At 33.4% G+C, this 115,343-nt stretch carries 82 protein-coding genes and 1 tRNA gene (2 of these 83 running past the window's edge); 23 read left to right on the top strand and 60 right to left on the bottom strand.

Annotated elements, in window-relative coordinates; genetic code table 11:
- From ACZ2G2_RS08045 to ACZ2G2_RS08025, 5 genes are all read right to left on the bottom strand, one after another.
- On the bottom strand, positions 1-296 hold the 5' portion of the coding sequence (locus ACZ2G2_RS08045) for a BamA/OMP85 family outer membrane protein (protein ID WP_470391774.1). 2,359 nt of this gene lie to the left of the window's left edge; 296 of the gene's 2,655 nt are visible here — the first part of the coding sequence; its start codon is at positions 294-296; the stop codon falls past the left edge of the window.
- Positions 229-912, bottom strand: a complete 684-nt coding sequence (locus ACZ2G2_RS08040; protein WP_394364791.1) for an isoprenyl transferase — start codon at positions 910-912, stop codon at positions 229-231. Before ACZ2G2_RS08040 ends, ACZ2G2_RS08045 begins: the two co-directional genes overlap by 68 nt.
- Before the next feature lie 58 nt (positions 913-970).
- Complete coding sequence (gene porG, locus ACZ2G2_RS08035) at positions 971-1,660, bottom strand: type IX secretion system protein PorG (RefSeq protein WP_470391773.1); 690 nt, start codon at positions 1,658-1,660, stop codon at positions 971-973.
- A 98-nt stretch (positions 1,661-1,758) separates the two neighbouring features.
- Positions 1,759-2,628: an NAD kinase gene (locus ACZ2G2_RS08030; protein ID WP_232782613.1), complete on the bottom strand. Its 870-nt coding sequence runs from the start codon at positions 2,626-2,628 to the stop codon at positions 1,759-1,761.
- A 2-nt stretch (positions 2,629-2,630) separates the two neighbouring features.
- The gene (locus ACZ2G2_RS08025) at positions 2,631-3,290 is read right to left on the bottom strand and encodes a CBS domain-containing protein (RefSeq protein WP_470391772.1); all 660 of its coding nucleotides are present in this window, start codon (positions 3,288-3,290) and stop codon (positions 2,631-2,633) included.
- A 93-nt stretch (positions 3,291-3,383) separates the two neighbouring features.
- On the opposite strand from ACZ2G2_RS08025, the gene ACZ2G2_RS08020 reads away from it, so the two are divergent.
- From ACZ2G2_RS08020 to clpX, 6 genes are all read left to right on the top strand, one after another.
- Entirely contained in the window at positions 3,384-4,097 is a 714-nt protein-coding gene (locus ACZ2G2_RS08020; protein ID WP_470391771.1) for a pyridoxine 5'-phosphate synthase, read from the top strand.
- A gap of 6 nt (positions 4,098-4,103) precedes the next feature.
- Positions 4,104-4,865, top strand: a complete 762-nt coding sequence (locus ACZ2G2_RS08015) for an alpha/beta fold hydrolase (protein ID WP_090841825.1) — start codon at positions 4,104-4,106, stop codon at positions 4,863-4,865.
- Between the two features lie 24 nt (positions 4,866-4,889).
- Positions 4,890-5,243, top strand: coding sequence for a phage holin family protein (locus tag ACZ2G2_RS08010; RefSeq protein ID WP_090841823.1), 354 nt, complete (start codon positions 4,890-4,892; stop codon positions 5,241-5,243).
- Positions 5,244-5,374: 131 nt separating this feature from the next.
- Entirely contained in the window at positions 5,375-6,703 is a 1,329-nt protein-coding gene (gene tig / locus ACZ2G2_RS08005) for a trigger factor (protein ID WP_090841821.1), read from the top strand.
- 140 nt (positions 6,704-6,843) lie between these two features.
- Positions 6,844-7,518: an ATP-dependent Clp endopeptidase proteolytic subunit ClpP gene (clpP, locus tag ACZ2G2_RS08000; protein ID WP_090841819.1), complete on the top strand. Its 675-nt coding sequence runs from the start codon at positions 6,844-6,846 to the stop codon at positions 7,516-7,518.
- 74 nt (positions 7,519-7,592) lie between these two features.
- Positions 7,593-8,825, top strand: a complete 1,233-nt coding sequence (clpX, locus tag ACZ2G2_RS07995) for an ATP-dependent Clp protease ATP-binding subunit ClpX (protein ID WP_470391770.1) — start codon at positions 7,593-7,595, stop codon at positions 8,823-8,825.
- Positions 8,826-9,041: 216 nt separating this feature from the next.
- Here clpX and ACZ2G2_RS07990 read toward each other — a convergent pair whose 3' ends face one another.
- A complete protein-coding gene (locus ACZ2G2_RS07990; RefSeq protein ID WP_470391769.1) occupies positions 9,042-10,556 on the bottom strand; it encodes a GH3 auxin-responsive promoter family protein in 1,515 nt (504 codons plus the stop codon).
- A gap of 42 nt (positions 10,557-10,598) precedes the next feature.
- Here ACZ2G2_RS07990 and ACZ2G2_RS07985 point away from each other — a divergent pair, with 42 nt between their 5' ends.
- Together ACZ2G2_RS07985 and ACZ2G2_RS07980 are read left to right on the top strand one after the other, a co-directional pair.
- Positions 10,599-11,393, top strand: coding sequence for a DUF2797 domain-containing protein (locus ACZ2G2_RS07985; RefSeq protein ID WP_090841811.1), 795 nt, complete (start codon positions 10,599-10,601; stop codon positions 11,391-11,393).
- 30 nt (positions 11,394-11,423) lie between these two features.
- Positions 11,424-11,789, top strand: a complete 366-nt coding sequence (locus ACZ2G2_RS07980; RefSeq protein WP_470391768.1) for a GTPase — start codon at positions 11,424-11,426, stop codon at positions 11,787-11,789.
- Between the two features lie 111 nt (positions 11,790-11,900).
- On the opposite strand, the gene ACZ2G2_RS07975 is transcribed toward ACZ2G2_RS07980, so the two are convergent.
- From ACZ2G2_RS07975 to ACZ2G2_RS07960, 4 genes are all read right to left on the bottom strand, one after another.
- Positions 11,901-12,416 (bottom strand): gamma carbonic anhydrase family protein, encoded by a 516-nt coding sequence (locus ACZ2G2_RS07975; protein WP_470391767.1) that lies wholly within the window; start codon positions 12,414-12,416, stop codon positions 11,901-11,903.
- Positions 12,417-12,486: 70 nt separating this feature from the next.
- Complete coding sequence (locus ACZ2G2_RS07970) at positions 12,487-13,221, bottom strand: LytR/AlgR family response regulator transcription factor (RefSeq protein WP_470391766.1); 735 nt, start codon at positions 13,219-13,221, stop codon at positions 12,487-12,489.
- Between the two features lie 2 nt (positions 13,222-13,223).
- Positions 13,224-15,386, bottom strand: a complete 2,163-nt coding sequence (locus ACZ2G2_RS07965) for a histidine kinase (protein ID WP_470391765.1) — start codon at positions 15,384-15,386, stop codon at positions 13,224-13,226.
- A gap of 241 nt (positions 15,387-15,627) precedes the next feature.
- Complete coding sequence (locus ACZ2G2_RS07960; protein ID WP_470391764.1) at positions 15,628-16,638, bottom strand: PorP/SprF family type IX secretion system membrane protein; 1,011 nt, start codon at positions 16,636-16,638, stop codon at positions 15,628-15,630.
- A 258-nt stretch (positions 16,639-16,896) separates the two neighbouring features.
- Here ACZ2G2_RS07960 and ACZ2G2_RS07955 point away from each other — a divergent pair, with 258 nt between their 5' ends.
- Both ACZ2G2_RS07955 and ACZ2G2_RS07950 read left to right on the top strand, forming a co-directional pair.
- Entirely contained in the window at positions 16,897-17,799 is a 903-nt protein-coding gene (locus tag ACZ2G2_RS07955; protein ID WP_470391763.1) for a NifU family protein, read from the top strand.
- Positions 17,800-17,921: 122 nt separating this feature from the next.
- A complete protein-coding gene (locus tag ACZ2G2_RS07950; RefSeq protein WP_282069359.1) occupies positions 17,922-18,122 on the top strand; it encodes a dodecin family protein in 201 nt (66 codons plus the stop codon).
- Between the two features lie 94 nt (positions 18,123-18,216).
- On the opposite strand, the gene ACZ2G2_RS07945 is transcribed toward ACZ2G2_RS07950, so the two are convergent.
- Positions 18,217-24,753: a choice-of-anchor L domain-containing protein gene (locus ACZ2G2_RS07945; RefSeq protein WP_470391762.1), complete on the bottom strand. Its 6,537-nt coding sequence runs from the start codon at positions 24,751-24,753 to the stop codon at positions 18,217-18,219.
- 244 nt (positions 24,754-24,997) lie between these two features.
- Here ACZ2G2_RS07945 and ACZ2G2_RS07940 point away from each other — a divergent pair, with 244 nt between their 5' ends.
- Positions 24,998-25,810, top strand: a complete 813-nt coding sequence (locus ACZ2G2_RS07940; RefSeq protein WP_470391761.1) for a mechanosensitive ion channel family protein — start codon at positions 24,998-25,000, stop codon at positions 25,808-25,810.
- 1 nt (position 25,811) lies between these two features.
- Here ACZ2G2_RS07940 and tsaB read toward each other — a convergent pair whose 3' ends face one another.
- The 33 genes from tsaB to ACZ2G2_RS07775 all read right to left on the bottom strand — a co-directional run bounded on the left by tsaB (position 25,812) and on the right by ACZ2G2_RS07775 (position 67,681).
- Positions 25,812-26,483, bottom strand: coding sequence for a tRNA (adenosine(37)-N6)-threonylcarbamoyltransferase complex dimerization subunit type 1 TsaB (gene tsaB, locus ACZ2G2_RS07935; RefSeq protein WP_101201946.1), 672 nt, complete (start codon positions 26,481-26,483; stop codon positions 25,812-25,814).
- Positions 26,484-26,485: 2 nt separating this feature from the next.
- The gene (locus ACZ2G2_RS07930) at positions 26,486-27,805 is read right to left on the bottom strand and encodes a TolC family protein (protein WP_470391760.1); all 1,320 of its coding nucleotides are present in this window, start codon (positions 27,803-27,805) and stop codon (positions 26,486-26,488) included.
- A 1-nt stretch (position 27,806) separates the two neighbouring features.
- Positions 27,807-28,925 carry an efflux RND transporter periplasmic adaptor subunit gene (locus tag ACZ2G2_RS07925; RefSeq protein WP_470391759.1) on the bottom strand — a complete coding sequence of 373 codons (1,119 nt, stop codon included), beginning with the start codon at positions 28,923-28,925 and terminating at the stop codon, positions 27,807-27,809.
- Positions 28,926-28,984: 59 nt separating this feature from the next.
- Positions 28,985-30,223 (bottom strand): ABC transporter permease, encoded by a 1,239-nt coding sequence (locus ACZ2G2_RS07920; protein WP_470391758.1) that lies wholly within the window; start codon positions 30,221-30,223, stop codon positions 28,985-28,987.
- Positions 30,224-30,225: 2 nt separating this feature from the next.
- The gene (locus ACZ2G2_RS07915; RefSeq protein WP_470391757.1) at positions 30,226-31,455 is read right to left on the bottom strand and encodes an ABC transporter permease; all 1,230 of its coding nucleotides are present in this window, start codon (positions 31,453-31,455) and stop codon (positions 30,226-30,228) included.
- Positions 31,448-32,149 (bottom strand): ABC transporter ATP-binding protein, encoded by a 702-nt coding sequence (locus ACZ2G2_RS07910; protein ID WP_470391756.1) that lies wholly within the window; start codon positions 32,147-32,149, stop codon positions 31,448-31,450. The genes ACZ2G2_RS07915 and ACZ2G2_RS07910 overlap by 8 nt, the downstream gene beginning before the upstream one ends.
- Before the next feature lie 109 nt (positions 32,150-32,258).
- Positions 32,259-32,483 carry a hypothetical protein gene (locus ACZ2G2_RS07905; RefSeq protein ID WP_470391755.1) on the bottom strand — a complete coding sequence of 75 codons (225 nt, stop codon included), beginning with the start codon at positions 32,481-32,483 and terminating at the stop codon, positions 32,259-32,261.
- A 50-nt stretch (positions 32,484-32,533) separates the two neighbouring features.
- The gene (locus ACZ2G2_RS07900) at positions 32,534-33,082 is read right to left on the bottom strand and encodes a DUF420 domain-containing protein (protein WP_470391754.1); all 549 of its coding nucleotides are present in this window, start codon (positions 33,080-33,082) and stop codon (positions 32,534-32,536) included.
- 48 nt (positions 33,083-33,130) lie between these two features.
- Positions 33,131-33,877: an SCO family protein gene (locus ACZ2G2_RS07895; RefSeq protein ID WP_470391753.1), complete on the bottom strand. Its 747-nt coding sequence runs from the start codon at positions 33,875-33,877 to the stop codon at positions 33,131-33,133.
- Positions 33,878-33,887: 10 nt separating this feature from the next.
- Entirely contained in the window at positions 33,888-34,604 is a 717-nt protein-coding gene (locus ACZ2G2_RS07890; RefSeq protein WP_101201953.1) for a hypothetical protein, read from the bottom strand.
- Between the two features lie 88 nt (positions 34,605-34,692).
- Positions 34,693-35,073, bottom strand: coding sequence for a cytochrome C oxidase subunit IV family protein (locus ACZ2G2_RS07885; protein WP_101201954.1), 381 nt, complete (start codon positions 35,071-35,073; stop codon positions 34,693-34,695).
- A 21-nt stretch (positions 35,074-35,094) separates the two neighbouring features.
- The gene (locus ACZ2G2_RS07880; RefSeq protein WP_470391752.1) at positions 35,095-36,093 is read right to left on the bottom strand and encodes a cytochrome c oxidase subunit 3; all 999 of its coding nucleotides are present in this window, start codon (positions 36,091-36,093) and stop codon (positions 35,095-35,097) included.
- Between the two features lie 121 nt (positions 36,094-36,214).
- A complete protein-coding gene (locus ACZ2G2_RS07875; protein WP_101201956.1) occupies positions 36,215-36,799 on the bottom strand; it encodes a cytochrome c oxidase subunit 3 in 585 nt (194 codons plus the stop codon).
- Between the two features lies 1 nt (position 36,800).
- Positions 36,801-37,694, bottom strand: coding sequence for a heme o synthase (gene cyoE, locus ACZ2G2_RS07870; protein WP_090836368.1), 894 nt, complete (start codon positions 37,692-37,694; stop codon positions 36,801-36,803).
- 98 nt (positions 37,695-37,792) lie between these two features.
- Positions 37,793-39,925, bottom strand: a complete 2,133-nt coding sequence (locus tag ACZ2G2_RS07865) for a gliding motility protein RemB (protein ID WP_470391751.1) — start codon at positions 39,923-39,925, stop codon at positions 37,793-37,795.
- Positions 39,926-40,038: 113 nt separating this feature from the next.
- Positions 40,039-40,848 (bottom strand): energy transducer TonB, encoded by an 810-nt coding sequence (locus tag ACZ2G2_RS07860; RefSeq protein ID WP_470391750.1) that lies wholly within the window; start codon positions 40,846-40,848, stop codon positions 40,039-40,041.
- 113 nt (positions 40,849-40,961) lie between these two features.
- Positions 40,962-41,687 (bottom strand): energy transducer TonB, encoded by a 726-nt coding sequence (locus tag ACZ2G2_RS07855; RefSeq protein ID WP_090836374.1) that lies wholly within the window; start codon positions 41,685-41,687, stop codon positions 40,962-40,964.
- A gap of 57 nt (positions 41,688-41,744) precedes the next feature.
- The gene (locus ACZ2G2_RS07850) at positions 41,745-42,137 is read right to left on the bottom strand and encodes a VanZ family protein (protein WP_272022327.1); all 393 of its coding nucleotides are present in this window, start codon (positions 42,135-42,137) and stop codon (positions 41,745-41,747) included.
- A complete protein-coding gene (gene gcvH, locus ACZ2G2_RS07845) occupies positions 42,109-42,489 on the bottom strand; it encodes a glycine cleavage system protein GcvH (RefSeq protein ID WP_090836378.1) in 381 nt (126 codons plus the stop codon). Before gcvH ends, ACZ2G2_RS07850 begins: the two co-directional genes overlap by 29 nt.
- Positions 42,490-42,552: 63 nt before the next feature.
- A complete protein-coding gene (gene sov / locus ACZ2G2_RS07840; protein ID WP_470391749.1) occupies positions 42,553-49,755 on the bottom strand; it encodes a T9SS outer membrane translocon Sov/SprA in 7,203 nt (2,400 codons plus the stop codon).
- Positions 49,756-49,761: 6 nt separating this feature from the next.
- A complete protein-coding gene (ruvA, locus tag ACZ2G2_RS07835) occupies positions 49,762-50,343 on the bottom strand; it encodes a Holliday junction branch migration protein RuvA (protein ID WP_090836382.1) in 582 nt (193 codons plus the stop codon).
- 61 nt (positions 50,344-50,404) lie between these two features.
- Positions 50,405-52,696, bottom strand: a complete 2,292-nt coding sequence (locus ACZ2G2_RS07830; RefSeq protein WP_090836384.1) for an NADP-dependent malic enzyme — start codon at positions 52,694-52,696, stop codon at positions 50,405-50,407.
- Positions 52,697-52,800: 104 nt separating this feature from the next.
- Positions 52,801-53,724 carry a tRNA epoxyqueuosine(34) reductase QueG gene (queG, locus tag ACZ2G2_RS07825; protein WP_090836386.1) on the bottom strand — a complete coding sequence of 308 codons (924 nt, stop codon included), beginning with the start codon at positions 53,722-53,724 and terminating at the stop codon, positions 52,801-52,803.
- 8 nt (positions 53,725-53,732) lie between these two features.
- On the bottom strand, positions 53,733-55,055 hold the full coding sequence (locus tag ACZ2G2_RS07820) for a cytochrome P450 (RefSeq protein WP_470391748.1): 1,323 nt from the start codon (positions 55,053-55,055) through the stop codon (positions 53,733-53,735).
- A gap of 71 nt (positions 55,056-55,126) precedes the next feature.
- Positions 55,127-56,149: a Holliday junction branch migration DNA helicase RuvB gene (ruvB, locus tag ACZ2G2_RS07815; RefSeq protein WP_090836390.1), complete on the bottom strand. Its 1,023-nt coding sequence runs from the start codon at positions 56,147-56,149 to the stop codon at positions 55,127-55,129.
- A 108-nt stretch (positions 56,150-56,257) separates the two neighbouring features.
- A complete protein-coding gene (locus ACZ2G2_RS07810; RefSeq protein WP_470391747.1) occupies positions 56,258-58,048 on the bottom strand; it encodes a cytochrome c oxidase subunit I in 1,791 nt (596 codons plus the stop codon).
- Between the two features lie 32 nt (positions 58,049-58,080).
- Positions 58,081-59,157 (bottom strand): cytochrome c oxidase subunit II, encoded by a 1,077-nt coding sequence (locus ACZ2G2_RS07805; RefSeq protein ID WP_090836394.1) that lies wholly within the window; start codon positions 59,155-59,157, stop codon positions 58,081-58,083.
- A gap of 29 nt (positions 59,158-59,186) precedes the next feature.
- The gene (locus ACZ2G2_RS07800; protein ID WP_470391746.1) at positions 59,187-60,569 is read right to left on the bottom strand and encodes a quinol:cytochrome C oxidoreductase; all 1,383 of its coding nucleotides are present in this window, start codon (positions 60,567-60,569) and stop codon (positions 59,187-59,189) included.
- 26 nt (positions 60,570-60,595) lie between these two features.
- Entirely contained in the window at positions 60,596-61,153 is a 558-nt protein-coding gene (locus ACZ2G2_RS07795) for a c-type cytochrome (protein ID WP_470391745.1), read from the bottom strand.
- Positions 61,154-61,162: 9 nt separating this feature from the next.
- Positions 61,163-61,693 (bottom strand): DUF3341 domain-containing protein, encoded by a 531-nt coding sequence (locus ACZ2G2_RS07790; protein ID WP_090836398.1) that lies wholly within the window; start codon positions 61,691-61,693, stop codon positions 61,163-61,165.
- Between the two features lie 3 nt (positions 61,694-61,696).
- Positions 61,697-63,154 (bottom strand): NrfD/PsrC family molybdoenzyme membrane anchor subunit, encoded by a 1,458-nt coding sequence (gene nrfD, locus ACZ2G2_RS07785; protein WP_090836400.1) that lies wholly within the window; start codon positions 63,152-63,154, stop codon positions 61,697-61,699.
- Positions 63,155-63,187: 33 nt separating this feature from the next.
- Positions 63,188-66,301 carry a TAT-variant-translocated molybdopterin oxidoreductase gene (locus ACZ2G2_RS07780; RefSeq protein WP_470394890.1) on the bottom strand — a complete coding sequence of 1,038 codons (3,114 nt, stop codon included), beginning with the start codon at positions 66,299-66,301 and terminating at the stop codon, positions 63,188-63,190.
- Between the two features lie 75 nt (positions 66,302-66,376).
- A complete protein-coding gene (locus ACZ2G2_RS07775; protein WP_101202237.1) occupies positions 66,377-67,681 on the bottom strand; it encodes a c-type cytochrome in 1,305 nt (434 codons plus the stop codon).
- Positions 67,682-67,893: 212 nt separating this feature from the next.
- Here ACZ2G2_RS07775 and ACZ2G2_RS07770 point away from each other — a divergent pair, with 212 nt between their 5' ends.
- Entirely contained in the window at positions 67,894-68,292 is a 399-nt protein-coding gene (locus ACZ2G2_RS07770; RefSeq protein ID WP_470394888.1) for an SPOR domain-containing protein, read from the top strand.
- Positions 68,293-68,363: 71 nt separating this feature from the next.
- On the opposite strand, the gene infB is transcribed toward ACZ2G2_RS07770, so the two are convergent.
- Genes infB through rimP form a run of 3 tightly spaced genes read right to left on the bottom strand, consistent with a single transcriptional unit; the run spans position 68,364 to position 72,959 of the window.
- The gene (gene infB / locus ACZ2G2_RS07765; protein WP_470394886.1) at positions 68,364-71,210 is read right to left on the bottom strand and encodes a translation initiation factor IF-2; all 2,847 of its coding nucleotides are present in this window, start codon (positions 71,208-71,210) and stop codon (positions 68,364-68,366) included.
- A 41-nt stretch (positions 71,211-71,251) separates the two neighbouring features.
- Positions 71,252-72,484, bottom strand: a complete 1,233-nt coding sequence (gene nusA, locus ACZ2G2_RS07760; RefSeq protein ID WP_090836409.1) for a transcription termination factor NusA — start codon at positions 72,482-72,484, stop codon at positions 71,252-71,254.
- A gap of 13 nt (positions 72,485-72,497) precedes the next feature.
- Positions 72,498-72,959, bottom strand: a complete 462-nt coding sequence (rimP, locus tag ACZ2G2_RS07755; protein WP_101201968.1) for a ribosome assembly cofactor RimP — start codon at positions 72,957-72,959, stop codon at positions 72,498-72,500.
- Between the two features lie 161 nt (positions 72,960-73,120).
- On the opposite strand from rimP, the gene ACZ2G2_RS07750 reads away from it, so the two are divergent.
- Positions 73,121-73,945 (top strand): universal stress protein, encoded by an 825-nt coding sequence (locus tag ACZ2G2_RS07750; RefSeq protein WP_101201969.1) that lies wholly within the window; start codon positions 73,121-73,123, stop codon positions 73,943-73,945.
- A 55-nt stretch (positions 73,946-74,000) separates the two neighbouring features.
- On the opposite strand, the gene ACZ2G2_RS07745 is transcribed toward ACZ2G2_RS07750, so the two are convergent.
- Positions 74,001-74,073 (bottom strand) — tRNA-Gln (locus tag ACZ2G2_RS07745).
- 151 nt (positions 74,074-74,224) lie between these two features.
- Between ACZ2G2_RS07745 and ACZ2G2_RS07740 the strand changes: the two genes are divergently transcribed.
- Entirely contained in the window at positions 74,225-77,533 is a 3,309-nt protein-coding gene (locus tag ACZ2G2_RS07740) for a glycosyltransferase family 117 protein (RefSeq protein WP_470394884.1), read from the top strand.
- Positions 77,534-78,160, top strand: coding sequence for a polysaccharide deacetylase family protein (locus ACZ2G2_RS07735; protein ID WP_470394883.1), 627 nt, complete (start codon positions 77,534-77,536; stop codon positions 78,158-78,160).
- Here ACZ2G2_RS07735 and ACZ2G2_RS07730 read toward each other — a convergent pair.
- Both ACZ2G2_RS07730 and ACZ2G2_RS07725 read right to left on the bottom strand, forming a co-directional pair.
- Positions 78,157-78,453, bottom strand: coding sequence for a thioredoxin family protein (locus ACZ2G2_RS07730; RefSeq protein WP_090836420.1), 297 nt, complete (start codon positions 78,451-78,453; stop codon positions 78,157-78,159). The two genes, ACZ2G2_RS07735 and ACZ2G2_RS07730, sit on opposite strands and share 4 nt — an antisense overlap.
- 53 nt (positions 78,454-78,506) lie before the next feature.
- Positions 78,507-79,736 carry a metallophosphoesterase gene (locus ACZ2G2_RS07725; protein ID WP_101201972.1) on the bottom strand — a complete coding sequence of 410 codons (1,230 nt, stop codon included), beginning with the start codon at positions 79,734-79,736 and terminating at the stop codon, positions 78,507-78,509.
- 174 nt (positions 79,737-79,910) lie between these two features.
- On the opposite strand from ACZ2G2_RS07725, the gene ACZ2G2_RS07720 reads away from it, so the two are divergent.
- The 7 genes from ACZ2G2_RS07720 (at position 79,911) to drmB (ending at position 97,114) form a co-directional block, all read left to right on the top strand.
- Positions 79,911-81,584 (top strand): MFS transporter, encoded by a 1,674-nt coding sequence (locus ACZ2G2_RS07720; protein WP_090836425.1) that lies wholly within the window; start codon positions 79,911-79,913, stop codon positions 81,582-81,584.
- 158 nt (positions 81,585-81,742) lie between these two features.
- Positions 81,743-84,598 carry a DNA polymerase I gene (gene polA, locus ACZ2G2_RS07715; protein ID WP_470394882.1) on the top strand — a complete coding sequence of 952 codons (2,856 nt, stop codon included), beginning with the start codon at positions 81,743-81,745 and terminating at the stop codon, positions 84,596-84,598.
- A gap of 141 nt (positions 84,599-84,739) precedes the next feature.
- Complete coding sequence (locus tag ACZ2G2_RS07710; RefSeq protein ID WP_470394880.1) at positions 84,740-86,446, top strand: DNA cytosine methyltransferase; 1,707 nt, start codon at positions 84,740-84,742, stop codon at positions 86,444-86,446.
- Between the two features lie 3 nt (positions 86,447-86,449).
- Complete coding sequence (locus ACZ2G2_RS07705) at positions 86,450-88,183, top strand: nuclease-related domain-containing DEAD/DEAH box helicase (protein ID WP_470394878.1); 1,734 nt, start codon at positions 86,450-86,452, stop codon at positions 88,181-88,183.
- Complete coding sequence (locus tag ACZ2G2_RS07700) at positions 88,183-90,651, top strand: hypothetical protein (protein ID WP_470394877.1); 2,469 nt, start codon at positions 88,183-88,185, stop codon at positions 90,649-90,651. Before ACZ2G2_RS07705 ends, ACZ2G2_RS07700 begins: the two co-directional genes overlap by 1 nt.
- Positions 90,648-94,913: a helicase-related protein gene (locus tag ACZ2G2_RS07695; RefSeq protein ID WP_470394875.1), complete on the top strand. Its 4,266-nt coding sequence runs from the start codon at positions 90,648-90,650 to the stop codon at positions 94,911-94,913. The genes ACZ2G2_RS07700 and ACZ2G2_RS07695 overlap by 4 nt, the downstream gene beginning before the upstream one ends.
- Entirely contained in the window at positions 94,910-97,114 is a 2,205-nt protein-coding gene (drmB, locus tag ACZ2G2_RS07690) for a DrmB family protein (RefSeq protein ID WP_470394873.1), read from the top strand. The genes ACZ2G2_RS07695 and drmB overlap by 4 nt, the downstream gene beginning before the upstream one ends.
- A 35-nt stretch (positions 97,115-97,149) precedes the next feature.
- Here drmB and ACZ2G2_RS07685 read toward each other — a convergent pair whose 3' ends face one another.
- Positions 97,150-97,950 (bottom strand): tryptophan-rich sensory protein, encoded by an 801-nt coding sequence (locus ACZ2G2_RS07685; RefSeq protein ID WP_470394871.1) that lies wholly within the window; start codon positions 97,948-97,950, stop codon positions 97,150-97,152.
- 294 nt (positions 97,951-98,244) lie between these two features.
- Here ACZ2G2_RS07685 and ACZ2G2_RS07680 point away from each other — a divergent pair, with 294 nt between their 5' ends.
- Positions 98,245-99,741, top strand: a complete 1,497-nt coding sequence (locus ACZ2G2_RS07680) for a hypothetical protein (RefSeq protein ID WP_470394869.1) — start codon at positions 98,245-98,247, stop codon at positions 99,739-99,741.
- A gap of 613 nt (positions 99,742-100,354) precedes the next feature.
- On the opposite strand, the gene ACZ2G2_RS07675 is transcribed toward ACZ2G2_RS07680, so the two are convergent.
- The 9 genes from ACZ2G2_RS07675 to pgmB all read right to left on the bottom strand — a co-directional run.
- Positions 100,355-100,720, bottom strand: coding sequence for an endonuclease domain-containing protein (locus ACZ2G2_RS07675; protein WP_101015399.1), 366 nt, complete (start codon positions 100,718-100,720; stop codon positions 100,355-100,357).
- 281 nt (positions 100,721-101,001) lie between these two features.
- Positions 101,002-101,367, bottom strand: a complete 366-nt coding sequence (locus tag ACZ2G2_RS07670) for an endonuclease domain-containing protein (protein WP_101015399.1) — start codon at positions 101,365-101,367, stop codon at positions 101,002-101,004.
- A gap of 526 nt (positions 101,368-101,893) precedes the next feature.
- Positions 101,894-103,846: a YgiQ family radical SAM protein gene (locus ACZ2G2_RS07665; RefSeq protein WP_101015400.1), complete on the bottom strand. Its 1,953-nt coding sequence runs from the start codon at positions 103,844-103,846 to the stop codon at positions 101,894-101,896.
- Positions 103,847-104,061: 215 nt separating this feature from the next.
- A complete protein-coding gene (locus ACZ2G2_RS07660) occupies positions 104,062-105,486 on the bottom strand; it encodes an alpha-amylase family glycosyl hydrolase (protein ID WP_470394867.1) in 1,425 nt (474 codons plus the stop codon).
- A gap of 187 nt (positions 105,487-105,673) precedes the next feature.
- A complete protein-coding gene (locus ACZ2G2_RS07655; RefSeq protein ID WP_470394865.1) occupies positions 105,674-107,350 on the bottom strand; it encodes an alpha-amylase family glycosyl hydrolase in 1,677 nt (558 codons plus the stop codon).
- Positions 107,351-107,357: 7 nt separating this feature from the next.
- Positions 107,358-110,834: a TIM-barrel domain-containing protein gene (locus ACZ2G2_RS07650; protein ID WP_470394863.1), complete on the bottom strand. Its 3,477-nt coding sequence runs from the start codon at positions 110,832-110,834 to the stop codon at positions 107,358-107,360.
- A 47-nt stretch (positions 110,835-110,881) separates the two neighbouring features.
- Positions 110,882-112,801 carry a glycoside hydrolase family 13 protein gene (locus tag ACZ2G2_RS07645; RefSeq protein WP_470394861.1) on the bottom strand — a complete coding sequence of 640 codons (1,920 nt, stop codon included), beginning with the start codon at positions 112,799-112,801 and terminating at the stop codon, positions 110,882-110,884.
- 19 nt (positions 112,802-112,820) lie between these two features.
- Positions 112,821-115,127 (bottom strand): glycoside hydrolase family 65 protein, encoded by a 2,307-nt coding sequence (locus ACZ2G2_RS07640; RefSeq protein WP_470394859.1) that lies wholly within the window; start codon positions 115,125-115,127, stop codon positions 112,821-112,823.
- A 60-nt stretch (positions 115,128-115,187) separates the two neighbouring features.
- A protein-coding gene (gene pgmB / locus ACZ2G2_RS07635) for a beta-phosphoglucomutase (RefSeq protein ID WP_282069385.1) crosses the window boundary here: on the bottom strand, positions 115,188-115,343 show its 3' end. 501 nt of this gene lie beyond the right edge of the window; the window shows 156 of its 657 coding nt (coding positions 502-657); its start codon lies beyond the right edge, outside the window — the gene reads right to left on this strand; the stop codon is at positions 115,188-115,190.

Below are 115,343 nucleotides of genomic sequence, written 5' to 3'. Positions count from 1 at the left end.
GCATCACTAATTTCTTCACCAGGAACCATAATTTCTGTTCCTTTTTTTAAACCGGAATAGGCAATTATTGTCTGCTCACTAAAGCTAGTATTTCCTTTAACTGTTATTTCTGCTAGATTATATTTCTTACCGTCTTCGTAACTTAAATCCTGTGCGCTTATTGTTAACGTACTTAAAAAAGTAATCACTAACAAAGTGTAGTTTAATATTGTTTTCAATGGTAATTGTTTAGCTAATTTGTTCACTGGTTTTCCCAAATCGTCGTTCTCTTTTTTGATATTCAATAATAGCTTCATATAAATGTTGCTTTGTAAAGTCTGGCCAAAGTACTGGTGTAAAATATAACTCTGCGTAGGCTATTTGCCATAGCAGAAAATTACTAATACGTTGCTCTCCACTTGTCCTTATAAGTAAATCAACATCAGGTAAACTCTGCGTGTAAAGATGTGCATTAAATACCGATTCGTCAATACTTTCTGTAGAAATTATATTATTTTTAACTTTAGTACTGATTTCTTTAACAGCATTTAATAGCTCTTCTCTAGACCCATAGCTTAGTGCTAAAGTCAGATCCATGTGCGTATTTTCCTTAGTTAATTCAATAACTTCTTGTAATTCTTTATATACTTTTTTTGGCAATGATTTTAAATTACCAATAGCTTTTAATTTAATATTATTGTCCTTAAAGGTCTTTATCTCTTTTTTAAGAGAAGACACTAATAATCGCATTAACGTATCCACTTCTAACTTAGGTCGGTTCCAATTTTCTGTAGAAAACGCGTATAAAGTCAAATGTTTAATACCTAATTCTGCACAAGCCTCAACTGTTTGACGCACAGATTTAGTTCCATTTTCATGGCCAAAAGCGCGTAACATTCCTTTTTGCTTTGCCCAACGCCCATTACCATCCATGATTATGGCGATATGCTTTGGCAAATTTTGCTTGTGTATGTGATCTTCTATATTCAAATTAATATCCGCAATAACATGGGTTCTTTCCAAAAGTATACGTTAATGTTACTCCTGTAAATGTATACCAATCATTATTATTTAAATTTCCAAAACTTCTATCAGCTAATTCTTTTGAGTCTGGTGCACTACCATCTAGATTATCCGAAAACGTATAACGTGCTCCAACCTCTAAAGCCAAGACAATATTAGGTGTAACCAGAGCTTTAAACCCCACAACCATAGGTATACCAATAGCAATACTGCTAGAGTCCTCCGTTTGCACGTCTCCTAAACTATCATAATATAAGTTATCGTGTTGTATTGCACTTACACCCGAAAACAAGTAAGGAGTGTATATAAATCCGCCTTGATGCAAATTAAAATCAAAAAAAGTAAACTCGACACCTGCGGTCAATTCTATGATTTGATTGTTAAACTCAAAACCTCTGATTTCTCTACTTGGATCATCAGAATTTGTATCAATCCCTTCCAAGTCAGCAAAAGTTAAAGACACTCTGTAAGAATGTCTTGGGCTTCTATTCCATTTATAGATCGCTCCAATAGCTAATTGATTGGGTGCAATATAATCTGTAGCTCCAACATCTCCTATAAAATTGGCACCACCCAAATACAACCCAAACTCGTTGATTTGCGCACTACTAAAATGTATGCTTAAAAATGTTAGTATGACTAAGGTAAACTGCTTCATAAATCTTCAAAGTTTGCAAATATAATAAATAAGACTACTCCATAACAATTTGATTGAAATAGTTACACTTAAAAACACATTTAACAAGATTTTATTGTTTAATTACGCTTGTCTTCTCCCCAAAGCAGTTTTTTTCGGAGTGTATCCAAGAAAGTTTCGTTGTTTAAAACGATCATTTTGATAGTAAACGGGGCTTTTTTTATGGTTATTGTTGTTTTGTTAGTTAAGGTCGCAATTCTAGAATCCATAGACACTAAATGCTCCTTTTCTCTACCATTTACTTTTAAAGTTATTACTGTAGAGTCTTCAATAACTAACGGTCTTGCACTTAAATTATGCGGTGCAATTGGCGTTAAAACTAAACTTGCTGCGTTAGGCGTAATTACGGGACCACCACAACTTAAAGAATACCCTGTGGATCCTGTTGGTGTAGATATAATCAATCCATCACTCCAATACGACGTTAAATACTCGCCATTTAATTCGGTTTCAACCGTAATCATAGAAGTTGTATTTTTTCTACTAACAGCTATTTCGTTTAAAGCAAAATTACAAGTATTAATTTCGGCATTATCCTCAGAACTTTTAATAGTAAGTAAGCTGCGTTCTGAGATTGAATAGTTTTTATCTAAAATATTTTGGATCGCGTCTTCAATCTCTTCATGTTGGATAGTAGCTAAAAATCCTAAACGACCGGTATTAACACCAACAATCGGGATATTTAAATCTCCAACTAAAGTTATTGCTCTTAAAATAGTACCATCGCCACCAATACTAACCAAAAAGTCAAAACTGTTATCTAACGTTATAAATGTAGCATAATCGGCTTCAATCTTTGGCGACACACCTTTATAAAAAGCAGCTTCAATAACCACCTCTATATTCTTTTTTTGAAACACATCTAATAACACTTCTAGTGATGCTAATGGTTTCTTTTTCTGAAATTGACTATAAACAGCAACTTTCACCATTACATATTAAGGTATTTATTAAGGTAATCTGATCGTTCTTTCAAACCATCAAGATAACTATCTTCCTCATGACCTGACACTATATTATAGCTATAACGTCTAAAGGTTTGCACCATTTCGCTTAAACCAACATTTCCTATTTTTAGAGTAATTTGCGCGATATCGTTTTCAATTTTAGAAATAAAAGCGCCATATAGCTTACCATCATTGCTTTCTACAATTTGACTAATTTCGCTAAACGAATAATCTATCAATCCTTTTTCTATGATTAAAACCGCTCCGTTCTCCGCAAAAAAAGGTGTTTCGTTAAACAAACCAATAATATCATTAAGCTCATAATACCCTAAATACTTATTACTGCCATCTAAAACAGGCATAATATTAGCGGAGTTTTGGGCAAACGCCTCTAAAACATCTAACCAATTAGTATCGTTTCTTACAAAAAAACCTTCGGTAGCATATCCACAATCAGAAATAACCTCAACTTTTTGAAAACAATGTGCGTCATTCTCTGAGATACATCCTAAATAAACTCCCGCTTCATTTTCAATAGGAATATGAGAGTAGGTTAATTGGTTAAACAACAGTTGCAAATCACTAACTAAGCCAGTGTTTAGCAATGGTTTTATATCATTTATTACGTAGTCTGAAAGGTTCATTTTATAAAAACTTTTGTTTTGCAAATTAATTAAAAATTAGCACAAAAAGCCTCTTATACTTTGTATTTTTGTGTTTTAAATTATAGTATAGTTATGACAAAATTAAGCGTAAACATCAATAAGATTGCTACTTTAAGAAATTCTCGTGGCGGTAACACCCCAAACGTGGTTCAGTTTGCAAAAGACGTACAACGTTTTGGAGCGGAAGGCGTAACCATACATCCTAGACCGGACGAACGTCATATTACCTATCAAGATGCCTATGATTTAAAACCGGTAGTACATACGGAGTATAATATAGAAGGTAATCCAATTCCAAAGTTTATGGATATGGTTTTAGAGTTACAACCTACACAAGTCACGTTAGTACCAGATAGTATTGATACATTAACTAGTAATGCAGGTTGGGATACTATTAAAAATAAAGGGTTTTTAACCGAAGTCATTGCTGAGTTTAAGAAAAAAGGTATCAGGACATCCATATTTGTAGATCCTGATTTAGCACAAATCGAAGGAGCAAAAGCAACAGGAACAGATAGGATTGAATTATACACAGAAGCATTTACGCATGAGTATAGTTTAGGTAATCAAAACGCCATACAACCTTATACGGCTTGTGCCGAATTAGCAAATAGCTTAGGACTTGGTGTTAATGCCGGACATGATTTATCTTTGGATAACATTCAGTTTTTTAAACAAAATATGCCAGGTCTTTTAGAAGTCTCTATAGGACATGCTTTGGTTTCTGAAAGTTTATATCTAGGTGTTGAAAATGTGATTAATATGTACAAGAATAAATTACAATAGAAACGTATGGTGTTACATTCAAATATTATAGGTGAAGGAAAACCGTTTGTGATTCTTCATGGTTTTTTAGGCATGAGTGATAATTGGAAAACGTTAGGTAATCAGTTTGCTGAGCATTTTCAAGTACATTTGGTAGACCAGCGCAATCACGGTCGCAGTTTTCATGATGATGCTTTTTATTATGAAGCATTAGCCGAAGATTTAAAAAATTACTTTGACACACATCAAATAAAGGACGCCATACTTTTAGGGCATTCCATGGGCGGAAAAACAGCCATGTTATTTGCAACACTATATCCAGAATTAGTAAGCAAATTAATAATAGCTGACATTTCTCCACGTTTTTACCCAATCCATCATGATGCCATATTGGACGGTCTAAACAGCTTAGATTTTGACACTTTAAAAAGTCGTGGTCAAGCAGACAAACAACTTGCAAATTATGTAACAGATGCAGGTACACGTATGTTTTTACTAAAAAATCTATATTGGATCGAAAAAGGAAAACTAGCCTTAAGAATAAACTTAGATGTGTTAACAGAAAATGTTTCTGAAGTCGGAGAAGCACTTCCATTACACGCCAAATTTGACGGAGACACTTTATTTTTAAGAGGTGACAAAAGTGAATACATAGGTAATCAAGATGAAACCCTGATTAAAAATCATTTTCCTGAAGCTAAGATTATAACTATTGCCAATGCAGGACATTGGTTACATGCAGAAAACCCAAAAGATTTTTATCAAGCTGTAACAAATTTTGTAAATTAAAGTCTATTAACTAAACCCTAGTTTATGAAACTTATTATAAGATTACTACTAAACGCTATAGCCGTATTTGCTATAGCCAATATATTAAACGGTGTATCCATAGATAATTACACAACCGCTATAATTGTGGCTGCAGTACTTTCTTTATTAAATCTATTGGTCAAACCCATATTAATATTACTAACATTACCCATTACAATTTTAACACTTGGCTTGTTTTTATTTGTAGTCAATGGGCTAATTATTTTACTAGCAGACAACTTTATAGATGGCTTTGCTGTATCCAGTATATGGACCGCTATTTTATTTAGTATTTTACTATCCCTTTTACAATGGTTACTGCAATCGTTTTTAAAAACAGATAAAGATTCAAATTAAATCTTAAAAATAGTCTGTAACACAACATGTTAAAAACTTTGTAATACTATAAAAAAGTAGTACTTTTGCACACCTTTTTAATTAAAAAAAACTAGTGTTAATGCCCATTTTAGGGCTTTATATCATTTATAATGAATATTACAAGAGAAAACATTGATGCATTAAATGCTGTAGTAAAAATAGATATCGCTAAAGAAGATTATAGCGCTAAAGTTGAAAAAATATTAGTAGACTACAGAAAAACAGCTAACATCCCAGGATTTAGAAAAGGTCAAGTACCAATGGGAATGGTAAAAAAACAATACGGTAAATCTGTATTAGCTGACGAAGTAAACAAAATACTTCAAGAAGCATTAAGCAAATATTTAGCTGAAGAAAAATTAGATGTGTTAGGGCAACCATTACCTAAACAACAAGACGAAATAAACTGGGATTCAGATTCTTTTTCATTTGAATTTGAATTAGGTCTTTCTCCAGAATTCAGTGTGGATTTAACAAGTAAAAAAGCCATTACACATTATAACATCGTTGCTGATGATAAAATGATTGATGAGCAAGTTGAACGCATCCAAAAACAATACGGAAAAATTACTCCTGAAACTGAAGTTAAAAAGGATAGCGAAATTACTGGAACCTTCAAAAACGAAGAAAAAGAAATAGACAATACGCTAACTGTAACTTTAGATCAATTTAAAGGTAAAGCAACTGAAAAGAAATTTATCGGTGCTAAAGTTGGTGATGTAATTACATTAAAAACTAAAGGATTATACGCAGATGATCATGAGTTAATGAATGCTTTAAAAGTACCACATGATGATGCACATGGATTAGACATCGAGGTGACTTTTACAATTAACGAAATTAATAGTCGTGCGTTAGCAGATTTAGACCAAGAGTTATTTGATAAATTATTTGGTAAAGATGGTGTAAAATCTGTATCAGAATTAAAAGCGAAGATTAAGGAAGATGCTGAAAAGCAATTTGTACAACAATCTGACCAAAAATTATTAAACGACGTTACAGAATACTTAGTAGACAATACTAAATTTGATTTACCAGCAGCATTCCTTACAAAATGGATGCAAGTAGCAGGTGAAAAGGAAATGGATGAAGCGACTGCAAAAGAAGAATACGAAAAGTCAGAAAAAAGCTTACGTTACCAACTTATCGAAGGTAAATTAATGGCAGACAATGATCTTAAAGTAGACTTTGAAGACGTAAAAACTAATGCTAAAGACATGATCAAAATGCAAATGGCACAGTTTGGACAACTTAATCCTTCTGATAAAGAATTAGATGATATTGCTGCACGTGTATTAGGTAATCAAGACGAAGTAAGACGTATTTCTGAACAAGTTGTAAGTCAAAAATTACTTAACCTTTACAAAGAAAAAGCAAACATCAAGGCTAAAGAAATGTCTTATGAAGCTTTTGTAAAAGAAGTTTACGGTGACAAATAATAAACCTCACTTTTTGTTTTTATCATTTTGATAAGATTGTATTAGTACAGGTTTAACAAAATAATCATTATCTTTAGGCGTTGTTTAGCAAGACTAAACAACGCCTAATTTTTTCAATAAAAATAACACTTATTCAAACTATGGATTACGGAAAAGAATTCGAAAAATTCGCTATAAAGGATCAAGGTATAAGTAGTACATATTACAATAAAATTATTAGTAGTATGTATCCTACCAACTTAACGCCTAACATTATTGAAGAGCGTCAAATGAACATCGCTATTTTTGATGTGTTTTCGCGTTTAATGATGGACAGGATTATATTTTTAGGAACAGGAATTAATGATCAAGTAGCAAATATTATTCAAGCACAATTATTGTTCTTAGAAAGTACAGACGCTAATAAAGACATTCAGATATATATTAACTCTCCAGGAGGAAGTGTTTACGCTGGATTAGGTATCTATGATACAATGCAATTTATCAAACCAGATGTAGCTACTATTTGTACAGGTATGGCTGCCTCTATGGGTGCTGTTTTATTATGTGCTGGAGCTAAAGGTAAACGTAGTGGTTTAACGCACTCTCGTGTTATGATTCACCAACCTTTAGGTGGTGCGCAAGGACAAGCTAGTGATATAGAAATTACTGCACGTGAGATCTTAATATTAAAAGAAGAACTTTATAACATTATTAGTAAGCATTCTGGTCAAGATTACGACAAAGTATATGAAGATAGTGATAGAGATTACTGGATGAAAGCTGATAAAGCTAAGGAGTACGGAATGATTGACGAGATTTTAGCTCGTAAGTAAAAATTATATAATAGTGAGTTATAAGTTTTTGTAAAACACAGAAACTTATAACTAATCACTTTTAACTATAAAAGATGGCAAAGGAAGAATTAGAATGTTCATTTTGTGGTAGAAAAAAACCAGAAACCAGCTTATTAATAGCCGGTTTAGATGCGCATATATGTGATAGATGCATACAACAAGCTCATGGAATTGTTTTAGAAGAATCTAAGGAAGAAGACTCCAAAGATCTTTCAGCAGAAATGATGCTTAAAAAGCCTAAAAAGATTAAATCATTCTTAGACGAATATATTATTGGTCAAGAATACACTAAAAAAGTAATGTCTGTAGCAGTTTATAACCACTACAAACGTTTACTACAGCCACCAACTACAGATGATATCGAGATTCAAAAATCTAACATCATAATGGTTGGACAAACAGGAACAGGAAAAACATTAATGGCTAAAACCATTGCAAAAATGTTAAATGTCCCGTTAGCAATTGTTGATGCAACAGTATTAACAGAGGCTGGTTATGTTGGTGAAGATGTAGAAAGCATTTTAACACGTCTTTTACAAGCTGCCGATTATAGTTTAGAAAAAGCAGAAAAAGGAATTGTTTTTATTGACGAAATAGACAAGATTGCACGTAAAAGTGATAATCCATCTATAACAAGAGACGTTTCTGGAGAAGGTGTACAACAGGCCTTATTAAAACTTTTAGAAGGCACTGTAGTTAACGTTCCGCCAAAAGGAGGACGTAAGCACCCAGACCAAAAATTTATAGAGGTTAATACAGAAAACATCTTATTTATTGCAGGAGGTGCTTTTGATGGTATAGATCGTGTTATTTCTAAACGTTTAAACATGCAAGCAGTTGGATATAGCGCTTCTATTAAAGAAGATGTTGTAGATCATGACAACCTGTTACAATATATTATCCCAAAAGATTTAAAAGATTTTGGTTTAATACCTGAAATAATTGGACGTCTTCCCGTTTTAACTTACATGGATCCTTTAGATGGTAAAACATTAAGAGCGATACTTACTGAGCCTAAAAACGCCATCATCAAACAGTATAAAAAACTGTTTCAAATGGATGATATTGAATTAAGTATTACAGATGGTGCTTTAGAGTTTATAGTAGGAAAAGCTATCGAGTATAAACTTGGTGCACGTGGACTACGTAGTTTATGTGAAGAAATACTAACTGACGCTATGTTTGAGCTTCCTGGAGGCGATATTAAAAAACTTAACGTTACAAAAGCATACGCAGAGCAAAGACTTAGTAAAACAACAATTAAAAAACTTAAAGCAGTTTCTTAATTAAAGAGTATACAAACAATAAAAAACCACTTTAGACAAATGTTTAAAGTGGTTTTTTTGATTAAACTCAATGTGACCTTCCCTTAAGTCAGATTAATAGCAAGCCTAAATTAACATTTATTTAACTGATAACCAAATAAATAGCAAGTTATTTTAATAATCGAAAGAATCGCTTTACAAAAAACAATTCGCTACCTTTATTTAAATGTTACTCTATTATTTATTTAATATTAAAAGTTCGTCTATATATTGACGTGTATTAGATAACCTTGGTACTTTATGTTGCCCTCCTAATTTATTGTTTTGTTTTAACCAATCATAAAACAACTGCGTTCTAGCAACATGTATTTTTGGTTTGTTTAAGGTCATATTATTATAACGCTTCGCTTCATAATCTGAATTTAAGCTTTTAAGTGCATTATCAAACAACTCATTAAAGTAATCAATGTCCTTAGGCGGTGTTTTAAACTCGATTAACCACTCATGCGCGCCTTTCTCTTTACCATCCATAAATATGGGAGCAGCAGTGTAGTCTACAATCTCTGATTTTGTTTTTTTACATACCTTTTTTAAGGCATCTTCTGCATTTTCAATAATCAACTCTTCTCCAAAAACATTAATATGGTGTTTTGTACGACCTGATACTTTTATACGATACGGACTAATAGACACAAATCTAACTGTGTCCCCTATTTTATAGCGCCAAAGACCAGCATTAGTTGTAATAACTACCGCATAGTTTTTATTAAGCTCTACCTCACTTAAAGGAATGACTTTTTGATCTAATGTCCCATAATTATCCATTGGAATAAATTCGTAAAAAATACCATAGTCCAACATTAATAATAAATCACCTGAGTAGTTTTGATCCTGAATAGCAAAAAAGCCTTCCGATGCGTTATAGGTTTCGTAGTATTTAAAATTTTTTTTAGGTAAAATGTTTCGGTATTGCTCTATGTATGGATTAAAGCTAACCCCACCATGAAAATAAACTTCCAGGTTTGGCCACACATCAAACAAACTTGTTTTATCTGTTTTGTCTAATACATTATTTAATAGCACCAACATCCAACTAGGCACACCAGCCAAACTGGTCACATTTTCATTAATGGTTTCATTTACCACAGCAGCCATTTTAGTTTCCCAATCACTCATTAAACTAACCTTACTACTTGGTGTACTACTAAACTCTGCCCAAAAAGGCATGTTATCTATTAAAATAGCACTTAAATCTCCAAAAACGGTACCGTTTTCTTTATACAATTCTTTACTTCCACCTAACCGTAAACTTTTACCTGTAAATAATTGGGAGTCTTCATTGTTATTTAAATACATGCAAAGCAAATCTTTACTTGCTGCATAATGGCAATCCTCCAAACTATCTGTGCTTACTGGAATAAATTTACTTTTAGCATTGGTAGTTCCACTAGATTTTGCAAACCATTTAATTGGTTTAGGCCAGAAAATATTATTTTCTCCTTGTCTAGAGCGCTCTATCTTATCTTGGAAATCTTCGTAAGTTGTGATGGGTACACGTTGGGCAAACGTCGCGTAGTTTTTTATTGAAGCAAACTCGTGTTGCTTACCAACTTCGGTATCTTTTGCTATGTCCAATAAGCTAAATAGCAACTCTTGTTGCACCTCATTTGGATACTTTAAAAACAACTCTATTTGATGAAAACGCTTCTTTAAAAACCATGAAGCAATAGAATTAACAAGAGGAATTGACATAGTTATTTGTATCTTTAAGTTTTAAAAATAATACTTTTTTTTATGACCTACCAAGGTGTATTGACAAAAATGCAAACGGAGTTTACTAAACCCATTAATTACTACCTAGTATTTAAAAATGACTTTATAAACCTTAATCAATTATTAAACAAAACCTTAGAATTTAGTTTTGTAAAATACGAGTGTTTAAACTGCCATTTAGACAAGCCTATTTATCGTCAAGGGTTTTGTAAAAGTTGCTTTTTTGAGATCCCACAAGCAGCAGATTGGATCATGAAACCCGAATTAAGTAAAGCACATTTAGGTATTGAAGAGCGTGATTTGGACTACGAAAAGCAGGTCCAACTAAAACCACATATTGTGTATTTAGCTAATTCTAGCAATGTAAAAGTTGGAGTTACAAGAAAAGGACAAGTCCCTACACGATGGATAGACCAAGGTGCGCATGAAGCTATAGAAATTGTAGAAGTCCCTAACAGATATCTTGCTGGTATTACTGAAGTTGCTTTAAAAGATTATGTTGGTGACAAAACCAATTGGCGCACGATGTTAAAAAACGAGATTAAAGATGAAAATTTAATTGAATGGCGTGATAAACTGAAACAATACATTCCTGACGAAGCCCAACAGTATTATATTGAAGATAATGAAGAAACCAATATTGAATTTCCGGTATTGCGCTACCCAACAAAACCGAAGTCTTTAAATTTTACAAAAACAGCACATTACACTGGTGTTTTAAAAGGAATTAAAGGTCAATATTTGATTTTTGAGGATGATACTGTTTGTAATATTAGAAGTAATGAAGGACTTGTTGTTAACATAACTATTTTGTAATTATTACAATTGTCTAACGACTTAATGTATATGAATACATTAATTTTTGTTTACAATGCTGACTCTGGAATTAAAAATCTGGCAATAGATATTGCGCATAAATTATTTAGCCCAAAAACATATGCTTGTAATTTATGCGCATTAACTTTTAATACATTTTCTGAAAATACAATTTGGAAAGATTTTAGAAATAGAACCAATTTAAATATTGTGTTTTTACATACGGACGAGTTTAAAACCAAACACCCCAATCACGCTTTTGAATACCCGATTATTTTAAGCAAAAACAACAGTACTCTTGACGTCTTTTTATCTAAAGATGAAATCAACGCACTATCCACAGTTGAAGAACTAATCCTTAATATTGAATCTAAATCTTGCGACATGCTGCGTTAGCGGTAGTAATGGCATCCTTTTTTTGCTGCCATATATGGCAAAAAAAGATAGAGTGGATGACGCGACCCTTGTGGTAACGCCCAACTTTAGCAAGCTAAATACAGGAAAAAACTACTCTTTAAACCATCCGGAGTATTTGACGTAATTATCAGCAATACGGTTTATCTCACCATTGATTAACTCTTGACTAATATCTTTGACTTTTTTTGCTGGCACGCCTGCGTAAATACTTCCTGACTCTACGGTTGTATTTTGAGTGACAACTGCTCCGGCTGCGACAATACTATTACTTTCTACAACGCAATTATCCATTACAATACTTCCCATACCTATCAAAACATTGTCATGAATTGTACATCCATGGACAATAGCATTGTGACCAATGGACACTTTATTACCTATTATGGTAGGGTATTTTTGATACGTGCAATGTACAACTGCACCATCTTGTACATTAACTTTATCTCCTAATTTTATGTAATTAACATCACCGCGTAATACGGCATTAAACCAAATACTACATTGCTTACCTATTTGGACATCTCCAACAATGGTTGCATTTTCTGCGATGTAACAATCTTCTGTTATTTGTGGTGCTTTACCGTTTACTGGTTTTATAATTGGCATGTGTTATTTATTTTATTGTTCTCGATACTTTTATTTGTGCTTCTAAAAACACTAAAACTAACGCTTTGGGTTATTTAAAGTAAGATAATAGGTCTGATTTTTTAGAGGCAGATACCATAATTTCTTTTCCGTTGCTTAAAACAACACTTCCGCCTTTTCCTTTTATGTATTTAACAACCTCGCCCACGTTAACAAGATAACTTTTGTGGACACGTGCAAATCCTGATGGCGTTAATGCGTCTTCAAAATATTTTAGTGTCTTACTAACTACTTTCTTTTTATTGTTGTTTAAATAGATCTCTGTGTAATTATCGTCTGCTTTACAATACAATATGTCTTTGGTGTTTAATACTTCAAATCCGTCTTGTTGTGGAATGGTTATTTTGCCCGCTACGGTATTAGTTTTTGGGATTAGGACCTGGTCCTGCAAAGCATCTTCCTTTGACTTAATCTCGGAAACATAGTCTACAGCTTTAATCAACTCGTCAATATCAATAGGTTTCATTAAATAGTAAGAGGCGTGTGCATTTAAAGCATCCATTGCATAATTATTGTAAGCGGTTACAAATACTGTTTCGAACTCACGATCACCAACCTTGTCTAACAAATCAAATGCGTTACCATAAGGCATCTCTACATCTAGAAATACTAAATCCAAATCTAATGTACGAATCAACTCCAAAGCCTCATTAACATTAGCTGCTTCGCCCAGAATATTGACTTTTGGACAGTATTTGGCTAAGTAGTTTTTTAGTATTGCTCTACTTTGGGCTTCGTCTTCTACTAGTATTGCGTTTAGTGTCATGTTTAGTCTTTTTTTATTGTTACTACCACCTTAGTTCCCACATCTCCTTCAGTCCCATTATCATCTATAAGCACATCTACTTTGTCTTTATACATCTGATTTAAAATAGATACTCGTTTTTTAATATTACCTAAGCCTTTAGAGTTATGCTTTTGTTGATTTTCGGTCTTTAAACTTTTTGACTTTTTACGTCCAATACCATTATCTGCAATGGTAATTGCAATAACACCTTTTTGCTTTTTGGTTATCGAAATATGTAATAACCCCATGTCTTCTTTATAACGTAGTCCATGCCAGACTGCGTTTTCTATATAAGGCTGAAGTAACATAGGCGGAATCTGATAGGCTTCGATATCTATAGTTTTATCAACGTCTATTGTATATTCAAACTTATCCTTAAACCTAAAGTGTTCTAGTTTGGTATATAATTCTATCAATTCGATTTCTTTTTGAAGCGGAATAAAATCTTCTTCAGAATTCTCTAAAACAGCACGCATTAATTTAGAAAAATCTGAAAGGTATTTATTTGCTGTACGCTCGTCATTAGTTGCAATAAAACTATTAACCGAGTTTAATGCATTGAAGATAAAATGAGGATTCATTTGACTTCTTAAAGACTTTAAAGCTAATAAATTATTGGCCAATTTTTGCTGTTTAATATACTTGTACATTAAATACGCAGTTAAAGCTAGTAAGAATAAACCACCTATTAAAGAATAAATAATTAACTGTTGTCTCTTGTTTTTTTCTTCGGATAACTCGACTTGACTTAGCGTTAATTTACGATCGGTTTCTAATGTTGTAATTCGGTTTTGCTTTTCTGTAATGCTTTTATTAAAGCGCGCTGCTTGAGATATTTCCTGTTCCTTTTTAATATAAAGTTGATCAACCGTTTTTACATATTCGTCAAAGGTTTTTTTAGCTTCACTAAAATTACCGGATTCCACATAGGCATCAGTCAACTTTTTAGTTGCATCCTTTTTAACTGTTAGATCTTCTTTTTTATCCGCTTCTTCTATACTTTTTTCTAAATACGGAATCGCTTCTTTATAGTCTTTTTGCAAAAAATAAGCATTCCCAATTTTATAGTTTTGCTTTTGTTTAGTAATACTACTTTCATTAGAAATAATAGAATCCTTTTCTATGACATCTATATCTTTAATAATTTCTTTTCTAGTTGCAATTTCCTCATCATAAGATTGATTTACATTTTGGAAATCTGCAAACTTAACTTTCTGTTCTACTTCTCTAGTTTTATTTTCCTGAGCAGCCATAACAACAGAATTTTCCAATAACACTTCTGCTTTTCTCTTTTCACCTTCCGTATTATAAACGGTACCTAATTTAGAGTTTAAATCGGTTATTTTGAATTGAATTTTATTGGTTGTTGCTATTTTTAAACCTTCAGTATAGGCTTTTGTAGCTTTACTGTTTTCGTTAATCATAGCATAGACATCTCCTAAACCTTCATAGCATATTACCTTTTGATTTTCGGATAAATTATTAGTCTTTAATTGATCATATATTACTAAACTTTCTTGATGGTTGTTATTATAAAAATAAGCTTTTGCTAGTTTTAAATTAACATCAGTAGTGCTTACATTATTTAAGCTAATTCTATAATTGGTAATTGCCAAATCGTATTGTTTCCAATACATATAAACATCTCCTAAAACCTGAAAAGCTTCTGCGTTTTGTTGTACCGAATTACTTTTTGGGAGACCATCAGCTATAAATTGAATACTTTTTTCAGCTGAAATTTTCTTATAATATAAAGCTGAGTCTATTGCTGTTTTAAAACTACGTTCTTTAATTGCTATTTTGGAAGACACAGAATCATCACCAACCGCTTCCACCTCTACCCTAATATCATCATTGCTTTTTACAGTATAGTAAATGGTTTGAAAGTCTTTATGACTTATCATGATTTCGTCTTCATATTTAACCTTAATCTTAAACCGACCACTTATAGTTGTACTAGTATAAGCACCTCCGTTAACTTGCACATTAACACCAGATATAGGATTAAAACTATTACTTTCTACCACGACCCCTTTCACCTCAAAAGAGGCATCTAAGGGCTTACCCAACTCTTGTTGTGCAACTACTCCCAACTGAGATATAAGACCTAGTAAAAGCGCAAGTAATAACTTAAGATTTTTCATTTAATATATTTATAAAACATAAACTTACGCACTTTAAATCATTAAATAAAATGCGTTTTTCTGATACAACCGTCAAATAGAACTAAATAGTAGACTTAACTCATTTACAATCCAAACTGACTCATTTGCCATACCCGTTCACTCATTATAGATTGTTAGCAAAAAAATAAAAAGCATGCTTAACTTTTGGGCATAAAAAAAGCCTCGATACAATCGAGGCTTTTTTTATATAAGGATTATACTAGTTGATTGCAGGACAATCACAACTGTATCTTGCTTTACCGCAATTAAAATTATACCCCAATGTTAATTGATGGAAACCACCATTATTAAATACTACTGAGTTAGATTGGTAGCTATAAGTATATGCAAACATAAAGTTATTAACCTCTACACCTAAAATTGGCGTAATGTATTGTAATTTTTGACTACTAATTCCTGATCCATCAACAAATTCAGCACCATCTAAAGAACGTCTGTAAGACAACCCTCCCCAAACTTTACCAAAATCCATTGGTTTGTATGCTTTTACGTTTAAATCAAAAGAAGATTCTTCTGTAGCATCTCTATACATAAACATTGCAGACGGTTCAAAACTCCAATCGCTACCTGCCAATTGAAACGTATTACCTACAGATACAATGTACGTTCTTAAATTATCGTAGCTTAATCCTTGCTCGTTAAAATTAACACCTTCATTTTTCAAAAGGTTTTTAACAGTTGCATGCGCATAAAAGTTATATAAGAAATAAGAAAATCCTAAGTCTACATTAAAATTAGTTGCAGATTGCTCTATTCCAGAAATTATTGGATCAAATCCATCAGCTAAAAAGCTAGTTTCGTCTAATTTATATTGTATTGCTCCCGCACTTAAACCAAAAGATAATTGGTTTAAATCCGTCGTACTTCTAGAAAACATTAAATGGTGTGCGTACGTAAAGTATGCTCCTGTTTGCGAGTGGTACCCGTTTTTATCGCTATAAACAATAGCTCCAATTCCAGATTGTGTATCACCAATTCTACCGTTAACACTGGCAGTAATAAGTTTAGGAGCATCATCATCTCCAAACCACTGCTGTCTACCCGTTATTCTAATTTTGGCGCAATTTGCTGCACCAGCCATAGAAGGGTGAATTAAATAGTAATTATCCGTTAAATAATCAGAGTAGATAGGTAATCCCTCTTGGGCTGTAGAAAATTGACTGCTAAATAAAGCAACAATTGCTATTAAAAATACATTTTTTAATCTCATAATTCTTATTTCGAGGTCGGTCGGTCAATAAATAGCAATGCTATTATGGTTATAACTCATTTTTAACTTAAAAAGTACAAATCAGTCTCAAATATATAAATTTACTGCTTAAATCGTCACTCCTAAAAGTTAAAGGTTCAAGATAAAAATGTTTTCTTAAATAAACTATAAAAATTTTAAAAATTGACAGTTCTATAAAATTCAAATATAGTAGACACCTACACTTTTCTTTAGTATTTTTGCAAAAAAAAAGTTACTATGAGCAATTTCAAAGTTTCAATTCAAGAAACCTCAAATCCAACTATAATTAAATTTGAACTTAATCAGTTTATAACTAAACATCAAAGTTTTGAATTTAACAACATTGACGAAGCAAAGGATTCTCCTTTAGCCCAACAACTGTTCTATTTACCATTTGTAAAAAAAGTATATATCTCTAGTAATTTTATTGCTATTGAACGCTTTAATATCGTGGAATGGGATGCAGTTAAAAATGAAGTATCAGAACAAATAGAATCTTATTTAAATGAAGGCGGATCGGTTGTGTCTGATTCTGCTGAAACTAAAAAAGTTGCGGTTACCGTTTACACGGAAAGCACGCCAAACCCTTCAGTATTAAAATTTGTGGCTAACAAAAAATTAGTTACTGCATCTTACGAATTTATATCTATCGAAACTGCAAAACCATCACCAATGGCAACTGCTTTGTTTCATTTCCCATTTGTAAAAAGCGTATTTTTTGATGAAAACTTTGTGTCCATTACAAAATATGATATCGCTGAATGGAGTGATATCTCTTTTGAACTAAGAGAATTTATAAGAACTTATATTGAAGATGCAAAAGAAATTGTTTCTCCAGACGCTCCTGAAGTTGTAGAAAAATCTATTGAAAAAGTTGAAGCACATTTTGAAACACTTGATGACACCTCTAAAGAGATCATTAACATTTTAGAAGAGTATGTTAAGCCTGCAGTTGCTAGTGACGGAGGAAATATTCAATTTGAATCTTATGATGAAGCAACAAAAACTGTGAAAGTAATTCTACAAGGTGCTTGTAGTGGTTGTCCATCATCTACTTATACTTTAAAAAGCGGAATCGAAAACATGCTAAAAGAAATGTTAGCAGGTAAAGTTGATTCAGTGGTTGCTATAAATGGTTAATTTCAACCTATAAAACAAACTGTTTATCTATTGTTTTAAATTATTATCCCACACAAATTATTGATAATTGTATTAATATTTGTAATTTTAAGGAAGAATCAATAATTTAAAAAAACAATATCATGGCAGTATTAAAAGTAATTGAAGTATTATCAAACTCAGAAAAAAGCTGGGAAGACGCAACTAAAAAAGCAGTAAAGCATGCTTCTAAAAGCGTTAAAAACATTAGATCTGTATATGTACAAGATCAAAGTGCTAGTGTTAAAGATGGCGAAGTTGTTGACTTTAGAGTTAATTTAAAAATCACTTTTGAAGTAAACTAATACGTTTCTTTAAACTTATAATAAGTATAAAAAAAAGCCTGAACATTTATTTGTTCAGGCTTTTTTAGTTAATAGTATGTTGTTTCTATAATACTTATCGCTTTAAGGTAAAGTGTGCCTTAAATTGTTTTTTAGTATTATCTGGATCATTTGGCTCTCTATAATCTACAGTAAACCAATAGTCACTGGTTGGCATTGGGTTACCATTATAGGTTCCATCCCATCCTAATCCTGTTGGGCTTAGTTGTTTTAATAACTTACCGTATCTATCAAAGATATAAATCACTGCATCTGGTTGATCTCCGATACCGTAGATATTCCATGTGTCATTAAAGCCATCATCATTTGGTGTAAAGAAATGTGGGTAATCCATTATTGATACCGGTAAACTTGTTTCTCCACATCCATTAATATCTCTTACGGTTACCACGTGATCTCCTGCGCCTACATCTGTAAAGGTGTATGTACCATTGTTTGGCACGTTAACTTCCCATGGACCATCGTCAATACTAAATTCGAATGCTGAAACACCACTTCCTGTTGCTGTCACTAAAATATTGTGTACTTCAGCAAAGGCTTCTGTTAAGACTTCGGCCTCTAGTGTTGGTGGTTCGCTTTCTTCAACTATAGTTGTTGCTATTGTTTCGCACATCGTTGTACTACTTGAGCTTATGTCCGTAACAATTACAGTATAGTTACCGCCTTGTGTTGGCTCTAAACTACTTCCTGTTTCTCCTGGGATTGTAGTAGTTTCTAATAACCACTCAAAGCTATAATCGGTTGTGTTTAATCCTGTGTCTATTATTGGCGCACTTACTACTTCTGTTCCGTTAGTGTTAATACATAATATGTAACTAGCCTCTAACTCAACTTCTGGTAATGGGTTTACTTGTAATGTTACTTCTGCTGTTTCGTAACACACTGAAGTATCTACCATAGCACCTGTTCCTGAACCATCATCTGCCATAGTATCGTTATCTACACGCACATAAACCACTTGTGGGTTAATCGTGTTTTCATATAACATTGGTAATGGTGATACACCTGCATCTGCATCTGCTTGACTAACATAGTAGCTTACAATATAGTTTGCTGGATCTTGACCATCTAATACATCAGGATTTAATGTTGTTAAATCAAATGGCATACTGTCGTTTGTAGTATCGCCATCTGTTTCCATAGTATCATCACACAACTCATATAAAATTGGAGTCATATCAGGATTGGCTTGTGCTGCTTCCTGTACTTCGATTGTAAAACTTGTTCGTACATCACAACCTGTTAGGTTATTGGTAATATCTACCGAAATTACTTCTGGGTTAGTGGCATTGGTGTAGTTTGATGGTGTTGCAATGCTAGTCCCATCGGCTGCGAAAAATGTTACTGTAAAATCTGTAGCGCTTTGCGTCCCTAAGATTTCGTCTATTTTAGTTTCTAAATCAAAAGCATAAGCCCCATCATTAAATAACTCGCAATAAATATAATCTTCAATTGGGCTAACTTCTGGTAATGGATTAACTATGATATCAAAACTAACAATTGTATAACATCCTGTTCCACCTGTTCCTATTTCATCGGTTCCGTTAGTCACACGCACATAAATAGTTTGTGGTGTTATAGCGGTTCCTGGATTTGTAGGATCTTCATTGCTATGCATTGTTGGGTCAACTATTGGTGTTGTTCCCATTAATGCCTCATCTAAATCTGTGTAGTAACTTAAATGTCTTGGGTCGCTTGGATTACTTCCTTCTCCGTTTAAAATTACAGCTGCGTCTTGTGTTAAATCAAAAAGCTCTATTAAATCGTTTGGTCCTACCACATCTACATCATCACATAATATAATATCATTTGGATTTTCCAATGGTGTTGGATTTGGTAACACACGGATGGTTAATGTTGTGAATGAGAAACATCCCGTATTAGAATCGGTAACTCTAACATAAACCGTTTGAGGGTTTGCAGGATTAGTTCCCACCATCATGTTGGTATATAATGTTGGGTCTGCAATTACGTTTACATCTGCTTGTGCATCTGCTTGTGTTTCGTAATAAGCAACTGTCCAACTTACGTTTCCTGCGGTGATTTCATCATCTTTAAGTGTTAAATCAAATGTGGCCATGTCATCATTATTTTCATAATAATTAACATCTAATTCGTCACAAATAGCTAATGGTGTTGGCTGTACTAATACTGGTGGAAAATCCACTATTATTTCGAATTGCCCTGTTGTGACACAACCATTGGCATTACTTACTAATCTGATATAGATGGTTTGTTGTCCACTAGTTGTATTGGTATAGTTACCCGTGTTTACTATTGGACTGTTTCCACTTGCTGCGTTTAATGCTGTAGTATGATAGGTTAATGTAAAATCTGCAGGGTTTTGTGTGCCTAAGATTTGTGGTGTCATTACCGTATCAAAATCAAATTGATTAAAACCATCATTATTATCATCACACACAACATAATCGTCTAGTGTTACTGGTACTACAGGAGATAATTGTACTTCTAATGGTAAAACAACTATTGTAAAACAGCCTGTAATATCATTTTCTGCACGTACATATACCATTTGGTTAGTCGCTACAATATTTGTGTATGGACTAATTAATGGGTTGATAGCACTAATAGCATCTGCTTCTGTTTCGTGGTAGCTAATACTTACGTCTGGTTCTCCATTTAATATACTTGACGTTTGGCTATCCAAATCAAAACTTGCAAAACCATCGTTATCAATATCACATTCTAATAAAGCTGTTGGATTAGCTTCTGGTGATGGTGTTGGGTTAACGTCTAATCTAAAGGTTATTGTACTAACACAACCGGTAATATCATTTTCTGCTCTTACAAATACAGATTGTGCATTAGCGACATTAGTATAAGGACTAAAGATTTGATCTGAAGCGGTTGCATTGTCGGCACCTGCTTGTGTGAAGTAATACGTTAATGTAATTCCTGTTTGACCATTTAAGATTTCTGCATTAGCATCTTCTAAGGTAAACTCTTCCTGCGCTAACGCTGGTACTTCACCTGGTAAATCGTTATCATTACATAAAACTAATGGTGATGCTTGCAATAATACTGGTAATGGATTTACTATTAAGTCCATTGTTGTTATTGTAGAACATCCGTTGGCATTGTCCGCTATTACGACCCAAACAGTATCCATATTGGGTGTCGTATTAGTATAAGCGTTTGGTGTTGCTATAGCATTTTGAGGTACTGCTGCGTCTGCTGCAGTCGCATAATAGGTAATGCTATAATCTGTTGCTGCTAAATCGTTAGTGGCATCGGCATCTAATTGATTAAGTATTTCCGGATTATTTAATTCTAAATCAAATTGCGCTAAACCATCTGCATCCGTATCACAAACTTCTAATGGACTTGGGTCCGTAATTTGTGGTGTAGGATTAACAATTAATACTAATTCTTCAAAACTAGCACAAGACGTGGCAATAGTTGCACTTTCCACACGAACATAAATGGTCTGTGTGTTCTCTGAAATATTATTATATGGACTTGTTACCGGGTTAACATTAAGTAATGCATCACTAGATGTTTCATGATATGTTACTGTTAATCCTGGTGCGCCTGCTGTAATTTCTGCTTCAGCATCTGTTAACATAAAAACACCATAACCATCACTATCTGGATCACAGAATGTTAAATCTGTAGGGTCAAATGTTACTGGCGCTTGCTCTACTTCTAACTGTAATGTTGTTGTTGTAAAACATGTTGTATTAACATCCATAACTCTTACAAATACAATTTGTGGGTTACTAATATTATCGTAAGGTATTGCTAATGCATTAGTCCCTGAATCTGCTTCCGCTTGTGTTAAATAATAACTTACTGCGTATGCAGGGTTACCTCCACTTATTTCGCTGCTTTTAAGACTTAAGTTAAATGATGCTAATCCATCAGGCGTACCATCGTCACAAATTGTTAACGATGTTGGTATTGCCACAGTAGGCAATGGATTTACAATTAAATCAAAAGTTGTAGAGCCATAACATGTAGAATTGCTATTATCATTAACTCTAACATATATTGTTTGCTGAGAAGCTGTCGTATTTTGATAGGCTCCCGGATTTAAAATTGGATTAGCTTCTGTTATAACATCTGCCATATCTTCATAAAAAGTTACCGTATAATTTAAAGGATCTTGTCCTCCTAAAATAGTAGTTTCTTGAGCTGTTAAATCAAACACCTCAAAACCATCTTCGGTTGGGTCATCACAAGACGTCAAATCCATTGGCTGTATCGCAACTGCATTAGCATTCACGATAAGTGTAAAACCACCATTTGGTAATTGATTAGCAGAATAACAATTAGCATCTGAAGCACTTTCTAGTCTTACAAAAATAAATTCGCCATCACTACCACTGTAAGGACTTGTTAATGGATTGATATCTGCATCTGCATCTGCGAAAGAATTATGATAAGTCACATTAAAGTCTGTAGCTAGCTGAGTATCTAAAATAGGAGCCGTTTGAGATTCTAAATCAAAAAATTCAACGCCATCATTGGATAAATCATCACAGACTTCCAGATCTGGAGCTTGGTTTAAAACAGCTGTACTCACATCTAAACTAAAACTATCTGTATCCGAACACGTTTGAGAAGCAAGATCTTCTATTCTAACATAAATGGTTTCAGGATATACTCCAGAACCAACATAATTTGCAGGATCAACAATAGGGTTTGCATCGTTTTGCGCATCTACTAAAAGTGTATGATAACTAACAAATACATCTGTCTGCGCACCAATTACTTCTGTGTCATTTACAGTCAAATCAAAATTAATTGGTCCTGTAGCATTATCACACTCAACAATATCAATTGTATTTTGTACCGTCGGACCGGAAATAAATTCAATTAAAACCGAGTCTGATGCTTGACAAGTTGCAGAAAACACTACATCTACACTATAAACACCCGATTCCATAGCATCCAACGTAGACGATGTTTCTCCAGGAATAACAACTCCATCTAAATACCAAGTATGAGAGGCAGTTGGTAGGTTAGTGTCTAATGGTATTACTCCACCACTACAAATTGCCGTACCAGCTCCTATTGTAACATCATCCCCTAAATCTCCTCCTAAATTGAAAGTTCCTGCTCCTAGGAAAACAGCCGAATTATAGCTTGTATCATTACCACTAGTTCCACCATCATCCGCAACTACAAGTTTAATTCTATAATTATTATTTGGCGTTACGTTAGCAAAAGCAGTCATAGCAACAGTGTATCCTCTAAAATCAATTGGAGAATTTGCTGCTGGTTGTCCGCCTGCTCCATAAAAAGAATCAAAAAATGCAGGATTTTCTGAAGAACAACTAGGGTCAAAAGCATTATCTCTTACGGTATATACAGAAACAACATCTGTTGTACCTGGCACTATAGCAAGGTTAACTGTTGTTGTAGTTGTTAAGTCCGTTAATAAAAAAGCAAATGCATCAGAAAAGCTACATTGGAAACCACCATACTCATCCGAAGCAAACAAAAAATCAAAACTTATACTATTTGCTATTGGCACAAAATCGAATTCAATATAAGAAGCATTTGTTGAAAAACCTGCAGGTAAATCATCTCCTGCCACACCATCTAAATCAGTATTAATAGCAGCTTCTAAATCACTATCTCCAGGCCAAGAACCTCCTCCACTACTTTGCACACCAGTTTCAGGGCCCTCTGCTTCCATAGCATCTCCAGAATTTAAAACAATACCTGCCTCAAAAGCAAATGCACCAGGAATAGCTGTAAAATACCCAATACCATTAACGTCTCCAAAATTGGTTCCTGTACTCCAGTTTATATTTGAAACACTAGCACAGGCGCTATTAATTAAAACATCTTCTACTAATTCTGGAACAGTATAAGTGGTTTGATCCACATCTATATATGGACTTAAAACTTGAACTTGTATTGAGTCAGAACTAGAACACCCTGTTGGATTGATATCCGTTGCTGTAAAAGTTACTGTATAAAGACCCAAACTATTAAATGTGTGAGCTACTGATTCTCCTAAATCTGTAAAACCATCTCCGAAATTCCAACTGTAAATAGCACCTGTATTATCATCAGAAAAAGTAGAACTTCCATCAAAACTAACCACGCCACCTAAAGCAACTTGAACAACTCCTGTAGTATCAGCAACTGGGTTTGTAGTATCAATAGTTGGTGTTATTGTCTGACAAGATTGTAAACAAGAAATATTTGCCGACCATCCTGTTGTATTAGTATTTGCAGCTGCATCCGAAACAAATGAAATTGTTATGCACCCTGTAGTACTTGTTGGCGATGCCGAAATAGTTCCCGGATTAGTAGTCCCTCCAGAGAAGGTTCCTAAAACAGCACCCGAAGTATCATCTCCATCATAAATAGTCATAACATCCGCTACCAATTGTGTGCTAAACGCTGTAAACTCTAATTGAACAAACTGATCCACACTGTCCGGGCAAAAAGTAATAACAAAATTTTCTCCATCTGAATAATTAGAAGTCACCCCTCCTGAATCAGAAAAAACACCTGAACATTGGGTAAATGTTCCGTTTTGCATAACTACATCTTGAGAGTGTGCAGTAAAAAGAGCTCCAAAAAAAGCAATAATAAGTAGAAATTTCTTCATTTCTTTATATAAGAGGGTTTAACAAAGTATTACATTACAAGTATACTAAAATAATGACTAAAAAATCTGATTACTAAGTCATTTAACTAATCAAAAAAGGATATTAAAACTTAATGGTTTAGACAAATAATCAAGACTATATTATGATAGTTAACAGTATAACAAGTAAAGTTAAAGTTATCCTACCTAAAACTAAGATTTTCTCATTTATATCTATATTTGCTCAAAACTAAGAATATACAGAATGGATTTACAAAAATGGATTGATAAGGGCACGCAAGTTATTATAGACTATGCGCCTAAATTATTAGCTGCAATTGCAATATGGATTATTGGAGCTTTTGTTATTAAGCAAATTACTAAAGCTTTAAAAAAATTAATGCTTTTAAAAAATTATGATGAAAGTCTTCAAAAATTTCTATTAAACCTACTTAACTGGGTATTAAAAATCGTATTAATTGTAGTTGTATTAGGTACCTTAGGTGTTGAAACAACTTCTTTTGCCGCAATTCTAGCTGCAGCTGGTTTAGCTATTGGACTTGCCCTACAAGGCTCTTTAGGTAATTTTGCAGGAGGAGTTTTAATAATGTTATTTAAGCCTTTTAAAATTGGCGATTTAATTGAAGCTCAAGGCGAAGTTGGTGTCGTTAAAGAAATACAAATCTTTACTACTAAATTAACAGGTCTTTCTAATAGAGAAATTATAATACCAAATGGCTCTTTATCTAATGGTAATATTATCAATTTTTCAACTGAAGGAACAAGACGTGTAGATTTAGTTTTTGGCGTTGGTTACGACTCTGATATTAAACAAGCAAAGTCTGTTTTGTTACAAGTATTAAAGGACAACCCAAAAATACTTGACACACCAGCACCAACAGTAAACGTAATGGAATTAGCTGACAGCTCTGTTAATTTTGCAGTTAGACCTTGGTGTAAAACGGAACATTATTGGGATGTTTATTTTGAAACAACGGAAAAAACAAAAGAAGCATTAGATGCTGCAGGAATAGAAATACCTTACCCTCATGCTGTAGAAATACAAAAAGAAGGATAATTTATTTTTTAGATTTTATTGCAACAAAATCTTTTAAATAATAAGGCTCAAAATAGGCGACATCTTCGATGTCGCTTTTTTTATACTTATTAAAACTTAAAGCGCTCATTTGATCTGCAGACGGCAACTTGTTTTCAATGAAAATAGCATTAGGGCTATTTAAAAGTATTTTTGTTTTCTCTACACCATCTCCAACAAAGTAAACCTTACCTGAAGCTAGCTCTTTCTCAAAAGCACTTTCATTCAATATCTGAGCTTCTATGGCTCTTACTACATTATAATCTTTATCAAATATAGCAGAATAGACTTCTAATCGTCTAGCGTCAAGCATAGGTACAATACAACCTGAATCAGCACTTACTTGATGCGCTAATGCTTCTAGAGTAGATATTGATATTAAGGGGATATTTAAAGCGTAGGCCAATCCTTTTGCTGCCGAAACACCAATACGTAAACCAGTATAAGACCCTGGACCTTTACTTACCGCAATAGCTTCTAATTGACTTGAAGTAATATTTGCTTCCTTTAAAACAGCCTCAATATAGACATGCAGTTTTTCTGCATGAGAATACCCATTACCATAATCTTCTTTTAACACCAAAGTCTCCCCTTTATTAGAAAGAGAGACCGAGCAGTTTGTAGTTGAAGTTTCTATATTTAATATATACGCCACTTTTATTCTGTTATTGGTTTACCTAGATAAAAATCTAGCACTTTTGTTTTAAAAATAAAATCATATTTAGCATTTACTAAAGACGCTTCAGCGTTTACTAGACGTAGTCTTGTTTGCTCTATATCAAATGCGTTCATAGCCCCAATATTATAACGCTCTTGTGCATTTTGAAATGCAATATTTTGCGCTTCAAGGCTCACTTTAGCTGCTTCATAAGATCTAAAAGCTGCTTTTGCATCTGTAAATGCACGTTGCACATTAGCTTCTAAAGACAATTTAGTTTGCACTAAACTTAACTTAGCATTCTCTTCTTGTATTTTAGCTTTAGCAACATTGGTTTTATTCTGAAATTGAGAAAAAATCGGAATGCTAATGTTTAATCTAAAACTATGCGCTTTCTGATCGTTTAACTGATTAAAAAACGTGTTTTCAGTTTGAATTAAGTTGGTATAAAACACATTAGATCCAAACCCATAACCTACTGAAATAAATGGTAAAAATCCACTTTTTGAAATATCTGTAGACAATTCTGCATTTTCAATATTCTTTTCAGCAACTTTAACCTCATATCTATTAGCCAATGCATACGCTACAATAGGGGTAGCATCATCATACATTAATTCCGCAGACGGATCATTAACCTCCATTACCTGGACATCAAAACCTTTATAAGGCACTTGTAATAGTTGAGATAACGTTAATAATGAAATATCATAATTATTCTGAGCCACAGTTACACTTTGTAAATCTCTACTTAATGTTGCCTGTGCATCATAAATATTAGCTTGAGGTTGCACACCTGCGTCCACTAAATCTTGTACCTGTTTTAACTGTTTTTCTGTAAATCCATACTGTGCTTCAGCGATTTCAAGATTTTCGATATTAAACAGCACATTTAAATAGGCATTAACCACATTTAAAGAAATATCATCTTTAATTCGGTTTAACTCTAAAGTATTAGTTTCTAGGTTTAATTGTGACTGTTTGTAAAGGTTAGTCAGTCTAAAACCATTAAAGACTGTTTGACTTGCCGACACACTAATATTTGAACTGTTAGATGTCCTATCGACAAACTGACCCGGAAATATTTCTGTATTACCTATTGACAAACTGTGTCCAGCACTACCACTTACACTAGGTAAAAACTGACCCTTTGAAGCTATAATATCTTGCTGATTAGATAACAACGTGTTTTGACCTTGTAATACGGATATGTTATTCTCTAAAGCGTGCGTTACACACTCTTGTAATGTCCATTTTTTGTCTTGCGCTGTTGCTGAAAAACCTATTAACAGCAAAATTAAATACGTTATCTGTTTCATATTAGTCTTCGTCTTCATCGTTATCTTCTTTTGATGCTTTATTCCAAACTTTGATTTTATCACCTTCTTCAACACCATCCTTGATTTCGACATTAATCCCATCAGACAATCCTAATTCTACATCTTTCTTTTCAAATTTACCATCTTCCTTTTCAATTTCAACAAATGGCTTTTCAGTAATTCTATTAAACTGTAGTAAAGATTCTTTTATAACCAAAGTACTATCTCTGCTTTCCATTTCTATTTCAGCATTAGCACTATAACCAGCTCTAATTTTAGTTGATGGTTCCACAGTTACATCTGCTTTTATAGTAAATTGAACTGCTCCATTTTCCTCCATACCTTTAGGCGCTACAAAGGTTAATTTTGCTGGAAACACTTTTTCGTTAATGGCACCTAAAATAACTTTAATGTCTTTACCTTCCTCTAACTTACCAACTTCTGCTTCGTCTACTTTACCTTCAAAAATCATCTTACTCATGTCTGCAATAGTCGCAATAGTTGTCCCAGCATTAAAATTATTACTTTCAATAACTTGGTCCCCTTCACGTACCGGAATTTCTAGTACAGTACCAGGTATAAGTGCTATAATATTAGTATTGGCAGATCCACCACCAGACAACGATCCTCTTTTAATAATTTGATAATTATTTTGTGCTTGACTTAACGTCTCTTGCGCTTGATTTAAAGCCAACTCGCTATTCTCAAAATCTTGTCTTGAAACTACACCTTTATCAAATAAGGTTTTATTACGATCGTATATTGTTTTAGAATTATTGTAAGACAATTTAGCACTAGAAATTTGACTACTTGCTCCTACTAAACTCTGCTCGTTAGGCACAACTCTAATTTTTGCAATCACATCTCCTTTTTTAACTACATCTCCTTCTTCTACAAGGATTTTGTCAATAATCCCTGATATCTGTGGTTTAAGTTCTACTTCTTCCTCAGGATTTAATTTACCTGTGGCTACAGTTTTTGTATTAATTGAAGTATAAAAAGGTGTTGCAGTTTTAAAATCTTCAACCGACTTTGAATTAGAATCTTTGAAATACTTTAACACCATAACAAGTGCTATTACCAAAGCAAGAATTACAATTATTTTTATTGTTTTTTTCATTTTATTTATAGTTTTCTTGGTTGACTTTATATATTTATTGGTTTGTTATACTACTTAAATTACTCTTCTCTTAATGCATCAATGGGCTTAATACTTGTTGCCTTAAATGCTGGTATTAGTCCTATTAATGTCCCTAGAACTATTAAAATTGTTAATGCTATAAAAACAACAGTTATAGATACAGATGCATTTACCAAGACCGCTTCTGGACCTTGACCAAAGAGGGTATCCACTAACATCAAAATTAAACCTCCTGTAATAATACCTAATAAGCCAGCTATTAATGTTATAAATATTGCCTCTAACACAACTTGTCTTTTTATCTCAAAAGGGGTTGCACCAAGTGCCCGACGCACTCCAATTTCTTTTGTTCGTTCTCTAACGGTAATTAATAAGATATTTCCAATAGCAAAAACGCCTGCAAATAATGTTGCTATACCCACAAACCACGTTAGAAACTGCATACCAGTTAAAAATCCTGTAATTTTCTCAAACTCTTTACCTAGGTTAAAACTTCCAAACGCACGATTATCTTCAGGATGGACTTTATTTAAATTTCGTAATATTAATTTGGCATCTGCTTCAATTTGAGAAATATCATAATCTGGTTTACCAGTAATCATCATCCAACCAATATTACCTCCCATATTATAGATTTGCTGAAAAGTGGTAAACGGAATATTCATGTCATCCGACGGTCCCATATTACCTCCCGTTTCAAACATACCAATGACTTTAAAATTCATACCATTAAGTTGAATATACTCGCCAATCATTTCTGCATCTTTCTCAAAAATCTGTTTGTATATTTCTTCCGAAATAGCCACTACTTTTCGGTTTTCATCAATATCTGTTTGATTAATAAAACGACCCTGAATCATTTTCTTTTTCTGAACTTGATCTAGTAGTGGATAATCTCCACTAACACTAAAGTTTCCAGATAAAAAGTTATGTACAACCAATGCTTGATTTCTATTTCTTGGCACTACAAATTCTATCCCTTCAACATTATCCTCGATTTTTTTAGCATCGGTAATTTTAAGTTGCACCTGTCTACCTTCTTGGAAGCCTTTAAATGGCTTACTTGTACTTTGTGCCCATACAAATACACTATTAGTAGCAAAACTACCAAACAGTCTGTTAAATGAGTTTTCTATCCCACGTGCAGAACCCAGTAATACAATAAGTAATAAAATCCCCCACCATACACCAACCATAGTTAATGCAGTTCGAAGTTTATTTTTACCTAAACTATCAAAAACCTCTTGCCAAGTATCTCTCTCTAATAAAAATCGCATAGTTAATCGTTTCTTAGTGCTACAATTGGTTTAATTCTAGATGCTTTTTTAGCTGGTAAATAACCCGCTAAACCTCCTGCAACAATCAGCGTAAATGTGGCTCCAATTACAAGGTTTATACTTACATAAGGATCCTTTATAAAATAGTCTTCTAAACTAGGCCCTATTAATTCTAAGATTCCCATACCCAAAAACAAGCCTAAAAATCCGGCTATAATGGTAATTAAAATAGATTCTAAAAGGATAATTAAGATAATAGAACTTGGTGAAGCCCCTAAAGCTTTACGTATTCCTATTTCTTTAGTACGTTCTTTAACTATAAAAATCATGATATTACTAATCCCAACAATCCCGGCTATTAAAGTACCAAAACCAATAACCAATACTAGAATCCCTAAAATAAAAGTCATTTGGTCTACCGCTTTAGATTCGTTAGCCAAATTACGTACTCTAATGGCACGTTGGTCATTTTGAGACACCATAAAACGGTCTTTAAGTTTTCTTGTCAATAGATTACTAAAACCAATAGCCGCATCAAAATCCATATCTGGATTATAAGTCAAGTTAATTTGATCTATATGGTCATTGTTACCATAAATTTGTTGTGCTGTAGATACAGGCATATAAATGTAACGTTCCTCATTATCTCCACCATCATCTTCAAAAATACCGACAACTTTATATTGTATTCCGTTAAGATTAATATACTTGCCAATTGCTGTCGTTTTAAGAAACAAATCTTCTTCAACTAAACGACCAATAACAACTACTTTGGTTTTGTTTTTTATATCAGATTCATTTATATAACGCCCGTAAGTAACTTTTGTGTTTTCTAAAAATTGGTGATCTGGATTTACAGCACGAACACTGTAACTACTTTTTTCGTTTCTAAAAGTGGCAGTAACGTTAATGTAAATTCTAGAAGTAATGTACTGTACTTTTCCATCAAACTCCTCTTCAATCCATTTTTGGTCTTTATTTTCAAACTGAATTTGTCGTCCCGCTTGCAAACCGTTACTAGCTTTTGATGTCCTTCCTGAATTAATGAATATAGAGTTTTTAGCATCGTCCACAAATGCATTATCAAACGTATTTAATAATCCATTTGTAATACCAAAAAGCAAAGCGAATAACAAAATAGCAAACGTTACTGTAAAACCAGATAATAACGTTCTGGTTTTATTCATGTTAATACTTTGAAATATCTCGCGCCAAAGGTCTCTATCAAACATAATCTGAAGCTCTAACCTGTTCCACAAAAGTATCTTCCATTATTATACCATCCTTTAAACGCACAATACGCTTACACATGCTTGCAATATCCTCTTCGTGCGTTACCATCAAGATTGTTTTACCTTCATCATTTAAAGATTGAATAAAATCCATAATCTCATGAGAGGTTTTTGTATCTAAAGCTCCTGTTGGCTCATCAGCCAATAATAATTTTGGATTTGCTGCTAATGCTCTTGCAATAGCGACACGTTGTTTTTGACCTCCAGAAAGTTCTTTTGGTAAGTGGTGTGCCCAATCTTTTAAACCTACTTTTTCTAAGTGAAATAGGGCTGTTTCAATACGCTCTTTTCGTTTTAAACCTTGATAATATAATGGCAAAGCCACATTATCTAAAGCGTTTTTGTAATTTATTAAATTGAAAGATTGGAATATAAATCCTAAAAACTTATTTCTATAAATAGCTGCTTTTTTCTCGGTAAGATCTTTAATAGGTACATTATCTAAAATGTATTCGCCTTCATCAGCTTCATCTAACATCCCTATGATATTTAGCAATGTAGATTTTCCAGAACCCGAAGACCCCATGATTGCCACCATTTCTCCTTCTTCTACAGATAAATCAATTCCTTTTAAAACATGAAGACTAGAATCGCCAATTGGATACGATTTATGTAGTTTACTTATTTTGAGCATAATGATGGTTTTTTTGATTGATTAGTAACTCAATACACATTAGACTACAAAGGATGGAAATTGTTACAACATTTATCGAAATTTTATGTTAAATGTTGTTATTTGAATATTACGCCTGTTTTTTAACTCTAAAAAACTTCCAATAAATAAAGAACCCAAGTCCAAATACTAAAATATATGGTATAGACATTAAATACACAATACCATCATTAATACCTTTAGCTGCTTTCTGACCTTCCTCATTCTCTAAAACAGCTCTACACATAGCACATTGTGCTGAACTTTTTACAATAAAGAAAAAAGAGACTAGAAAAAAGATTGCTTTTGTTTTCATATTTATTTTTTTGATGACACTTCAACTACACCTAGCATGACAGTATACATTTAAATATAATAAGGCGAAATCATTAAATACACAATAACACCTGTTACAGCTACATACAACCATAACGGAAATGTTATTCTTGCTATTTTTTTATGACGTTCTATATTATTAGTAATTGCTCTAACATAAGTTATTAGCACAAAAGGAATAACAACAATAGATAATGCAATATGAGTTATTAATATAATAAAATAAACAGTTCTGATAGCTCCTTCTCCACCAAATTTAGTAGAATCGCTAGTCATGTGATACGCAACATACATAAGTAAAAAAATGACCGAACAACCAATAGCTGTTTTCATTAATTTTTCATGAAGTACTATATTCTTTTTTTTAATTGCTACAAAAGCAAGCACCAACAGAATAGCTGTTAATGCATTAATACCAGCATATATTGGAGGCAAAAACGTTAAGGGTTTTACATTAAGCCCAAAATCGCTTAGCTTAATAGTAAAAAGTATTGCAACTGCAATTGGAATTATTACAGATAATGCAACAATCCACTTATTATACTTTTTTTCGTTTTGTATGTTTTCTAAATTACTCATATCTAAAAGTTTATGAAACTCTGAAAATTTCCAGAAATATCTAACAGTTTACTCGTTTAATAATTTTGCAATGTCTTGTTTTAAAGCTGTAATTTCTTGTTCAACACCATCTTCATCAACTTTTTCTTGCTCACTTATAACACCTTTATAAAATATTTTCGGGTTACCAAAACTATCTTTTCTAGAACGTAAATACCCTTCTTTATCTACTAAAGCGAAATCTCCTGAATGCTCAAAATTTTCAATATTAACAAAAATATTAAATCCAATATTTGACAACTTATAAATATCTTCTTTTGTGCCAGTCATTAAATGCCAATTAGCACTTGTCACACCGTAATCTACAGCGTATGTTTTTAAAACTTCTGGTGTATCATTTTCTGGATTAATACTAAATGAAGCAATCCCAAAGTCCGGGTTGTCTTTAAATGCATCTTGAATAAGAGCCAAGTTTTTACTCATTCTAGGACAAATAGTTGGACACGTTGTAAAAAAGAAATCAACAACATACACTTGCCCTAAATAGTCCTTATTAGTAATGGTTTTACCATCTTGATCCGTAAAACTAAATTCAGGGACTTTTTTACGTTGCCCGTTAATAATCAAATACTCTAAATCAGATTTACCTTTAACTGCTTTCTTACCATTAACAACCAAGCCCTCACTTCTACTCTCATCAGTGCGACTAATATCGCCACTATTTATGCGTTCTATTATTCTTGGCACGAAAATAATACCAAATAATAAAATAATAAATGAAATCCCTATGTACGAATAATTTGCTTTTTTGCTCATTGTCCCTATATTATTTTGTGTCTCCTTTTAAATCGTCTGCACGTCTTGAAGCTGAGTTAAACTCACCTTTACGTTTTTGTCTATACTCTGTAAACAACACACGTAAATCATCAGCACCCATTATATTTTTAAGCTCTGATACTTCTGATGCATTATATGCTGTAAGCGGATAAGCTTCTCTCCCTTTTTCCTTTTCAATTTTAGTACGACTATCTAGACGTCCACGTTGGTTTAGTTCTTTATCAATTATAAAAGCTTTGCTTGTGGCTAAGTTAAAATCTAACACCTCACTAGTGCGTAAACTATTAAACATTTTTCTGGTATCAGAATCATCTAACTGAACAAACTTCCAATACTTAAGCTCCCCGTATTTAGTCAACTCTTTTCTTAGCCTAGAGGCAGCTTCTTCTGCATCTTTAGACACCAGAGAAATAACTTGAAATTTTTTGAAACCTTGAAACTTATCGTAAATCAATTCTTTTAAATTAGAACACTCTACAACTAAGGCTTCTGGATCTTTACCTAAAAAAGTTAATACAGTAATATGATCTTCTAATTGAACATCTGTATTTGCTGACGTTAAATTTTGAATGTCTAACACATTATTTTTAACTACTTCTAATGGATTGTAATTGTTTGTAGATGGATACAAAAACAATAAAAAGATAACAGGAAGAAAAAACAAAACACTTAAAACAATACCTTTTTTTACATTCTTTTTGTCCATAATACTTGCGGTGTTTTTTAAAATACAAAAATAAAAAAGGTGGCTTTAATAAACCACCTTTTTAACTATATATTATACTGATTTCAATCTAGAAATCTCTTTTGATAAATCCTTTGTCATATACGTCAAAAACGTAACCACCTTCTTGTAATAAGATAAAGACTAAGTAACAGATCAGGAAAATAGCTGTCCATACTACCGCACGTCTTAATCCTGGTAATTCATCACGCATGTGCATGAAGTCCCAAGTGATATAATATGCTTTTACTATTGTAAGTATAATAAAGATCCAGTTTAATAGTTTCATCCCTAAAACCATACTAGCTCCCCATGATGGCTTATAGATACCTAATACAACCTCTACAGCTGTAATAATAGATAATAAGATTAATACTCCCCAGATTTTTTGAGTGTTAGATTTAAACTTTACTAAACCTCTAAATATTTCTAATTTATGTGCGTCTGCCATGATATGTCTTTTCTATTTTTATTAAACTAGGTAGAAGAATGTAAATACAAATACCCATACTAAATCTACAAAGTGCCAGTAAAGTCCAACTTTCTCAACCATTTCGTAACTCTTACGTCTTTCGTATGTTCCTAAAACAACATTAAAGAAAATAATGATGTTTAAAACAATACCCGATACAACGTGAAATCCGTGAAATCCTGTTATAAAGAAAAAGAAATCTGCGAATAATGGTGAACCGTATTCGTTAACTTGAAGGTTTGCACCTTGCACAACAGCTTTACCGTTGTTTTTGATTTGCTTTAAAGATTCTGCTCTAGATAAGATAGTCTTCTCACCTTCCTCATTAATAATTTGAGTTCTAACTAAAACATTAGTGTTAGCCTCCATACCTTTAACAACGTCTGAGACTTGGTAAGCAGGTAACGTACCTTCTCCAACAAACCATAATCCGTTTTTACGTTCATGGTCTACTCTATCTGTATGCGCAGCAGTAGTAAAATCTGAAATAGCGACACGTTTAAATGTTTTTTCGCCATCTATGGTTACATACTCTCCAAACTGTAATATGTTACCACCTTTAGTTTGAACAGCACCAAAATCTCCTTTAATAAAAGTATTCCATTCCCAAGCTTGAGAACCAACGAATATTATACCACCAATAATAGTAAGAAACATGTACCATGTTACTTTTTTCTTATTCATGTGATGACCAGCATCAACAGCCAATACCATTGTTACGGAAGACATAATTAAAACAAACGTCATAAACGCTACATAAATCATTGGATAGTTTCCATGAAAAAATGGTATGTGCGTAAAAACTTCATCTGCAATTGGCCAAGCATCAATAAATTTGAATCTTGAAAAACCGTAGGCTGCTAAAAAACCTGAGAATGTTAATGCATCTGATACGATAAAAAACCACATCATCATCTTACCATAACTTGCTTTTAGCGGTTCATTACCACCTCCCCAAGTCTTTCCATCTGTATCAGTAGTTGCAACTGTAGTATTCATAGTGTTAAATTAGTTGTTAAAATGTGGCACAAAAATAATCAATTTATTCAGTTAAAAAAATAGCAAACTCTAATTTTATACTATCTAAATAAGCTTTTTGGCCTTATTGTATCTATTTTATTTAGTTTAGAAAAAAGTATAGGAAGAAAAATAGATAAATCCAAAGCAAATCTACGAAGTGCCAAAAGGTTAAAGCTAACTCAAATCCAACAATGTTTTCTGCGGAATATTTTCCACGTAAGTGATTGACTAACACAACCAAAACAGGTATCAACCCAACTACAACATGTACAATATGCACTACTGCAATTAAGTAAATATACGTTACGGTAATGTTACTTGTTGGTCCTGTAAAATTATAACCTAAATCGATTATCTGATTAAATCCTCTAAATTGATTGTACACAAAAAATAATCCTAATAAAAATGTAGTAATCAACATTGCGGTAGTTAACCCCTTATTACCATTTAATAGCGCTTTTTTAGCTGCCATAAATGTTAGACTACTAACAATCATAATAATAATGCTTATCCAAAATGGCTGAGGCATTGTAAAATCCTGAAGCCAATCTGGTCTAGAGCTACTTACAATAAAAGCACTTGTCCATCCTGCAAAAGACATGATTAAAGACGCTATACCAAAGTAAAGCATCATTTTTTTTGCACGTCCAGTTTTCTCTTCTAAAGTCCCTTGAGTTAAATCCATTTTATCTTATAAATTTATCAATTACATATACAATTTGTATTAATGTAATGTATAATACACTTGATAGCATTAATTGTTTTGCTGCTTTTTCAGTCATGTTTTTATACAGTTTAATAGCATAAAACAACATCATCAAGCCTAAACCAAATACAATAATTGCTGCTACTACAGATAACTTTAGTTGTCCCGTTACACCAAACACTGGTACAATTGACACTAAAATAGTCCAAATAGTATATAACAACACTTGTATCGCAGTCCCTTTATCTTGTTTTCCTGTTGGTAACATAAAAAAGCCACCACGTTTATAGTCTTCAAATAAAAACCATCCAATTGCCCAAAAATGCGGGAATTGCCAGAAAAATTGTAAAGCAAATAATGTCCCAGACTCAATACCAAAATCATCTGTTGCTGCAACCCAACCTAACATAAAAGGAATAGCTCCCGGAATAGCTCCAACAAAAACAGATAATGGTGTTTTTGTTTTTAATGGCGTATAAACACTAGTATATAAAAATATTGATATTGCTCCAAACATGGCTGTCTGCGCATTAATAGTATATAAAATTGCAATCCCTAAAATGGTAAATATACATGCAATTGCAAATGCCGTATTTACTGTCATGCGTCCAGAAGCAACTGGTCTGTTTTGCGTACGATGCATTAAAGCATCTAAATCTTTTTCGATAATTTGATTAAATGCATTACTAGCACCAACCATAAAATAACCTCCTAGAGATAGAAGTAAAACAATTTTTAAACTAATGGTATCTGCTCCTAAAAAATAACCAGCAACTGACGAAAACACGACACTTAAAGACAAGCGCATCTTTGTGATTTCTTTAAAATCTGATATAACTGTATGTTTTATTGTGGGTGTTGCTGTTGTACTCAAACCAACGCTATTTTTTTTGCTGATGCAAAGATACTGCTAATTGACTATTTAGCATAAAAAAAGCGCAAGGTTTTTATAGTGTAATGGATATCCTTGATTTACATATCAAAATACCAATTGAACAAATCAGTTCTGACACCAAAATTAATCCAAACCGTACTATTATTTAAAACCGAAGGGGTTTCTGCTTCTGGATTATAGTTACGGTAACTTAAATTAACAAATGCTTTTAAATTAGAAGCCGGATTAACTAAATACCCCAATTGAGCACTCGCATTTAAGGTAGTTGTTTTTATACCTTGGCCTATAGTAACGCCTGTATCAAATGGTCTGTCATTATAATTTCTATAAATATCTCCACCGTAACTAAAATTATCAGTTCCGTCGTTTACATCAAAACCTCTTATCCCTGCAATCATCTTAGCTTCTCCAAACCAACGTTCTTTTTGATAACGCCCAATTAATACTAACTCTCTAAAGTTTGCGCCCCAAAGATGAGCCATGGGCTGATTGTTATGCGCATAGTTTAAAACAATGGTGTTGTGAGAATACGTATATGGTCTGACTTGGTTATATTCTGCTTGAAGCATTAGATTTTTCGTCTTAAATGCATTGTACCATTTTGCGCCTAACTGAAACCCATATTTGTTTTTCCAACTTTTATTACCTCCTGTAACATCGCTTAACGAAAATTCGTCTAAAATAAATTGACCATATACGTTAGCATTATCACTTAATTTATATTTCCCTGATGCTCCTAAAATAGCATTTCCTGCACCTTGACCAGTTTCAAATTCTATAGCTCTAAAAAAGATTAACGGATTTAAATAATTAATATCAAAACCACGATCATTACTATTTTCCCAAATTACAGATTCAAATAAACCTAAATTAAATCGCTTAGTAACGTTCCAACTTAAGTAATGGTTGGCAATATATTTTGTTCTAAAAGCTTTATCAAGTGTAACATCATCGCGTACATCCTTTAGCCACGTCCAAGTATTGGTGTATTTAATATTCCAAAATTTAGTATTCAATTTTAAATATGGATATGGACTAGACACGTCACTTTGCAATAAACTTCTATAACCATCTCCAATAAACTGTTTACCGTGTCCAAATTGAATATTTAAAAACTTAGCTGGAGAATAAGATAAATAGGCTTCGGCAACAGGATAATCATAGGCATCTTCCTTAAATCGTTTTGCAATTCCACGACCAGGAATAATTGCTGGATCAGGACCAAATGCTTTTAAACTTTCTGCATATTGATTATAATATTGTGCAAAACGACCTTGACTTTCGTAAACCGATGCAGAAAAACTAAGCTTGTTACCCAACCCTCCTTGAATGTATGCCCCACGTGTATTATTGTAAGTGTAACTAAAATCGGCATCTGTATCTTTCCCTAATTGTAAATCTAAAATCGGGTCTATAGTTAACCAATAGTCTTTACTTTCTAACTGCACTAAATGCTCGTTCCATAACTTACGCCCAGCCCATGACTGAGATGTCCTCTGAAGCGCCTCATTTTCGTCCTCAAAATCATAATAATTAGACACCTCTTCATACCTGTACGGTTTTGAAGCTGTATGATTATTAGTACCTATTCTATTAACGTCTTGATCAAATCTTGAATAATTTTCATGAGAAAACGGAACATTAACCTGACTTTTATATGCTTTGTCTGTGTATTTAACTAATGATTTTTGAACACTATCAAACTCTTGTTTTGCTTTTTGTTGCAATACTGTCAATTCTTCAATTGGGTTAACAATCATATCAGTATCGGTCGTAGCCGAAGTAACAATAACATTACTTGGTATGTTATTTTCGTTTAATGGAAAATACAACGTCATACTATATTGCTTAAACGTTGGATTACCATTATATGTAGCAGGTTTAATTTTAGGAAAAGCAGAAAACACACGAGACGTCTCTTTTTTTAAAGCTGAATTCTGAGCATCAACATAAATAGTTTTAAAAAGACCATCTTTAGTAACTTCAAAAATAACTGCTATTTCTCCAATGTAATCCCTCTTAACTGATTCTGGCAAATTAAACTGAGCATATAAAGCTTTATATACTTCTTGATTAAAACAATGATCTAATTGTTTTAAATCCGTTTCTTGACAATTTTCAAAACGAGGAGACACTTGATATACAGTTGTATCTTGTCCATAAGACAACGTAGAAAACATTATAAATAGTCCTAAAATGAAAGTTTTCATATTTAGTTGGAAGTTTAAATTTAGCCGAAAGATACTGCTTTTTATTAACGCTTTAAAACTGAAAAAGTCGTTATCTAAAAAAGATAACGACTTTAAATATTACTGATTTTAACTTAATATTTTACTTCGAAAATTATTGGTAAAGAATACAAAACAGAAACTGGCTCACCACCTTGCTCCCCTGGTTTCATTTGTGGCACTTTATCCACCACACGATTTGCTTCTTTTTCTAAATCCTTATGCGGTGCACGTGTACTCATAATCTCAACAATTCCAGATTTATTTATTCTGAAATTAACATATATACGTTGCACACCTTCTCTTAAACCAAGCTCAGCACCTAAATTTCTATCAAATTTTTTCTTAATTAATTTAGCTAATTTATTAGACATACATTTTTTACGCTGATCATTACTATTAGCACTTTCGCATCCTGGGTAAACGGGTACCTTTTCAACAAAATTAATATGCACTTCCTCCTCTGGTTCTATAACGACTAATGACTTTTCATCTAAAGAGGGTTTTGTGCCTACTGGTTTAGTTGCGTGAACAATATCTGAAATTAAATTTTGTTCTGTGATTTTTTCATCTGGAGTATCATTTGGCACCATTGTTACGTTATCTGGACGCACAGGTTGTTTAGATACAGGCTCTGAAGTCTCTACAGCATCAGGCGCTACAGAAATAACAGGAGCAAACATATAATCCTCTTCAACGTCAGCTTTTGCAGTAACAGGCACTTTAAAATCTTTTGTTTCGAATTGATACTCCAATGCACCATACGCAGCTAACAAACACATTATTAATCCAATTTGGAAATATAATGCTGTGTTAGTTTTTAGGTTAACATCCTTTTTTTGAGGTTTCCTTACGTTTTCTTCAACTTTTTTACTAAAACTTTCTTTTTTACTTGAAATCATCATAATATCTATAGTTTAAACGTTAATATTATGAGAAAATATCAACAATTATACCAAAAAGAAAAATCCCGTTACATTGCTGTAACGGGATCTTTAAATATATATGGAAATATCTTTTACTCTACTTTAAATGTAATAGGTAATCCGTAAGGTACATTTACTGCTTTACCTCTTTGTCTACCTGGTTTCATTTTAGGTAACTTAGCAATAATACGCTTAGCTTCCTGCTCTAATTTAGGGTGTGGTGCTCTTGCTTGAATATTTACAATATTACCAGTCTTGTCAATCTTAAACCCTACGTTAATTCTTTTAATACCACTATCAAGACCTAAATCCTGTGCTAAGTCAGCATTAAAATTCTTTCTAACAAATTTTCCGATTTTTTCAGACATACACTTTTTCTTTGCGTCATTGTTTCCAGCACCTTCACATCCTGGATACACTGGTACGTTTTCAATAATAGAGAACGGTACATCTACATCTTCTTCAACTTCTTCAACCTCTACATCCGCAACTTCAATTTCCACAACTTCTTCTTGAGTTGTTTCTGTAGACATTACTTCTGTTTCCACTACATCTTCTTCATCTTCTACTACCTCAATAACTTCTGGAGCTGCTGGTGGTGGTGGTGGTGGTGGTGGTGTATTCAAAATCTCTGTAATTGGCACATCATCCTCATCATTATCATCAAACACTAACATTCCTATATCAATATCGGACTTATCAGTTGTCGTGTAATTAAGTGTTACGTAAGATAGAAAAAGCATTAAAGCTAGTCCTACTGCCACGTAAAGAGAACTGTTACGTCCTACATTTGCTTTTGTATTTTTTTTAGATTCCATATCTTTTTTGTTTACTGAATGCTAAAATAACTATTTATTTGTTAAAAAAACAAGCTATTAGTCGTTTTTAACTTTACTCAGTGTTAGTAAATTAATAATTAAGACCGCAATAAGCGCACCTACTACATTGGCAATAACGTCTTTATAATCGGCTTGCCTACTTTCTGTTAGTGTATGCTGTAATATTTCAATTACTATGCCAAATAGAAAAGCGCTTATAAAAGCCATTTTCAAGGCTTGTTTCTTACTTTTATTTAAATAAAAATAAAAGGATAAAAACCATAACCCAACAAATATAAAATGTGCTATTGCGTGATTAACTTTATCGTTGTTATCAGGTATGATGGAAATATCAGGTATAGTTGCTAAACTTAACACTATTATAACCACAGTATACCCTAAACTGATAAATGGCAACAGTTTACGCACCAATAAGAGCTTTGTAGTCATCAGCAGACATTAAACCTTCTAATTGAGAGGCATCTGTCACTTTTACTTTAACCATCCAGCCTTCACCATAAGGATCAGAATTAACTTTCTCTGGTTCGTCTTCTAAAGCTTCATTAAAAGCAACAATCTCTCCTGAAACAGGTAAAAATAAGTCAGACACAGTTTTAACTGCCTCTACTGTACCAAATACTTCTTCTGCTTCTAACGTTTCGTCTAAAGTCTCTACTTCAACGTATACGATATCTCCTAACTCACTTTGTGCAAAATCTGTGATACCAACTGTAATTTGGTCTCCTTCTATTTTAATCCACTCGTGATCTTTAGTGTATTTTAAATCTGATGGTATGTTCATTATATATTTTTTAATTGAGTTACAAATGTATTTAAATGAACGTTAAGTTCAAACATTGAAATGCTAATTTCCAAAATTATATCTTAATGTCATTCCTGAACGAATAGTTGTTTGTGGAAAAGCAGTAGAAATAGCATATTCTGAGAAGGTATAATCAAAATAGAATAAGCCTGTTAGGTTTTTACTAAACGCATATTCCGCGTTATATTTAAGCCCCCAAATAGTTTGTCCATTTGTAATTTGATTATTATCCAAATCCAAATAACGAATAATTGTTTTGTTATCTCTAACAGAAACATCAGCAGACATAATTAAATCAGACACGATTTTAGTTTTAGTACCAGTTAAATTTGAATTAAAAGTTACATCCTTAATACGATATCCTAAACCAACGACATATTCATTCCCTGATATTTCTGTCATTAAATTATTGTCAAAACTTAATGACAACATTCTATCTTTTCTCATTTCTAACAAGACTCTAACCGAATTTTTCATTTCCATATCAAAACGGAATAATGGGCTAAACATCTCTGTTAGTGTTACACTACTATATAAATGTTCGCTTTTAAAGTTTCCTGCTTGATCTAAATCTTCATTTGGTTGCGAATCATAATCCAATCCATAATCAATACCATCAAAATCAAGATTAGTTCTAAACTGACCAATACTATAGCTTGAACGGTATCCATGTGTTAAAGAGAAACGTTTAAATTTTTTCTTAAACCATTTCATTTTCATGAAACCAGAATATTTAATATCCCAGTTTGGAATTGGTACATTTCTTAACGCTCCTAATTTAGTCTTCTTAGAATCTTGACCTGTGTAAGCACTTACAAACGCCGGTAGTAATACCTGTTGACTAGTTTTACCGAATCCTTTAGGATGACCATCTGCATCAACATCATCCGGATCTGAACCGTTTTGAACAGCTAAACGTCGTGCTATTTCTAATCTATTTTCTCTAAAATCGTTAAATGCCTGAGATCCCGATTCATCACTCTTACCAAATGCTGTTGGTAAAGTAAATGATGAGATACTAAAGTTTCCATAAGTATTAGGTGTTAATGATAAATACTCATCATTCTCAATACGGTAGTTTTCTGTATAGTTTTCGGCATACGTTCTAAACCCAACTAAATCAATTTTAAAATCATTAAACGGTTCTAAGTTTGCAGATAAATCTAATTGCTTTGTTTGGTTAGTTGTGTATTGTTGATTAAAATCTGGAAATACAGTTAACCATCCATTTCTTGCTGCTAAATCTCTAACATCACTTTGACTTCCTAAGGTATAACCTACCGTAGGTTTAGCTGTTCCGAAAAATCCAGGTGTCTGCAAGTAACCAGGCAAATACGTACCGTTAGTTTCACTATAAACTGCTTGTATTCTTTTTACTGAAGTTAATAAACCAATTCCAACATCACCAATTTTAGAACCAATACCACTACCCTTCTTTTTTGTAGTTGCCTCTGCTTTTCCTTTTGCAGTAGTTGGTGGCGCACTATTTCTAGAACCTCTAGCAACTTTATTTGTTTTTCTTTTCTTCTTTGTAGTAATACCTAAATATTTATACAACTTATTCATGTCTAAAGTTGAATTAATATTATGTGTGTTTCCGTTAGAAATAGTGTTTCCTAGGTTGTATGTGTTACCATCATCCCCGACAAGGTTTCCAAATAAATCAGACCCTTTTTGCCATTGGAATAACCCTGAATAAGAATACGTCGCTCTAATAAAACTTAAAGTTGGAATTTTATTAAATGGCAACTCATAATTAATCCCTATTTGTTGTTGTTGACGATTTGGATCTCCAAAATCAAAGAAGCCATCCCAAACATCTAATAACGGATCTGGTTCTCCATTAATAATATTGTCTTTAAAATAGTTTCTTACAATATTATTATTTGCTGAAGAATAAGTGACTTGAAGCGACTTTGTTAAACTCCAATTAACATTGTATTGATAATCAAATGTGTAATTTCTTCTATACAATTCTTCTAATCCAATGTTACCTTCTGCTAAATCTAAATCTCTAAATTTTTGACGATTAAACTGTCTGCTTAAATCTGAATTTACTGTAAAACTAGATGGTAAGGCATTAAAGTTTAAATCTTTTAAGAACTTCCAATATTTACCTGTAAATAATGAATCATTTTTCTTGAAAGGCTCGATAATTTTAGGTTCAAAATTATAAGCATAATTAACACCTGCTCTTACTTGTTTATCAACAGCTCTTTCTATTTCAAAATCGCGATGTTCTAATTTATTATAAGAATAGTTTAATGTTAGATTTTCCACGTCATAGAAACGCGGTTTACTATCTCCAGTTCTAGATTTTTTAACCCCTATAAAGTTTATGCTTTTACGCTTAGTATATTCTTCTGACTGTTCTAGTATTTGCTCTCTTTCTAAACTGGTTTCGGCTTCAGCCAAACGCGTATCTAACTCGATATCCTCGTATTGCTGATCAAACTTAGGCGTTATAACCTCTACTCCTTGACCGTAACTGAATGGGATTTGAATTCCCCATTTTTTTGGTAATAACTGACCAACATTTACATTGGTTAATACATCGTATTGTTTTACATCTTCCAAACTACGCTCGCTTGGACCTTGACTAACACTACCAAATCCAGCTGTACTCATTCTACCCGTTGCACTAACACTTGCAAAATCTGCTAATTGTGTATCTACTGTTACTATTGCTGCCCAACCGCCTTCGTTATCTAACTCTGATAAACGTAACTCGTTAAACCAAACCTCTCCACATTGTACAACCTGTGTTCCGTTTTTTACACCAACCATTAAAGTTCTTACATCTCCAAAATTAGGATTTCCTTTAATAGCTACACGTTGTTGTCCTGTTACATATCCTCCATATTGGTCGGGTACTGGTAAAAGATCACTACCAACAACATCATAAAAATTAGCAGTACCATCTGCTAATGTTTGGTTAGTAATTCCTAAAGATTTAATACGTTGTAAAACTTCTAAATCAATATTTATCTCATTGGCTTCAGGCCAATATGCTTCTGCTGTCGCACCTCCATTATACACTTGTAATGGTACTTCTATTTGATAATAATTATCTGTTAAATCGTTACCCATTCTGATAAAACCAACTAAATCATTATCTGTTAAACCAGGTGTTTCTCCATCTCTAGCGTGCATAAACATACGTAGCTTTTTATACTGACGCATATCTATATTAATGTTTTTAAATACGGCTCTAGAGTCTTTAACGTTTAAATCACAAACATCAACAACAAGAGCTTGTTCGTTTTGTCTTACAATAGTGTTATTATTATTTAATCGTTCTGGAACAACACTAGGTGGCGACACATAACTTCCATCATTTTCTTGTGTACTAACTGCACCAACAGTAAAATCTGTATCATCAAAATCTAATGGTGTTGGCCCACCATCTAAGGCTAACTGGTAACGTCTCCAATCACTTCTAACTAACTCTAAAGAACCAAATCGTAAAGTTGTACTTTGATCAAACCCATTTAAATAAAGTCTTGTAAATCTAATAGAACGTAAATCCGTAATTCCATTTACAACAAACTCATCATCCGTGCGGATCGGAATTCTAAACTGGTACCATTTTGGATATACTGTATCACCATTAGGTAATACTCTAGGATTATTATTATCTGTTACGTTTTTAGTATCAACAATATATTCGTTATCAATATTTAAAGTGGCAGGCGTTATTTCAACTTCATACTCAAAATAGCTATCAATAGTATTCATTGTATTATCTCTATTGACATCCTCTACATCGGGTTGAGTTGTAGACCCTCTATTGGTATCACTAAATGTATCAGGTGAATTTCCATCTAATCCATTGTACAGTTTATATCTCTCAAATAAGTTACCATCTCCATTTAAATAGTAATTATAATTATCGTTGGCTGGATCCGGCAAACCTGCAAAACCTGCTGGAAAATTAGCTGCCTCCTCAGCATCATTGTATCCATCAAAACCGACATCCTGATTTGTACGCTCTTGACCATTTGTATCAAATGCATAAATTAAAGCTTGGTTTTGTGGCACTACAGAGTTAAAATCTGTTTGTGGTAACAAACTAATGTTACCATCTTGAGGTAAACCATTTTCATATTGTTTACGACCATCCTTAAGTACATCTTCAGAAATATTACCTAAATTAATAAATAATTTACCTCCTTGATTTGATGCATTTTCTTGAAAAGGATCTTGTAACCAAAACTCCACATACTCAACATTTGCTTGTTCAAAATCCGTTGATGTTATTTGACGCGTCACCCCTGCCCAACTTGCTGTTGGATTGGAGATTGTTCCACTTTCTGTTCCTGGCTCAAAATTATAAGGTCCACGTTCTTGTGGGTAATACGATAAATCTAATGTGTTTAAAACAGAGGTTTGTCCTTGTGCAATGTCTTGTTCAGGAAACAACTCATTAACAAAAACACGACTAGTATATAAACTAGACATATCGTCGTCTGAAATTCCTGAAGGACGCTGACTTCCATAAAAAATTGGATCAATAGTATACCAGTTAAGCATTGCTCTACCGTATCCGTTTTCGATACCATTATTATCAAAAGAACCAGTTCCATTTATATTTAGAGGTCTACTTGAAATGCTCCAAGATTGAGCAGACTTAAGATCTATTCCGTTTTGTGTTCCTTCAAAATCATCTATGTAAGCAGTTGCTTCACCATTAAAATCAGTACCTTTTGGAGCACCTGGCAACAAATAAGCAAAATCTCCTCTAACAGAAATGTTAGATGGCGCATCCGTATCAATATTTGGAAGTTTATTTACTAAGCGTGATAAAAATGGTAATTCTGAAGAAAAATTAGCATTCAACCCAAACATTGTATTATTGATAGGCTCGCTATTGTAATTTGCTTTTTGAGTAATTGGACGTTCATTTAAATTTAAATAAGTGGCTCCAACTACAAACTTTTCATTAAACTGATGTTCTACATTTAAACCTGTATAACGTTTTGTTTGTTGTCCGAAAATAGAATTGTTTTCAGTAGAAACTTGAATAGGAATGTTAGATGCTTTTAAACCTTCGTCAATTATATAAACACGTCCTAACTGATAATTTACTGTATAATCCTGTCCTTCTACTAATGTACGTCCTCCGGCAGTAACCTGAACAGATCCTCTTGGCACGTTAAACCCACCTATAGGAATCCCATCTCCACCCGAAGATTTATAACGTCCTTTTATTAAAAATTTATTTTTCTGACTTTCATCTAAGGCAGCTGTTTTAGTTGCTTTATATAGTAAATCATAAACATACTTTTCTTGATTGGCATTGGCATAAGTATCGCCCTCATAATCCGTCGCGTTATTTCCTGCATTAGAATCATTATCTAAAACATCAAATAAATAACGTCCAAAAGGCTCGACCTTGGTAAACACAATCTTACCATTTGTTGGTATTACTGTTATCCCTGAAACAAAGTCAAAAAATCCATCACCGTTAGTTTGCGGATCATTATTATAATTTAATCTATCAAAATTAAATAAACGTAATAATGTTGTTTGCTCAATTGCTTCTCCATTAAAATCGACTCCAAATGGTGTCCCTTCTACTGGAGTAATATAATTTAAAGGTGCAGATTCGTTATAAAATATATTAAGTTTAAAATCTTCTTGTGTTAATTGGTATGCGCCTGTGTCATACACGTTTTTCATCATCAAATCCCAAATAGGCTGAGAAACACTAGTAATACTACTTTTTAACAGTTTTAGTACTAAGGCGTTATTGGTAACGTTTATAACCTGACCTGAACTATCTACATCCACATCCGTTGCACCAATACCATCATTAGCAAATTCTCCAACTTGAAACACTTGCCCACCAACCGTATATTGGTATGCTACTGCTAAAACTTCGTCATTATTAAGACGTTGATTTAACGAAATGTAACCCAACTGAGTATTTAAAGTAAATTCTTGTCCTTCAGTTAATTTTCTAGTATTTTCTTGTTTAGCATAATCAAAACCTTCATTAAAACCTGAAATTGAAATACCATTTTGAACCGTAGCAATATCTCTTACTGCGTTATTTAATTGTGATCCAGCATTACCAATATTGGTTGGATCTAGACCGTTATTTCCGTTATCCGGAAATGCATTTGGACCACCCGTAATTGCAACGCCAGGATTACCCACAACACTAGTTTCTCCTAAATCTTGGAAAGCCACAAAGTTTCTTACATTTTCAGTACGATTACTTCTATTAGTTACCCAAGCTTCAATTCTTGTAATTTGAATATTATTATTTATAAAAGGATAATTCTCTAAAGCTTTATCATAATTATTACGGAAGTATTGTCCTAAGAAAAAGTGACGATTCTCATCATAATCTCTAATAAAAAACTCAAACTCATCAATAGTACCACCACCTTCTGCAGTTACCGATCTAGCGTCTGAACGTTGGTCAGAAAAGACTCCAGTGATAGTTGTCTTCCCAAATTTTAATTGTGTTTTAACACCAAATAAACTTTGTGCTCCAGAAATTAAAGAGTTATTAATTGGCATGCTAACGTTACCAACTTCGATTTTTTGAATAATATCATCCTCTGTAGGTGCGTATTCTAATTTAATTAAATTCTGAAAATCAAAAGTAGATTGTGTATCGTAGTTTGCATTAACTTGTAATCTAGATCCAACTTTACCTAACATACTTAAACTAATACGCTGGTCAAAATCAAAAGAAAAGTTACGTCTATTTCTGGGTGAAAATGAGGGATTATCTTGTTTTGTAAACAATACACCCAAATCCATTTCTACGGTACCTTGTGGTACTATTGAAATTGGACCTTCACCAAAAATACTTTCAAAAAAACTAGAGTTTACATAAAACTCAGGAATAAGATTTTTTTGAGCCTCTTCTGAGCCTCCTTTTTTACCTTCGTAAGCATCAATTTTATCTTTGTAATAGGCCTTTTGATTTTGTCTTGCAACTAAATCCTGATACTCCTGTGGTGATAAAATTACAGGGTAATTGATATTAAACTGTCCAACCGACTCTGTATAGATATAACGATCGGTTACCGGGTCATAAGTATATTTAGATTCAATACTAGTTGGGTTAGGCATATTAATAGTCCCAAGACTAAAGCCTGTACTAGTACTATCTTGCTCTGTTTGGTTATCGTCCTGTCCAAAAGACAAGGCAGACACTAACAATGCAAATGCAGTTAGAGAAAAATGTTTAAGGGATTTATAAAAACTAAGTTGAGCTGTCTTCAAAATATATTATAAATTTTTTAAGGCTAGTTTGATAATTGTTTCTACGTTAGCATCTGGTTGAGTCATGACAATTTTATCCACAACTTTTTCGGCTTGTTTTTTAACAAAACCAAGTACTTCTAAAGCTGATAACGCTTCATCTTTGCTTGTATTGTTCTTAGTAACAGAAACTTCATCAATATCATAGATTTTAAGGATCTTATCTTTTAAATCTATAATTACTCGTTGAGCAGTTTTTATTCCGATTCCTTTTATTGATTTAATTAATGCAACATCTTCGGTTGCTATCCCTTCTCTAATTTGTTTTGGTGTTAAAGAAGACAACATTGTTCGTGCAGTATTAGCACCAATACCGCTTACAGAAATAAGTAAGCGAAACAGCTCTCTTTCGGCTAAAGAAGCAAAACCATATAATGTATGCGCATCTTCTCTAATTTGAAGATGCGTATATAATTTTAAAGCTTCTTGTTCCGGTATTTGAGAATACGTATGCAAGGAAATGTTTAAAAAGTACCCAACACCATTACAATCAATAACGACATCCGTCGGATTTTTTTCTACTAATTTACCTTGTATATGTGTAATCATTCGTTTTTTTTTACTATTAAGCCTCCAAATGTAAGAAAATTATTTGTATCAAATAATGCTTCTATTTTTTAGCTTTTTGTTCTAACTTTTCTTTTTGCTGAGCATCAATAACCGCAATAGCTGTCATATTTACAATTTCATCCACGCTAGCATGTAATTGTAAAATATGCACTGGTTTGCGCATACCCATCATAATTGGACCAACTGACTCTGCCTTATTAAGTTCTTTTAATAACTTATATGTAATGTTAGCCGATTCTAAATTAGGGAAAATTAAAGTATTAACCTTTTTTCCTGCAAGTTTAGAAAATGGAAAACTATCCATTAACATTTGACTGTTTAATGCAAAATCTGTTTGCAACTCTCCATCCACTAGTAAATCTGGATGTCTTTTGTGCAAATAAGATACGGCTTCTCTTACTTTAGTTGCCGTTTGATCTTTTGACGATCCAAAATTAGAATATGATGTCATAGCCATTACTGGCTCCATTCCAAACATTTTAACCACTTTTGCTGTCATTTGTGCAATCTTAGTTAAATCTTGCGCTGAAGGGTTAATGTTAATAGCGGTATCACTTAAAAACATAGGGCCACGTTGCGTCATCATAACATTGGTAGTTGCAATTCTAGTAGAACCAGGTGCTAAACCAATCAGATCCAACATAGGTTTTACTACTGATGGGTAACTACGAGAATATCCAGAAATTAATGCATCTGCATCACCTTCGTTAACCATCATTGCAGCGTAATAATTACGCTCTCTCATTATTTTTTCTGCTAAAAGACTTGTAACACCTTTCCTTTTGTGTTGCTCCCAATAAATATTAGCATACTTATTTTTTTGTTCTAATTGTTCGTCAGACTTAGGATCAATAATCTCAACATCTGCATCAAACTCTAATTCTTCTTTTAGACGTTCAATCTCATCCTTTCTTCCTAATAAAATCGGAATTGCAATCCCCTCTTCATAAACAATTTGAGCTGCTTTTAAAACATCTATTGAGTCTGCTTCTGTAAAAACAACACGTTTAGGGTCTAATTTTGCTCTGTTTAATAATAATCTTACAATTTTATTATCATTACCTAATCTATCTAATAATTGCTCTTCGTATTTAGCCCAATCTTCAATAGGTTCTTTTGCTACTCCACTTTCCATTGCTGCTCGTGCTACTGCAGGAGGCACTGTTGCTATCAAACGTGGGTCAAAAGGTTTAGGTATAATATATTCTTTACTAAATGTCAAACGTGTTTCTCCGTAAGCAATGTTTACTTGTTCTGGAACTGCTTCTTTAGCTAAATCTGCTAACGCTTTTACAGCTGCCATTTTCATTGCTTCATTAATTTTAGTTGCTCTAACATCTAAAGCACCTCTAAAAATAAAAGGAAAACCTAACACGTTATTAACTTGATTAGGATGGTCACTTCTTCCTGTAGCCATGATAATATCCTTACGTGTTGCAATTGCTAAATCATATCCTATTTCTGGATCTGGATTAGCCATAGCAAATACAATAGGGTTTTTAGCCATTGCTAATAACATGGATGGACTAACAATGTCTGAAGTAGATAAACCAACAAAAACGTCTGCATCTACCATAGCCTCATCCAACGTATCAATTTTACGATGCGTTGCGAATTCTGCTTTTTGAGATGTTAAGTTATCGCGATCATTTCTAATCACACCCTTACTATCCAACATCACCACATTTTCGCGTTTTGCACCAAATGCTAAGTACAAACGCGTACAAGATATTGCTGCTGCACCTGCACCACTTACTACTATTTTTGCGTCTTCTATGCTCTTTTCTGAAAGCTCTAATGCATTTAATAATGCTGCTGCAGAAATAATTGCCGTTCCATGTTGATCATCATGCATTACAGGAATATCTAATTCCTCTTTTAAACGTCTTTCAATTTCAAAAGCTTCAGGCGCTTTAATATCTTCTAGATTAATTCCTCCAAAAGTTGGAGCAATCATTTTTACAGTTTGAATAAATTCCTCGATATTTTCTGTATCAACTTCAATATCAAAAACATCAATGTCTGCAAATATTTTAAAAAGCAATCCTTTACCTTCCATAACAGGTTTTGATGCTTCAGGACCAATATTTCCTAATCCCAAAACAGCTGTACCGTTAGATATAACTGCTACTAAATTTCCTTTTGCTGTATATTTATAAACGTTATTAACGTCTTTTTCTATTTCTAAACACGGTTCTGCTACACCTGGAGAATATGCTAATGCTAAATCCCGTTGTGTTGCATATTTTTTTGTTGGAATAACTTCTATTTTACCAGGTTTTGGCTTTGCATGATATACTAAAGCTTCTCTGCGTTTGCTTTGTTTGCTCATAATTCCACTTTAAATTTTAGTGAATTACAAATGTAAGGTTTTTAGAAGAAAAGAAGTTAGAAAAAAAGGGGTTTGAACGCAGTATATTTAATCCTAACGATTAACTATTTTAAAAAATCGATATTACGCTGTAACCCTGAAAATTTAGTACGTTTAACTGCCGATTTTTGAAACACTTTTTGAAACACATCTTCCGTAATCTCATCCCAATCCTTTTTAGTCATGTCTAACAATTCTGGGTGAGGATTAAAAAGAGGCTCACTATGTGGCTTAGAAAACTTATTCCATGGGCAAACATCCTGGCACACATCACAACCAAACATCCAGTCGTCAAATTGTCCTTTCATTGTGTTGGGTAATTGATCTTTAAGCTCAATTGTAAAATAACTAATACATTTACTACCATCTACAACATAAGGCTCTGTAATTGCTTGTGTGGGACAAGCATCAATACAAGCAGTACAAGTTCCGCAATGATCAGAAACAATAGTATCATATTCTAGATCTAAATCAATAATTAGTTCGGCTATAAAATAAAAAGAACCGACTTTCTGTGTCAATAAATTACTATGCTTACCTATCCAACCTAAACCTGATTTTGCTGCCCAAGCTTTGTCTAAAACGGGTGCAGAATCTACAAAAGCACGACCAGAAACTGCGCCTATTTCCGTTTGAATATAGTGCGTTAATTCTTTTAATTTAGATTTAATAACCTCATGATAGTCCTTACCATAGGCATATTTAGACAACTTGTAAGATTGATCTGATTGCTTTTGTTCTGGATAATAATTAAGAAGTAATGAGATTACAGATTTAGAATCATCAACCAAAAGGGTTGGGTCTAATCGTTTATCAAAATGATTTTGCATGTAACTCATTTGTCCATGCATGTTATTATTTAACCACTTTTCTAATCTAGGAGCTTCAACTTCTAAAAACTCAGCTTTACTAATTCCACAAGACAAAAAACCCAAACGCTTAGCTTCAGATTTAATAAGTTGCGTGTATTTAGATCTATTATTAATCACTTAATCAATTACCTTTTTACAAATTTTAAAAACGCATTTTTTGGTTTAAGGGTAATTAAGGGTGTGATCTCTATAGCATCAATTTTGGGTTCTATTTTATACTTTTTAAGTAATTCTGTAACAGCAATAATCATTTCAAACATTGCAAAATTATTACCTATACATTTTCTTGGTCCCGCACCAAACGGAAAGTATTGGGCAGAAAATTGTCGTCCACCATCCGCGAATCGTTCTGGCATAAAATCAATTGCATTTTCCCATAACTTTGGATGCCTATGGATTTCGTAAACCGAAAACAATAAGTTGCTTCCTGCTTCAAATTCCATATCATTAAAACTATCAGCTTCCACATTAACACGATCTATAAAATACGCCGGTGGATACAACCTCATGGACTCTTCTAATACTTGTTGACATACTTTAGACGAAGCAACACGCGTCATTAAATCTGCAGTATCTCCTCCTAAAGCTTGCCATTCTTGATATATTTTATCTTGCCATTCTGGATGTTTAGCTAATAATTGGAATGTAAATGTTAAAGCATTAGATGTTGTTTCGTGACCTGCTGTAAAAATGATTAAAATTTCATCAATAAGCTGCGCTTCACCCATGCCTTTACCATCATCATATCTGGTTTCTAATAGCATGTCCAACAAATCGTCATAACGTTTACCAGATAATTTTCTTTCTGCGACAATGCCCTTTAAAATGTATCTAGCTTCTTCAGATAGTTTTAGGTGTTTATTTAAAGCACCTCCAATTTTAAACCACCAAGCTAAATAAGGTTGTCGTAACTCTTTAACCAACATACGCTGATTAGCCTCCGTAATAAATTGAAGCCTATCCATATCCTTACTATTAGCAGCCTGAGTAAATAAAGATTTTACTACTGTTTGGAAAGCTAAATCATTAAGAATAGGAAATACGTCTATAGTTTTACCAACCTCGATATTATCAAATTCTGATATAATAGTTTCTTGCATTCCGCCTAATAAATTCTGCAATTGCTTTTTATGAAAAGCGGGTTGCATCATTTTGCGTTGTACTTTCCATTTAGCACCTTCGGAAGTCAATAAACCTTCACCAACATACTTTACCAAATCTACAGTCTGTATTTTAGACTTAACATAGTTTTTTTGATTCTTCTGAAGGACATATTGTGCGAAAGCTGCGTCACGACAAAAGTGTATTTTTGTATTGAAACCAACGTTAAGCTTAAAAATATCTCCTTTTAATTGAAAGTTTCGATTATGAAAAGGTAATGGGTTTTTAAGAATTTCTAATGAATGCTTAATGAACTTTAATAATGATACTTCAGGTATATTTTTCATTTATTCTTTAATCTTAAAATCCCTTTTGATGACTCACGATATACGAAAACACATTCAAAATATTATATTGGTTAAAATAACCCGCCTTGAATAGGGCCTTTAATTTTACCCAAATGTTTATACGCTAATTCCGTGACCTCGCGACCACGTGGTGTACGCATAATAAATCCTTGTTGTATTAGAAAAGGTTCGTAAACCTCTTCAATAGTTTCTGTACTCTCGCTAACTGCAGTTGCAATAGTAGAAATACCGACAGGACCACCTTTAAACTTATCAATTATTGTAGATAGTATTTTATTATCCATTTCATCAAGACCATAAGCATCCACATTAAGCGCTTCTAAACTATATCTAGCAATTTTAATATCAATACTACCATTACCCTTAATTTGTGCAAAATCACGGACGCGACGTAACAATGCATTAGCTATTCTAGGTGTCCCACGACTACGACCAGCAATTTCAATTGCAGCCTCCATAGATATAGGTACATTTAGTATTTCTGCACTACGTTGTATAATTGTAGTTAATAAATCCGTTTTATAGTATTGTAACCTACTTTGTATTCCAAAACGTGCACGCATTGGAGCTGTTAACAATCCTGATCTTGTCGTTGCACCAACTAAAGTAAATGGATTTAAATGAATTTGAACCGTCCTTGCGTTTGGGCCAGACTCAATCATTATATCAATTTTATAGTCCTCCATTGCGGAGTATAGGTACTCTTCTACTATTGGACTTAATCTATGGATTTCATCAATAAACAAGACGTCTCTTTCATCCAAATTAGTTAGTAAACCTGCTAAATCTCCGGGTTTATCCAATACAGGACCAGAGGTTACTTTTATACCAACGCCTAACTCATTAGCTAATATATTAGCCAATGTCGTTTTCCCTAAACCCGGAGGGCCATGAAATAAGGTATGATCCAATGCTTCGTCTCGTGCAACTGCAGCTTGAACAAAAACTTGAAGATTCTCCAAAACCTGATCTTGACCAGTAAAGTCATCAAAGGATAATGGTCTTAATTGCTTTTCTACATCAAATTCTTCTGGTGTAAAATTCTCGTTGGTTGGATCTAGGTTATCGTTCATTAAATTATTGTTGGATTCTGATAGTGCAATCAGCTTAAACAAATATAAAGAAAAAGCCTTTCCGAATTATCAGAAAGGCTTTTCAATATTATAGATAGATTTAAAAATCTAATGTTGTAATTCTTCTTCTCCTTCTTTAAGAGGAATATTTTGAGGAACAAAATCTTCATCGTGTCCTGGTTTACTATAGTCATAAGACCATCTGTATACGTGAGGAATAGCTCCTGGCCAGTTACCATGAACATGCTCTACAGGAGTAGTCCACTCTAAAGTGTTAGATCTCCAAGGGTTTTGCTCTGCTTTCTTACCGTAAAAGATACTAGCAAAGAAATTATAGATAAACACGATTTGGAAAATAGCTCCAATAATTGCGAAAATTGTAATTACTACGTTTACACTAGCTAAGTCATCAAACAATGGGAAGTTAGTGTTAGTATAGTAACGTCTTGGTAAACCTGCCATACCAATAAAGTGCATTGGGAAAAATACCCCGTAAGCACAAACAGCTGTTACCCAAAAGTGAACATAACCTAAGTTTTTGTTTAACATACGACCAAACATCTTAGGGAACCAATGGTAAACCCCTGCGAAAAAACCATATAAAGCAGATATACCCATCACTAAGTGGAAGTGAGCAATTACAAAATAAGTATCGTGTACGTTAATATCTAAAGCACTATCACCTAAAATAATTCCAGTTAAACCACCTGTAATAAAAGTAGATACCAATCCTATTGAGAAAAGCATAGCTGGGTTCATCTGGAGGTTACCCTTCCAAAGTGTAGTAATATAATTAAATGATTTTACTGCCGACGGAATTGCAATTAATAGGGTTGTGAATGTAAACACAGAACCTAAGAAAGGATTCATTCCTGAGATAAACATATGGTGACCCCAAACAATTGTAGATAAAAATGCAATTGCTATAATTGAAGCAATCATGGCACGGTATCCAAAAATTGGTTTACGTGAATTAGTTGCAATAATCTCTGAAGTAATACCTAATGCTGGTAATAATACAATATATACTTCTGGATGACCCAAGAACCAAAATAAGTGCTCAAATAAAACTGGAGAACCACCTTGGTAATGTAAAACTTCACCTTGAATAAATATATCTGATAAGAAGAATGATGTTCCAAAACTTCTATCCATTATTAACAATAATGCAGCAGATAATAAAACTGGGAAAGAAATAACCCCAATAATAGCTGTTACAAAAAATGCCCATATTGTTAAAGGTAGTCTAGTCATAGACATTCCTTTAGTACGTAAATTAATTACCGTTACAACATAATTTAAAGATCCTAATAAAGAAGATGCAATAAATATAGCCATAGAGACTAACCACATTGTCATACCTAAACCAGACCCCCCTTGAGCCATTGGTAATGCACTAAGTGGAGGATAAATTGTCCATCCAGCTGCAGCAGGACCTGCCTCAACAAAGAAAGAACATACCATAATAATACTAGATGTAAAAAACAACCAGTAAGATACCATGTTTAAGAATCCTGAAGCCATATCACGAGCTCCAATTTGCAATGGAATAAGTAAATTACTAAACGTACCACTTAAACCTGCTGTAAGTACAAAGAAAACCATGATAGTACCATGAATAGTAACTAATGCAAGATAGATATCTGCACTCATTACACCATCTGGTGCCCATTTTCCTAATAATGCTTTGAATAATGGATTTGACTCTTCAGGCCAAGCAATTTGCATACGCATCATGATTGACATTACTACAGCTATGATTCCCATTATAAGACCAGTAATTAAATACTGCTTAGCAATCATTTTATGATCCTGACTAAATATATACTTAGTTATAAATGTTTCTTTATGATGATGACCATGATCGTCATGTCCATGTTCTTCTACGTGTGCTGACATAATCTAAAAATCTTTAAATTGAATTTTTGTTCTTAATTTTTTACTAATGAATCTACGAAAAGCTTTTGACCCTTCATCCATTCGTCGTACTCCTCTTGCGTTTCTACTATAATCTTCATTTGCATGTTATAGTGAGAAGTTCCACAAATTTTATTACAAAGTAATAAATAATCAAATGTGTAAGGTTCTAAACCTTCCTTACCTTCAGCAATTAAAGACTTGCTTTTACCTCTTCTGATCTCATTAATATTAAATACTTTCTCTTTCATTTCCTCTGTCTCACGCATATCAGCAGTCGTTACAGTAGGTGTAAATCCAAATTGAGTAATCATACCAGGAACACAATTCATTTGTGCTCTAAAGTGAGGCATATAAGCTGAGTGTAATACATCTTGAGAACGCATCTTGAACACTACAGGTTTACCAACAACCAAGTGTAGTTCTTTTACAATAACGTCATCTTGAGCATTAGGATCTGCTTCGTCAACACCTAATTCATTAGCTCTGTTGATATCAATTAATCTTACGTTAGCTTTTCCTAAAGCATTATCTGGTCCTGAATATCTCGCTTTCCAATTAAATTGTTGTGCATATAATTCAATAACCATTGGATCAGCTTCTTCATCAATATTCATGATGCTATTCCAAGTAAATAAACCTTGAATAATTAAACCTGCTAAAACAATTACAGGTATAATAGTCCAAATAGCTTCTAACTTATTGTTATCTGCATAAAACAAAGCTTTTCTACCTTTTTCACCTTTGTATTTAAAAGCAAAATAGTGTAATAAAAACTGAGTTACCGTTTGGACAAAGAAGATAACAATCATTGAAATGATCATTAAGCTATCAATACCAGGTCCATGCTCTGAAGCAGAATTAGACATTAAAGGTAAATCTCCCCATTTAACAAAACACACGATTGTTATAACATAAATGAAGATTAAAAAACCTATCATTAAATAACCGTTAATACGGTTGTCGTCGTCGTTTGCAACTTGATTATTTTCTGTTGTCTTTCCGACTTGGGTTAAATCAAAGATTTTAACCATTTGCCAAATTGCAACGAAAATAAATACTAAAACTAAAATTGATAATAAAGTCGTCATTGTTATCGTTCTTCTTTATTTAATTTTTATTAATAATGGAAGTTTTCACTTTCTTTAATGAAAGGGTTTCCTTTAGGAACTAAAGATTGTTTTGAAATAGCGTAGAATACTATTAACATGAATAAACCTGCAAATAATAACACTGCACCAATTTCTGGCATACCTATAAACCATCTATCTCCAACTGTAGCCGGCATAATCATATTAAAAATATCAATATAATGCCCTGCTAATATAACTACACCTGCCATGATAACAAACCAAGACACACGCTTAAAGTCACTATTCATTAATAATAATAATGGGAATAAGAAATTCATTGCCACCATACCAAAGAATGGTAAGTTATAGTCTTCAATTCTTGTAATAAAGTAAGTTACTTCCTCAGGTATGTTAGAATACCAGATTAACATAAATTGAGAGAACCATAAGTACGTCCAGAAAATACTAAAACCAAACATGAATTTAGCTAAATCGTGGATGTGACTATTATTAACATTAGGTAATAACCCTTTAGATTTTAAATATATTGTAATCATAGCCATTACTGTTACAGCACATACTAACATACCAGCTAATACATACCATCCAAATAATGTAGAAAACCAGTGTGGATCCACACTCATAATCCAATCCCAAGACATCATAGATTCTGTGTATAAAAAGAATACTAAGAATGCTGCAGATATACGAAAGTTTTTAACAAAATTACGTGTATCTCCTTCTTGAGCATCATCTTGAGCTAAGGAGAATTTACGCGAGAAATACCTATAAACTGACCAACCTCCAATAAAAATAAAAGCTCTAATAACAAAACCTGTTGTGTTTAACCAACCAGCTTTACCAGCTACTAATTTATCATAATCAGCACTCTCTGGATTAACCATATCAGGATTCATCCAAACAAAAATATGATCTCCAGAAATAACTGCTATTATTACTACAATTAATGCACCAGGTAATAAGTAGTATGTAATCCCTTCCATCACTCTAAATAATAAAGGAGACCAACCAGCCTGAGCTGCTTGCTGAATAGCATAAAAAGCTAAAGCTCCTAAAGCAATCATCATAAAAAAGAATGCTGCAATGTATAGTGCAGAATACGGTCTGTTATGTATTTGGTGCATTACATGCTCTGCATGCGCATCACCATGATCTACATCTGCATGACCTGCTTCAGCATGATCACTAGTTGCATGAGCACCACCGTGCGCAGCGCTTTCAGCAGCATGCGTATCCGGAACTGCGTGTGCATCTCCATGACCACCATGACTAGCTTCTTCTGCTAACATAATTTTTACATCATCTTGCGTTACATGATGCGATGTATAATAACCAGTTCCCCATAGTATTGCTCCTACCACGATTAAGGCAAGTGATACTATTTTTAGTCTATTTGAAAGTGTGTACATATCTGTATATAAACTTTATCTAAATCTTATTTTTCTAGGTCTCCCTTTAATTTCATAACGTAAGCAACTACTTGCCAGCGCTCTTCTTCGCTTAAAAAGTTAGCGTAAGATCCCATCGAGTTTTTACCATAATACATAACATGGTAAATACTACCTACATTTATTGCTCTACCTGCGTCATCATAACTAGGGACTCCAAGAATTTTTTCTCTCTTCACTAAGTTACCTTGACCGTTTCCTTTGTTACCATGACAAATACCACAGTAAATAGTGTATAATTCTTTAGCTCTTGGCTCATCAAACTGAGTTGAATCTAAAGGTGATACTAATTCAGCCTTAGCTAAATTATAACCAGAAACATCGCTAGAATACTCAAAAGGTGTATAACCTCTAGGAATTGTACCATCGACTGGTAATTGTGCTTCAACACCATTTGCAAATGCATTTGACTCTTGGTAAGCTTCGTATCCAACAGATTCATACATGTTTGGCATGTATTGGTAATTTGGACGCGCACTATTATTACAAGAAGTAAACGATACTGCTATTAATGCTATGATTGATATTTTAATTAAATGCTTCATTATATCTAATTAATGTGCTTTATCTACTATGTTAATTTCTACCGCTCCAGTTTGACCTAATAAACTTTCTAATTCATTTTGGTTTCCAGTAACAGAGATTTCCATTAAAAAATGATCATCTGTAGTTCTTGGATCTGGATTTTCAGCGTTTTTAAATGGCCACATTTTACTTCTTAAGTAGAATGTTATAACCATTAAATGGGCTGCAAAAAATACTGTAAGCTCAAACATAATTGGTACAAATGCCGGCATGTTTTCTAGGTAACTAAAACTAGGTTTCCCACCAATATCTTGTGGCCAATCTTCAATCATGATAAAATTCATCATTAATGTGGCTACAGTTAAACCAACGCAACCATACATAAATGCACAAATTGCTAAACGTGTTGGAGCTAATCCCATTGCCTTATCTAGTCCGTGAACTGGAAAAGGTGTATAAACTTCGTCAATGTGGTACTTTGCAGCTTTGACTTGCTTAACTGCATTCATTAACACATCGTCATCGTTATAAATAGCGTGAATTACTTTTGAAGCTTCCATATGCTACTTTAAATTATTAGTTTCTTTATTATTCACTACTGACGTTCTAGCATCAGCTCCTGTCCCTACTAAACTATCACCTCTTTCTCTGATAGCTTTATAATTATCACCAGAAGACTTTAATATAGTCTTAACCTCTGCTTGTGCTATTACTGGGAAAGTACGAGAGTACAATAAGAATAGTACAAAGAAGAACCCTATTGTTCCGATAAAAATTCCAATATCAACAAATGTTGGTGAGAACATTGTCCAAGAAGAAGGTAAGTAATCTCTGTGTAGTGATGTAACGATAATTACAAAACGCTCAAACCACATTCCGATATTTACAACTATCGAAATAGCGAAAGAGAACATAATACTTGTACGTAATTTTTTAAACCACATAAACTGAGGTGAAAATACATTACAAGACATCATTGCCCAATATGCCCATGCATAAGGTCCAGTTGCTCTGTTTAAGAAAGCGTATTGCTCATACTCTACACCAGAATACCATGCAACAAATAACTCAGTTATGTATGCAACACCTACTATAGAACCAGTAAGCATAATTACAATATTCATTAACTCGATATGTTGTACAGTAATATAGTCTTCTAAGTTACATACTTTTCTCATAATGATAAGTAATGTATTTACCATTGCAAAACCAGAGAATACAGCACCTGCCACGAAATATGGAGGGAATATAGTTGTATGCCATCCAGGTATTACTGAAGTAGCAAAATCAAAAGATACAATTGTGTGTACTGATAATACTAATGGTGTCGCTAATCCTGCAAGCACTAAAGATACTTCTTCAAAACGTTGCCAGTCTTTTGCACGACCTGTCCATCCAAAACTTAATAAGCTATAAATTTTCTTTTGAAAAGGTTTAACAGCTCTATCACGTAACATTGCAAAATCTGGTAATAAACCTGTCCACCAGAATACTAATGATACCGATAAATAAGTAGAAATTGCGAAAACATCCCAAAGTAAAGGAGAGTTAAAGTTTACCCATAACGAACCAAATTGGTTTGGTATTGGTAACACCCAATATGCTAACCATGGACGACCCATGTGAATAATTGGAAATAAACCTGCTTGAACTACAGAGAAAATTGTCATGGCTTCCGCAGAACGGTTAATAGCCATTCTCCATTTTTGACGGAATAATAAAAGTACTGCAGAAATTAATGTTCCTGCGTGACCAATACCAACCCACCAAACGAAGTTAGTAATATCCCAAGCCCAGTTTACTGTTCTGTTTAAACCCCAAGTTCCAATACCTGTTGAAACGGTATAAATAATACAACCTATTCCCCAAAGAAAAGCTACAAGTGCGATAGAGAATACAATCCACCACTGTTTGTTAGCCTTACCTTCTACAGGAGCTGCGATATCTACAGTTACATCGTGGTAAGATTTCTCACCGGTAACCAAAGGTCTTCTAATAGGTGCTTCGTAATGAGACGCCATAATCCTTTATAATTGTTTATTAATTAATCCTTTTTATGCTTCTTTCGTGTTTCTCACTTTAGTATGGTACTGCACATTAGGCTTGGTACCAACACTTTCTAATAAGTGATACATACGATCGTCTTTTAAAAGTTTTGCAACTTTACTTTCCTTATCATTGATGTCTCCAAAAATCATTGCTCCATTACCACAAGCGGCAGAACAAGCTGTTTGGAACTCACCATCCTTAATCTCACGTCCATCGCGTTTAGCGTCTAGAATAGTCTTTTGTGTTTTTTGAATACACATAGAACATTTTTCCATTACACCACGAGAACGAACCGTAACATCAGGGTTAATTACCATACGACCTAAATCATTGTTCATATGGTAATCAAACTCGTCATTTCCATTGTATAAGAACCAGTTAAAACGTCTTACTTTATACGGACAGTTGTTTGCACAATATCTAGTACCAACACATCTGTTGTATGCCATATGGTTTTGACCTTGTCTACCGTGCGCTGTAGCAGCTACAGGACAAACAGTCTCACATGGTGCATGGTTACAATGTTGACACATTACTGGTTGAAATGCTACTTGTGGATTATCTGCAGGATCTTCTAATTCTCCAAAACCTCCTAAAGAACCGTTATCTCCAAATAAACCAGAGAACCCTTCTTTTTTAGCATCATCTTCAGCAAATGTATCTTCTGATGAGTAATATCTATCAATACGTAACCAGTGCATATCACGACTACGTCTAATTTCTTCTTTTCCTACTACTGGCACGTTGTTTTCAGCGTGACAAGCAATAACACATGCTCCACAACCTGTACAAGCATTTAAGTCTATTGAAAGATTAAAGTGATGTCCAATTGAACGATCAAATTCATCCCATAAATCTACTTCTGGAGACGTTACTGGAGTTTCTTCATGGTTTAAAGATACCATTGGTATTCTATTCCACCCATGCTTATGATCTTGACTGTCATAAGTATTAAAAATCTCTAATGTCGTTTCCTTTATAATATCGCCACGTCCCATTAAAGTATTCTGTAACTGTACACATGCAAATTCATGCATTCCAGTTGCAGGCTCAATAGATACACTTTGAACTGTATTAAATTCGTTGTATAATGTAAACGCGTTAACACCCGTTTTCATTTCATCTTTAAGACCTGAAGTCCTACCGTAACCAAACGCTAATCCTACAGTTCCTTTTGCTTGACCTGGTTGGATAATTGCTGGTACAATTAACGATTGAGAACCATTAACTTTTAAAGTAACATAGCTACCATTTAAAGCTCCTGTAGAATCGTTTTCATTAACAATCCCCCACGCTTCTGCATCAGACTTAGATACAGTTAAGTAGTTATCCCATGATGTTCTTGTAATAGGATCAGGAAATTCTTGTAACCAAGGGTTATTTGCCTGTTGTCCATCACCCATTCCTGTTTTAGAATACAATGTTAACTCAACACCTGAACCTTTAGCCGAACTAGCTAAAGTTCTTGCTGCATTGCTAGCAGGTACTTCTTCTATTTCAACTTCCTCAGCGACAACTTCTGTAGTAGAACTATTACTTACAAAAATTCCATCATGTAAAGCTTGGTTGTAAGAACCTCCATTAAGGATAGATGCTTTCCAAGTCGTTTTGATGTATTCATTTAATGCCACTGTATTTCCAGTCCACTTTAATAAAGTATCTTGAAACTGTCTTGTGTCAAATAATGGTCTTATTGTTGGTTGCATTAAAGCAAAGTGACTTTTCTTTAACTCAACATCACCCCAAGACTCTAAATAATGTGGTGCTGCTGCTATATATTGTACTAGACCAGCAGTCTCATCTTCCTTAGAAGTAAACGCTACTGATAACGTCGTATTTTTTAAACCTTCTGCAAAATCGTTAGCATTAGGTAATGTATACATTGGATTAACACCGCTCATGATAACAGCTCCTACTTTACCTGCTTTCATATCAGCAATTAAAGTTTGAACATCTTTATTGTTACCTTGACGTGTTTTTATTGGTGTTTTAGGATCAAATGCTTTACTACCTAACTTTGCGTTTATTTCTAAAACAACAGTTTGAGCATTTACATCTTGAATACCTGTTACTACAACACCATTACTACCAGCTTTAATCAACTCAGAAGCAGTTTTTTGAACAGCCTCTTTAATTTTAGCAGGCAAGTCATTTGTATTGACTGAACCCCCTACGATTAAACTATGTAATTGTGCTAAAGCTAATTTTTGTTGTGTTGGCGTTAATGGAACACGTTTATCAGCGTTTGCACCTGATATAGACATATTAGATTCAAACTGAATATGACGTGACATTTTTCCATGCGCTGGAATTCTTTTTTTAGAATATCCAGAATCAAATCCACCTCCTTGCCAATCTCCTAAGAAATCTGCTCCCACAGATACTACAGTCATAGCTTTTGAAAAATCGTAATTAGCTAAACCTCTCTCACCATATTTTGCTTGGTAAGCATCTAAAGCAGCAGACTCTGAAACCGCATCATAAACCACATGGTTTACATTACCGTATTTAGCAGTAAATTCTGCAACTAATTTAGATGTTGATGGACTAGCGTAAGTTTGAGTTAACAAAACGATTTGCTTTCCTGAATCTTTCAAACCATTTAAAGCTTGTGTTGTTTCAGAATCAAAATCTGACCATGAAATAGCGTTTCCACCTTTCATCGGACCTTGTACTCTTGTACTATCATATAAATCTAAAACTGAAGCATTTACTCTAGCATTTGCATGACCATTGGTTGCAGCTAAAGTATTGTTTTCAATTTTAATTGGACGACCTTCTCGAGTCTTAACTAAAACACTTGCAAAATCAAATCCGTTAGCAATAGTTGTTGCATAATAATTAGCAACACCAGGCACTATTCTGTCTGGTTGCACCACATAAGGGATAGACTTAACTACTGGTCCCTCGCAGGCTGCTAAGGATGCAGCAGCTGTACTAAAACCAACATACTTTAAGAAATCACGACGTGTTGTTGAAGAAGCTTCTAATGTATCCTTATCACCTAAGAACTCATCAGTAGGAATTTCTTGAACAAATTCGTTTTGTTTTAGCGTCTCAACAATAGAGCTATCTTTTAGCTCCTCAACACTTTTCCAGTATTTCTTGTTTGATGACATATTATATAATTGAATTTATTTCTTTATTAATTATTTTCAAGTTTTCCATTGTACTGGAAAAGCGTCATTTTGTTATTAGTAATGACATTTACCACATTCCAATCCTCCCATTTGTGCGGCTGTAAGGTTTTCAACACCGTACTTCTTAGACAATTGTTCGTGGATCTTAGTGTAATATGCGTTATCTTTTACTTTAACGTCAGTCTTTCTGTGACAGTTAATACACCACCCCATTGTTAATGGCGCATGTTGAGAAACTATTTCCATCTCTTCAATAGGACCGTGACACGTTTGACATTCAATACCTCCAACAACAACGTGTTGCGAGTGATTAAAATATGCAAAGTCAGGTAACTTATGAATCTGAATCCATTTTACTGGAGAAGACTTTCCTGTATACTTTTGCTCGGCATCATCCCAACCAACAGCTTTGTACAATTCTTTAATCTCAGCGTTATAATCAACACCATATTCAGCTAAACCTTCCGCTTGCGTTTCAGGAGCAACTTCATAAATAGATTTATGACAGTTCATACATACGTTTAATGATGGAATACCTGAATGCTTACTAACTCTTGCAGAAGAGTGACAGTATTTACAATCGATACCATTATCTCCAGCATGAATTCTGTGTGAATAATGTATAGGTTGTACTGGTTGATATCCTTGATTAACTCCTACTTGCATAAAGAATCCATATACAAAATAAGCACTAGCCAATAATAAACCAATAACAGTTACAAATATTAAAAATTGATTTTGAACAAAAGCTTTCCAAATTGGCGTACGTTTTGTTTCAGTTAAAGCAACTCCTTTTGCATCTGCAAAATTACGAAGCGTTTTATTTACTAAAAACAATGCACCTGCCAATAAAGCAAACAACACACCTAAAGCTCCTAAAATTAACTTATTTGAAATACCACCTTCTTGAGACGTTGAAGAACCTCCTCCGTCAGTACCACCTGGTACAGGCGCTGGAGCTGGAGCAGCATCCTCTGCAGTATATGCTAAGATATTATCTATATCCGCATTTGACAAAGTAGGAAAAGCACTCATGGCAGCACCATTGTACTCATTATAAATCTTGTTCGCATATGCGTCACCAGACTTAATTAAACCAGCACTGTTTTTTATCCACTTGTAAAACCATTCTCTATCTAAACCTTCTGAGTCAGCCAAACGCGATTCCACTTTACGCAAAGCGGGACCAGTCATTTTTTTGTCAAGCTTGTGACAAGCTATACAGTTAGCATTAAATAATGATTTACCAACAACAGGGTCGCCATCTTGAGCGAAGATTGATGTTGAGAACGTTAGTAAAAAAATTAAGCTTAAACGAAGGTAGTTACTACTTAACTTACGGTGAATCACCTGTTTCATATTATATATTGAATTTACTTCTAGACTTTGGTATGATTTTTTCATTACTGAATACATATTTCAGCTCGAAAAACGTTACGCAAAAGTAATACTTAAAGTCGATTTTTAAAATCTTAAAGAAGTCTTAATTGCTAATTTAGATAAATTCTAAATAATAAAACGCGTCACTTTTAAGTTTAATACTTTTACATTTGCATTAAATCCGTTATAAAATGAAGAAACCAAAAATAAAAGCATACTATCTAACCGCCTTAATTACAATTAGTTTTTGTGCTATTAGCTATGCACAACAAGGGACAGTCGTTATTCATGAAGACCCTAATATTGATAAGTTATTAGAAATTAAAAAGGACTTAAATAAAGATGAAAAGAATAGCGATAAGTATAAAATACAGATCTATTCTGGAACTTTAGCACAAGCTGAAAGCGCTAAATCCAAGTTTGATGGTTCCGTTGGACAATGGCGCTCTCAATTAGTATTTGACTCGCCAAACTACAAAATTCAAGTTGGTAACTTTAGATCTAGATTAGAGGCAGACCGCGCGCTTTTAGACGTGCAGAAAAAGTTTTCTGATGCCTTTATATTTAAACCAAAAAAGGAAAAAGAATAATTTATATTACGATACAAAACAAAAAAAAGCGATTCAAATGAATCGCTTTTTTTTATATAATAACTTAAGTATTATTTAAGCTTTTTCTTAACTTCTACTTCATGGAACGCTTCAATTACATCACCAACATTAATGTCGTTGTAGTTCTTGATTTGCATACCACAGTCATAACCTTTAGAGACTTCTCTAACATCGTCTTTGAATCGTTTTAACGACTCTAACACTCCTGTGTAAGTTACAACACCATCTCTAATAAGACGTATCTGTGAGTTTCTAAATATCTTACCATTCATTACCATACAACCTGCGATAGTACCAACTTTAGATACTTTAAACATTTCTCTAATTTCAGCCGTACCAGTAATCTCTTCTTTTAACTCTGGAGATAACATACCTTCCATAGCATCCTTAAGATCATTAATAGCGTCATAAATAATAGAATATGTTCTAATATCAACTTCTTCTCTATCTGCAATTGTACGTGCATTTCCAACAGGACGTACATTAAATCCAATAATTATCGCATCTGATGCAGTTGCTAATAACACATCACTTTCTGTAATGGCACCAACACCCTTATGAAGAATATTTACTTGAATTTCTTCAGTAGATAGTTTCTGGAACGAATCTGTTAATGCTTCAACAGAACCATCCACATCCCCTTTAAGGATAATATTTAATTCTTTAAATGTACCTAAAGCAATACGACGACCAATCTCAGCCAACGTTAATGTCTTAGTTGTTCTTACATCTTGTTCACGTTGTAATTGTGTACGTTTAGTAGCAATCTGCTTAGCTTCACGCTCATCAGCAAATACGTTAAACTTATCACCTGCCTGAGGCGCTCCGTCTAAACCTAATACAGATACTGGTGTAGATGGTCCAGCTTCCTGTACATCATGACCACGCTCATCCTGCATAGCTTTTACTTTACCACTATTCTTACCTGCTAGAACATAATCTCCAACACGTAATGTACCAGCTTGCACTAACACTGTAGATACATAACCTCTACCTTTATCTAAAAAGGCTTCAACTACTGTTCCTATTGCCGGTTTATTTGGATTAGCTTTAAGCTCCAATAATTCAGCTTCAAGTAATACCTTTTCTAATAATTCTTTAACACCTGTACCTACTTTTGCAGAGATATCATGAGACTGGATTTTTCCACCCCAATCTTCTACAAGTAAATTCATTTGTGCTAAACCTTCTTTAATTTTTTCTGGGTTAGCGTGTGGCTTATCAATCTTGTTTATTGCAAACACGATTGGTACACCAGCTGCTTGTGCATGAGATATTGCTTCTTTTGTTTGAGGCATAATATCATCATCCGCTGCTGCTACAATAATAGCAATATCTGTTACTTGAGCACCACGTGCACGCATCGCTGTAAAAGCTTCGTGACCTGGTGTATCTAAGAACGCTATTTTTTGACCGTTATCCAATTGTACTCCATAGGCACCAATGTGCTGTGTAATACCTCCAGATTCTCCTGCTATTACATTCTCCTTACGGATGTAATCTAATAAAGACGTCTTACCATGATCAACGTGTCCCATTACAGTTACGATTGGTGCACGAGGTTTTAAGTCTTCAGGCTTGTCAATTACATCTTCAATTGAAACTTCAATATCAGCAGTAACAAATTCTGTTTTATATCCAAATTCTTCAGCAACAATAGCAATAGTCTCAGCATCTAAACGCTGATTCATTGTTACCATCATACCTAATGACATACATGCTGAGATAATTTGTGTTACAGGAACATCCATCATCGTTGCAATCTCATTTGCAGTTACAAATTCTGTAACCTTAAGTATTTTGCTTTCTGCTGCTTCAATTTGTTGATCAATTTCTGATTGCTCTCTATGTTGATCTCTTTTCTCTCTTCTATACTTTGCTCCTTTTCCTTTTGAAGATTTACCTTGTAATTTCTCTAAGGTCTCACGTACTTGTCTTTGTACTTCTTCTTCACTAGGCTCTGCTTTTACAACAGGGGTTGCTTTACGACCTCCACCAGTTCTTTTTCCTTTAAATCTATCATTACCACCTCTTGATGGTCCTGAGTTAGATCTATTGTTATTATCACCTGGTTTAGATATACGACGACGCTTTCTTTTGTTAGCGTTATCATCCTTTTTAGGATCTTCTTTCTTTTTCTTAGGTTTATTAAATTGAGATAAATCAATTTTTTCACCAGCTATTTTTGGTCCAGAAAGTTTAGTATATTTTGTTTTTAAAGTTTCTTCAACAGGCTCTTGAGGTGTTGCGTCTTCTTTAGCTACTTCCTTTGCAGGTGTCGCTTTAGTGTCCGCTTTTACTTCAGCTTTAGCTTCTGTTTTAACTTTAGGGTCTGCTTTGGCTTTTGAATCAACAGACTTAGAGTCCACTTTTGCTTTGTTATCCGTTGTTGCTTTCGCTTCAACTTTAACTTCCACTTTTGGTGTTTCTTTAGCTTCAGGAGCTTTTTCTGACTTTGCAGCAGCTGGTTTAGCTTCCGATGTTTTCTCAACTTTCTTAGCCACTTTCTTACCAGTATCTAAATCTATTTTACCAATAGTTTTAGGTCCCTCAAGTGCCTTAGAAGCTTTGATAACTTCTTCGTCTTTTTTGAGCTGAGCAGCTTTAGCCGCCTTAGCAGCATCATCCGCCTTTTGCTTAGCCTCTAGTTCCTTTTCGCGTTTAACACGCAACTCTTCCTTTTCTTTATTCTTTGCTTCATTAACTTCTTGAGACGCCATCTTTTTGTTAGCATCTGTTTGAAATTCATTTGAAAGAATACTGTACGTTTCCTCTGAAATTTTGGTAGTCGGGCGCTTCTCAACCTCTACACCCTTAGAATCCAAAAATTCTACAGCGCGATCAAGAGAGATGTTAAGCTCACGTAATACCTTATTTAATCTAATTGTTTCAGCCATAAATTGCCTTTAACCTAATTTCTTTTTTTCTCAAATATATGTTAATCTTCGAATTCTTCCTTAAGAATTCTAATAACATCTAAAATTGTTTCCTCTTCTAAGTCTGTTCTTTTGACTAGATCTGCCACATCTTGCTCTAAAATACTTTTTGCTGTATCTAGACCTGCTTTACTAAATTCTTTGATAATCCAATCTTCGATTTCATCAGAGAATTCTCTTAATTCTACATCTTCTTCTGCACCTTCTCTTAAAACGTCAATTTCGTAACCTGTTAATTGACCAGCTAATCTAATATTATGACCACCTCTACCAATTGCCTTACTTACTTCTTCTGGTTTTAAGATTGCTTCTGCACGTTTGTTTTCTTCATCAATTTTGATTGAAGTCACTCTTGCAGGACTTAAAGCTCTTGTTATGTATAATTGTAAGTTAGTTGTATAATTAATAACATCAATGTTTTCATTACCTAACTCACGTACAATACCATGAATACGAGATCCTTTCATCCCAACACATGCTCCAACTGGATCGATTCTATCATCGTAAGAATCTACAGCTACTTTTGCTTTTTCACCAGGAATACGAACAATATTCTTTATAGTAATTAAACCATCAAAAACTTCAGGTATTTCCGACTCAAAAAGTTTTTCTAAAAACTTAGGAGACGTACGAGACATAATGATCGTTGGCTTGTTACCTTTTAGCTCTACGCTATCAATAACACCTTTTACATTATCTCCTTTTCTAAAAAAGTCAGAAGGAATTTGCTTATCTTTTGGTAAAATAATTTCATTTCCTTCGTCATCCAATAATATTACTGCTCTGTGACGTATATGATGTACTTCTGCAGTATATAAATCTCCAACAAGTTCTTGAAACTGTTTGAAAATATTTGAATTATCATGTTCGTGAATTTTAGAAATCAAGTTTTGACGTAACGCTAATATAGCACGACGACCTAAATCAATTAACTTAACCTCTTGAGACACATCTTCTCCAACTTCAAAATCCGGTTCAATCTTTCTTGCTGCAGTTAAAGATATTTCTTGATTTGGTTCTTCAACCTCACCATCTGCAACCACTACACGATTTCTCCAAATCTCTAAATCTCCTTTATCTGGGTTTATAATAATATCAAAATTATCATCATCTCCAAATTTTTTCTTCAATGCATTTCTAAATACATCTTCCAAAATAGCCATTAAGGTGACACGATCAATTAATTTATCGTCTTTGAACTCTGAAAAAGATTCAATTAACGCTATATTCTCCATAACTCTATTTGAATTAAAATTTTATTATAACTTTTGCTTCTACAACATCTTTGTAGGCAATATTTTCTTTTTTATTCACTGTAACTTTTCCTTTACCTACAGGCTTTGGCTCTCTTGCCTTCCACTCTAACGTAAAGTCGTCATCACTAACTGCTGTTAACGCACCTTCAATATGTTGCGTTGCGGTCTTAACTTCCAATGTGCGTCCGACGTGCCTAGGGTATTGTCTTGGTAATGTCAAAGGTGCAGCTGCACCTGCAGACATAACTTCTAGAGCAAAATCATGTTCCTCTCTATCAATATTATGCTCTATTGCACGACTAACAAATATGCAGTCTTCAACCTTAACCCCTTGATCTCCATCAATAATTATATTGATAGCATTATCTCCAGTAACACTAAAATCTATTAAAAATAAATCTTGGCGCTCCGTTAGGGCTTCTTCTAATAAACTTTTTACTGTATTTATAAACATTTTTAAGTATAAAAAGAGGGGACTTTAGTCCCCTCATTTTTCATTTTCTTCTTACAACGCTGCAAATATACATATTTTTATTGATTTTCATAACTTTTTAAAAGTCATTTTTTATTGCTAACTTTATAATAAGTTCTTTATTAACCAACTATAACCATATTATGAAAAAACTACTCGTACCTACAGATTTTTCTAAAGAAGCAGAAAATGCTGTCCAAGTTGCTGCCCAATTAGCAAGAAAACATGATTGCGAAATCATTCTACTTCATATGTTAGAGCTCCCCTTTAACAATCTTGCCGACACCCCATCAATGTCAGAGCTACCTGAAGCGGTTTATTTTATGAAACTAGCGCATAAAGAATTTGAAACCTTACTGCAAAAAGACTACCTAAAAGGCCTAACCGTTCATGAAGCTGTTGATTTTAATGAAATAGCAACCGGAATCCTAGAAACCTGTAATAACCATGACATCGACTTAATAGTTATGGGATCACATGGATCTGAAGGCATAAAAGAATTGTTTATTGGTTCTAATACCGAAAAAGTAATACGCACATCAAACACCCCTGTATTAGTGATTAAAAACGAACACGCGCATTTTGATATCAAAGAATTTGTATTTGCCTCCGATTTTAAAAACGACAATAAAGAAACTTACCAACAAGCAGTAAAGCTAGCCAATCTATTTGAAGCAAAAATGCACCTTCTTAACGTAAATACACCAAGCAATTTTACAACAACTGCTGCTTCAAAGGTTAGAATGATGGAATTTATTGACAATAATACATTTGACAACTACACGATAAACATCTATAATGATGACACTATCGAGAAAGGCATTCTTAACTTTTCTAAAATAGTAAATGCAGATTTAATTGGAATAAGCACGCACGGAAGACAAGGGATTGCACATTTTTTTAATGGTAGTATAAGCGAAGATTTAGTAAATCATGCTAAAAGACCTGTTATAACCTTTAAAATATAAATTACAAACTGTCTTAAATAGAAAAAAGCTCCCTTTTGAAAGGAAGCTTTTTTTGTTGGCCCACTAGGTCTCGAACCTAGACTCTTCAGTACCAAAAACTGACGTGTTACCAGTTACACCATAGGCCAATCTTGTAATGAGGATGCAAATTTAAAACAATTATTAACTCCCGCAAACTTTTTTTAAAAAAAATTTCAATAAAAACTTAACGTTACCTTAAAAACGGTGTCTGTTTGATAATAATTACTAAATTCGCAATACATAACAAACCGATACTTTATGATGTCTTTCAACTTTAAAAAATGGAACTTAATACTAAGTTGGTTCGCTTTTTTAATTGCTTTAATCACCTACACACTTACCGTAGAGCCTACAGTAAGTTACTGGGATGCTGGAGAATATATATTAACATCTTCCAAACTACAAGTTGGTCACCCACCAGGAGCACCTCTATTTCAAATGCTAGGCGCAGTGTTTTCCGTGTTTGCTCTAGACCCTTCTCAGATCGGTTTTTTAATGAATATGATGAGTGCAGTCTCTAGTGCTTTTGCCATTTTATTTATGTTCTGGACTATTGTATTATTATTAGAAAAAATAGTTGGACAGCCAGAAAAACTTGAAAAAGGACAACAATTTGCTATTTTAGGAAGTGCTTTTGTAGGAAGTTTAGCATTCGCCTTCACAGATTCGTTCTGGTTTAATGCAGTCGAAACTGAAGTTTATGCTATGGCCACTTTAATTATGACCGTAATGTTCTATTTAGGGTTACGTTGGGAAAAGGACATGCACAAACCTAGAGGTAACCGTTGGCTAATTTTAATTGCTTTTGTAGTTGGTCTATCTTTTGGTATTCACTTTATGGGATTATTAACTATTCCAGCCATCGGATTAATTTACTTCTTTAAAAACTATAAGACCGTAACCGTTAAAAACTTTATAATTGCCAATATCGTATCGGTAGCCGTATTATTATTCGTTTTTAAATTAATGTTTCCTAATGTCCTTAGATACTTTAGTGCTTTAGAGTTGTTTTTTGTTAATCAAGTAGGACTGCCTTTTAACTCCGGATCTATTATTGCGGGTATATTATTGGTTGCAGCCTTTTATTATGGTTTAAAGTACACAAACACTAAAAAATTATATGCTTATAATACAGGTATCCTTTGTTTACTTTTTGTACTTATTGGATCATCTACATGGTTAATGCTACCTATTAGAGCTAACGCTAATGTTGTTATTAACGAAAACAACCCCTCTAGTGCAAGAGAATTATTAGCCTATTACAACTTAGAGCAGTATCCAGAAACACATTTGTTTTACGGACCTTTATTTACAGAACAATATACTGGTTTGGATGAAAACAATCCGTACGTAGATGACAAACCTAAATATGAAAAGGACGAAGTCAACGGTACTTATATTATTGTAAACCAATATAAAAATGCAAAACAGAATTACAATTCTGAACAAGCTGCATTTTTACCAAGAATGTGGAGTGGCGAAAATGCAGAAAACTACCTGTTATTTACTGGCTATTTAGACTTTAGCATAAAACCCGAATACCAAGGCGAAGCACGTTTAGAAAAATCTATCCTTGATTTTAAAAATGATGTGGCTCAAGGCCGAATAGATTATGAAGATTATAATGACTTTTTAAAGCAATTTGGAACGGTCCTTAATATTGAAAAGCCATCTTTAGCAAGTAATATTCAATATTTATTTGAATACCAATTAGGGTATATGTATTGGCGTTATTTTATGTGGAACTTCTCAGGTCGTCAAGATGACCTGCAAGGACGCTATGACCAACACGGAAACTGGATTAGTGGTATCAAACCAATTGACGAGTGGCATTTAGGGCAGTCTCAAGACAATCTGCCTACGGACGTTGCACAAAACAAAGGACGTAACACGTACTATTTCTTACCTTTAATTCTAGGACTATTAGGTTTGTTTTTTCTATTTAATAAAGATAAAAAATTATTTTGGGTCACTTTGGTGTTTTTCCTATTTACAGGATTAGCCATTCAAGTGTACACCAATGTTAGACCTTTTGAACCTAGAGAACGTGATTATTCTGTAGTAGGGTCCTTCTATGTCTTTGCGCTTTGGATTGGATTAGGGGTTTACGCTATTTTTGATCTACTTAAAAAACACGTACCATCAAAAGTACTAGCACCAGCAGTCTCTTTAATATGTCTATTATTAATACCAACAATATTAGCGTCTCAAAACTGGGATGACCATGATAGATCAGGAAAGTATACTGCTTTAGCTATGGCGAAAAAGTATTTAGATTCTTGTGGCGAAAACGGAATACTATTTACCATTGGAGATAATGACACCTTTGCCTTATGGTACGCGCAAGAAATTGAGAATTATCGTACTGATGTTAGAGTTGTAAACACTAGTTTATTTCAAACCGATTGGTACATCGATCAAATGAAACGTAAAGCATATAAAAGTGATCCGATACCATCAACATTAACCCATGACAAATACAAACACGGGACTAGAGATTATCTTATAAAACGTATCCGCTCTAAAGACACATTAGACATCCGTACGTTTATGAATTTTGTATCTAGTGAAGATGCTAAAACGAAGCTAAAATATGCGCTTCAACAAGAAGGAGACGCAGGCAGCAACTATCCTGAGCAATACTTAAACTCTAATTACTTCCCTGTGGAAAACATTAGAATTCCTGTGGACAAAAATGCTGCTTTAGCTAGTGGTGTTGTAAAAGCAAAAGATGCTGATTTAATTGAATCTTATTTAGATGTCAATATTTCTAGCAATGCCATTACAAAAAACAGATTATTAATGCTAGACATTGTTGCTACTAATAATTGGGAGCGTCCAATCCATTTTACTGGTGGTGCGTTTAGTGATGAAGACTACATTTGGATGAAAGATTATTTACAGTTAGATGCCATGGTCTACACATTAGTACCTATAAAAACTGCTGTTGCTAGAGCAAATCCATTTGACATGGGACGCTTAGACACGGAGTTTATGTATGATAAAGTTGTTAATTGGGATTGGGGTAATAGTGGTAGCGACAATATTTACCATGATACAGAAACTAGACGTAACTCTATTACATACAGAGGTAATCTAGCGCGTTTAATTCAAGAATTGATTAACGAAGAACAATTAGACAAAGCTGAAGAAATAGCAGATATTGCTATGAAAAACATGCCTGTAGACAAGTATGGTTTTTACACGCTTCTAGAACCTTATATTAGTGCTTACTACGAAGTTGGCAATCAAGAAAAAGCGCGACAATTGTTTAAAGACGTTTCTATTAAGTATCAAGAAAACTTAAAATACTACAGCACTTTAACCAAGGAGAATCAAGACAATAACTTTACAGAAATACTAACAGATATCGAGCGTTATAAAGCCTTAGTTGATGTTTTAGTACAATATGATAGACCGTTTGCTAAAGAAGAGTCTATGACGTTTACAAACTACCTAGAGTTATTTAAACAATACTATGACAGTGCGCCTGAAGTTGAAACAAATCCAATCCGCACGGACAAAGATTTACTCCAACAGCTAGACACGGTCTTAAAAAGCGAATAAATGCCTGTTTTTCCTGCAAAAACACCAAAATTAATCCAACGCCTTTTTCCAAAATACATTTGGAACAAGGCGTCTTTGGACAAAACATTATACTTAACGTTTGATGATGGACCAACTCCAGAAATCACACAATGGACGTTGGACACCTTAGCACAATATGATGCTAAGGCTACCTTTTTTTGTATTGGAGAAAATGTAACAAAATATCCTGATATTTTTAAGTCTGTTGCCAAAGCAGGTCACGTTATTGGCAACCATACATTTAATCATTTAAAAGGATGGCATACACATACGGACCGCTATATTGATAACACATTAAAAGCACAACAAGTCATTGCACCTAATAGTAATGGGCTGTTCCGTCCACCATTTGGAAAAATAAAAGGAAGTCAAGCAAAACAATTACTTAGTAAAGGATATAAGATTGTTATGTGGAGCGTATTGTCTTATGATTGGGAAGTTAAGGTTACACAAGAGCAATGTCTTAAAAACGTAATAAAACATGCTACATCTGGAAGTATTGTTGTGTTTCATGACAGTGTAAAAGCATCAAAAAATATGCAATACACATTACCTAAAGTTTTAGATTACTTTAGCAAAAAAGGGTACACCTTTAAATCGCTTTAAACAAATTGCTGTACAATACCAATTAAGGTATTAGCATCTTGCTCTCCGCTTTGGCGCCATTTCATTTCACCATTTTTATAAATAATTAAGGTTGGTAAACCTTTGACACGCAAAGCCTCAGATAGCTCTTGATTTTTCTCAACATCTATCTTAATTACTTTTGCTTTGTCACCAAGTGCTGCTGCTACATCACGTAGCACTGCATGCATGGCTTTAGACGGTTCATTCCACTCTGTAAAAAAATCGAACAGTACAGGAATTTCGACATCTATTAATTCTCCAAATTTTGACATTTGATATCAGTTTAGTTAAAACTTAGTTACTAAAATATAACATTTAGATTTAATTAAGCAATTTGCTTACCTTTTTTAAGTTCTATTACGGTTATTTCTGGCCAAATTCCTACACGTCCAGGGTAGGCTAAATAACCAAAACCTCTGTTAACGTTAATGTATTGCCCTTTTTCTTTATAGATTCCTGCCCAATGCTTATAACGCCATTTAATTGGACTCCATTTAATCCAACCCGGGATTTCTATCCCAAACTGCATACCATGTGTATGACCACTTAATGTTAAATGATAATGGTAATCGTGTGCGATAACTTTCTCATCCCAATGTGATGGATCATGAGACATTAATATTTTAAAATCGTCAGCTGTAATATTAGACGATGCTTTATCCAAATCCCCAGACTTCTTAAAACCGCCTTTACCCCAGTTTTCAACACCAATTAAAGCTAAACGTTTCCCTTCTTTTTCGATGTAACGGTTTTCATTTAATAAGATATCAAAACCCATATCTTTTTGGATGGTAATCAATTCGTCTAAATTATCCTTTTTTTCCTTAGCGGAATTCCACTCTACATAATCCCCATAATCATGGTTTCCTAAAACAGAAAACACACCGTCTTTAGCAGACAATTTAGAAAAGGTATCTTTCCAATCATACATTTCTGAAGCTTTGTTATTAACTAAATCTCCAGTAAACAAAATCACATCTCCTTTTTGCTCATTAACCAAATCCACCGCATAATTTATTTTCTCTTTATTATCAAAACTCCCCGCGTGGATATCACTAATATGTGTTAATCGGTAACCATCAAAGGTATCTGGTAAATCTTCAAAGTAAAGCGTATAATTTAAAACCTTATAGTTGTAGCGCCCTTTATACATTCCGTAAAGCAAACTAGTAAACGGGATCGCAGCCAAACCTAAGGCCACTTGACTAATAAACTTACGTCTAGATGGTATAGTAAAGGTCTCTCTTGTAATAAAAAACCGATCATACAGTCCAATAAATCCACGAATAATATCCTCTCCAATTAGAAGTGGTACAATCACTAAATTTAAAGACAAATAGGCTAACATAAATCCAATAGCATAACCACGTCCTCCAGAGACTACACGACCGACTCCTGGTGTAGAAAATTGATACACCGTATTAGCTGCTACTAAAAAAGCAATAGTAAAAAACAGGTAATGTATCCAAGGTGATTTAAACACTGTTTTTATAGCTTGATAGCCGTAAACAGTAAATACAATATATATAATGGCAATAATAAGATAACGAATCATAGTCTAATTTAATCTTCAAAATTAACCCTTTCAAAACTTAAATATCTTATTATATTGTTAAACGTTAACTAGCTAAAAACAATCTATTTACTAGAGCTACCTGATAAATCGATTTTACTTTTTGTTATCCAAATAACATTTATAACTATATTTAGCCTAATTAAAACTAACTAAATGAATAACCAAAACAACAAATCTGCTTTAACCACTTTAGTAACGGTCTTCTTTTTCTGGGGATTTATAGCTGCTTCCAACGGAGTCTTTATTCCGTTTTGTAAAACGTATTTTAATATTGATCAATTCCAGTCTCAACTAGTAGATTTTGCTTTTTTTGGAGCCTATTATATTGGTGCGCTATTGTTGTTTATAATATCCAATACTTTAAGAAAAGACATCCTTAATAATTGGGGATATAAAAACGGTATTATTTACGGTTTGCTGTTATCAGCTATTGGCGCCTTTTTTATGTACCCATCAACATCTGGTGCAGAACAAGGTCAAACTAGTGTGTTTTACTTAATTTTAATAGCCTTATTTATTGTTGGTTTAGGATTTTCGTTACAACAAACTGCTGCAAATCCATTCGCTATTGCTTTAGGTGATCCAAAAACAGGATCGCACAGACTTAATCTAGCAGGAGGAATCAATTCTTTAGGGACTACAATAGGACCAATTGTAGTCAGTTTTATAATATTTGGATCTACACATTGGTCGACGCAAGAGTTAGCTCAAAAAATTAACGATAACGAGATTACATTAATAACCATCCAAATGCTGTATTTGGGCGTTGGACTGTTATTTTTATTAGCTGCTGCCCTATTTCATTTTTCAAAAAAACTACCCGCTTTAAAATCAGACACAGCTTTTGAGCCTGCTAATAAAGCTAAAAACCTACTAATTGTATTAACCATAATAATCATGGGTTGTTTTGGATACATTTTTAGTACTTATACAGGAGGAGAAACCGCCTCAGAAAGCTTAGAACACACAAGACTAACGTTATTAATCATCGCATTAGCTGCTGTGGTAGGTGCTTTACTGTTTGCTTATTCAAGTTCTTCAAAAAAACCAGAAGGTTGGGGTGCCATGAAGTACCCGCAATTAGTATTGGGGATGCTAGCTATATTTACTTACGTAGGTGTAGAAGTTACGGTTGGAAGTAATTTAGGAGAGCTTCTTAAACGTGCAGTGGGCGACACCAATTTAAACACACTAGGCTTACCAACATTAAACGATGCCCAAATTGCGCCTTTTATCTCATTATATTGGGGTGGATTAATGATTGGTCGTTGGGTAGGCGCCATTACAGTATTTAATCCAAGTAAAGGACTAAAAAAATGGCTACTAATTATCGTGCCTTATGTGGCTTTAGCGGTAGTTCTTTCTGCAAATAGACTTGCCGGAACTATATTTTCTACTAACGAGATATTGTTTTTCGCAATCTGTGTAGCGGTACAAATCGGAGGATTCTTTTTAGCAAAAGACAACGCTGTAAAAACACTTAAAATATTCAGTTTACTTGGTGTATTAGCCATGATTATAGGATTATCATCAACTGGTAATGTCGCTTTATTTGCCTTTTTATCTGGTGGTTTATTCTGTTCTATCATGTGGCCATGCATCTTTACATTAAGTATTGCAGGTTTAGGAAAATACACCTCTCAAGGGTCTGCTTTTTTAATCATGATGATTTTAGGTGGCGCCATCATACCGCCATTACAAGGTAAATTAGCTGATGTTTTTGGCATACAACCATCTTATATAGTCGCTGCTTTATGCTTTGGATATTTACTATTTTATGCCTTCCGCACAAAAAGTGTATTAGACAAACAAGGCGTGACGTATTAACAACTACAATACAACAAATTAAAAAAACACACCTCTTTTTAAAAGGAACAAAAAGCACCGTCTTATTTGTTCCTTTTTTTTATGCTGAGATGTTAATAAATTTTAAAGCAAACCTGCGTTAAGTTTTGTAGTTTTGGTATTCTATCAAAATTCCAATTATGTCAGATAACAAACGTGTATTTCTAGTAGATGCTTTTGCCTTAATTTTTCGTGGCTATTATGCCTTTATAAAAAACCCAAGAATCAATTCTAAAGGCGTCGATACGTCTGCGGTTATGGGATTTATGAATTCACTTTTAGACGTCATTAAACGCGAAAGACCAGATCATTTAGCCGTTTGTTTTGATAAAGGAGGAAGTGCGGACAGAGTCGAAATGTTTGAAGCATACAAAGCCAATCGTGACGAAACACCGGAAGCTATAAAAATTGCAGTCCCTATTATCCAAGAGATTTTAAAAGCCATGCATATTCCTATTATGGTAAAAGCAGGTTTTGAAGCCGATGATGTTATTGGTACGCTAGCAAAACAAGCCGAAAAAGAAGGTTACCAAACCTTTATGGTCACACCAGATAAGGATTTTGCACAATTAGTAAGCGAAAACATATTTATGTATCGCCCAATGTTTGGTGGCGGATATGAAACTTGGGGAATCCCAGAAGTACAGAAAAAATTTGAAGTTACAGATCCATTACAAGTCATTGACTTTTTAGGAATGATGGGAGATGCCAGTGATAATATTCCAGGTTTACCAGGGGTTGGAGAAAAAACAGCTAAAAAGTTTTTAGCTGCTTACGGTAGTATGGAAAATCTTTTAGACAACACACACGAGCTAAAAGGTAAAATGAAAGAAAAGATTGAAGCCAATAAAGAGCTAGGCTTACTATCTAAAAAACTAGCGACTATTATGCTAGATGTACCGGTGACTTTTAATGCTAAGGATTTTGAGTTAGACCAACCGGACATCCCGAAAGTAGTTGAGATTTTTCAAGAGTTAGAATTTAGAAGACTAATAGATAATTTTACAAAAACATTTACTTCCGGCGCAGAAGCAACAGCTATTGCAAACGGCGAACCTTCAGAAAAAAAGGCACCAAAAGTCACACCTAAAGAAGCAGAAAGTGCTGGAGCAGGTCAATTCAATTTGTTTGGAGGCGACCCAAGTTCCGCGACAGCGACAACAACAGACGATAGCTTTGCACGCAAAACAGCCGCAACCAACAGCCATTTTTACCAAAGCGTCGCACCAGGAATGGCAACCACATTATTTATTAAAAACTTAATGAGCCAAACGTCTGTGTGTTTTGATACCGAAACCACAGGTTTAAACCCACTAATAGCAGAATTGGTTGGGATTGCATTTTCATGGGAAACTGGTAAAGGCTTTTACCTACCGTTTCCTGAGGACCAAACGGAAGCGCAAGCCATAATCGAAACGTTACGACCATTTTTTGAAGACCAAACCATTCAGAAAATAGGACAGAATTTAAAATACGATATTAAAGTACTAGCCAAATATAACCTGCAAGTTAGAGGACCATTATTTGACACTATGTTAGCGCATTATTTAATTAATCCGGACATGCGTCACAATATGGATATTTTGGCAGAAACGTACTTAAACTATACGCCAATTTCTATCACAGAATTGATTGGTAAAAAAGGAAAGAATCAATTATCCATGCGTGATGTTCCATTGGAGAAACAAACAGAATATGCGGTTGAAGATTCTGATATTACATTACAATTAAAAGAACATTTTGAAAAAGAATTAGGAGAAGCCAACACCAAAAAATTATTCACAGATATTGAAGTACCATTACTACGCGTATTAGCTGCAATGGAGCTGGAAGGTATCAATCTAGATGTGGACTTTTTAAACAGCCTGTCTGAAGATTTAAACAAAGACATAGACACCTTAGTTGCTAAAATTTACGAAGTTGCTGGCGAAGAATTTAATATTGCCTCACCAAAGCAATTAGGAATCATCCTTTTCGAAAAATTAAAACTGGTAGACAAACCCAAAAAGACCAAAACAGGTCAATATAAAACGGGAGAAGATATCTTATCTGCTTTAGCAAAAGAGCACGAGATTATTAGAAACATCCTAGAATACCGTGGATTAGCAAAACTAAAAAGCACGTATGTAGATGCTTTACCACTTCAGGTGGAAGAAGCAACTGGTCGTGTACACACAGACTATATGCAAACCGTTGCTGCTACAGGACGTTTAAGTAGTAACAATCCTAACTTACAGAATATCCCGATACGTACAGAACGTGGACGTCAAGTGCGTAAAGCCTTTATACCGCGTAATGACGACTACATTTTATTAGCTGCCGATTATAGCCAAATAGAACTGCGTATTATTGCTGCGTTAAGTGAAGAGGAGACCATGATTGAAGCCTTTAAAAACGGAGAAGATATTCACGCCTCTACCGCCTCTAAAGTTTTTAATGTGCCTTTAGAAGAAGTTACCAGAGACCAACGTAGTAACGCCAAAACCGTAAACTTCGGGATTGTGTATGGTGTGTCTGCTTTTGGATTAAGTAACCAAACCGATTTATCGCGTGGTGAAGCCAAAGAGCTTATTGATACTTATTACGAAACCTACCCAAAGCTTAAAAAATACATGAGCGCCCAAGTCGAGTTTGCGCGTGATAATGGGTATGTAAAAACCGTTTTAGATCGTAGACGTTATCTAAAAGATATTAATAGTGCTAACGCTATTGTGCGTGGTGCTGCAGAGCGTAATGCGGTTAATGCACCAATACAAGGTAGTGCTGCAGATATTATTAAAATTGCCATGATTAACATCTATAACAAACTAGAAGCTGGTAATTATAAAACCAAAATGCTACTACAAGTACATGATGAATTGGTTTTTGATGTCTTTAAACCTGAATTAGAGGAAATGAAAACATTAATTAAAACCGAAATGGAACAAGCCTTTAAAATGGAAGTGCCTTTAGATGTGGAATTGGATACTGGTTTGAATTGGTTGGAGGCGCATTAGGTGTTAATTTTTGTCTAATTGAGGAATCCCGTAAAACAATACAAACTCTTTCATTTACTTTTAACTTTTGTACAATGAATGGAATTTGATATTGTTTAATGTCATAGGTTTAATTAAATTTGAATTCATTAAATATAAAACATGTCTAAATTAACAGTAATTGATTTTTTTTGTGGAGCTGGAGGATTCTCGGAAGGCTTCAGACAAAAAGGTTTTGAAATTATAAAAGGTTACGATAATTGGCAACCAGCTATCGATACTTATAACCATAATTTCGGGACTAACTCAACAGTAAAAAACCTGTTAGACTTTAAAGACTCTACTGAAGAAATAAACCTTCTTCCTAATACAGATATCATAATTGGATCACCACCTTGTGTTTCTTTTTCTAGTTCTAATAATAGTGGTAAAGCAGACAAATCACTAGGTTTAGAATTAACAAAATGTTTTTTAAGAATAGTAGCTGTTAAAAAGCACCAAAAAAACTCCATACTTAAAGCTTGGTATATGGAGAATGTAGTTAATTCTAAAAAATACATTAATCAAATTTATTCTTTTGAGGATTTAGATCTTGTTGACTGGGCTTTAAAAAACAAAATAAATCCAAAAGACAAAGCTTTAAACCTCTTAGACAACACAACAATTATTAACTCTGCCGATTACGGTTCTTATCAAGCTAGAAAAAGAGCTATTTCTGGAGAAATAATAAAAGTCAATAAACTAGTAATACCAAAAACTACGCATTCCAATAAGGCAGAAAACCATAAATTGGAATGGAAAACACTTAGTGAACTTATTAATCAATTTCCTAGTCCACTATTAAAAGAATCGAAGAAAAAAATAAAAGATCCAATATATAAATCCATTACAGTCAATCTAAACCAATTGACTGATCATTTTTACGATAGTGGACTTTATAAAAGTGAATGGAGACAATCACGAGAACATAAAGTCAATCACTATTGTATGGGAAAAATGTCTTTTCCTGAAAATAAAGACAAACCTAGTCGCACAATAACCGCTACAAAAAGCGGAACCTCTAGAGAGGCTTTAATATACAAATCGGAATATTCTCGAAAAGGAAATGGAGAGTATCGATCTCCAACAGTAAGAGAAGCCGCAAGTATAATGGGCTTTCCTTTCACCTATCAGTTCATTGGCACTTTACATTCTAAATGGAGATTAGTTGGCAACGCTGTATGTCCATCGGTAAGTAGAGTTTTAGCAAGCGAAGTGTTAAACCAAATTAATTTTTCAAATCCATTAAATCTAGATTTAGTTAAAGAACCTAATTTAATTGATGTACCAAATCTTAACGATTTTAAAGAAAAAGTATTTGACAAACAACCAAAAAGAACTAAAAACTCAAGGTTTAGAAGGCATCCTATAAAAGCAGGAAACCTAACAGTTACATTATCTAACTTTGATATAGAAAAAAATACTAAAGCAACTAAAAAATGGTACACTTCTATACAATATGGAACAGGAATAGATTACAAGAATCAAAAAATTGAGGATAATTTTTACAAAACATTAGAACCAATCATACTAGAAGAGGAAACTGGACCTCAATTTGTTAAAGTTATAAATAATGGTTTTTCAGAAAAAATTGGATCCTCATCAGAATTACAAAAAATGTACGAAGAACAAATTGCTTTTAAAAATTTACTAGAACCAACCGAACTAGTTGAAAAGGTAAGCGAAATAATAAGTCAAATTAAATTTAAAAACACAGATTACACTCAAAGCAAAACTATTGTTTTTGAAAATAAAGATATAATCCCAATGAGTCAGGTTTTTGCTTTATATGCTATTAACAAAATTACTACTATTGCCAACTCAAACTAAATAATGCCTGTAACCTTCCTACCATACAATCCGATTTCTGCATTAGATAAAATTATAACCAAAGAAGATGGGTCTCCTTTACAAGGAGAAATTAATGTTTATAAAAAATTACACTCCGATTTAAGTAATAGTGAGGATGATTGGTATGTATGGCATGATTTAAAATTACCAACACATTCAGATAGTTCTAATTATTACAAAAAAACAAGTGCTCAAATTGATTTTCTGATTTTATGTAAAGAAGGGTTATTGGTTCTTGAAGTAAAAGGCGGGCCCATATCAACTAAAGATAATGACTTTTTTTATGGTAAAATGTTTCAGCAAAAAATGAAGCAGAACCCTTTTAAACAAGTCGAAGGTTATAAATTTACACTAAAGGACAACTTATTAAATAATTTTAAAAATTGTTTTTTTTGTGATGCTGTTGCTTTACCTCACGTTAATTATGAGTTCAAATCTAAACTTGTTGACACCAACTTATTATGGACTGAGTTTACCGCAAAGGAATATAATAATTCGATAGAAAAGTTCATTAAACACACTTTCGCTCACACTAAAAAAAGACATAAAAATCACTTTCGCTCATACGAAAACATATCGTACCAAGAAATTAATGCAATAAAAAATATTCTGAGTCCGATAGTAAATGATAAAAATGAATATGATTCAATTGACACATTAAAGTGGCTTGGAATACAGAATATTGAAATTCTAGAAGGGTTGAACAAAAACCCAAGAATTATGATTGAAGGCCCGCCAGGAAGCGGAAAAACTACTATTGCTAAAGCATTTATAGATAAACAAATCGGAAAAAAAGGAATTTATATCTGCTGGAATAATTTGTTAATGCATTACACCAAAAACAAATTAAAAATACGAGATAACACAAAAAACATAGAAGTAACTACTTTCTTTAGGTTCATTCAAAAACATAATCCCCTAAAGACCTATACCGAAATTACTTTACTTACAGAAGAAGAGTTCTATTTGTTATTAAAAGACACTCTGACAAACCTAGAGAAAGTAGAAAGTTATGACTTTATTGTTATTGATGAAGGACAAGATATTTTTGATAGAGGATTGGACTTATTTATAAATAAATTATGTGGTTATAATGAAAATGGATTAACAAATGGTAATTCATTGGTATTATATGATATTGATCAAAGCTATTCATTGGGCGGAAGATCAGTAGGTGAACTTGCTGATCTTTTAACAGAATATTTCACTCATTTTAAGTTAAATGAAATAAAGCGAAGTGCTCAAAACCCGGATATACGATTATTATCCTCAGTCATTTTAGAAAATCCGACAGAAATTTTGAGCAAAAAATTTAATGAAACATATAACAATATTACAATTAAAAAGCACTCTTCCCTCTCTAAAGTAAAGAAACACCTAGTTAACAATGTTTTAAATTCAATTAGACAGGAAAATTCATCACTTAAAGGAGTAGACTGTATAATACTTATAGAATCTAAACTATTAAAAGGAGAATATCTAGGTGATCCAGATATGCATTACGAATTAGCTATTAAAGATATTGAAGAGTTAAGCGAAAAAAACATTACCGATACAGCAAATAAATTAAGATATACATCTATTTTAAAGTATAAAGGACTTGAGAGTAAAAATGTATTCTTAGTTGTAACAGAACCTTCGGACTATAATAAATACGAACTCTTTATTGGAGTAACTAGAGCAATAAATAATGTTGAAATAAATATAATTTATTGATGGAAGTAATTAATCAACATATAAATAAACATATAGCTCAATTTATAGAAAACCCAACTGATGGGTTCGAGGAAATCTTTTCTGAAATAGTTAATAGCGAAAAAGAAAGATTAAAAAAACTATTAATTTATGTTGATAGAATACTGAACATTATTGCTACTTCTAATAACTCAAAAATAAACTACTTACATCTTCATATTGAAAAAGATTTTGATTTTAACGATAGAACAATAATTCTAGAATTTCTAGTATTAAGACACTTTTTATATTCTTTAGAAAATGATAAATCTGAATTAACAAATGAGTTAATTCAGGGTAATATTTCACGTATAAAAAGAGAAATAAAAAACAATCAAATACCAGCCAACGCAAGTGGAAAAAATGGAGGAAATCGAATTTACAAAAATTGGAAAAATAAAAAGGATGAAAAGAGAGCTGAGTTAGATTTTAATAACAAAATTCTTAATTCTAATAAACTACAAGTAAACACACTAGTTAACACCTTAACTAGGTATTCCAATGAATGTATTGATAAATTTAAATCAAAACAATATGTAATCCAAATTGAAGATGTTAGTCAAAAGAAGTCTTATGTTGCCATTAATAAAGAAAAAACATTAGATCAAATATTAAACCAAATAGACCAAAACGAGCAATTAGTAGATAACTTAGAAAACATTATCCTTTTTGATAGTGAAAGCAAGTCAAATTTCATCAACTTCAATCTAAAAGAACTTCTTGAGTGGAATGGGGATGGAACAACATTCAAAAAATTACTAATTATAACTTTTGGCAAAAAAAAAGTAAATATAAATAACTTAAAAAATAAATTAAATCAAGTTGACTTTAAATTTAATACAGAAAAAAATGAGTTATTAAAACCCTACGTTATCACAAATGGAGAAGTCAATAAGTTAATAAAAATAGATAATCAAAATCAACTAAACACAAATTTTTACGGTATTGAAAGTAATACCTTTTGGGATAGCTTTCTATTAGAAACACAAATACACGAAAACTTATACGAATTAATCTCAATAAAAATGAGAAATATATATTCGTTAGTTATTAATGAAGGGATAAAAGAGATTGTACTAGAAAGTATCTTTGGTGGTAACGAAGGTACAACTCTTATTTCAGAAACTACACAACAGGAATTTCCTGATGAACTCAAAAATGAATTAAAAGAAAACCTATCTAATACATTAGATTACATTATTAACTCATCTTGGAAAGATGAAATTAAAAAACTTATTCACGAAAACACTACTATAGTTATTTCAAATGAATTCTTAGAAAATAATATATTAAAAAAAGAATTGCAGAAAGAACTAGGACTTTCACATTCTAACAAATTAATCAATTGGGAAGAATTAAACTCAATGACCTCTGAAAACTTATTAATTCTAAATTACTTAGATCCTGGACATTACCCTTATTATTTTTACCCAAATATTATTGAAATACCTACTATAAATTCTAAAGGAATTTTTCTCAATCTATTGTTTAAAAACAAATTTCAATGGGCAAATTTCAATAACAACAATGATTATTACAAACTACTTAATCATAAAGTAAGGTCAGACTATTTCGATTGGAATATGGTTAAAAACAAAGTAAATAACCTAAGACCAACAGTAAAAGAAAAAACTTCCTGGGATGTAGAAAGTTCATATGTTAATAATGGTAATAAAGAGGTGATAAGAATTAAGCTTTCATCCGCAAATAGACCTCATAATTATCACACCTCAGATTTATTTATTTATAAATCTAATGATATAAATAAAGTTGCAAGAGCAATAGACTTATTGGCTCTAAACCCAACTGAAATACAGAGCTTAGATGATATAACAAATGTGCTTCCCATATATGATAAACTAGCAGATATAAATAAACAAGAAGAAGAATTAGATGTTATTCGTAAAAAATTCAAAATTGCAGACGGAGAAGATGCTGGTCGTCTATGGAAAGTTCTATTAAAACGTAAATCAGAAAACAAAGGGAAAGAGTCTTTGTATACTGAAATTCAAGAATTATTAGGCCAACAGAACCTTAAGATGGTTTCCTTTCAACATTTTGAAAATCATTGGATAAACCCTGAAAGTAAATCTTTAGCACCTATAGTAAAAAAAGTATTTTTATCAATTTGTAATTACCTAAATCTTCCTAAAACTTATATTATTCTGATAAGTCGAATTAAAAATAAAACAAAGCAAACTACCAGAAATAACACAAGAAAAATGAATCTTTTATTTAAAGATTTATTTGATGATGGTTGTTTTGATAATATTTCAAAGACAAGGGAAATACTAATTACCAAAAAAGAGTATTACCAAAAAAACCATTCTTTAGAAGAGTTGGGTATTGATGAAAATCATTTGCTTGAAAATTTGGTGGCTTTAGTAGAATTAATTAACCCTGAAATAAGCTTGCAAAAAGTGGATTCAATTGAAAGCATCAATTTATGAGTATAATTAACGAAAAGAGAGAATCACTTGAACGATTTATAAAAGAGCAAACTTTAGGTCCTGGAATAAATGGTTTTAGGTTTATTGATGTTGAAAATGAAGATTTTCAAAAAACAAAAATAGACAAACTAAAACCTATTGATTATACGAGTGAAATAATAGACATTGTTCCTGCTGCAGTATATAGTACAGGTATATTATTTCCACAAGATAATAGCAAAACCTGTAATGAAGGAATTACTCTTGATAATAACGAAGTTAATGAAGATGAAGAAAATGAATCAGAAGAATCAAGTACTCAAAACACAAGTACCGAAAATATAGAAGAAACAGATACGATAGCACTAGATCAAATGTTTCCTAAAACTATGGGAATTACTTGCTGTCTAGATAATAGCTTTTTGGAAAACGAAAATTTAGAAATCAAACTAAATGCAAGATATTATAGTAAGTTAAAAAGAAAAAAAGATAATGTTTTTAATAATAGATATGGAGTAAATTGTGAATTACCTTTCGAAATAATTAATCAATTCATTGAAAAACATCAATTAAAAAACTTTCATTTAAAAGAAGTAAATGGAAATTTATTTTTATTTATGAAGTATCTTAGTTCTGAAGATATTTCTCAACTAAAAACTAGTCTACGCACCATTCAAAAAGAAGTTGCAGAAGAAATATTTTCACTTAATAAACAGTATTTCATCTCAAAAAATATTACTCAAAAAAGAAGTTATTTAAGTAATCTCAAATCAACAATTTATAATGATTTGAAATATAAAATTACAGATCAAAAACAAAGAAAATCTTATTATGATATTTCTCAGAAAATAGAAGAAGGAGAGAACATCATAAGTCATTTTGAAAATTTATTAAATGTAAATGGTGGTGATTTTGGATTATGGCAGTCAGAATTAATCGAGAGAAGAATATCCTTAAATATGATTTCTTTTCCAAAAGACAGAAATAAAATATCCTTTCTATATAAAGATTTAAATGAGAATTTTACAGTTTCTGATATAGATGGGAATATTATTAGTAATGGCTTATCAGATGTTTATCAGAATGAAATAAACAAGGAATACGACAAAGCCTCATTATCTATCAACCTCCAACTTAGTAGGGATACAAGAAACTCTAAAAACTCTAATAAGATTTTTGTAAAAGTTCAGTTAATTAATACAAGTACACCATTTACACAAGAAAAAGATAGCTCTAGATATTATTCCACTTTTAATGAAAAAGTAAATGAAAAATGTTTTTTTGGTGTTAAACTATCAATTACTAATAAACATCTTATTCCCTATAATGAATTAAGTTTAGATACTTCTAAAACGGAGTATTCAGAAGATGAAACAACTGATTATATTTATCGACAATTTGAAGATTTTGGTATAGGTCATGGTTGTTCGGTAAAGTGGGATAAAAATCTCAACACCATTGAATCGGAATATATTCCAATTTGTGACACTCCAGATGTTGATCCTACTCCTAGAAACAAATCAAAAGCTTTAGTTAAAGACAAAAAGGGAAATTATAAGAACCCTTTATTTTTAGAAAATTCGAAGGCACAACAATTTAAATGGCTCTCAACTTTTTCTGACGCAAAAAATGAAGAGGTCATTAGTGGATTAAATGCTTTTGTTGACGCCTATGGAAATTGGATAAAAGACAAGAGAAAACAAGTAAACGACCAAGAAAAAAACATAGCAAATCAAGAACTTAAAAAATGTTCACTTGATTATCAGAGAATGAAAGAAAATATTAATACTCTTCTTTCAAATGAAATAAATATAGAATCTTTTAGGTTAATGAATTCTGCTATGTTTATGCAAATATGGCATTCTGTAAATACTAAAAAAAATAAAGTACTTCCATTAATGGAAGATGTTGATTTTTCAAACTTCAATACCGATTTTTATAAAAATGCCAGTGACAAATTATTTTCAGAAACAGAATCAACTTCTTGGAGAGCCTTTCAATTAGCCTTTATTTTATTGAATTTAGATGGTATTTTTAAAAATGAAGATGATCTTAATTGGGAAAAAAGAAATGATTATGTTGACTTAGTTTGGTTTCCAACTGGTGGTGGTAAAACTGAGGCATATCTTGGGTTAATAGCTTTAACGATAATAAACCGTAGAAAACTACACAAAGAAAGAGGAGGTGGAACTGCTGCAATAATGAGGTACACCTTAAGACTGTTAACTTTACAACAGTTCCAAAGAGCTACTTTAATGATAATGGCATTAGAACTAATTAGGAGGTGGGATGTATCTGTTTTAGGTAAAGAACCAATCAATATTGGGCTATGGGTAGGAAACAATTCAATTCCAAATAAACTGACATACAGAGTTAATGATAAAAACAAAGACTCTTTACAATATGAATTTGAAAAACTAAATGATATTAAAGGAAAAGAGAATAAGGTTCCTTTTAATGAATGTCCTTGGTGTAATTCAAAAATAATTGGGGACACAATTCCAGATAAAACTGATGATATTTATAATAAAAACAGATTACATCTAAAATGTTCAAATAAAAAATGTTCTTTTTCATTTGGAAGATTATTAAGTAGAAGACGACAAGACCAAGGACCTATTCCCGTTAATCTTTGTGACGAAACAATATATCAACACCCTCCTAGTTTGCTTTTTGGAACGGTCGATAAATTTGCTCAATTAGCTCATAAGGTTTCGAATTTAGATACAGCAAGAAATAGAGATTCTAGAAGATTGTTTGGAAGAGGAAATTGGGAAAATGGAAAACCTACAGATGGATATTTCCCCCCAGATATTATTATCCAAGATGAATTACATTTATTAAATGGCCCTTTAGGTTCATCAGTAGCACTATTTGAATCGGCAGTTGACCAATTATGCACAAGAATAGATGGCACAAGGCCTAAAGTAATATCATCTACCGCAACAACTAGAAATACAGGCCTTCAAATTGCAGCTTTATTTGATAGAAAAGTGAATCTGTTCCCAAAACAAGGCGTAGAATGTGATGATTCTTTCTTTTCATTTTACAAAAGATCGTTCTCTAGTAATGATAAAGAAGATTTTATTTACGAATCTAAGAGAAGGTATATAGGCATATTACCAACAGGAAGAACTCAAATTTGGATGCAAATGAGGTTAGCTGCCATAACAATGACTCATAGAGCTTTGTTTGAATTGCAACAATTGGGGAATAGTGAAACTATAGATTTTGAAAAATACAACTCGTTTGAAGAGGCTATGGATTATTTTCATACTATTATTTCTTATTTTAATAGTCTAAAAGAAGTTGGAAAAACTCAGTCACAAGTGCAGTCCTACATTTTAAAAGAAGTTCGTAGGGTTTTCAATAGAGTGATTAGACCACAAAAACTACTTCATTCTTTATATACTTATGGGCCAATAGAAGAGTCAGAGTTGACAGGAAGACTCTCTGGTGAGGAGGTGAAAAATGAGCTTAAAAAAGTAGAAGAAAAATGGGACGCTTCATTAAGGTTTGCTCACATAAAAAATGCTGAAATAAAAAGAGGGAATATTTCTCCTGAGTTTTTGGTCGCTACAAATATGATTTCTGTTGGAATAGATGTTTCTCGCTTTAATTTAATTATTATGAACTCTATGCCTAGAAATACAGCCGAATACATACAGGCTAGTAGTCGTGTAGCAAGAGATTCTTATGGCTTAGTCCTTACAGTGCATCATCCTTTTAGAGCAAGAGATATTTCGCATTATGAGAAGTTTATTGAGTTTCACGAAAAAATGTATAGTTATGTCGAACCAATATCGATAACTCCATTTACATCTAAGTCTGTTAGCAGATATTTAGGACTATACTTAGCTACAATGTTGCGACACACAACTGATTTTGTAGAAAGAGTATCTGCATCTAATATTTGTGACATTTCAGATTCAGATGTGTCAGATATAATAAGTCAATTAACAGCTAATTTTGATAGTCGTATTATTAAAAACAAAATTTATGATAAGGAAATTCAAAATCTTCTAAAACCACAAAATATTGATTTTATAAAGTCCTGGATAGAGGAAGCTTTCAAAGAATGGAGAATAGAAGCATCTAAAGCTCTTGCAGATAACAAAACATTTGTTTTTAGTAACAAATCAAAAAGAACAAATGCTAACCAAGAACAATTATATGTTGATTTAGATGCCTATGAAGCCGATATTCATAGTAAAAAATGGCAAATACCTATGTCATTAAGAGTAATAGAATCTGAAGCAGCAATAAAAATCAATTCAAAATGAAAATACTAAATCAATCACAATATAATCAAGGAATTGGCAAGTTCAAACTTCTATCATCAAATGCAGGTGTAGGCTCTATTATTACTACTAAATTAGGTTCTTATGCTTTAATATTAGACATTAATAAGTGGAAGTTTATAGAATGGGCTAATAGAAAGATTTCATTAATTAGAGAGAATGAGTCTGATAATCAAAAAATATATGATCGAGCAGAGAGTGAATTAAACAATAGAGGACTATTGATAGTAGATGATAAAAGATTTGTAGAATTCTTGAAAATAGAAAAAGAGCTAGAATCTTTAGTTTGTCTGATAGATATTCCACATATGTCATTAAATGAAAGTTTTAATACTCCTAATTGGAAAAATCACCCGATAAAAACTGCTTTAGATATAAATCAAGAAGAAGGTAAATCTTCTGATTATATGATAAACGCAACACATTTTCCAAAATGGTTTACAAATAGGAAAGGCCATCTTAAAAAGATAAACGATTGGAAAGACATCTGGGTAAAGGAATGCAATAAACAAAATGGTGTTTTAAAACTCAATCATTTTGCTCCTCCAAGAGATGGAAATGATTTTAGAAGTGAATTTTATGCGAAAAATATTGAAGGAACCCTTGTTAAAAACAAAGTATATCAAACTTTAAATCAAACAAACATACTATTAATTTGTCCGAATGGCCATTTATCCGATATACCTTGGTCTAAGTATTTAAATTGGAAACTTAATCACAGAAATGATGACCCCGAAGCTAATCATTTATTAAATTATGATGGTTGTTGTACAAAACCAGAATTAATTTGGACTGAAAGTAAGAATAAATCTGAAGGGTATGGGAGTATTTATATTCATTGCAACAATTGTGGTTCTGGTAAGGACCAATCTTTTAAAGTTAATTTAGAAGGTATAAATAGTATTAAACCAAAATGTAAAGGTGAAAAGCCTTGGGAACAAGAATTAGATAGCTTTTCAATTCCAAATGAAACCTGTAATCTCAAGCCTGAAGAAGGAATGCGGATCGCTCTAGTAACTGCAAATAATGTTTATTATGCCAGTGGTTTTTCAAGTTTATATATTCCATTGCATCTAGCGGAAAATAAATCAAAAGAAATGATTGATGCTTTAATTGTATGTAATGATAAATTTAATCGAACGTTGGGAACTAAGTTTGAAAAATCGAAAGAACATTGGTTTAATAAAAATGTTGATGAAGAGTTTTTAGAAATAGATTGTGGCATAAATATCTCAGATTTATCATTTTCAATTGATGAACTTATTTCAAAATTGGGCACTGAGTTTAATAATGATTGTACAGATGATAATATAGATAATTTCGAAAACTACAGATGGCAAGAATATCATTGTTTTACACAAAACCCTTCAAATAAGGATAATGGACTAAAGTTTACCGACATTGTATTGTCAACTGAGTTAAGTTCTTACTTTTCTAAAGTGCAACAAATTGAAGAATTAAAGGTCACACAAGTACAACTAGATTTTACCAGGGTAGAACCGAGAGATAGAATTGTTAAAAATGGTACAGTTGAGTATTCTAAAGAGGCTAAAAATATTTTTTCCGAAGAAGCAAATAAACTTTTTATATTACCAGCTAATGAATCTTTAGGTGAAGGCTTATTTTTTCAATTCAATCAAAAAAAATTGGATGATTGGATTAATTCAAATGAGAAGATATTATCTGAAAGATTTAAACGCTTTATGCAAGAACCAAATATTGATATTCAGGGAGCTGCAACAATGCGGAAAATATATAATAATGGTATTAAACATTTTTTAATTCATAGTTTTTCTCATATGATTATGCGTGAGCTTGAATTCTCTTGTGGATATCCAACTGCAAGTTTAAAAGAACGCTTATACATCTCTAATAACACAGAAAAACAAATGTCAGGTGTATTAATATATACAGCAGAAGGTTCTGAAGGAAGCATGGGAGGTTTAGTTTCACAAGGGGAACCTGAAAGGATATCTATAATCATAAAAAAAGGCTTAGAAAGAATGGAAAACTGTTCTTCTGACCCTTTATGTTGGGAGTCCGAAGGCCAAGGTATTTTTGATTTAAATTTAGCTTCTTGCTTTTCTTGTTCTCTTGTTGCCGAAACAGCTTGTGAAGAAATGAATTTAGGATTAGATAGACGAGTTTTGATAGATGAAGAATTTGGGTATTTTAAAAATTAAAAGCTAATAAAATTAAAAAAATTGATTTTCACTTATTACTCTCCCCTAAAATACTCCATACACTTAATTGCAGGATTTGTTTTTCGGTTTTTAAAACTATGCGCAAAACTGCTTACTATTAAAATAATAGCCGCAACTAGCGCTGTATAAGCAACAGTACTATTAGCATCGTTATTGGCAACATAAATAGCAATTAAAGCCCACGCACCAACAAGTGCAAACTCGCGCATGTTTCGTTTCCAGGTCACTGCTATATTTATTACAGTAGCTATTACTATTAATAAAACGGTCCAAAATGTTGGAGACAATCCAAAACCCTCCCAATTATATTTTACTAAAACAGCAGAGACGTTAGCAATACTAGCTACAGTAATCCAACCACTATAAATTACAAAAGGCCACCATAAAAACACAATTACAGAAATTGGAGCATCAAATAGTTCCATTTTATTTTTAAGCACTATTTGTAATAACGAGAGTAGTATAATAAAGATAAATATTGAGGATAGTAAGGTGTAACCGTAAATCCAAGTGACAATCCAAGCACAATTAGCAATACAGGACACTAAAAACCACCACCCTGTTGTTAAAATAAAAGCATCGTCTCTAACCTTTACAAACAAACTACGTCCTTGATAGACTATAAACCCAGTTAAAAACAGATAGATTAATCCCCAAATTGAAAACGCATAACCTGCGGGCGTAAATAATGTGTTATAGTCTTTAGAGATTTCGCCAATGGTTGTGTTATTTAATAAACCTGTGTTAGATAAATAGTTCATTACAATTACACAAACAAATGCAACTCCGTTAATTATTTGTAGTCGTTTTTTCATGGTATATTATTTTAAATAGCTTTTAACTTAGAACTCTCTTTTTCCTGATAAATAAATGTATCGTAAAGATACATACAACCTCCTAATTTTACTTATTGATATTTTAAAACGCCATATGCGCATATAAAATAGGGCTATTATTTTTATTAGCACTCTTTAAATAAAAGTACATCATAACTAATATGTAAATAGCATACCTATTTCTACTTTTTAATGCCTAAAAGCAATACTTTTAAAACTTCAAATTTTTATAATTTTTATTTCATTAAAAAACAAACCAATTTAAAATTCGCTATGAAAAAACTGTTATTAATTGCCCTAATACTATTTTCTAACCTGATTATTGCTCAATCTACTACCAACCTTAAAGTAAGTGAGAGTGCCGAATATAAAGACAAAGTTAAATCTAATGATATTTTAGCCATATACACGTCTAATACAGGAGAAACAGTTATTGCTAGAAACAGTAAAAAAACCTTGCTTTTTGATGTTTTTGATACCAATCAAGAAAAAGTGTTTAATAAAAATGTAGAAGTAAGCAAAAAAGAAACTTATGTTGGTGACTTATATTTTAATAACCAACTAAAGCTTTTTACCGTTTATGCGCCCAATAAAAACGATCGTATTTTATATTGTCATATTCTAGATTTAAAAACCAAAAGCTACAAAAAAGTAACTGTCTTTGAAACAACGGTAGAGAAAAAACAAAGTCTTTTTGGATCTAGCAGACGTCACAATACTAGTTTTGCGATATCGCCAGATGGTAATTATTTTGCTATTGCAACAGACAATATCAAGAAAAACAGAAATGCGTATACAATACATGTTTACGATGCAGAAACGCTAAAACTAGAATTTAAAAAGTCTTACCAAGAAGATGAAACAAACACGTTTACACACAACGATTTATTTATAGAAAATGATAAAACTGTATTTTCTTTAGGTAAATTATTCACCAATGGAAAAAGACAAAAGAAGCTTAATGGTGATGCTAATTACCAATTTATTTTAAATAAAATAACACCGTCTGCTGTGTCTGATATAAAAATCAGCTTAGAAGACGATCATATCCAATCTTTAAGCATCTCTGTAATAGAAAACAAATTACATCTATTAGGTTTTTATTCTGAAAAAAATGTAAATCGTGTAAAAGGGGGTTGCGATTTTATTATTGACACCAATAATCTAACTATTGCAAATCAAAAAAAGAACCTGCTACCAAAGCAAGTATTTGACGATTTATATAGTTACAGAAAAGCGAATAGAAAAAAGAAAAAGCAAAAAGAGTTAAGCAATTTTGAAATTGACTACATCTTAAACGATAGTCAAGGTAACACCTATTTAATTGCAGAAGAATTTTATGTTACACAAACTTATGTACAAACGGGAACTGCTGGTGGATATTGGCAAACCGTTTTCCATTACGATGACATTTTGATTTTAAAATTTAATACCTCTGGTAACCTTGATTGGGGAAGAAGCATCTTTAAAAGAGCTACTACGCCATCTTACAACGCCTTTTTAAAGAACGACCAATTGCATGTGATACTAAATTCTGGTAAAAACCTTACAGAGAAAAATGATGGTAGAACTAAAGTCTCTAAAGGTTGGTTTGAATCGTCAGCATTATACGATTTTGAATATGCTATAAATGGTGATGTATCTTACAACAAAATACAAGACAATAGAGGTAATGAGTATTACTTACCTTATTTCGGAACGTTTGAAACAGATAAATTTATTATGATGAGTGATGGTCGAAAGAAAAAAACGTTTATGATTTTAGAGTAAAATCTATGATCTAAAATAACCTGCTAAAAAAGGCTACCAAATTGGTAGTCTTTTTTTTAACAAGTTTTAATGACAGGTGGGTTTTGCGGACACCCCTAAAGCCACCTCTAAGGGACAACCATCACATCAACAGTTTTTTACGCTAATTTAATTGGTAGACATAAAATGTATAACGAAGTTTAGCACGCATCCCTCCGGCAGAATGTCCCCTTGAGGGGACCGCAGGGGTGTTCACACTCTGCTATCTCAGACCCCCTCTTTACGGACACCCCTAAAGTCCCCTCTAGGGGACAACCATCACATCAACAGTTATAGCGCTAATTTAATCGGTAGACATAAAATGTATAACGAAGTTTAACACGCATCACTCCGGCAGAATGTCCCCTTGAGGGGACCGCAGGGGTGTTCACACTCAACTATGTCAGGAACGCTATTTAAGGACACCCCTAAAGTCCCCTCTAGGGGACAACCATTATCTCAACCGTTTTTTACGCTAATTTAATTGGTGGACATAAAATGTATAACGAAGTTTAGCACGCATCACTCCGGCAGAATGTCCCCTAGAGGGGATCGCAGGGGTGTTCACCCAGCTTTAGTCAGGGCTGATTTTCAGTCACGCACTCAACTCCCTAACTTTTTCTTCAATAACCAACAACACACTAAACATGTTTTTCTTTACTTCTTCATTAGTAAACCTTAAAAAAGTAACACCATAGGCTTCTAATTCGCCTTGTCTTTTAGCATCATATAATACTTTATGATCATGACTAGAGCCATCGATCTCGATAACTAAACCAATTTCGTGACAATAAAAATCTGTTATATAATTCAACATCGGTACCTGTCTATGAAACTGAACACCATAAGCGCGCTGTTTTATATTTTGCCAAAGTAAGACTTCGGTTAATGTGCTATTTTTTCGTAATTGTCTTGCAAACAATTTTAAGTCTGAACGGTATGGGATGATCTTATTTCTCATTATGTAGAATACTTAAAGTAATTATGAGCTCCGGACACACTTCTGAAGCTTATTCAACTATGAACTAACGAGTTAAATATATAACATTATTTGGAGATGTGTTTTAAGGACACCCCTAAAGGCCACTCTAGGGGGCAACCATTACCTCAATAGTTTTGACGCTAGTTTAATTGGTGGACATAAAATGTATAACGAAGTTTAGCACGCAACACTCCGCAACAATGTCCCCTAGAGGGGACCGCAGGGGTGTTCACCCAGCTTTAGTCAGGCTTGATTTTCAGTCACGCACTCAACTCCCTGACTTTTTCTTCAATAACCAACAACACACTAAACATGTTTTTCTTTACTTCTTCATTAGTAAACCTTAAAAAAGTAACACCATACGCTTCTAATTCGCCTTGTCTTTTAGCATCATATAATACTTTATGATCATGACTAGAGCCATCGATCTCGATAACTAAACCAATTTCGTGACAATAAAAATCTGTTATATAATTTAACATAGGCACCTGTCTATGAAACTGAACACCATAAGCGCGTTGTTTTATATTTTGCCAAAGTAAGACTTCGGTTAATGTGCTATTTTTTCGTAATTGTCTTGCAAACAATTTTAAGTCTGAACGATATGGGATAATCTTATTTCTCATTGTGTAGAATACTTAAAGTAATTATGAACTCCGGACATACTTTTGAAGCTTATTCAACTATGAACTAACGAGTTAAATATATAACATTATTTGGAGATGTGTTTCAAGGACACCCCTAAAGCCCCCTCTAGGGGACAACCATTACCTCAATAGTTTTGGTGCTAATATAATTGGGAGACATAAAATGTATAACGAAGTTTAGCACGCAACCCTCCGGCAGAATGTCCCCTTGAGGGGACCGCAGGGGTGTTCACACTCAACTATCTCAGGCCCCTCTTTACGGACACCCCTAAAGTCCCCTCGAGGGGACAACCATCACATCAATAGTTATGGCGCTAGTTTGTTTATTAAGTATAAAGTTTATGAAGAAGCTTAATACGCAACACTCCGCAATATTGTCCCCTTGAGGGGACCGCAGGGGTGTTCACGCTCAGCTATATCAGACCCACTCACAAGAAACACTAAGATATTCAACAAAAAAAAACCACTAATATTAGTGGTTTTTTTATTTATAATTAGTCTGTTTTTAACGACGTTTCTTTTTAGACTTAAATTGAGCCTTATCTTTTCGTTGATTAAAAGGAACCGCATCATTAAACGTGTTTTTAGCATCACCTTTAGGTGCGTTTTTACGCCATTTTTCTGCTTTCTCTGGTAGTAACACTTTTAGTAAATCTTGACGCCCTAATTTGTTTAGGGTCTTTTTGATCCACGCTTTATTTTCATCTTTATACCAGAAGAAAAAACGATGTTGCTCGTCTTTCTCTTTACGTGTAATTGGTGTATTTACTTTTTTAAGTGTGTATGGATGGTATCCACTGTAATAAATTACGGTAGCAACAGTCATAGGCGTCGGTGTAAACCCTTGCACTTGTTCTAACTGAAATCCTAAATCCTTAGTTTCGGCAGCTAAGTTTGCCATATCTTCCACCTCACACGCAGGGTGATTAGATATAAAATACGGAATCAACTGTAGTTTTAAACCTTTAGCGATATTAATCTTATCAAAACGCTCTTTAAACTTATGAAAGTATTTAAACGATGGTTTACGCATCAGTTTTAATACAGGATCACTAGTATGCTCTGGTGCTACTTTAAGTCGACCAGAAACGTGCTTAGTCATCACCTCTTCCGTATAAGCATCAAGCTCTTTAGGATCGGCATTTTTATTAAATTCTGGCACTAACATATCATGTCGTATTCCAGAACCTATAAATGATTTTTTTACTTTTGGATGCTTGTCTACCGCTTGATACAAATCCGTTAACGGTTTATGTGACGTATCTAAATTACTACATATTACTGGCGAAATACAACTAGGCGCAACACACTTGTCGCAAATAGACTGTACTTTACCCTTCATTTGATACATATTAGCACTTGGCCCTCCAATATCACTTAAATACCCTTTAAAATCAGGCATATTAGCAACGGTATCTACTTCTTTTAAAATAGACTCTTGACTACGCGATGCAATAAATTTTCCTTGGTGTGCTGATATGGTACAAAAGCTACAACCACCAAAACACCCTCTGTGAATGTTGATAGAAAACTTAATCATTTCAAACGCAGGAATTGGTCCACGCTTATTATATTTTGGATGTGGTAATCTTGTGTATGGTAAATCAAAAGACGCATCAATCTCCTTTTCCGTCATGGTTGGATAAGGTGGATTAATCATTAAGGTCTTCTCTCCTACTTTCTGAAAAATTCGTCTAGCAGCCAATTTATTGGACTCTTGCTCTATAACTTTAAAGTTAGAAGCATACTGTTTTTTATCACTTAAACATACTTCGTGTGATGAGATCTCGATATCTTCCCAATTTGCATTTTTAGGAATACTGTCTCCTTTATCTAAAAGAACTGCAGTTTGTAATACTGTATTAATACTATTAAAAGGCACCCCTTTTTCAAGTAAACGCACCACTTCACGTAAGGGTTGTTCTCCCATTCCGTAAACCAACATGTCTGCTTTTGAAGTTTCTAAAATAGAAGGCATTAATTGATCACTCCAATAATCGTAATGTGTTACACGACGCAAAGACGCTTCAATACCACCTATTAAAACAGGTGTATCTGGCCACTTATCTTTTAAAATTTTAGAATATACTGATGTTGCGTAATCAGGTCTAAACCCAATATCTCCATTTGGAGTATACGCATCTTTATCACGTTTCTTTTTATTAGCATTATAATTACTAATCATTGGATCCATACAACCACCTGTAACTCCAAAAAACAATTTAGGCTTCCCCATTTTAACAAAATCCTGAAGATTATCATTAACATTTGGTTGCGGAACAATGGCTACACGTAAGCCAAAACTTTCTAACATACGCCCAATTACCGCTGGACCAAACGTTGGATGATCGACGTAAGCATCCCCACTAAAAAGGATAACATCTAGTGCTTCCCATCCGCGTATTTTCACCTCTTTGTTTGTGGTAGGTAACCAATCTGAAAGTTTTAATTCTTGCATAGTCTGCAAAAATAGTCAAAAAAAGACTCTTAAACACTATTGTAAAAGGGTTTAGCATATTTTTTAATATAAATAATGCCATTCTAATTTAACAGGTAATACTACTGACCCTCAACTAGTTTAAACAAACACCCTTTATTTAATCCATTAATTCAGGTCTATAAAACAGAAAAGTTGGCACGACGTCCAACTTTTCTAACACACTACTAATTCTGTTAATTCTGCTTTACAAAGACTTTGTATTCATTAGCAGCCAATGGAATAGCATCTCCTTTTAACACGACCATTTGATTGGTCATAAAATCAAGATATTCCCCTTTTTGTGGCAGATTTGCGTTTACACTTGCTTTAGACACATTTGCAATAAAAACAACCTCATCACCTCCATTTGTTCTTGAAAAAGACAAGATAGTTGTTCCGTTATCAATCGGTGTATATTTTGCTGATGCTTTTCCTCCGTACAATGCTTTATTACTTTGTTTTAGCGTTGCTAATTTTTCTAATAAGGCCCATGTGTTTCCTTTGGTATGTGGGAAACTATCTTTTTCAAAAAATAACAACCTGTGATCTAAATCAAACTCTTGTCCCGAATAAATTAATGGCATTCCTGGCGTTAAAAAGCTTAAGGTTGTCATCATTTCTGAAGCCTCTCCCATACGTTCTTTTATAGTGCCATTCCATGAGTTTTCATCATGATTGGTTACAAAATTCATTAAAATATCATTGGTTGCATAACGCTCAGCATCTGTTTTCATCGCAGTATACCATTCTGACACATCACTGTCTCCTTTTGCAATATGGTTCATGGCATGATGTCTATCCCATCCATATCCCATATCAAATAAACCGTCTTCTAACAATTCTGGCTCCCAAGCTTCAGCTAGCATAAAAATGTCTTTTTTAGCGCGCAATTCAGGAATAGCTTGTTGCCAAAAATTGGTTGGCACAGAACCTGCCACATCACATCTAAAACCATCAACACCTTCTTCTGCCAACCAATAGCTCATATCCTTAATCATTGCCTTACGCATCTCTTGATTGTCGTAATTTAAATCTGCAACATCCGTCCAATCCGTATCCAAAGGATGTACTACTTCTCCTTTATCATTTTGTGTGTAAAATTCTGGATTAGTCTTTAACCAGGTATGATCCCAACCTGTATGATTAGGCACCCAATCCAAAATTACATAAATCCCGTTATCATGAGCAGTCGTTAATAATGTTCTAAAATCTTCAATCGTTCCAAATTCCGGATTGATTTTAGTAAAATCAGATACTGCATAATAACTTCCTAAATATTTATCTTGTTCTGCTTCCGGAAACTCAGATGCAAATTTACTATCTGCTCCTCCTGTTGCTTTACGTTTTGTTTCCGAAATAGGAAAAATAGGCATTAACCAAATCACTTTTACTCCTATTTGTTTTAACTGCGGAATGTCCTTTGTGAATTGTTCAAAAGTCCCTTCTGGGGAATATTGTCTAATATTAGCTTCGTAAATAACAGCTGTTTCTAAATCTGAATCTGTTATAGGTTTTAGTGCTATTTTTTCTTCTGAAACTACTTTAGTCTCGACTTGTTTTTGTTCTTCTTTACAAGCAAAAACGGTTAGAATTACTAGGGATAATATTATTTTTTTCATTGTGTATTATTTTTGTGAGCACTTCGACTGCGCTCAGTGTGACATTGGTTGTTTTTAATAGAGATAATGTTTTATTTACCTCTTTTGAATGATATATTTCTTACTTTAAATCTTACTTATATCTTATAGGCACTTCGACTGCGCTCAGTGTGACATTAGCTAAGTGTGACATTGGTTGTTTGTGAGATTAGTTGTTTGATTTTTCTATTAAAATAATGGTTGAATCTGTTGCTATTGTAACCGTTCCGTTTTTAACTTCTAAAGTTTGTCCCGAATAAAAATCTTTAACTGTTGCTCCGTTTTCAAACACAGAAGACACCGTAATAGTTTGTTTTCCTTTAGGTAAGTCTAAACCAATAATAACGTCATCTTTATACTCTCCTTTACTATAACTTCTACTAAAAATATAAGGCGTCTCGCTTATCATCTTATGTTGTCCTGCTCCTACTGCTGGATGATTACGTCTAAATTGTCCAAGTTTTTGCCAATGGATTAATAAGTCCTGTTTTTGAGATAATTCTTCCCAATTCATGTTACTTCTTAAGGTCGCATCTCCCACAGTACCTTCCACAGTTAAATCTCTTGCAGACTCATCACCATAATAGACTTGAGCAGTTCCTGGAGACAATAATAAACGGGTAGCAGTTTCGAATGTCTTTTCTCTGTTAGCATCAAAAGGTTGCCCATCGTCATGAGAGGTTAAATAATTTAAAATGCCATAGTTTTTTAAGTCATTATTTAAAATACTATCGTAAGTCTTAAACTGCTCTTCATACGTTTGTTGCGCCGCATTCCATTTAAATTCAAAATTGATTAAACTATTAAATGCTTTGTCGAAATAGTTGATTTTTTTATCTCCAAAATCAAAAGCAGTTCCTGCCGAAATTCCGTAATTATAAACTTCTCCGACCATATAAAAGTCAGTATCATCTAATACCTTATCTGGGTTGTTCTGCTTAAATTCCGCGAAAGCGTTATCACAAACCGACTTAAACTCTTGCCAAACATAAGCTTCGGTATGTTTTACGGTATCTACCCTGTAACCATCAATTCCAAAATCAGTGATATAATCGCTTAACCATTTCATGATATAAAAACGAGGTGCGCGAGGATAACCCGTTGCCTTAAAAAACGCATCTAACTCTGCAACCTCTTGCTCATAACGCCCTTCTGCTTTCCACTTTTTGACTAATTCAGGTGGTAAAGCGACAGCCTCATTGCTTTCTGTTTTTATATCTGGAAGATTCTCAACTAACGTACATGTTACTGTATTATCGTAATTTTTATAGTCACATTGTGGCCCCGTTCTTACCCAATCACTTGGCCAAACAGGATCTTGTTTTGTAACTGGACCTGTGTGATTAATTACCGCATCAAGCAAAATACGAATGCCTTTTTTATGCGCCGCATCTACTAAATTTTTAAGGTCTGCTTTGTTTCCTAGATTGGCATCAATATTAGTCCAATCTTTAGTCCAATAGCCATGATATCCATAAGTGTTTCCTGTTCCTTCATTGGTTGCTCCGTGAATTTGCTCCACAATTGGAGACATCCAAATCGCATTAACCCCTAAATCGGTAAAATAACCCGCTTCAATCTTTTGCGTAATCCCTTTTAAATCGCCACCTTCAAAACCACGTAAAACGCCTGTTTCTTTTGTACGACCGTAGCTAATATCGTTGGTTTTATCGCCATTATTAAAACGATCCGTTAACAGAAAATATAAGTTTGCTGCTTCCCAAACAAAAGGTGTTTCCATAGTCTTTGGTTTTTGATTTTCGGCTAAGTCTTGTGCTTCTTTCTTTTCAGTTTTACAACTAAAAATAAGCATTGTAATTGCTAATAAAAGTATCCCTTTTCTCATATTATACTTAATATTTTATTTGTGTTTTGATGGCTGATGAAGGATTCCATTGCACATCAAAACTTAAAATCTTACTAATTTGGTTATAATTGAAATCTAATTTTTTGCTATCTATTTTTATACGCTTCGGGTCCGATGGAAAATTATGAATCACCACCGTTATTTTTTTGCTTGTTGTTACGTAATCAGAACCAACCTCAGCGTCAAACTGAAGCTCTAGCGCTTTTTTAGTGGTTTTAGAATCAAACTCTAAAATCTCATATTTCCCTTTTTCAAAAGCATTTTTAGTAGCTCCGTCATCATTATAAAGTGTACGCTTACTTTCTGAAACCGATGCATCAAAATAGTAATGTAAGTCCAATGTGTTTCCGTCATACTCCGCTGTACTTTGCATTGGTTTTGCGGTCGGAATAAAAGCACCACCACGAACGTATGTCGGAATGTTATTTTCTTCCGTTTTCACGGAAAGTGATTGCCCTCCGTTTACTTTTTTGTCCGTGTAAAAATCAAACCAATGACTGTTTTCAGGAAAGTAAACCTCTGCTTCTGTTTGATTAGGATTTACAATTGGTGTCACTAAAAAGTCATTCCCCCAAAGGTAAGTGGATGCCATAGTTTGCAGTTCTTTATTGTCTTCCTCTTCAAAAAATAAGGAACGCATTAAAGGTGCTCCGGTTTGGTTGTTTTCAAACACTAAGTTGTAATTATATGGTAATAATTTATAACGTAGCTCGATAGCCTGTTTTGCTAAGGCTTTGGCTTTATCACTTCTAAACACAGGTTCTGCTGGCACATCTTCTTGTGCATGCGGTCTGTAAATAGGTTGAAAAACACCATACTGTAACCAACGTGCGTACAACTCGTCATCCAAATTAGCACCTGCAAAACCTCCTAAATCACTATGCATATACGCCAACCCTTGCAGCCCCATTTGTAACGCTATTTCTGGTTGCGATTGTAATCCGCCCCATGTACGATTAACATCTCCCGACCAAGGAATCATTCCAAAACGTTGCGAACCCGAACTCCCTGCACGCATCAAAATAAATGGCCTTGTATTTGGCGCATTCTTACTATACATTTCTTGCACTAATTCTGCCCAATTATGACCATAAATATTATGAACTTCGTCTGCTGTTCCTGTGGCGTGTTGTAATCCTTTAGGATGCACTTCTGGCTCTCCTAAATCGCCCCAAACACCAGAAACACCTAAATCCGATAAGTCTTTATAGATGTTTTGAAACCATTGTTTACCCTTTGGATTATAAATATCTATCAGTCCTGTATTACCAAAATAAAAATCGAATGTAAATGGGTTTCCAAGCGTATCTTTTGCTAAAACATCTTCTTTAACCGCTTCGTCCCAACGTTTAGATGTAGTTAACACAAACGGTTCTGTTACCAATACCGTTTTTACGTTATTGTCTTTCAGTCCTTTTATCATCTGTTTTGGATTAGGAAACGAATCGCGATCAAATGCTAAATTTCCCATTGTTCCTTGGACGGTTTTTCCAAACCAAAAAATGTCAATAATTATGGCATCTAACGGAATCTTCTCCTCTCTAAACTTTTGAACCGTTGCTTCAACTTCTTGTTGCGAATGATAGCCAAAGCGACTAGAAAAGTTACCTAATGCCCATCGTGGTGGCATCGGTTGTCTTCCTGTTAATTGCGTGTAGTTTTTTGTTAGATCTAACCAAGAATCGCCAACCACAATTTGATAGGTTTTTCTACCTGAAATGGTTTCGTAAGTCAGTGTATTATCTTTTTTAGAATCTAAATCTAAAAAGCCAATGGGCGCATTATCAAAATGAATTAAATACTTGTTTGAAGACACCACAATTGGCATCGTGTAATTCATTAATTCACTACGGTTTTCATAACCATAATCTGCTTTGTTGTATAACTCTAAACGGTTTCCTCTGCGATTCATGCCTAACGCTCGTGCGCCTCCTCCGTATAAAACTTCGTCTGGTTTTAAGTTGAAACTAATAGTTTCAAATTGGTCTGTTTTTTGGTAACCATTTTTAACCGACGTGATTTCTTTTCCGTTTTTCCAATAGGAAATATGAAAAGGTGCTTTGGTGATTTTTACTGTTATTTTTTTAGATTGAAAACTAATCTCTGAAGTTGTCTCATTAAATTTTACATCAGAAAGCGTTTTATCCAAAACAACAGCATGTGATTTTTTATCAAATGTTTCACCTGTTGGTAAAAATGTAGTTTCGATAATTTCAGGACTGTAAAAATAGATGGAATAGCTTCCATCTGAAACCTGAATATTTAATTGATTATTTTGAAATTTAACAGACTTAAACGCTCTTTTTTCAATCGCGTCTTCAAACAACCAAGTAATGGCTTCAGCAAAATTATTACTCCAAAGCGCTTCGTTATGTTTTCCTTCTGGTACTACTTTAGATTGGATGTTTTTTTCAGGAAAACCGCTATTTTTTAAAATAGAAATAACACTATTCATGTCTGTAACGGTTTGGCTAATCTGATTATATCCTGCTTTTTCACCTTCTTTTCCTCCTGCTAAAAAATACATTTTAGTATCTTGAAGATTAGCATGAGACACAGTAAAAGGCTTTACCTCTGGAGCAAACCAAAATGCTGGTGAATACACACCAACTTTACCAAAAACAGTCGGGTGTTTTAGCGCAGCATAATGCGAAATTAAACCGCCCATAGAGCTTCCAAAAATGGCTGTATTGCTTCTGTCTTTTTTAGTGTTATAATTAGTATCTATGTAAGGTTTTAGCGTGTTTACAATAAAATCTACATACGCTTCTCCTTCGCCTCCACCATATGTGCTGTTTACCCACGGGGAATATTCGTCAAGACGTTTTGAGTCCCCGTGATCTATACCAACCACAATAAGTTTTAAGTTGTCTTTAAATAATTTATCTAAAGTTTCGTCTACATTCCACTCACCATAACCAGAAGTAGTTGCGTCAAAAATATTTTGACCATCATGCATATAAACTACAGGGTAATCTTGTTTTGATGTGTTATAATCTGGAGGTAAATAGATCCAAACACGACGTTTTCTATTAAGTTGTGGGATATTAAAAGTTTCTGAAATAATGGAAACATTTTTTGAAGCTGTCGAGACTTCCTTAGTATCAAACAAATGACTCCAACCTGATATTTTAACGTGTATTGTGTCGTTAGGTTTATTAAACTTATAGATACGATTATCAATTTTCTCACCTGTATTGCTACTCTCTGAAGTATCCCAACTCCCTAAGGTAAACTTATATAAAATACGTTGTTCTGTTTTAGGAAGTGTGATTTGATACTGCCCATTTACTTGTTTTAACTGGTAGTTTTTATGTCCACCAGACCAGCCTTCAAAATCACCTGAAATAAAAATTGTTGTTTCTTTTGGTGTATCTTTTGGAAGTTCTTCAATAATTATTGTGACTTGTGCTGATGCTATTTGAAAAAGCAAAAAAGATAATATGTATAATAAATTTTTCATTATTTGAGTTTATGAAACACTTCGACTGCGCTCAGTGTGACAACGGTTTATAATTTAGTGGTTAATAACAGACTTCCTCTTTCGTTTAAGATAATTTTATCTTGCCAATTGAAAGTTTCACCAGAAATTATATTTTTTAATGTCTTTCCATATAATCCTGCTTCTTCATAACGTTTTAAATCGATGGTCATTGGTGTTTCATTCTTATTAATGATTACAACAACGGTTTCTTCATCAATACTTCTGAATAAAACATACGTACCCATAAATGGTGCAAAGTGCATGGTTTTCCCGTCGTGAATAGCAGCACTTGTTTTTCTGTAATTCAATACTTTTTTAAGGAATAACTGCATCTCTTTTTGCGCATCTGTTAAGCCTTCGCCTGAAAATGCATTAACACTATCACCTTCCCACCCTCCTGGGAAATCAGTACGAATCAAACCATGATCTCCTGGTTTTGCAAAGTCGTCCATTAAAATTTCTGTTCCGTAATATAATTGCGGAATTCTAGGTAAGGTTAATAGGTAACTTAAAGCTATTTTCGTGTTTGGCACATCCCCTTTTAATTGTGTAAAAATGCGACTCATATCATGATTATCCGGAAATATCATAATATCTTTTGGAGAGGCATATGCAAAATCGTTTGCTAAGCCTTCATATATTTTAACCAAACCTTTATCCCAAGATTCTTCTTGATTTAAAGCGTCCACAATATTGTTTTGCATTGCAAAATCCATGGTTGATCTTAAATTAGATTGGTAACCGTCTTTATTCTCATGCCCTTTTTGCCAATACCCAATTAGTAATGGGTTATAACTCCATTCCTCTCCTACAATACTAAAATTAGGATACTCGTCCATGATAGCTCCAGCCCAATCCGACATAAACATTTTGTCTGGATAAGGATAAGTATCTTGTCTGATTCCGCTTAATTGTAAGGTTTCAACCCACCAAATACTATTCTGAATTATATAGTTAGCCATAAACGGATTACGCTGATTTAAATCTGGCATTCTTGCGCTAAACCAACCTTCAGTCATTTCGGTCTTATCACGATTTGAAGCATACAAATCTTGGTTACTTGTACGTCTGTGATTAGAATTAGCTAATGGTTGTTTATTTTCAAAATTAGATTGCTGATTAACCCAATCTTTAAAAGGTAAATCTTGCATCCACCAATGTTGGCTTCCACAATGGTTTGCGACTTGATCCATGATTAAACCAATACCTTTTTCTTTAGCTTTTGCAGCTAATTCTTGATATTCTTCTAGAGTTCCAAAACGTGGATCTACTTGATAAAAATCCGTCATTGCGTAACCATGATATGACGATTCGGGCATATCATTAGTTAACAATGGACACGACCAAATTTGGGTAAACCCCATCTCCTGAATATAATCTAAATGATTTATGATTCCTTTTATATCACCACCATGCCTACCATAATCGTCTGCTCTGTTTATGGTTTTCTCGTTTAAATTGACATCTATATCATTGGAAATATCTCCATTTGCAAAACGATCAGGCGTTATTAGATAAATAGCATCACTACTATCAAATCCTTGTATATCCGCAGCCTCGGTCTCCCTATCTTTTAATTGATAGGTTTGTACAAGTTGCGTTCCGTTTTTAAAATCGAAATAAATATTAAACTGTCCTGCTTTGGCATGCTCTGCTATAGACAATCCTAAAAATAAATAATTAGGACTATCCGCCTTATGGACTTTATCAATAGACACACCTGGATACTTTATGCTTGCTTTTGCTTCAGAAATATTAGGATGTTTGACTAATAACTGGAGTTGTTCATTTTTAAAACCAACCCACCAATTAGGAGGCTCAATCCTTTCTATGTCATTTTTAACTTCGGTTACAACCTCAGAAACTTTAGTGTTGCCAACCTTTTCTTTACATGAAAAACTAACACTAATTAAAACGATTAATGCTATGTGTATTAATTTTGTCATCTTAATTAGTGTCTTTAGTTTATGCTTTCACCAAGTTATTTGGCGAAATAGTCAAGGGATTATTATTTACTATTATGATCAAATCTGTGTTACCTTCTAACTCGAAAGTAGTTTCTGATTGTGACACATTTACTTTTAATATTTGGTCTCTAAAATTGACTTTAAATGAATACGCGTCCCATTCTTTAGGAATACGAGGTTCAAAATTTAGCATATCATTTTTAATACGCATCCCGCCATAACCTTCGACAATACTCATCCAAGTACCTGCCATACTAGTAATATGCAAGCCTTCTTCTACCTCTTTATTATAATCGTCTAAATCTAAACGAGAGGTACGTAAATAGAACGTATATGCTTGATCCATTTGATCTAACTTCGCTGCCTGAATACTATGCACACAAGGTGATAACGAGCTTTCGTGCACGGTAAATGGTTCGTAAAAATCAAAATGACGTTTCAATTCTTCAGTAGAAAATTGGTCTTCAAAAAAGTAAAACCCTTGTAACACATCAGCCTGTTTAATGTAAGGCGAACGTAAAATCCTATCCCAACTCCACTTCTGATTTATTGGTCGATCTACTTTTGGTAAATCCGCTACAGTAATTAATTCTTTATCTAAAAAGCCATCTTGTTGTAAATACACTTGATGCTTTTCAGAATATGGGAAATACATATTATCTGCAACTTTTTGCCAAGCATGTAACTCCTCGTGAGTAATTTTTGTTTTGCCCGTAATACGCAAATAATCGTCGTGATGTCCTTCTTTGACTTTCTCTATATTTTCTAACGCATAATCAATACACCATTTAGCTAAATAGTTAGTGTAAAAATTATTATTGATGTTGTTTTCATATTCGTTAGGACCAGTAACACCTAAAATAACGTATTGGTTTTTATCTGTTGAAAACGTAGCACGTTGGTGCCAGAATCTTGCTATTCCGATAAGGACTTCTAATCCCATTTCTGGAATATAACTGTAATCGCCTGTATAACGATAGTAGTTAAAAATAGCGAACGCGATAGCTCCGTTTCTATGGATTTCCTCAAAGGTAATTTCCCATTCGTTATGGCACTCTTCACCATTCATGGTTACCATTGGGTATAATGCTGCTCCGTTTTTAAAACCTAACTTTTCGGCATTTTCAATCGCTTTTTCTAAGTGATTATATCTGTATTTTAATAAGTTACGCGCGACGTTTTGATCTTTGGTAGCCATATAAAACGGAATACAATATGCTTCCGTATCCCAATAAGTACTTCCGCCATATTTTTCTCCTGTAAATCCTTTTGGACCAATATTTAGACTAGAATCTTTACCTAAATAGGTTTGATTTAATTGAAAAATATTAAAACGAATCCCTTGTTGTGCTTTTACATCTCCATCAATAGTGATATCTGACATTTTCCAAATAGCATCCCAAGCTTGCTTTTGCGCTTCTAAAAGCTGTGTAAACCCTTTTTCTGAAGCTGTAAATAAAGCTGTTTTTGCTGCTGAAACTAATTCCGTTTTATCGTGATTACGATCTACAGTATAACCTCCAAACTTAACAACACTTGCTGTTTGTCCTTTTGCAACCGAAAGACTATAAGTAAATGCAATCGCATTTTCCTGATGGTAAACTTCAGGATTTTGCTCTTGTTTTTTGTTCTCTAAATACACTGAAGCCTGCATAAACGTACAAGTATGAAAACCTGTTTTCATGGTTTTTGCTTCAATAAAAGCCTTATCATTTTCTGTAGTCACTTTTAAAGTATCCCAAAATTGGTCATCCCAATTGGTATCTTCATTAGTAATTCCTGAATCTAAATACGGTTGAAATTTAATAGTAGCGTCTCCATTTAAAGGTGTTACTTGGTAATTAATTGCACCAACCTCATCTAAATCTAAACTTAAAAAACGTGTTGTTTTAACCTCTACTTCTGATTTATTTTGAAGCGTTGCTGTAAACGTTCTAGACAACCAACCTTCTTTCATGTTAAGCTCTCTTCTAAAATTAGTGATTGCAACACAGGTATTTAAATCTAACTGTTCGCCATTAATTTCTACATTAATACCAATCCAATTTGGTGCATTTAGCACTTTTGCAAAATATTCTGGATAACCATTTTTCCACCAACCCACTCTGGTTTTGTCTGGATAATAAACCCCTGCAATGTAACTTCCTTGAAAGGTTGGACCGGTGTACTGTTCTTCAAAATTAGCACGTTGTCCCATGGCGCCATTTCCGATACTAAATAAACTTTCTGAAGATTTTACGCGATCTGCATCAAAACCTTCTTCAATTATAGACCAATTGTCTGGTTGTATATAATCTTGATTCATTTTCTTATATTTTTTTGATAACATACACTTCGACTACGCTCAGTGTGACAATCAATATTTTTATCTATTTATTAATTCTTCTATAAAGCTATTTTCTATTTCAGTAAAATCCGAAAAGATATAATCAGCCTCATGTAATACATTTCTTTCTCCAATACCAATAGATATCATGTTAGCAGTATTAGCTGCTTGAACACCTGCTACTGAATCTTCAAA

It is taken from the genome of Olleya sp. KKT75, assembly GCF_055635485.1.
The sequence above is the reverse complement of the archived record's forward strand: the minus strand, read 5'-3'. Positions and strand labels throughout refer to the sequence as shown.

Bases quoted from the DNA above. Each gene is read 5' to 3' on its own strand.
- ACZ2G2_RS08040 (WP_394364791.1), bottom strand. From the start codon at position 912: ATGGATGGTAATGGGCGTTGGGCAAAGCAAAAAGGAATGTTACGCGCT.
- porG (WP_470391773.1), bottom strand. From the start codon at position 1,660: ATGAAGCAGTTTACCTTAGTCATACTAACATTTTTAAGCATACATTTT.
- ACZ2G2_RS08025 (WP_470391772.1), bottom strand. From the start codon at position 3,290: ATGAACCTTTCAGACTACGTAATAAATGATATAAAACCATTGCTAAAC.
- ACZ2G2_RS08020 (WP_470391771.1), top strand. From the start codon at position 3,384: ATGACAAAATTAAGCGTAAACATCAATAAGATTGCTACTTTAAGAAAT.
- ACZ2G2_RS08015 (WP_090841825.1), top strand. From the start codon at position 4,104: ATGGTGTTACATTCAAATATTATAGGTGAAGGAAAACCGTTTGTGATT.
- ACZ2G2_RS08010 (WP_090841823.1), top strand. From the start codon at position 4,890: ATGAAACTTATTATAAGATTACTACTAAACGCTATAGCCGTATTTGCT.
- tig (WP_090841821.1), top strand. From the start codon at position 5,375: ATGAATATTACAAGAGAAAACATTGATGCATTAAATGCTGTAGTAAAA.
- clpP (WP_090841819.1), top strand. From the start codon at position 6,844: ATGGATTACGGAAAAGAATTCGAAAAATTCGCTATAAAGGATCAAGGT.
- clpX (WP_470391770.1), top strand. From the start codon at position 7,593: ATGGCAAAGGAAGAATTAGAATGTTCATTTTGTGGTAGAAAAAAACCA.
- ACZ2G2_RS07990 (WP_470391769.1), bottom strand. From the start codon at position 10,556: ATGTCAATTCCTCTTGTTAATTCTATTGCTTCATGGTTTTTAAAGAAG.
- ACZ2G2_RS07985 (WP_090841811.1), top strand. From the start codon at position 10,599: ATGACCTACCAAGGTGTATTGACAAAAATGCAAACGGAGTTTACTAAA.
- ACZ2G2_RS07980 (WP_470391768.1), top strand. From the start codon at position 11,424: ATGAATACATTAATTTTTGTTTACAATGCTGACTCTGGAATTAAAAAT.
- ACZ2G2_RS07975 (WP_470391767.1), bottom strand. From the start codon at position 12,416: ATGCCAATTATAAAACCAGTAAACGGTAAAGCACCACAAATAACAGAA.
- ACZ2G2_RS07970 (WP_470391766.1), bottom strand. From the start codon at position 13,221: ATGACACTAAACGCAATACTAGTAGAAGACGAAGCCCAAAGTAGAGCA.
- ACZ2G2_RS07965 (WP_470391765.1), bottom strand. From the start codon at position 15,386: ATGAAAAATCTTAAGTTATTACTTGCGCTTTTACTAGGTCTTATATCT.
- ACZ2G2_RS07960 (WP_470391764.1), bottom strand. From the start codon at position 16,638: ATGAGATTAAAAAATGTATTTTTAATAGCAATTGTTGCTTTATTTAGC.
- ACZ2G2_RS07955 (WP_470391763.1), top strand. From the start codon at position 16,897: ATGAGCAATTTCAAAGTTTCAATTCAAGAAACCTCAAATCCAACTATA.
- ACZ2G2_RS07950 (WP_282069359.1), top strand. From the start codon at position 17,922: ATGGCAGTATTAAAAGTAATTGAAGTATTATCAAACTCAGAAAAAAGC.
- ACZ2G2_RS07945 (WP_470391762.1), bottom strand. From the start codon at position 24,753: ATGAAGAAATTTCTACTTATTATTGCTTTTTTTGGAGCTCTTTTTACT.
- ACZ2G2_RS07940 (WP_470391761.1), top strand. From the start codon at position 24,998: ATGGATTTACAAAAATGGATTGATAAGGGCACGCAAGTTATTATAGAC.
- ACZ2G2_RS07930 (WP_470391760.1), bottom strand. From the start codon at position 27,805: ATGAAACAGATAACGTATTTAATTTTGCTGTTAATAGGTTTTTCAGCA.
- ACZ2G2_RS07925 (WP_470391759.1), bottom strand. From the start codon at position 28,925: ATGAAAAAAACAATAAAAATAATTGTAATTCTTGCTTTGGTAATAGCA.
- ACZ2G2_RS07920 (WP_470391758.1), bottom strand. From the start codon at position 30,223: ATGCGATTTTTATTAGAGAGAGATACTTGGCAAGAGGTTTTTGATAGT.
- ACZ2G2_RS07915 (WP_470391757.1), bottom strand. From the start codon at position 31,455: ATGTTTGATAGAGACCTTTGGCGCGAGATATTTCAAAGTATTAACATG.
- ACZ2G2_RS07910 (WP_470391756.1), bottom strand. From the start codon at position 32,149: ATGCTCAAAATAAGTAAACTACATAAATCGTATCCAATTGGCGATTCT.
- ACZ2G2_RS07905 (WP_470391755.1), bottom strand. From the start codon at position 32,483: ATGAAAACAAAAGCAATCTTTTTTCTAGTCTCTTTTTTCTTTATTGTA.
- ACZ2G2_RS07900 (WP_470391754.1), bottom strand. From the start codon at position 33,082: ATGAGTAATTTAGAAAACATACAAAACGAAAAAAAGTATAATAAGTGG.
- ACZ2G2_RS07895 (WP_470391753.1), bottom strand. From the start codon at position 33,877: ATGAGCAAAAAAGCAAATTATTCGTACATAGGGATTTCATTTATTATT.
- ACZ2G2_RS07890 (WP_101201953.1), bottom strand. From the start codon at position 34,604: ATGGACAAAAAGAATGTAAAAAAAGGTATTGTTTTAAGTGTTTTGTTT.
- ACZ2G2_RS07885 (WP_101201954.1), bottom strand. From the start codon at position 35,073: ATGGCAGACGCACATAAATTAGAAATATTTAGAGGTTTAGTAAAGTTT.
- ACZ2G2_RS07880 (WP_470391752.1), bottom strand. From the start codon at position 36,093: ATGAATACTACAGTTGCAACTACTGATACAGATGGAAAGACTTGGGGA.
- ACZ2G2_RS07875 (WP_101201956.1), bottom strand. From the start codon at position 36,799: ATGGATTTAACTCAAGGGACTTTAGAAGAGAAAACTGGACGTGCAAAA.
- ACZ2G2_RS07865 (WP_470391751.1), bottom strand. From the start codon at position 39,925: ATGAAAACTTTCATTTTAGGACTATTTATAATGTTTTCTACGTTGTCT.
- ACZ2G2_RS07860 (WP_470391750.1), bottom strand. From the start codon at position 40,848: ATGATGATTTCAAGTAAAAAAGAAAGTTTTAGTAAAAAAGTTGAAGAA.
- ACZ2G2_RS07855 (WP_090836374.1), bottom strand. From the start codon at position 41,687: ATGGAATCTAAAAAAAATACAAAAGCAAATGTAGGACGTAACAGTTCT.
- ACZ2G2_RS07850 (WP_272022327.1), bottom strand. From the start codon at position 42,137: ATGACTACAAAGCTCTTATTGGTGCGTAAACTGTTGCCATTTATCAGT.
- gcvH (WP_090836378.1), bottom strand. From the start codon at position 42,489: ATGAACATACCATCAGATTTAAAATACACTAAAGATCACGAGTGGATT.
- ruvA (WP_090836382.1), bottom strand. From the start codon at position 50,343: ATGATTACACATATACAAGGTAAATTAGTAGAAAAAAATCCGACGGAT.
- ACZ2G2_RS07830 (WP_090836384.1), bottom strand. From the start codon at position 52,696: ATGAGCAAACAAAGCAAACGCAGAGAAGCTTTAGTATATCATGCAAAG.
- ACZ2G2_RS07820 (WP_470391748.1), bottom strand. From the start codon at position 55,055: ATGAAAAATATACCTGAAGTATCATTATTAAAGTTCATTAAGCATTCA.
- ruvB (WP_090836390.1), bottom strand. From the start codon at position 56,149: ATGAACGATAACCTAGATCCAACCAACGAGAATTTTACACCAGAAGAA.
- ACZ2G2_RS07810 (WP_470391747.1), bottom strand. From the start codon at position 58,048: ATGTCAGCACACGTAGAAGAACATGGACATGACGATCATGGTCATCAT.
- ACZ2G2_RS07805 (WP_090836394.1), bottom strand. From the start codon at position 59,157: ATGACGACTTTATTATCAATTTTAGTTTTAGTATTTATTTTCGTTGCA.
- ACZ2G2_RS07800 (WP_470391746.1), bottom strand. From the start codon at position 60,569: ATGTACACACTTTCAAATAGACTAAAAATAGTATCACTTGCCTTAATC.
- ACZ2G2_RS07795 (WP_470391745.1), bottom strand. From the start codon at position 61,153: ATGAAGCATTTAATTAAAATATCAATCATAGCATTAATAGCAGTATCG.
- ACZ2G2_RS07790 (WP_090836398.1), bottom strand. From the start codon at position 61,693: ATGGAAGCTTCAAAAGTAATTCACGCTATTTATAACGATGACGATGTG.
- nrfD (WP_090836400.1), bottom strand. From the start codon at position 63,154: ATGGCGTCTCATTACGAAGCACCTATTAGAAGACCTTTGGTTACCGGT.
- ACZ2G2_RS07780 (WP_470394890.1), bottom strand. From the start codon at position 66,301: ATGTCATCAAACAAGAAATACTGGAAAAGTGTTGAGGAGCTAAAAGAT.
- ACZ2G2_RS07775 (WP_101202237.1), bottom strand. From the start codon at position 67,681: ATGAAACAGGTGATTCACCGTAAGTTAAGTAGTAACTACCTTCGTTTA.
- ACZ2G2_RS07770 (WP_470394888.1), top strand. From the start codon at position 67,894: ATGAAGAAACCAAAAATAAAAGCATACTATCTAACCGCCTTAATTACA.
- infB (WP_470394886.1), bottom strand. From the start codon at position 71,210: ATGGCTGAAACAATTAGATTAAATAAGGTATTACGTGAGCTTAACATC.
- nusA (WP_090836409.1), bottom strand. From the start codon at position 72,484: ATGGAGAATATAGCGTTAATTGAATCTTTTTCAGAGTTCAAAGACGAT.
- rimP (WP_101201968.1), bottom strand. From the start codon at position 72,959: ATGTTTATAAATACAGTAAAAAGTTTATTAGAAGAAGCCCTAACGGAG.
- ACZ2G2_RS07750 (WP_101201969.1), top strand. From the start codon at position 73,121: ATGAAAAAACTACTCGTACCTACAGATTTTTCTAAAGAAGCAGAAAAT.
- ACZ2G2_RS07740 (WP_470394884.1), top strand. From the start codon at position 74,225: ATGATGTCTTTCAACTTTAAAAAATGGAACTTAATACTAAGTTGGTTC.
- ACZ2G2_RS07735 (WP_470394883.1), top strand. From the start codon at position 77,534: ATGCCTGTTTTTCCTGCAAAAACACCAAAATTAATCCAACGCCTTTTT.
- ACZ2G2_RS07730 (WP_090836420.1), bottom strand. From the start codon at position 78,453: ATGTCAAAATTTGGAGAATTAATAGATGTCGAAATTCCTGTACTGTTC.
- ACZ2G2_RS07725 (WP_101201972.1), bottom strand. From the start codon at position 79,736: ATGATTCGTTATCTTATTATTGCCATTATATATATTGTATTTACTGTT.
- ACZ2G2_RS07720 (WP_090836425.1), top strand. From the start codon at position 79,911: ATGAATAACCAAAACAACAAATCTGCTTTAACCACTTTAGTAACGGTC.
- polA (WP_470394882.1), top strand. From the start codon at position 81,743: ATGTCAGATAACAAACGTGTATTTCTAGTAGATGCTTTTGCCTTAATT.
- ACZ2G2_RS07710 (WP_470394880.1), top strand. From the start codon at position 84,740: ATGTCTAAATTAACAGTAATTGATTTTTTTTGTGGAGCTGGAGGATTC.
- ACZ2G2_RS07705 (WP_470394878.1), top strand. From the start codon at position 86,450: ATGCCTGTAACCTTCCTACCATACAATCCGATTTCTGCATTAGATAAA.
- ACZ2G2_RS07700 (WP_470394877.1), top strand. From the start codon at position 88,183: ATGGAAGTAATTAATCAACATATAAATAAACATATAGCTCAATTTATA.
- ACZ2G2_RS07695 (WP_470394875.1), top strand. From the start codon at position 90,648: ATGAGTATAATTAACGAAAAGAGAGAATCACTTGAACGATTTATAAAA.
- drmB (WP_470394873.1), top strand. From the start codon at position 94,910: ATGAAAATACTAAATCAATCACAATATAATCAAGGAATTGGCAAGTTC.
- ACZ2G2_RS07685 (WP_470394871.1), bottom strand. From the start codon at position 97,950: ATGAAAAAACGACTACAAATAATTAACGGAGTTGCATTTGTTTGTGTA.
- ACZ2G2_RS07680 (WP_470394869.1), top strand. From the start codon at position 98,245: ATGAAAAAACTGTTATTAATTGCCCTAATACTATTTTCTAACCTGATT.
- ACZ2G2_RS07675 (WP_101015399.1), bottom strand. From the start codon at position 100,720: ATGAGAAATAAGATCATCCCATACCGTTCAGACTTAAAATTGTTTGCA.
- ACZ2G2_RS07670 (WP_101015399.1), bottom strand. From the start codon at position 101,367: ATGAGAAATAAGATTATCCCATATCGTTCAGACTTAAAATTGTTTGCA.
- ACZ2G2_RS07665 (WP_101015400.1), bottom strand. From the start codon at position 103,846: ATGCAAGAATTAAAACTTTCAGATTGGTTACCTACCACAAACAAAGAG.
- ACZ2G2_RS07660 (WP_470394867.1), bottom strand. From the start codon at position 105,486: ATGAAAAAAATAATATTATCCCTAGTAATTCTAACCGTTTTTGCTTGT.
- ACZ2G2_RS07655 (WP_470394865.1), bottom strand. From the start codon at position 107,350: ATGAGAAAAGGGATACTTTTATTAGCAATTACAATGCTTATTTTTAGT.
- ACZ2G2_RS07650 (WP_470394863.1), bottom strand. From the start codon at position 110,834: ATGAAAAATTTATTATACATATTATCTTTTTTGCTTTTTCAAATAGCA.
- ACZ2G2_RS07645 (WP_470394861.1), bottom strand. From the start codon at position 112,801: ATGACAAAATTAATACACATAGCATTAATCGTTTTAATTAGTGTTAGT.
- ACZ2G2_RS07640 (WP_470394859.1), bottom strand. From the start codon at position 115,127: ATGAATCAAGATTATATACAACCAGACAATTGGTCTATAATTGAAGAA.